General features: G+C 72.1%; 110 protein-coding genes and 5 tRNA genes (2 of these 115 only partly in view). 45 read left to right on the forward strand and 70 right to left on the reverse strand.

Annotated features, from left to right (window positions below; genetic code table 11):
- The 4 genes in view from ITJ68_RS08785 to ITJ68_RS08800 are tightly spaced (at most 53 nt apart) and all read left to right on the forward strand, a layout consistent with a single transcriptional unit that may run on beyond the window.
- A protein-coding gene (locus tag ITJ68_RS08785; RefSeq protein ID WP_194660912.1) for a glycosyltransferase crosses the window boundary here: on the forward strand, positions 1–829 show its 3' portion. 476 nt of this gene lie to the left of the window's left edge; 829 of the gene's 1,305 nt are visible here — the last part of the coding sequence; its start codon lies off the left edge, out of view; its stop codon occupies positions 827–829.
- The gene (locus ITJ68_RS08790) at positions 826–1,449 is read left to right on the forward strand and encodes a D-sedoheptulose-7-phosphate isomerase (RefSeq protein ID WP_194660913.1); all 624 of its coding nucleotides are present in this window, start codon (positions 826–828) and stop codon (positions 1,447–1,449) included. Before ITJ68_RS08785 ends, ITJ68_RS08790 begins: the two co-directional genes overlap by 4 nt.
- On the forward strand, positions 1,446–2,831 hold the full coding sequence (locus ITJ68_RS08795) for a PfkB family carbohydrate kinase (RefSeq protein ID WP_194660914.1): 1,386 nt from the start codon (positions 1,446–1,448) through the stop codon (positions 2,829–2,831). The genes ITJ68_RS08790 and ITJ68_RS08795 overlap by 4 nt, the downstream gene beginning before the upstream one ends.
- 53 nt (positions 2,832–2,884) lie before the next feature.
- A complete protein-coding gene (locus tag ITJ68_RS08800) occupies positions 2,885–3,589 on the forward strand; it encodes an SDR family oxidoreductase (RefSeq protein WP_194660915.1) in 705 nt (234 codons plus the stop codon).
- Positions 3,590–3,833: 244 nt separating this feature from the next.
- Here ITJ68_RS08800 and ITJ68_RS08805 read toward each other — a convergent pair whose 3' ends face one another.
- On the reverse strand, positions 3,834–4,937 hold the full coding sequence (locus tag ITJ68_RS08805; RefSeq protein ID WP_323743260.1) for a glycosyltransferase family 9 protein: 1,104 nt from the start codon (positions 4,935–4,937) through the stop codon (positions 3,834–3,836).
- 245 nt (positions 4,938–5,182) lie between these two features.
- On the opposite strand from ITJ68_RS08805, the gene ITJ68_RS08810 reads away from it, so the two are divergent.
- From ITJ68_RS08810 to ITJ68_RS08820, 3 genes are read left to right on the forward strand one after another with little or no spacing between them, the layout of a single operon-like run.
- Positions 5,183–6,667 carry an aldehyde dehydrogenase family protein gene (locus ITJ68_RS08810; RefSeq protein WP_194660916.1) on the forward strand — a complete coding sequence of 495 codons (1,485 nt, stop codon included), beginning with the start codon at positions 5,183–5,185 and terminating at the stop codon, positions 6,665–6,667.
- Complete coding sequence (rfaE2, locus tag ITJ68_RS08815; protein ID WP_194660917.1) at positions 6,664–8,157, forward strand: D-glycero-beta-D-manno-heptose 1-phosphate adenylyltransferase; 1,494 nt, start codon at positions 6,664–6,666, stop codon at positions 8,155–8,157. The genes ITJ68_RS08810 and rfaE2 overlap by 4 nt, the downstream gene beginning before the upstream one ends.
- Positions 8,154–9,020: a glycosyltransferase family 2 protein gene (locus ITJ68_RS08820; protein ID WP_194660918.1), complete on the forward strand. Its 867-nt coding sequence runs from the start codon at positions 8,154–8,156 to the stop codon at positions 9,018–9,020. Before rfaE2 ends, ITJ68_RS08820 begins: the two co-directional genes overlap by 4 nt.
- Positions 9,021–9,036: 16 nt before the next feature.
- Here the strand turns inward: ITJ68_RS08820 and ITJ68_RS08825 are convergent, their stop codons facing one another.
- Genes ITJ68_RS08825 through ITJ68_RS08855 form a run of 7 tightly spaced genes read right to left on the reverse strand, consistent with a single transcriptional unit; the run spans position 9,037 to position 17,455 of the window.
- A complete protein-coding gene (locus ITJ68_RS08825) occupies positions 9,037–9,459 on the reverse strand; it encodes an SIP domain-containing protein (RefSeq protein ID WP_194660919.1) in 423 nt (140 codons plus the stop codon).
- A 21-nt stretch (positions 9,460–9,480) separates the two neighbouring features.
- Complete coding sequence (locus ITJ68_RS08830; protein WP_268097301.1) at positions 9,481–10,131, reverse strand: TetR/AcrR family transcriptional regulator; 651 nt, start codon at positions 10,129–10,131, stop codon at positions 9,481–9,483.
- Positions 10,128–12,179 carry a CocE/NonD family hydrolase gene (locus ITJ68_RS08835; protein ID WP_194660920.1) on the reverse strand — a complete coding sequence of 684 codons (2,052 nt, stop codon included), beginning with the start codon at positions 12,177–12,179 and terminating at the stop codon, positions 10,128–10,130. The genes ITJ68_RS08830 and ITJ68_RS08835 overlap by 4 nt, the downstream gene beginning before the upstream one ends.
- On the reverse strand, positions 12,176–13,966 hold the full coding sequence (locus ITJ68_RS08840) for an ABC transporter ATP-binding protein (protein ID WP_194660921.1): 1,791 nt from the start codon (positions 13,964–13,966) through the stop codon (positions 12,176–12,178). Before ITJ68_RS08840 ends, ITJ68_RS08835 begins: the two co-directional genes overlap by 4 nt.
- Complete coding sequence (locus ITJ68_RS08845) at positions 13,963–14,826, reverse strand: ABC transporter permease (protein WP_194660922.1); 864 nt, start codon at positions 14,824–14,826, stop codon at positions 13,963–13,965. Before ITJ68_RS08845 ends, ITJ68_RS08840 begins: the two co-directional genes overlap by 4 nt.
- Positions 14,823–15,839 carry an ABC transporter permease gene (locus ITJ68_RS08850; protein WP_194660923.1) on the reverse strand — a complete coding sequence of 339 codons (1,017 nt, stop codon included), beginning with the start codon at positions 15,837–15,839 and terminating at the stop codon, positions 14,823–14,825. The genes ITJ68_RS08845 and ITJ68_RS08850 overlap by 4 nt, the downstream gene beginning before the upstream one ends.
- Positions 15,836–17,455 carry an ABC transporter substrate-binding protein gene (locus ITJ68_RS08855; protein WP_194660924.1) on the reverse strand — a complete coding sequence of 540 codons (1,620 nt, stop codon included), beginning with the start codon at positions 17,453–17,455 and terminating at the stop codon, positions 15,836–15,838. Before ITJ68_RS08855 ends, ITJ68_RS08850 begins: the two co-directional genes overlap by 4 nt.
- A gap of 161 nt (positions 17,456–17,616) precedes the next feature.
- On the opposite strand from ITJ68_RS08855, the gene ITJ68_RS08860 reads away from it, so the two are divergent.
- From ITJ68_RS08860 to ITJ68_RS08870, 3 genes are read left to right on the forward strand one after another with little or no spacing between them, the layout of a single operon-like run.
- On the forward strand, positions 17,617–18,210 hold the full coding sequence (locus tag ITJ68_RS08860) for a molybdopterin-dependent oxidoreductase (RefSeq protein WP_194660925.1): 594 nt from the start codon (positions 17,617–17,619) through the stop codon (positions 18,208–18,210).
- The gene (locus ITJ68_RS08865) at positions 18,207–19,043 is read left to right on the forward strand and encodes a ferredoxin reductase (RefSeq protein WP_323743261.1); all 837 of its coding nucleotides are present in this window, start codon (positions 18,207–18,209) and stop codon (positions 19,041–19,043) included. Before ITJ68_RS08860 ends, ITJ68_RS08865 begins: the two co-directional genes overlap by 4 nt.
- Positions 19,043–19,294 carry a DUF6510 family protein gene (locus tag ITJ68_RS08870; protein WP_194660926.1) on the forward strand — a complete coding sequence of 84 codons (252 nt, stop codon included), beginning with the start codon at positions 19,043–19,045 and terminating at the stop codon, positions 19,292–19,294. The genes ITJ68_RS08865 and ITJ68_RS08870 overlap by 1 nt, the downstream gene beginning before the upstream one ends.
- 116 nt (positions 19,295–19,410) lie before the next feature.
- On the opposite strand, the gene ITJ68_RS08875 is transcribed toward ITJ68_RS08870, so the two are convergent.
- Positions 19,411–19,482, reverse strand: a tRNA-Gly gene (locus ITJ68_RS08875).
- 99 nt (positions 19,483–19,581) lie between these two features.
- On the opposite strand from ITJ68_RS08875, the gene ITJ68_RS08880 reads away from it, so the two are divergent.
- Positions 19,582–19,797 carry a hypothetical protein gene (locus tag ITJ68_RS08880; RefSeq protein ID WP_194660927.1) on the forward strand — a complete coding sequence of 72 codons (216 nt, stop codon included), beginning with the start codon at positions 19,582–19,584 and terminating at the stop codon, positions 19,795–19,797.
- A gap of 4 nt (positions 19,798–19,801) precedes the next feature.
- Here the strand turns inward: ITJ68_RS08880 and ITJ68_RS08885 are convergent, their stop codons facing one another.
- Positions 19,802–20,482 (reverse strand): hypothetical protein, encoded by a 681-nt coding sequence (locus ITJ68_RS08885; protein ID WP_194660928.1) that lies wholly within the window; start codon positions 20,480–20,482, stop codon positions 19,802–19,804.
- A 93-nt stretch (positions 20,483–20,575) separates the two neighbouring features.
- Here ITJ68_RS08885 and ITJ68_RS08890 point away from each other — a divergent pair, with 93 nt between their 5' ends.
- Positions 20,576–21,373, forward strand: coding sequence for a DNA-formamidopyrimidine glycosylase family protein (locus tag ITJ68_RS08890; RefSeq protein ID WP_194660929.1), 798 nt, complete (start codon positions 20,576–20,578; stop codon positions 21,371–21,373).
- Between the two features lie 19 nt (positions 21,374–21,392).
- Here ITJ68_RS08890 and ITJ68_RS08895 read toward each other — a convergent pair whose 3' ends face one another.
- From ITJ68_RS08895 to ITJ68_RS08905, 3 genes are all read right to left on the reverse strand, one after another.
- Positions 21,393–23,324 carry a family 43 glycosylhydrolase gene (locus ITJ68_RS08895; protein ID WP_194660930.1) on the reverse strand — a complete coding sequence of 644 codons (1,932 nt, stop codon included), beginning with the start codon at positions 23,322–23,324 and terminating at the stop codon, positions 21,393–21,395.
- Between the two features lie 466 nt (positions 23,325–23,790).
- Complete coding sequence (locus ITJ68_RS08900) at positions 23,791–25,317, reverse strand: HAMP domain-containing sensor histidine kinase (RefSeq protein WP_194660931.1); 1,527 nt, start codon at positions 25,315–25,317, stop codon at positions 23,791–23,793.
- Positions 25,314–25,991 carry a response regulator gene (locus ITJ68_RS08905; RefSeq protein ID WP_268097290.1) on the reverse strand — a complete coding sequence of 226 codons (678 nt, stop codon included), beginning with the start codon at positions 25,989–25,991 and terminating at the stop codon, positions 25,314–25,316. Before ITJ68_RS08905 ends, ITJ68_RS08900 begins: the two co-directional genes overlap by 4 nt.
- Before the next feature lie 169 nt (positions 25,992–26,160).
- On the opposite strand from ITJ68_RS08905, the gene ITJ68_RS08910 reads away from it, so the two are divergent.
- A complete protein-coding gene (locus tag ITJ68_RS08910) occupies positions 26,161–26,838 on the forward strand; it encodes a hypothetical protein (protein ID WP_194660933.1) in 678 nt (225 codons plus the stop codon).
- A 99-nt stretch (positions 26,839–26,937) separates the two neighbouring features.
- On the opposite strand, the gene ITJ68_RS08915 is transcribed toward ITJ68_RS08910, so the two are convergent.
- The 3 genes from ITJ68_RS08915 to ITJ68_RS08925 all read right to left on the reverse strand — a co-directional run bounded on the left by ITJ68_RS08915 (position 26,938) and on the right by ITJ68_RS08925 (position 29,878).
- Positions 26,938–27,489, reverse strand: a complete 552-nt coding sequence (locus ITJ68_RS08915; RefSeq protein WP_194660934.1) for a hypothetical protein — start codon at positions 27,487–27,489, stop codon at positions 26,938–26,940.
- A 26-nt stretch (positions 27,490–27,515) separates the two neighbouring features.
- Complete coding sequence (locus ITJ68_RS08920; protein WP_194660935.1) at positions 27,516–28,505, reverse strand: alpha/beta hydrolase; 990 nt, start codon at positions 28,503–28,505, stop codon at positions 27,516–27,518.
- A 119-nt stretch (positions 28,506–28,624) separates the two neighbouring features.
- On the reverse strand, positions 28,625–29,878 hold the full coding sequence (locus tag ITJ68_RS08925) for a DUF2254 domain-containing protein (protein WP_194660936.1): 1,254 nt from the start codon (positions 29,876–29,878) through the stop codon (positions 28,625–28,627).
- A gap of 91 nt (positions 29,879–29,969) precedes the next feature.
- Here ITJ68_RS08925 and ITJ68_RS08930 point away from each other — a divergent pair, with 91 nt between their 5' ends.
- A complete protein-coding gene (locus tag ITJ68_RS08930) occupies positions 29,970–31,793 on the forward strand; it encodes a BCCT family transporter (protein ID WP_228505193.1) in 1,824 nt (607 codons plus the stop codon).
- A 163-nt stretch (positions 31,794–31,956) separates the two neighbouring features.
- Here the strand turns inward: ITJ68_RS08930 and ITJ68_RS08935 are convergent, their stop codons facing one another.
- The 7 genes from ITJ68_RS08935 to ITJ68_RS08965 all read right to left on the reverse strand — a co-directional run bounded on the left by ITJ68_RS08935 (position 31,957) and on the right by ITJ68_RS08965 (position 38,923).
- A complete protein-coding gene (locus tag ITJ68_RS08935) occupies positions 31,957–32,220 on the reverse strand; it encodes a hypothetical protein (protein WP_194660937.1) in 264 nt (87 codons plus the stop codon).
- Positions 32,178–33,368, reverse strand: a complete 1,191-nt coding sequence (locus tag ITJ68_RS08940) for a hypothetical protein (RefSeq protein ID WP_194660938.1) — start codon at positions 33,366–33,368, stop codon at positions 32,178–32,180. The genes ITJ68_RS08935 and ITJ68_RS08940 overlap by 43 nt, the downstream gene beginning before the upstream one ends.
- A gap of 164 nt (positions 33,369–33,532) precedes the next feature.
- Positions 33,533–34,528, reverse strand: a complete 996-nt coding sequence (locus tag ITJ68_RS08945) for an N-acetylglucosamine kinase (RefSeq protein WP_194660939.1) — start codon at positions 34,526–34,528, stop codon at positions 33,533–33,535.
- Positions 34,525–35,673 (reverse strand): SIS domain-containing protein, encoded by a 1,149-nt coding sequence (locus ITJ68_RS19535; RefSeq protein WP_194660940.1) that lies wholly within the window; start codon positions 35,671–35,673, stop codon positions 34,525–34,527. The genes ITJ68_RS08945 and ITJ68_RS19535 overlap by 4 nt, the downstream gene beginning before the upstream one ends.
- Positions 35,674–35,718: 45 nt before the next feature.
- Entirely contained in the window at positions 35,719–36,618 is a 900-nt protein-coding gene (locus ITJ68_RS08955) for a carbohydrate ABC transporter permease (RefSeq protein WP_194660941.1), read from the reverse strand.
- Entirely contained in the window at positions 36,618–37,574 is a 957-nt protein-coding gene (locus ITJ68_RS08960) for a carbohydrate ABC transporter permease (protein WP_194660942.1), read from the reverse strand. The genes ITJ68_RS08955 and ITJ68_RS08960 overlap by 1 nt, the downstream gene beginning before the upstream one ends.
- Positions 37,575–37,582: 8 nt before the next feature.
- Positions 37,583–38,923 (reverse strand): extracellular solute-binding protein, encoded by a 1,341-nt coding sequence (locus ITJ68_RS08965; protein WP_323743262.1) that lies wholly within the window; start codon positions 38,921–38,923, stop codon positions 37,583–37,585.
- A gap of 180 nt (positions 38,924–39,103) precedes the next feature.
- Between ITJ68_RS08965 and ITJ68_RS08970 the strand changes: the two genes are divergently transcribed.
- Positions 39,104–39,943, forward strand: a complete 840-nt coding sequence (locus ITJ68_RS08970; protein WP_194660944.1) for a DeoR/GlpR family DNA-binding transcription regulator — start codon at positions 39,104–39,106, stop codon at positions 39,941–39,943.
- 378 nt (positions 39,944–40,321) lie between these two features.
- Entirely contained in the window at positions 40,322–40,798 is a 477-nt protein-coding gene (locus ITJ68_RS08975; protein ID WP_194660945.1) for an HD domain-containing protein, read from the forward strand.
- 162 nt (positions 40,799–40,960) lie between these two features.
- On the opposite strand, the gene ITJ68_RS08980 is transcribed toward ITJ68_RS08975, so the two are convergent.
- The 3 genes from ITJ68_RS08980 to ITJ68_RS08990 all read right to left on the reverse strand — a co-directional run bounded on the left by ITJ68_RS08980 (position 40,961) and on the right by ITJ68_RS08990 (position 41,298).
- A tRNA-Val gene (locus ITJ68_RS08980) sits at positions 40,961–41,035 on the reverse strand.
- A 35-nt stretch (positions 41,036–41,070) separates the two neighbouring features.
- Positions 41,071–41,144: transfer RNA gene (locus tag ITJ68_RS08985), tRNA-Cys, on the reverse strand.
- 82 nt (positions 41,145–41,226) lie between these two features.
- Positions 41,227–41,298 (reverse strand) — tRNA-Gly (locus ITJ68_RS08990).
- Positions 41,299–41,500: 202 nt separating this feature from the next.
- Here ITJ68_RS08990 and ITJ68_RS08995 point away from each other — a divergent pair.
- From ITJ68_RS08995 to ITJ68_RS09015, 5 genes are all read left to right on the forward strand, one after another.
- A tRNA-Val gene (locus ITJ68_RS08995) sits at positions 41,501–41,573 on the forward strand.
- Positions 41,574–41,662: 89 nt separating this feature from the next.
- On the forward strand, positions 41,663–43,216 hold the full coding sequence (locus tag ITJ68_RS09000; RefSeq protein ID WP_194660946.1) for a DUF3375 family protein: 1,554 nt from the start codon (positions 41,663–41,665) through the stop codon (positions 43,214–43,216).
- Positions 43,213–44,034 (forward strand): DUF4194 domain-containing protein, encoded by an 822-nt coding sequence (locus tag ITJ68_RS09005; protein WP_194660947.1) that lies wholly within the window; start codon positions 43,213–43,215, stop codon positions 44,032–44,034. The genes ITJ68_RS09000 and ITJ68_RS09005 overlap by 4 nt, the downstream gene beginning before the upstream one ends.
- Positions 44,031–47,408 (forward strand): ATP-binding protein, encoded by a 3,378-nt coding sequence (locus ITJ68_RS09010; protein WP_194660948.1) that lies wholly within the window; start codon positions 44,031–44,033, stop codon positions 47,406–47,408. The genes ITJ68_RS09005 and ITJ68_RS09010 overlap by 4 nt, the downstream gene beginning before the upstream one ends.
- A 194-nt stretch (positions 47,409–47,602) precedes the next feature.
- Positions 47,603–47,923, forward strand: coding sequence for a hypothetical protein (locus tag ITJ68_RS09015; RefSeq protein WP_194660949.1), 321 nt, complete (start codon positions 47,603–47,605; stop codon positions 47,921–47,923).
- Positions 47,924–48,083: 160 nt separating this feature from the next.
- Here the strand turns inward: ITJ68_RS09015 and ITJ68_RS09020 are convergent, their stop codons facing one another.
- Complete coding sequence (locus ITJ68_RS09020; RefSeq protein ID WP_194660950.1) at positions 48,084–49,550, reverse strand: peptide MFS transporter; 1,467 nt, start codon at positions 49,548–49,550, stop codon at positions 48,084–48,086.
- Between the two features lie 224 nt (positions 49,551–49,774).
- Here ITJ68_RS09020 and ITJ68_RS09025 point away from each other — a divergent pair, with 224 nt between their 5' ends.
- Positions 49,775–51,886 carry an acyl-CoA dehydrogenase gene (locus ITJ68_RS09025; RefSeq protein ID WP_194660951.1) on the forward strand — a complete coding sequence of 704 codons (2,112 nt, stop codon included), beginning with the start codon at positions 49,775–49,777 and terminating at the stop codon, positions 51,884–51,886.
- A 4-nt stretch (positions 51,887–51,890) separates the two neighbouring features.
- On the opposite strand, the gene csrA is transcribed toward ITJ68_RS09025, so the two are convergent.
- The 17 genes from csrA to aztB form a co-directional block, all read right to left on the reverse strand.
- Complete coding sequence (csrA, locus tag ITJ68_RS09030; RefSeq protein WP_194660952.1) at positions 51,891–52,151, reverse strand: carbon storage regulator CsrA; 261 nt, start codon at positions 52,149–52,151, stop codon at positions 51,891–51,893.
- Between the two features lie 325 nt (positions 52,152–52,476).
- Complete coding sequence (locus ITJ68_RS09035) at positions 52,477–53,478, reverse strand: hypothetical protein (RefSeq protein WP_194660953.1); 1,002 nt, start codon at positions 53,476–53,478, stop codon at positions 52,477–52,479.
- Entirely contained in the window at positions 53,453–55,507 is a 2,055-nt protein-coding gene (locus ITJ68_RS09040; RefSeq protein WP_194660954.1) for a flagellar biosynthesis protein FlhA, read from the reverse strand. The genes ITJ68_RS09035 and ITJ68_RS09040 overlap by 26 nt, the downstream gene beginning before the upstream one ends.
- Entirely contained in the window at positions 55,504–56,715 is a 1,212-nt protein-coding gene (locus tag ITJ68_RS09045) for an EscU/YscU/HrcU family type III secretion system export apparatus switch protein (protein WP_194660955.1), read from the reverse strand. Before ITJ68_RS09045 ends, ITJ68_RS09040 begins: the two co-directional genes overlap by 4 nt.
- Positions 56,716–56,718: 3 nt before the next feature.
- Positions 56,719–57,495 carry a flagellar biosynthetic protein FliR gene (locus ITJ68_RS09050; protein ID WP_194660956.1) on the reverse strand — a complete coding sequence of 259 codons (777 nt, stop codon included), beginning with the start codon at positions 57,493–57,495 and terminating at the stop codon, positions 56,719–56,721.
- A complete protein-coding gene (gene fliQ, locus ITJ68_RS09055; RefSeq protein ID WP_194660957.1) occupies positions 57,495–57,770 on the reverse strand; it encodes a flagellar biosynthesis protein FliQ in 276 nt (91 codons plus the stop codon). The genes ITJ68_RS09050 and fliQ overlap by 1 nt, the downstream gene beginning before the upstream one ends.
- A complete protein-coding gene (gene fliP / locus ITJ68_RS09060) occupies positions 57,770–58,591 on the reverse strand; it encodes a flagellar type III secretion system pore protein FliP (RefSeq protein WP_194660958.1) in 822 nt (273 codons plus the stop codon). The genes fliQ and fliP overlap by 1 nt, the downstream gene beginning before the upstream one ends.
- Positions 58,588–59,202 (reverse strand): FliO/MopB family protein, encoded by a 615-nt coding sequence (locus ITJ68_RS09065; protein WP_194660959.1) that lies wholly within the window; start codon positions 59,200–59,202, stop codon positions 58,588–58,590. Before ITJ68_RS09065 ends, fliP begins: the two co-directional genes overlap by 4 nt.
- A gap of 5 nt (positions 59,203–59,207) precedes the next feature.
- Positions 59,208–59,921, reverse strand: coding sequence for a flagellar motor switch protein FliN (fliN, locus tag ITJ68_RS09070; protein ID WP_194660960.1), 714 nt, complete (start codon positions 59,919–59,921; stop codon positions 59,208–59,210).
- Positions 59,918–60,796 carry a flagellar motor switch protein FliM gene (locus ITJ68_RS09075; protein ID WP_194660961.1) on the reverse strand — a complete coding sequence of 293 codons (879 nt, stop codon included), beginning with the start codon at positions 60,794–60,796 and terminating at the stop codon, positions 59,918–59,920. Before ITJ68_RS09075 ends, fliN begins: the two co-directional genes overlap by 4 nt.
- Positions 60,797–60,863: 67 nt before the next feature.
- Complete coding sequence (locus ITJ68_RS09080) at positions 60,864–61,898, reverse strand: OmpA/MotB family protein (RefSeq protein ID WP_194660962.1); 1,035 nt, start codon at positions 61,896–61,898, stop codon at positions 60,864–60,866.
- A gap of 2 nt (positions 61,899–61,900) precedes the next feature.
- Positions 61,901–62,719 (reverse strand): motility protein A, encoded by an 819-nt coding sequence (locus ITJ68_RS09085; RefSeq protein ID WP_194660963.1) that lies wholly within the window; start codon positions 62,717–62,719, stop codon positions 61,901–61,903.
- A 1-nt stretch (position 62,720) separates the two neighbouring features.
- The gene (locus tag ITJ68_RS09090) at positions 62,721–63,023 is read right to left on the reverse strand and encodes a flagellar FlbD family protein (RefSeq protein ID WP_194625765.1); all 303 of its coding nucleotides are present in this window, start codon (positions 63,021–63,023) and stop codon (positions 62,721–62,723) included.
- A gap of 183 nt (positions 63,024–63,206) precedes the next feature.
- Positions 63,207–64,448 (reverse strand): hypothetical protein, encoded by a 1,242-nt coding sequence (locus tag ITJ68_RS09095; RefSeq protein ID WP_194660964.1) that lies wholly within the window; start codon positions 64,446–64,448, stop codon positions 63,207–63,209.
- A 26-nt stretch (positions 64,449–64,474) separates the two neighbouring features.
- Complete coding sequence (gene aztC / locus ITJ68_RS09100; RefSeq protein WP_194660965.1) at positions 64,475–65,404, reverse strand: zinc ABC transporter substrate-binding protein AztC; 930 nt, start codon at positions 65,402–65,404, stop codon at positions 64,475–64,477.
- Entirely contained in the window at positions 65,401–66,621 is a 1,221-nt protein-coding gene (locus ITJ68_RS09105; RefSeq protein ID WP_194660966.1) for an ABC transporter, read from the reverse strand. The genes aztC and ITJ68_RS09105 overlap by 4 nt, the downstream gene beginning before the upstream one ends.
- Positions 66,552–67,451, reverse strand: a complete 900-nt coding sequence (gene aztB, locus ITJ68_RS09110; RefSeq protein ID WP_194660967.1) for a zinc ABC transporter permease AztB — start codon at positions 67,449–67,451, stop codon at positions 66,552–66,554. Before aztB ends, ITJ68_RS09105 begins: the two co-directional genes overlap by 70 nt.
- Positions 67,452–67,501: 50 nt before the next feature.
- On the opposite strand from aztB, the gene ITJ68_RS09115 reads away from it, so the two are divergent.
- From ITJ68_RS09115 to ITJ68_RS09140, 6 genes are all read left to right on the forward strand, one after another.
- Positions 67,502–68,131 carry an ATP-binding cassette domain-containing protein gene (locus ITJ68_RS09115; RefSeq protein WP_323743263.1) on the forward strand — a complete coding sequence of 210 codons (630 nt, stop codon included), beginning with the start codon at positions 67,502–67,504 and terminating at the stop codon, positions 68,129–68,131.
- Positions 68,132–68,360: 229 nt separating this feature from the next.
- Entirely contained in the window at positions 68,361–69,203 is an 843-nt protein-coding gene (locus ITJ68_RS09120; protein ID WP_194660968.1) for a DUF4397 domain-containing protein, read from the forward strand.
- 2 nt (positions 69,204–69,205) lie between these two features.
- The gene (locus tag ITJ68_RS09125) at positions 69,206–69,880 is read left to right on the forward strand and encodes a class F sortase (RefSeq protein WP_194660969.1); all 675 of its coding nucleotides are present in this window, start codon (positions 69,206–69,208) and stop codon (positions 69,878–69,880) included.
- Positions 69,881–69,969: 89 nt separating this feature from the next.
- Complete coding sequence (locus ITJ68_RS09130; protein WP_194660970.1) at positions 69,970–70,518, forward strand: RNA polymerase sigma factor; 549 nt, start codon at positions 69,970–69,972, stop codon at positions 70,516–70,518.
- Complete coding sequence (locus ITJ68_RS09135) at positions 70,515–71,285, forward strand: anti-sigma factor domain-containing protein (RefSeq protein WP_194660971.1); 771 nt, start codon at positions 70,515–70,517, stop codon at positions 71,283–71,285. Before ITJ68_RS09130 ends, ITJ68_RS09135 begins: the two co-directional genes overlap by 4 nt.
- Before the next feature lie 133 nt (positions 71,286–71,418).
- Positions 71,419–72,546 carry a DUF475 domain-containing protein gene (locus ITJ68_RS09140; protein WP_194660972.1) on the forward strand — a complete coding sequence of 376 codons (1,128 nt, stop codon included), beginning with the start codon at positions 71,419–71,421 and terminating at the stop codon, positions 72,544–72,546.
- A 30-nt stretch (positions 72,547–72,576) separates the two neighbouring features.
- On the opposite strand, the gene ITJ68_RS09145 is transcribed toward ITJ68_RS09140, so the two are convergent.
- The gene (locus tag ITJ68_RS09145) at positions 72,577–74,166 is read right to left on the reverse strand and encodes a Na+/H+ antiporter (protein WP_194660973.1); all 1,590 of its coding nucleotides are present in this window, start codon (positions 74,164–74,166) and stop codon (positions 72,577–72,579) included.
- Between the two features lie 135 nt (positions 74,167–74,301).
- Between ITJ68_RS09145 and ITJ68_RS09150 the strand changes: the two genes are divergently transcribed.
- Positions 74,302–75,561, forward strand: coding sequence for an MFS transporter (locus tag ITJ68_RS09150; protein ID WP_323743264.1), 1,260 nt, complete (start codon positions 74,302–74,304; stop codon positions 75,559–75,561).
- 84 nt (positions 75,562–75,645) lie between these two features.
- On the opposite strand, the gene ITJ68_RS09155 is transcribed toward ITJ68_RS09150, so the two are convergent.
- The 3 genes from ITJ68_RS09155 to ITJ68_RS09165 all read right to left on the reverse strand — a co-directional run bounded on the left by ITJ68_RS09155 (position 75,646) and on the right by ITJ68_RS09165 (position 77,914).
- Complete coding sequence (locus ITJ68_RS09155; RefSeq protein ID WP_194660974.1) at positions 75,646–75,897, reverse strand: hypothetical protein; 252 nt, start codon at positions 75,895–75,897, stop codon at positions 75,646–75,648.
- Between the two features lie 20 nt (positions 75,898–75,917).
- A complete protein-coding gene (locus tag ITJ68_RS09160) occupies positions 75,918–76,346 on the reverse strand; it encodes an Hsp20/alpha crystallin family protein (protein ID WP_194660975.1) in 429 nt (142 codons plus the stop codon).
- Positions 76,347–76,750: 404 nt separating this feature from the next.
- The gene (locus ITJ68_RS09165; protein WP_194660976.1) at positions 76,751–77,914 is read right to left on the reverse strand and encodes a N(5)-(carboxyethyl)ornithine synthase; all 1,164 of its coding nucleotides are present in this window, start codon (positions 77,912–77,914) and stop codon (positions 76,751–76,753) included.
- A 99-nt stretch (positions 77,915–78,013) separates the two neighbouring features.
- On the opposite strand from ITJ68_RS09165, the gene ITJ68_RS09170 reads away from it, so the two are divergent.
- The 3 genes from ITJ68_RS09170 to ITJ68_RS09180 all read left to right on the forward strand — a co-directional run bounded on the left by ITJ68_RS09170 (position 78,014) and on the right by ITJ68_RS09180 (position 81,461).
- On the forward strand, positions 78,014–78,946 hold the full coding sequence (locus tag ITJ68_RS09170; RefSeq protein ID WP_194660977.1) for an ABC transporter ATP-binding protein: 933 nt from the start codon (positions 78,014–78,016) through the stop codon (positions 78,944–78,946).
- Positions 78,943–79,815 carry an ABC transporter permease gene (locus tag ITJ68_RS09175; protein ID WP_194660978.1) on the forward strand — a complete coding sequence of 291 codons (873 nt, stop codon included), beginning with the start codon at positions 78,943–78,945 and terminating at the stop codon, positions 79,813–79,815. Before ITJ68_RS09170 ends, ITJ68_RS09175 begins: the two co-directional genes overlap by 4 nt.
- Before the next feature lie 128 nt (positions 79,816–79,943).
- A complete protein-coding gene (locus tag ITJ68_RS09180; protein WP_194660979.1) occupies positions 79,944–81,461 on the forward strand; it encodes a glycoside hydrolase family 36 protein in 1,518 nt (505 codons plus the stop codon).
- 196 nt (positions 81,462–81,657) lie between these two features.
- Here the strand turns inward: ITJ68_RS09180 and ITJ68_RS09185 are convergent, their stop codons facing one another.
- Entirely contained in the window at positions 81,658–82,374 is a 717-nt protein-coding gene (locus ITJ68_RS09185) for a hypothetical protein (protein ID WP_194660980.1), read from the reverse strand.
- A gap of 93 nt (positions 82,375–82,467) precedes the next feature.
- Between ITJ68_RS09185 and ITJ68_RS09190 the strand changes: the two genes are divergently transcribed.
- Positions 82,468–83,037: a hypothetical protein gene (locus ITJ68_RS09190; RefSeq protein WP_194660981.1), complete on the forward strand. Its 570-nt coding sequence runs from the start codon at positions 82,468–82,470 to the stop codon at positions 83,035–83,037.
- 151 nt (positions 83,038–83,188) lie between these two features.
- Positions 83,189–83,917, forward strand: coding sequence for a hypothetical protein (locus tag ITJ68_RS09195; protein ID WP_194660982.1), 729 nt, complete (start codon positions 83,189–83,191; stop codon positions 83,915–83,917).
- 3 nt (positions 83,918–83,920) lie between these two features.
- Here ITJ68_RS09195 and ITJ68_RS09200 read toward each other — a convergent pair whose 3' ends face one another.
- The 4 genes from ITJ68_RS09200 to ITJ68_RS09215 all read right to left on the reverse strand — a co-directional run bounded on the left by ITJ68_RS09200 (position 83,921) and on the right by ITJ68_RS09215 (position 86,445).
- A complete protein-coding gene (locus ITJ68_RS09200) occupies positions 83,921–84,190 on the reverse strand; it encodes a hypothetical protein (protein ID WP_194660983.1) in 270 nt (89 codons plus the stop codon).
- Between the two features lie 165 nt (positions 84,191–84,355).
- On the reverse strand, positions 84,356–85,039 hold the full coding sequence (locus ITJ68_RS09205) for a GNAT family N-acetyltransferase (protein WP_194660984.1): 684 nt from the start codon (positions 85,037–85,039) through the stop codon (positions 84,356–84,358).
- A gap of 137 nt (positions 85,040–85,176) precedes the next feature.
- Complete coding sequence (locus ITJ68_RS09210) at positions 85,177–85,713, reverse strand: AAA family ATPase (RefSeq protein WP_323743265.1); 537 nt, start codon at positions 85,711–85,713, stop codon at positions 85,177–85,179.
- 303 nt (positions 85,714–86,016) lie between these two features.
- Positions 86,017–86,445, reverse strand: a complete 429-nt coding sequence (locus ITJ68_RS09215; protein WP_228505195.1) for a GNAT family N-acetyltransferase — start codon at positions 86,443–86,445, stop codon at positions 86,017–86,019.
- 245 nt (positions 86,446–86,690) lie between these two features.
- On the opposite strand from ITJ68_RS09215, the gene ITJ68_RS09220 reads away from it, so the two are divergent.
- On the forward strand, positions 86,691–87,233 hold the full coding sequence (locus ITJ68_RS09220) for a GNAT family N-acetyltransferase (protein WP_194660987.1): 543 nt from the start codon (positions 86,691–86,693) through the stop codon (positions 87,231–87,233).
- 25 nt (positions 87,234–87,258) lie between these two features.
- On the opposite strand, the gene ITJ68_RS09225 is transcribed toward ITJ68_RS09220, so the two are convergent.
- Complete coding sequence (locus ITJ68_RS09225; protein WP_194660988.1) at positions 87,259–87,699, reverse strand: cytidine deaminase family protein; 441 nt, start codon at positions 87,697–87,699, stop codon at positions 87,259–87,261.
- A gap of 176 nt (positions 87,700–87,875) precedes the next feature.
- On the opposite strand from ITJ68_RS09225, the gene ITJ68_RS09230 reads away from it, so the two are divergent.
- Positions 87,876–88,535: a CatA-like O-acetyltransferase gene (locus ITJ68_RS09230; protein WP_323743266.1), complete on the forward strand. Its 660-nt coding sequence runs from the start codon at positions 87,876–87,878 to the stop codon at positions 88,533–88,535.
- A 35-nt stretch (positions 88,536–88,570) separates the two neighbouring features.
- Here the strand turns inward: ITJ68_RS09230 and ITJ68_RS09235 are convergent, their stop codons facing one another.
- Positions 88,571–89,002: a bleomycin resistance protein gene (locus ITJ68_RS09235; protein ID WP_194660989.1), complete on the reverse strand. Its 432-nt coding sequence runs from the start codon at positions 89,000–89,002 to the stop codon at positions 88,571–88,573.
- 116 nt (positions 89,003–89,118) lie between these two features.
- Here ITJ68_RS09235 and ITJ68_RS09240 point away from each other — a divergent pair, with 116 nt between their 5' ends.
- Entirely contained in the window at positions 89,119–89,676 is a 558-nt protein-coding gene (locus ITJ68_RS09240) for a tetratricopeptide repeat protein (RefSeq protein ID WP_194660990.1), read from the forward strand.
- Positions 89,677–89,680: 4 nt separating this feature from the next.
- Here the strand turns inward: ITJ68_RS09240 and ITJ68_RS09245 are convergent, their stop codons facing one another.
- From ITJ68_RS09245 to ITJ68_RS09260, 4 genes are read right to left on the reverse strand one after another with little or no spacing between them, the layout of a single operon-like run.
- Complete coding sequence (locus ITJ68_RS09245; RefSeq protein WP_194660991.1) at positions 89,681–90,508, reverse strand: ABC transporter ATP-binding protein; 828 nt, start codon at positions 90,506–90,508, stop codon at positions 89,681–89,683.
- Positions 90,505–91,602, reverse strand: coding sequence for a FecCD family ABC transporter permease (locus tag ITJ68_RS09250; RefSeq protein WP_416354645.1), 1,098 nt, complete (start codon positions 91,600–91,602; stop codon positions 90,505–90,507). Before ITJ68_RS09250 ends, ITJ68_RS09245 begins: the two co-directional genes overlap by 4 nt.
- The gene (locus tag ITJ68_RS09255) at positions 91,599–92,627 is read right to left on the reverse strand and encodes a FecCD family ABC transporter permease (protein WP_194660992.1); all 1,029 of its coding nucleotides are present in this window, start codon (positions 92,625–92,627) and stop codon (positions 91,599–91,601) included. The genes ITJ68_RS09250 and ITJ68_RS09255 overlap by 4 nt, the downstream gene beginning before the upstream one ends.
- Positions 92,628–93,677, reverse strand: a complete 1,050-nt coding sequence (locus tag ITJ68_RS09260) for an iron-siderophore ABC transporter substrate-binding protein (RefSeq protein ID WP_323743267.1) — start codon at positions 93,675–93,677, stop codon at positions 92,628–92,630.
- A 286-nt stretch (positions 93,678–93,963) separates the two neighbouring features.
- Here ITJ68_RS09260 and ITJ68_RS09265 point away from each other — a divergent pair, with 286 nt between their 5' ends.
- On the forward strand, positions 93,964–94,380 hold the full coding sequence (locus ITJ68_RS09265) for a BLUF domain-containing protein (protein ID WP_194660994.1): 417 nt from the start codon (positions 93,964–93,966) through the stop codon (positions 94,378–94,380).
- 22 nt (positions 94,381–94,402) lie between these two features.
- Here ITJ68_RS09265 and ITJ68_RS09270 read toward each other — a convergent pair whose 3' ends face one another.
- Positions 94,403–95,404, reverse strand: coding sequence for a GAF domain-containing protein (locus ITJ68_RS09270; protein ID WP_194660995.1), 1,002 nt, complete (start codon positions 95,402–95,404; stop codon positions 94,403–94,405).
- A gap of 239 nt (positions 95,405–95,643) precedes the next feature.
- Here ITJ68_RS09270 and ITJ68_RS09275 point away from each other — a divergent pair, with 239 nt between their 5' ends.
- On the forward strand, positions 95,644–96,402 hold the full coding sequence (locus ITJ68_RS09275) for an SDR family NAD(P)-dependent oxidoreductase (protein ID WP_194660996.1): 759 nt from the start codon (positions 95,644–95,646) through the stop codon (positions 96,400–96,402).
- Between the two features lie 995 nt (positions 96,403–97,397).
- Here ITJ68_RS09275 and ITJ68_RS09280 read toward each other — a convergent pair.
- Positions 97,398–98,003: a TetR/AcrR family transcriptional regulator gene (locus ITJ68_RS09280; RefSeq protein ID WP_194660997.1), complete on the reverse strand. Its 606-nt coding sequence runs from the start codon at positions 98,001–98,003 to the stop codon at positions 97,398–97,400.
- A 93-nt stretch (positions 98,004–98,096) separates the two neighbouring features.
- On the opposite strand from ITJ68_RS09280, the gene ITJ68_RS09285 reads away from it, so the two are divergent.
- Entirely contained in the window at positions 98,097–99,095 is a 999-nt protein-coding gene (locus tag ITJ68_RS09285; protein ID WP_194660998.1) for an NADP-dependent oxidoreductase, read from the forward strand.
- A 12-nt stretch (positions 99,096–99,107) separates the two neighbouring features.
- Here the strand turns inward: ITJ68_RS09285 and ITJ68_RS09290 are convergent, their stop codons facing one another.
- Positions 99,108–99,695 carry a DUF1349 domain-containing protein gene (locus tag ITJ68_RS09290; protein ID WP_194660999.1) on the reverse strand — a complete coding sequence of 196 codons (588 nt, stop codon included), beginning with the start codon at positions 99,693–99,695 and terminating at the stop codon, positions 99,108–99,110.
- A 59-nt stretch (positions 99,696–99,754) separates the two neighbouring features.
- Here ITJ68_RS09290 and ITJ68_RS09295 point away from each other — a divergent pair, with 59 nt between their 5' ends.
- Both ITJ68_RS09295 and ITJ68_RS09300 read left to right on the forward strand, forming a co-directional pair.
- Positions 99,755–100,039 (forward strand): hypothetical protein, encoded by a 285-nt coding sequence (locus ITJ68_RS09295; protein WP_194661000.1) that lies wholly within the window; start codon positions 99,755–99,757, stop codon positions 100,037–100,039.
- Positions 100,040–100,286: 247 nt separating this feature from the next.
- Positions 100,287–102,206: an ABC transporter ATP-binding protein gene (locus tag ITJ68_RS09300; protein WP_194661001.1), complete on the forward strand. Its 1,920-nt coding sequence runs from the start codon at positions 100,287–100,289 to the stop codon at positions 102,204–102,206.
- Between the two features lie 78 nt (positions 102,207–102,284).
- Here the strand turns inward: ITJ68_RS09300 and ITJ68_RS09305 are convergent, their stop codons facing one another.
- Positions 102,285–103,250, reverse strand: a complete 966-nt coding sequence (locus ITJ68_RS09305; RefSeq protein WP_194661002.1) for an AraC family transcriptional regulator — start codon at positions 103,248–103,250, stop codon at positions 102,285–102,287.
- Here ITJ68_RS09305 and ITJ68_RS09310 point away from each other — a divergent pair.
- Positions 103,216–104,061 carry an MFS transporter gene (locus ITJ68_RS09310; protein WP_323743268.1) on the forward strand — a complete coding sequence of 282 codons (846 nt, stop codon included), beginning with the start codon at positions 103,216–103,218 and terminating at the stop codon, positions 104,059–104,061. The genes ITJ68_RS09305 and ITJ68_RS09310 overlap by 35 nt on opposite strands.
- Before the next feature lie 58 nt (positions 104,062–104,119).
- On the opposite strand, the gene ITJ68_RS09315 is transcribed toward ITJ68_RS09310, so the two are convergent.
- The 6 genes from ITJ68_RS09315 to ITJ68_RS09340 form a co-directional block, all read right to left on the reverse strand.
- A complete protein-coding gene (locus tag ITJ68_RS09315) occupies positions 104,120–105,109 on the reverse strand; it encodes an aldo/keto reductase (RefSeq protein WP_194661004.1) in 990 nt (329 codons plus the stop codon).
- A complete protein-coding gene (locus ITJ68_RS09320) occupies positions 105,106–106,011 on the reverse strand; it encodes a helix-turn-helix transcriptional regulator (protein WP_194661006.1) in 906 nt (301 codons plus the stop codon). Before ITJ68_RS09320 ends, ITJ68_RS09315 begins: the two co-directional genes overlap by 4 nt.
- A gap of 9 nt (positions 106,012–106,020) precedes the next feature.
- On the reverse strand, positions 106,021–106,407 hold the full coding sequence (locus ITJ68_RS09325; protein ID WP_194661007.1) for a DUF2255 family protein: 387 nt from the start codon (positions 106,405–106,407) through the stop codon (positions 106,021–106,023).
- Positions 106,408–106,448: 41 nt separating this feature from the next.
- Positions 106,449–106,856, reverse strand: a complete 408-nt coding sequence (locus ITJ68_RS09330; protein WP_194661008.1) for a cupin domain-containing protein — start codon at positions 106,854–106,856, stop codon at positions 106,449–106,451.
- 129 nt (positions 106,857–106,985) lie between these two features.
- On the reverse strand, positions 106,986–107,750 hold the full coding sequence (locus ITJ68_RS09335; protein WP_194661009.1) for a carboxymuconolactone decarboxylase family protein: 765 nt from the start codon (positions 107,748–107,750) through the stop codon (positions 106,986–106,988).
- Positions 107,751–107,804: 54 nt separating this feature from the next.
- Positions 107,805–109,100, reverse strand: coding sequence for an FAD-dependent monooxygenase (locus ITJ68_RS09340; RefSeq protein WP_194661010.1), 1,296 nt, complete (start codon positions 109,098–109,100; stop codon positions 107,805–107,807).
- A 68-nt stretch (positions 109,101–109,168) separates the two neighbouring features.
- Here ITJ68_RS09340 and ITJ68_RS09345 point away from each other — a divergent pair, with 68 nt between their 5' ends.
- Positions 109,169–109,762 (forward strand): TetR/AcrR family transcriptional regulator C-terminal domain-containing protein, encoded by a 594-nt coding sequence (locus ITJ68_RS09345; protein ID WP_194661011.1) that lies wholly within the window; start codon positions 109,169–109,171, stop codon positions 109,760–109,762.
- A gap of 113 nt (positions 109,763–109,875) precedes the next feature.
- Here ITJ68_RS09345 and ITJ68_RS09350 read toward each other — a convergent pair whose 3' ends face one another.
- Positions 109,876–110,775, reverse strand: a complete 900-nt coding sequence (locus tag ITJ68_RS09350; protein WP_194661012.1) for a helix-turn-helix transcriptional regulator — start codon at positions 110,773–110,775, stop codon at positions 109,876–109,878.
- Between the two features lie 118 nt (positions 110,776–110,893).
- On the opposite strand from ITJ68_RS09350, the gene ITJ68_RS09355 reads away from it, so the two are divergent.
- Positions 110,894–111,966, forward strand: the 5' portion of a protein-coding gene (locus ITJ68_RS09355; protein WP_194661013.1) for an MFS transporter. 133 nt of this gene lie beyond the right edge of the window; only the first 1,073 of its 1,206 coding nucleotides appear in the window; its start codon is at positions 110,894–110,896; its stop codon lies off the right edge, out of view.

Here is a 111,966-nt window from a genome sequence, read left to right on the forward strand (position 1 = left end):
GTGGATCGAGCCCGCCGTCGGCCGCGGTGTGGACCAGGTCGTCGCGACCTGCTCCGACGAGGCGTTCGAGCTCAAGGCGCTCGGCGTGCCGCTGCAAGCGATCTCGGTCGTGCCGTGCGGGGTCGACGTCGACCGCTTCCGCCCCGACGGCCCCGTCGAGCAGCGTGGCCGGACCGAGCGCGTGCTCACCGCGTCGCGCCTGGTGCGCCGCAAGGGCGTCGGCACGACGATCGCCGCTCTGGCTGCGCTCGTGGAGGCTGGTCGCGACGTCGAACTCGTCATCGTGGGTGGTGCCGGCACGGCCGGGGCCGACCTCGCCGACGACCCCGAGTACCAGCGCCTCGACGCACTCGCCCGGTCGCTCGGCGTGCGGGACCACGTGTCGTTCCGCGGCCAGCTCGGCCAGGACGCCATGCCCTCGGTCTACCGGAGCGCCGACGTCGTCGTCTGTGCCCCCTGGTACGAGCCGTTCGGCATCGTGCCGCTCGAGGCGATGGCCTGCGGCCGACCCGTCGTGGCGTCACAGGTCGGCGGCCTCATCGACACCGTCGTCGAGGACGCGACCGGACTCCACGTCCCGCCGCGTGACGAGGCCGCCGTCGCGGCGGCCGTCACGGCGCTCCTGGACGACCCGGAACGGCGCGAGGCGTACGGCGCTGCAGGACGCGAGCGGGTCGAGTCCCGCTACGCATGGACCCGGGTCGCGGCGGACACCGAGCGGGTGTACGAGCGACTCATCAGCGGAGGGGCCACCACGGCGCCGCGGACACGGACGACCACGACGCGCGCCACCCGCGCCGTGCGTGCGACGGAGAGGACGGCACGATGACCATCGAACAGACCGGGATCGGCGCGACCGAGCAGATGCGCGACAGCGCGCAGGCGGTGCTCGACCACATCACGGCCTCCGTGCCCGTCATCGCCTCGCTCGTCGACCACCACGACCACATCGCGGCCTGGGCGGACGACATCGCGTCGCGGCTCGTCGCCGGACGTCGGCTCCTCGCCGCAGGCAACGGCGGTTCGGCCGCCGAGGCCCAGCACCTCACCTCCGAGCTGACCGGTCGTTTCGACGGCGACCGGCCCGCGTACTCGGCGATCTCCCTGCACGCCGAGACCTCCGCGGTCACGGCCATCGGCAACGACTACGGCTTCGAGGAGGTGTTCGCCCGGCAGGTCCGGGCGCACGCCAGGACCGGCGACGTCGTCGTGCTGCTGAGCACGAGCGGCAAGAGCCCGAACCTGCTCGCCGCCGCTGCTGCCGCACGGGCCGTCGGTGCCCGCGCGATCGCCCTGACCGGCGCCCGTCCGAACCCCCTCGCCGACGCCGTCGACGACGCGATCTGCATCGACGGCCCGTCCGCGAACGTGCAGGAGGCCCAGCTCGTCCTCGTGCACGCCCTGTGCCGCGCCATGGAGCCCGCGCTCCGCCACGGGGTGCGCCGATGAGCGCCCGGCTCCGGATCGCCGTCGTCGGCGACACGCTGCTCGACGTCGACGTCTCGGGCACCAGCGAACGCCTGAGCCCCGACGCGCCCGTCCCCGTCGTGGACGTCCGCACCGACGACCGCCGTGCCGGTGGTGCCGGACTCGTCGCCACCATGCTCGCCAAGGACGGCCACGACGTCACGCTCGTCACCGTGCTCTCCGACGACGCCCGGGCCGCCGAGATCCGCGACCTGCTGCCCGGCGTCCGCATCGTCGCCGGACCGTCCGGTGTCGCCACGCCCGTGAAGACCCGCGTGCGCGTCGGCGACCACGCCCTGGTCCGGATCGACGAGGGCTGCGACACGCCCCCGGTGCCGTCCGCGACGCCGGAGATGACCGCGGCGCTCAACGACGTCGACGCCGTGATCGTGGCCGACTACGGCCGCGGGGTCGCCGCTGCCCCGGCCGTCCGCGATGCCATCGCCCGTGCCACCGAGCACACCCCGGTCGTGTGGGACCCGCACCCCAAGGGCGCCGTCCCCGTGGCGGGCATCACGGTCGCCACGCCGAACGCCTCCGAGGCCCGGCGCTTCACCGAGCTCAGCGGCGAGGGCGTGCCCTTCGCCACCGACGCGGCCGCTGCCCTGGTCGACGCGTGGGACGTCCGCGCCGTCGCCGTCACGCTCGGCGACCGCGGCGCGCTCGTCGGCCGCCGCACCCCCCGTGGCATGGACTCCCGCTTCCTGCCGGCGCCCTCCGTCACCGCCGGTGACCCCTGCGGTGCCGGTGACCGACTCGCCGCCGGCGTCGCCGTCGCGCTGGCCGGCGGGTCCGACGTCCCGGACGCCGTCGCGGCCGGGGTCGCCGACGCCTCGGCGTACCTCGCCGCCGGCGGGGTCACCTCGCTCCTCGCCGACGCCCCCGCGCCGGTCGAGGTCCCCGGCGTCGACCGCGACGCCCTGCGGGTCGTGCACCGCGTCCGGAGCGGCGGCGGGACCGTCGTCGCGACCGGCGGCTGCTTCGACCTGCTGCACGCGGGACACGCCAGGACGCTGTCGGCAGCGCGGGCGCTCGGCGACTGCCTGGTCGTCTGCCTCAACTCGGACAGCTCGGTGCGCCAGCTCAAGGGGCCCGAGCGGCCGTTCATGACGCAGGACGACCGCGTCGAGCTGCTGCTCGCGCTGGACTGCGTCGACGCCGTCGTGGTGTTCGACGAGACGACGCCCGACGAGGCACTGCGCCGCTTCCGCCCCGACGTGTGGGCGAAGGGCGGCGACTACACCGCGGACGAACTGCCCGAGGCCGTCACGCTCGCCGAGTGGGGCGGGCGCGTCGTCACCGTGCCGTTCCACCCGGGCCGCTCCACCACCCGGCTCGCCGCCGCGATCGAACGCGTCAGCTGAACCGCTCCCCGCTCGTCCCTCCCCACACCAGCACCACAACGCAAAGGACATCCATGCCCGTCCCCACCACCCCCATCGGTCGCGTCCTCGTCACCGGCGGCGCATCCGGACTCGGCGCAGCCGTCGTGGCCGCCGTCACCGAGGCCGGCGGCACCCCGATCGTCCTCGACCTGCGCATCGACGCCGTCCCCGAGGGCGTCGACGCCGTCGCCGTGGACGTCTCGGACACCGATGCCGTCGAGCAGGCCGTGCGCGAGGCCGTCGAACGCCACGGTGGCCTCGACGCCGTGGTCACCGCCGCCGGCATCGACACGCCGGCCCCGATCGACGCGATCTCGTCCGGCAACTGGGAGAAGATCGTCGGCGTCAACCTCATCGGCACCGCGTCGACGGTGCGCGCCGCCCTCCCCGCCCTCGAGGCCTCACACGGCCGCGTCGTGACGATCTCCTCGTCGCTCGCCCTGCGCGGTGTCGGCCACGGCACCGCGTACTCGGCGTCGAAGTTCGGCGTCCGCGGCTTCTCGCAGGCCCTGGCCGCCGAGACGGCCGGGCGCGTCGGCGTCACGAACGTGATCCCCGCCGGCATGCGCACGAACTTCTTCGCCGACCGCACCGAGCAGTACAAGCCGGGCCCGGACGCGCAGCTCATCGAGCCCGAGTACGTCGCGAACTCGATCATGTTCGCGCTCTCGCAGCCGGCAGGCTGCGAGATCCGCGAGCTGTCGATCATGCCGGCCACGGAGCCCAGCTGGCCGTGATGCGCTGACCGCGCCCACGCGGCGGACTGGAGGCTCGGTGCCAGCTGGCACCGGGCCTCCAGTCCGTTGAGGGGCGCGTTCCTTCCCCTGTCGCGCGCGATGGGATGTGAGATCGCGCGTGGAGGGTCGGAAGTTCCGACTCGCAACGCGGGATTCCACTCGCAACGCGGGATTCGCCTCGCAACGCGGGATTCGACTCGCTGTGCGCGGTTCCGCCCGCTCCGCGCTGTTCCGCCGGCGCGCGCTAGCGGGGCGGCGCCGTGCGGAGCAGGTCCTCGACGTCGGCGAGCACCTGCTCCGGCGTGACCTGGTCGACGTAGGACGGGTCGTGTTCGCAGCGCTCCGCGGTCCAGCCGACCTGCGTGACGTCGATCCCGCAGACCGGGCAGCGCGTCACGAAGGACATCAGGACGCGGTGCCGGCCGCGGTCGAGCGGACCGGCGTTGATGACGTTGCCGAACCAGAACACGCCGACCGTGCGGGTGCCGACGGCCAGGGCGAGGTGGCGCGGACCGGAGTCGTCACCGACCATCACGTCGGCGGCCCCGAGCACCGCGGGCAGCTCGCGGAGCGGGAGCGATCCGACGAGGTCGTGCAGGCGCTCCGTCGAGCCGAGGGCCTGCTGCACGGCCGCGGTGATCCGGTCGGTCGCGGGTCGGTCGGAGTCGTCGCCGACGACCACCACGTCGTCGCCGGCGCGGAGTCGGGCGACCGCCACGGCCGCGAAGTGCTCCGGGCTCCAGCGGCGCCGTGGGTCCGTCGCGCCCGGGTGCATCGCGACGAGGGTGCCCGTGACGCCGAGGCGGGCGCGCACGGCGGCACGCTCGTCGTCGATGACGGCGAGCCGGGGGTCGAGCGTGACCGGTTCCGCACCGGCGAGGGCGGCGACCTCGAGCCCCCGCAGGACCTCGTGCTGGTAGTAGACGTAGCGGACCCAGCGCTCCAGGACCTCGGCGTCCTCGGTCGCGGTCCCCACGGTGTGGCGGGCGCCGAGGCGGAGCAGGAAGGGGTTCGAGTTGCGCCCGCCGCCGTGCAGCTGCACCGCGAGGTCGAACCGGCCGTGCAGCCGGTCGAAGAAGTCCTCTGCCGTCGGCGCGCCGTCGCCGGCGTCGCGGACGCCGGGCGCGACCGGGAGCTCCTCCACCGCGTCGACCGCGTCGCTCCGGCCGTCGACCAGGGCCGCCGCCGCCGGCGTGCCGAGCAGGGTCAGCCGGGCGTCGGGGTAGGCAGCCGCGAGTGCCTCGATCGCAGGCATCGCGAACATCAGGTCGCCGAGGCCTCCGCCCCGCAGGACCGCCACCTCGCGGACCCCCTCGAACCGTTCGCCGCCCTCGCCGATCCGCACCACGTCCACTGTCTCCTGTCGTCGTCGGTCGAGACCGACCGACGTCCTGTCTACCGAGCATCGCTGGGCGGTGTGCCGCCTGACCGCGGAACGCAGAACCGCGACCACGTCCAGAGAAGAAGGAGCAGTGTCGTACTCCTCATGGCCATCGGCCTGACGCACCAGCACCGCACCATCAGCACCATCAGCACCACCACCAGCACTGCTCCATCAGCACTGTCCCATCAGCACCACCCGGAAGGACGCGCATGACGCTCGAAGCCCCCACCACCACGGACGAGGTCGTCGTCCTGGACCCCGTGACCGGCGACGTCGCCTCCACGACCCCGGTCGCAGGCCCCGACGCCGTGCACGACGCGGTGGCACGGGCACGAGCGGCGTTCCCCGGCTGGGCCCGCACCGCTCCGGCCGAGCGCGGTTCAGCACTGCGCGCGGCAGCCGAGCACCTCCGGGCGCACGCCGACGAGCTCGCCGAGCTGAACACCCGCGAGACCGGCAAGGTCCCCGGCGACGCGGCCGGCGGCGTCGAGGCCGGCATCGGGACGCTCCTGCAGTACGCCGAGCTCGGCCCGCTGCACCGCGGTGAGGCCCTCCGCGGCCAGCACGGCGCCGCGGACTGGACCGTGCCGCACCCGCGCGGCGTCGTCCTGGCGCTCACCCCGTGGAACGACCCGGTCGCCGTCGCTCTCGGCATCATCGGCGCCGCCGTCGTCACCGGCAACACCGTCGTGCACAAGGGCAGCGAGCGGTGCCCCGCGACCTTCGCGCGCCTCAACGAACTGCTGGCCGAGGCCCTGCCCGCCGGCGTGTTCGTCGGGGTCGACGGCGACGCCGCCACCGGCGAGGCGCTCCTCGCCGAGGACGGCATCGCGGTCTACGCGCACGTCGGCTCCACCGCCACCGGCGACCGGCTCAGCGAGGTCGCCGCCGGCACCCGCGCGCACGTCGTCCGTGAGAACGGCGGGAACGACGCGCTCGTCGTGGACGCCGGCGTCGACCCCGTGTGGGCCGCCGGGCAGGCCGCCCTGGGTGCCTTCGCGAACACCGGCCAGATCTGCACGAGCGTGGAGCGCGTCTACGTGCACCGCGACGTCGCCGATGCCTTCGTCGAGGCACTCGTCGCCGAGGCCGAGGCGAAGACCGCCGCCCCCGCCGCCCAGTACGGCCCGCTCGTCGACGACCGGCTCCGCGTCCTCGTGCAGCAGCACGTCGACGACGCCGTCGCCAAGGGCGCCGAGGTCCGCACGGGCGGCTCCGTGCCGGACGGCGCCGGGACGTTCTACCCCGCGACCGTGCTCACCCGGTGCTCCGACGACGCGCTCGTGCTGACCGAGGAGACCTTCGGCCCGATCGCCCCCGTCCGCGTGGTCGACTCGTTCGAGGAGGGCCTGGAGCTCGCCGCCGCCGACCGGTACGGCCTCGCTGCCTCGGTCCTGACGAACGACACCGCGCACGCGCTGCTCGCCGCCGCGACGCTCCCCGTCGGCACGGTGAAGGTGAACGCCGTCTTCGGTGGCGCTCCCGGTGGCAGCGCCGAGCCCCGCGGCGCCTCGGGCTCCGGCTTCGGGTACGGCCCGCACCTGCTCGACGAGATGACGACGACCACGGTCGTGCACCTCGAAGCGGCCCCCGCCACACCGGCTGCACCGGCCGCACCGGCCGCAGCCGCAGCCGCAGCGTCGTCGGCGTCCGACGAGGGCGTCACCGCACCCGCCGAGGGCTTCGACCGATGACCGCCGACGTCCGCCTGGTCCGCGACCTCATCGGGCGCATCGACGACCGCGAGCCGCTCGTCGTCGTGATCGGCGACTGCATCCTGGACCGCTGGACGATCGGGGAGGCCGAGCGCGTCTCCCGCGAGGCCCCCGCCCCCGTCGTCCGCGTCACCGAGACCATCGCGGTCCCCGGCGGTGCGGCGAACACCGCCGTGAACGCCCGCGCCCTGGGTGCCCGCGTCCGCATGGTCGGCCTGCTCGGGGACGACGAGGCCGGTGCGGTCCTCCGCCAGCGTCTCGACGCGGCCGGGGTGGACACCTCGTACATGGTGACGATCCCGGGGGCGACGACCACGTCGAAGTCCCGGATCGTCGGCGGCGACCGCGTGGTCGTCCGCGTGGACGAGCTCGCCGCGATGCCGACCGACGGGCACACCGAGCAGCTCGCCGCCGCCGTGGCCCGCGCCATCCGCGCCGCCGACGCCGCCGTGGTCTGCGACTACGGCCTCGGGGTCACGCCGGAGAGCGTCCTGCCCGTGATCGACCGGGACCGACCCGACGTGGTCGTGGTCGACGCCCACGACCTCGGTGGCTGGCGCGAGCTGCGCCCCGACCTCGTCACGCCGAACGCCGGTGAGGCCGCCGCGCTGCTCGGCCGCCCCCTCGGCGACGGTGTCGAACGCGCCGCGACCGTCGTCGCCGCTCGCGACGAGGTCTTCGCCGCCACCGGTGCCCGTGCCGTCGTCGTCACCCTCGACCGCAACGGCACCGTGCTCCTGGAGCCGGGCGAGGACACCGGCTTCCGCACCCGCGCCACCCCGGCCTCCGAGCAGCAGGCATCCGGCGCTGGCGACACGTTCTGCGCCGCCGCCTCGGTCGCCCTGGCCGTCGGCGCCCCCGCGCGCGAGGCCGTCGCCTTCGCGCAGGCCGCCGCCGACGTCGTCGTCCGTGAGGCCGGCACGTCCACCTGCGACGCCGCCGCGCTGCTCCGCTCCGTCGAGGCCCCCGCGGAGACAGTCGTCGACCACGACGACCTCGCCGCCGCGGTGGCCGTCGCCCGCAGCGAGGGTCGCCGGGTCGTGTTCACGAACGGCTGCTTCGACGTCGTGCACCGCGGGCACACCTCGTACCTCCGCCAGGCCAAGGAGCTCGGGGACCTGCTCGTCGTCGCGCTGAACGACGACGACTCGGTGCGCCGACTCAAGGGCCCCGAGCGGCCGATCAACACCGCCGAGGACCGCGCCGGTGTCCTCGCGGCCCTGGCGTGCGTCGACCTGGTGACGGTCTTCGCGACGGACACCCCCATCCCGCTCATCGAACGCGTGCAGCCCGACGTCTACGTCAAGGGCGGCGACTACTCCCCCGAGATGCTCCGCGAGACCGAGGTCGTGCGCAGCTACGGCGGCGAGGTCGTCATGGTCGACTACGTCCCCGAGCACTCCACGAGTGCCGTGGTCCGTCGCATCCGCGAGACGTCGGGAGGGGCGACGGGAGGCGAGGCCGTGTGAGCACCGCCCGCTGGTCAGGAGCCTGGGCGCGCGACGGCCGACCCGACGACGCGCCGGACGTCGACGTCCTCATCCCCACCGTGGGACGCACCGCCGAGCTGGCGACCACCCTCGCCGGGCTCGCCGCCCAGACGGACGCCTCGTTCCGCGTGGTCCTCAGCGACCAGTCGGAGACCAGCGACGTCGCGTCACGTCCGGCGGTCGCCGCGATGGTGCGCGTCCTGGAGGCCCAGGGCCGCCCCGTCACGCTGCTCACCCACCCGGAACGGCGTGGCCTGGCGGAACACCGGCAGTTCCTGCTGGACCGTGCGTCAGCGCCGGCCGTGCTCTTCCTCGACGACGACGTGTGGCTCGAACCCGGGTCCGTGTCCCGGATGCTCGACGCCCTGCGCACGCTCGGCTGCGGTTTCGTCGGCAGCGCCGTGCAGGGGTTGTCGTACCTGGCCGACCGCCGACCGCACGAGATTGCCCTGTTCGAGCCGTGGGACGGTCAGGTGGTGCCCGAGGTGATCCGCCGCGGCTCCCCCGGCTTCGAGCGCTGGTCGCTGCACAACGCCGCGAACCTCGCGCACGTCGCCGCCGGTCTCGACGTCGACCCGGGCGGGTGGATGCCGTACCACGTCGCCTGGGTCGGGGCCTGCGCGCTGTACGACCGGGCCGCGCTCGTCGAGGTCGGCGGGTTCGAGTTCTGGGACACCCTGCCGGTCGGCCACGCAGGCGAGGACGTCGTCGCGCAGTGGCGGGTCATGGAGCGCTTCGGCGGCGCGGGGATCGTGCCGTCCGGCGCCGTGCACCTCGAGGCCCCGACGACCGTCACCGACCGCTCGGTGGACGCCCCCGACGTCGTGCTCGGACCGGCCTGACCGGTCCGACCGGCGCTCAGCCGCCGAACTCGACCTGGACCTGCTGGCCGGCGTCGGTGAGTCCGTGCTGCACCGCAGCCCGGGTCTGCTCGATCCAGGGGCTGTCCGAGCACCCGATCCAGACGACCGTGCGCGGCTCGGAGTCGGTGACGCACCACTCGCCCGCCCACGCGAGCACGGCGGCCGCCAGGGCCTCACCGTGGTCGGCGAAGCAGAGCGACGGCACCGCGGACGGACGGTCGCTGCGGACGAGCCACGACACCGTCACACGCGGGGGTGCCGGCAGGATGCGGACCTGTTCCTCGAGCGCGACCTCGACGAAGACCTGGCCGTAGGCGGTCTCGGGCAGGTCCTCGAGCAGCCGGTGGATCTCCGGCAGGTCCTCGACCGCCCCGGCGATGAGCACGCGGTCGCTGGGCTGTCGAGGGGTGCGGTCCATGTCCCAACGGTAGGACCGCCCTCAGCCCAGGACAACCCCGAGTTGCTGGGAGAGGAACTCCCACATCCACGTCAGCGCCACCGCGTGGGTCAGCCCCGGGGCGTTCTGCGCGATCTGGGTCGCCACGCCGTCGCTGTACGCGGCGAGCTTGAGCGCCACGACGGACGGGTCGATGCCGCCGGGGGCCGTGAACGTGCCGTCGGCGACCCCGCGGCGGACGACCCGCACCAGGCAGGCCTCCCACACGCGGATGCGTTCGGCGTACTCCTCGGCGACCTCGGGCCGACGGGCGACGGCGGTCCAGTAGTCCGACCAGATGCGCCAGTGCTGCCGGACCTGTTCGCTGTCGTCGAAGAGCGGCTCGACGAGCATCCGCAGGGCCACGACCGCGTCGGGTTCGGCGTCGACCGCGGCGACGATCGCGCCGTAGAACCGCTCGGTCTCGAGCACGACGACCTCGTTGAGGATCTCCGCGACGCTCGCGAAGTGGTACGTCACCGTGCCCACCGAGACGCCCGCCTCGGCCGCGATGTCGCGGAGGCCCGTGGCGCCGAGCCCCTGCCGGACGATGACCGCCCGCGCGGCGCGGACGATCATGGCGCGACGGACCTCGGGGCGCTGTCGCACGCGTGGCGCCGGGGACCCGGGCTGCGCGGGCACCGCGGCGCTCACGCGGACGTCCTCGGGACCTCGTCGTGGTGGGTGTGCTCGGCGACGAGCTCCTCCCGGGTGCCGTCGACGCCGCCCCGTGCCCAGGCCCGGACGGTGTTGACGACCGTGAACGCCTCGGCCGTGGCCGAGACGCGCGAGGTGGTCTCGAGCCGTGCGGCCCAGTCCGTGTGCGTCAGCCCGATCGCCCACCGCGACTCGGCGACGGCGGAGGTCGGGTCGCCGCTGACGATGCGGTACGTCTCGCGGGCGTCCTCGTGGAACACCAGGCCGTCCGGGTAGACCCGACCGCCGCCGTACCCCGGGTCGACGTCGAGCGTCCACGCCCCCGTCTCGACATCGTGCGTGACGGTGCGCTGCGGCAGTGCATCGGTCGGTTCGACGCGCGTGATCGCGAGCGGCGTCGACCGGGTCGGCTCCTCGAAGTGGACGCCGTCGTCGGTCGAGCGTGTCCAGACCGGCAGCGTCACCGTGCTGGCGGCGGGGTCGACCGTGACGGTCGCCGCCGTGCCGTGCGGCCAGACCCACGGCCAGTACGCGGTCGACACGGCGAGGCGCAGGCGGTGTCCGGCGACGAACCGGTGCCCGGTCGAGACGAGCCGCACGGGCAGCGTCGTCGGCTCCCCCGGCACGAGCGGCACCGAGGCGTCCATGCCCGTCCGCCGGAGTCCGTTCAGCACGCCGCGGGTGACGAGGGTCGAGCTGCCGTCCGGGGCCACGTCGCACAGCCGCACGGTCACGGTCGCCCGTGGTTGGTCGCTCGTGAGGGCGAGGTCCAGCAGGACGTTCCCGAGCAGGTCGAAGGATGTCTCGACGGGCAGGTCGAAGCACACGGAGCGGCCGTCCTCGGCGCGCTGGTCCGGCGGCAGGTCGGTCTGGTTGCCGAACGGGAAGAACCGTCCGGCGTCCGCACCGGTCTCCTGCGGGGACGCGACGACGACGGGGCCGTCCCCGCCGCCGCGCAGGGCGTCGAGCGCGGTGGTCCTCTGGGCCGTGGCGGCGTCGGGCCACGAGGACGCTCCGACCCAACGACCGGAGCGCACGGGGTAGTACGTGGCGGGCGGCTCCGGGTCGTTGATCCACGCGCGGAGTGCCGGTTCGTCCTCGACGCCGGTGTCGACGCCGCGCAGCCAGCGGTCCCACCAGCGCAGCGACTCCTGCAGGAACCCGATCGACGGCCCCGGAGCGAGCCCGCGGTCCGGGTACTGGTGCGACCACGGCCCGACGATCCCCCTGACGGGCGCGTCGACGTGTTCCACCAGTCGGAGCACGGCGTCCCGGTACGGGTCCGCCCACCCGCCGACGGCGAGCACCGCGGCGGAGATGCCCGCGTAGTCCTCGGCGGCGCTGCCGTGGCGCCAGTAGTCGTCGCGCTCCTGGTGCGACAGCCACACCGGCGTCATCGGCCGGTTCGACGCCAGACGCGCACGCCACTGCTCCACCCACGACGGCCCGACGACCTCGGGGCGCGGGGGCCGTGCGTTGAACGCGAACATCGTCCCGCCCCACGCCGCCATGTCGATCCCGAGGACCGCACCGCCGACGTAGTGCACGTCGTTGTCGTAGCGGTCGTCGGTGGAGCACACCGTGACGACGGCCTTGAGCGCTGCCGGTGCGCGGGCGGCGAGCTGCAGGGCGTTGAAGCCGCCCCACGAGATGCCGAACATGCCGACGGCGCCGGTCGACCACGTCTGCGCGGCCAGCCAGGCGATCACGGCCTCGCCGTCGGAGAGCTCCTGCTCGCTGTACTCGTCGTCGAAGACACCGTCCGAGGACCCCGTGCCGCGGATGTCGACCCGGACCGAGGCGTACCCGTGCTGGGCGTACCAGGGGTGTCGCTCCGAGTCACGGGGGGCCGTCCAGTCGTCGAGCCGGTACGGCAGGTACTCCAGCAGCACGGGGACACGGGCGTCCGGTCCGGCGGTGCTCGGTGCCCAGATCCGGGTGTGCAGGCGCACCCCGTCGGGCATCGGGATCCAGGTGTCGCGGACGGTCACCCCGTCGGGCAGGTCGACCGGCACCCCGATCCCCGTGAACGAACCGTCGGTCATGCGTCCTCCCAGTTCCGGATGCGGTGCCCGTCCCCGTGGTCGGTCCACCCGTCGGCGTGCCTCCAGTGCTGCACACCGTCGTCGACATCCGGCAGGTCGGTCACGCCCGGTTCGAGCGTCGCGGCGAGCAGCGTCCGCGTGTACGGGTGGTTCGGGCCGGTGAAGACCCGCTCGGTCGGTCCGATCTCGACGATCCGGCCGCCGGTCATCACGGCCACCCGGTCGGCGACGCCGCGGACCACGGCGAGGTCGTGGCTGATGAACAGGCAGCTCAGCCCGTTCTCGCGCTGCAGGTCGGCGAGCAGCGCCAGGATCCCGGCCTGCACCTGCACGTCGAGCGCGGTCGTGATCTCGTCGGCGATCACCAGCCGGGGTCCGGCGGCCAGTGCGCGGGCGATGCCGACGCGCTGTCGCTGCCCGCCCGAGAGCTGTGCGGGCAGCCGGGTCGCGAACTCCGGCCCGAGGCCGACCTGGGTCAGCAGGTCCGCCACCCGCGCGCGGGACGACGACCCGGTGAACAGCCGCAGCGGGCGGGCGATCGCCGCGCCGACGGTCCGCCGTGGGTTCAGCGAGGTGTCCGCGTTCTGGAACACCAGCTGCACGGCACGACGGAGCTCCGGGGAGCGCGCACCGACCGGCTGGCGCAGGTCACCCGTCGCGGCGTCGTCGGCGTACGTGAAGGTGCCGGACTCGGCGGGCACCAGACCCGCCATCGCCGTCGCGAGCGTCGACTTGCCGCTCCCCGACTCGCCCACCACGGCGAGCGTCTCGCGCGCACCGATCTCGAAGGACACGCCGTCGACGGCAGCAGGCAGGCCGCGTCCGTAGCGGACGACCAGGTCGCGTGCGGTCACGACCGGACGGCCTGGAGGCCCGGTGTGCGCAGTCGTGTCGGTGACCGTCCCGGGGACGGCCGGGTCCTGGTCGCGGTGATCCGGGCCTCCCGTCCGGGTGCGGCCGTCGGGGACGGCTGCCAACAGGGCGCGCGTGTACTCGTGCTGCGGGTCCGCGAAGAGCGCGGCGGTGTCGCGGTGCTCGACCACCTCGCCGTCCCGCATCACCGCGATCTCGTCCGCCATCGCGGACACCACGCCGAGGTCGTGGCTGACGAGGAGGACGGCCATGCCGAGCTCACGACCGAGGTCGGCGACCAGGTCGAGGACCGCCGCCTGGGTGACGACGTCGAGCGCGGTGGTCGGCTCGTCGAGGACGAGCACCCGCGGCCGGGCGGCGACGGCCATCGCGATCGCGACCCGCTGCTGCTGCCCGCCGGAGAGCTGGTGCGGGTAGCGGCGGACGATCGTGTCCGGGTCGGGCAGCCGGACGAGCCGGACCAGCTCGGCCACGCGCTCCGGGGAGTCGGGCTCGCCGTGGGCGCTGAGCGCCTCGCGGATCTGGGCGCCGACCCGCATCGACGGGGTCAGCGCCTGCCCGGCGTTCTGCGCGACCACCGACGCCGTGCCGCCGCGGAGGGCGCGCGTGGCCGAGGGCGACAGGGCGAAGACGTCCTGGTCGGCGACGACGACCGAGCCGCGGACGATCCGGGAGCCGGTGCGGAGGTGCGCGAGCAGCGTCCTGGCGACGGTGGACTTGCCGGAGCCGGACTCGCCGACCAGCCCGAGGGTGCGGCCGGCCGCGATCGTGAACGAGACGCCGCGGACGACGGGGACCTCGCTGCGTCCGGCGGCGTAGGAGATCGCGAGGTCGTCGACGCGGACGGCGGCGGTGGTGCCGTCCTGCGTCGTCGTGCTCGTGGTGGTGTCGGTTGCTGGGGTGTCGCGGTTCATGCGCGGGTCGCTCCCTGCGTGGCGCGGTCGACGCCGAGCGACTTGCTCAGTCCGTCGGCGGCGAGGTTCAGGCCGACCACGAGCGTCGCCAGCGCCACGATGGGCGCCAGCGTGCCGAGCGGCACGACGGTGAGTGCGGTGCGGTTCTCCTGCACCATGAGGCCCCAGTCCGGCGTCGGCGGGTTCGCCCCGAAGCCGAGGAAGGACAGCGACGCCACGAGCAGCACGATCCACGACGCCCGCATCGCGTACTCGACGAGGACGACGTCGAGGACGTTCGGCAGGATCTCGCGGAACACGATCGACAGCGGCTTCTCGCCCCGGGCCCTGGCCGCGGTGACGTAGTCCTGCGTGATGACGGTGCGGGCGGCACCGCGGACGACCCGGGTGACGGCGGGGGCGTAGACGACGGTGACGGCGAGCACGATGACCCAGAGCCCGGCGTCGAAGACGGTCACGACGACGAGCAGCGCCAGGATCGACGGCACGCTGAGCAGGGCGTCGACGACCCGCATCACGACCTCGTCGAACCAGTTGTCGGCGTAGGCGGTGACGGCGCCGAGCACGGTGCCGACGGCGACCGCGATCGTCGTGGCGAGGAAGGTCACGAGCAGCGCGTACCGGCCGCCGTTCAGCGTGCGGGACAGGATGTCGCGGCCGTACTGGTCGGTGCCGAGCCAGTGCGTCCACTCGGGGCCGGCGAGCACGTCGGCGGAGTCGGTGGCGACGGGGTCGTGCACGCCGATGACCGGGGCGAGGACGGCGAGGACGAGGTGCAGGGCGATGAGCCCGAGGCCGACGGAGAGTGCCGTCGAGCTGCGGAGCGGCGCGACGACGCTGCCGATGACGCTGGTGCTCATGCGGAGACCTTCCCTTCGGGTGCGCGACGTCGCCGGGCCGGCGGGCGGACGCGGGTGCGTCGCTGCCGGGTGCGGAGCCGCGGGTCGAGCGCGAGTGCCACCAGGTCGGCGGCGAGGTTGCACACGACGTAGACGACGGCGCTGAGGAGCGCGATGGCCTCGATCACGGGCAGGTCCCGGTTGAAGACCGACTCGAGCATGAGCTTGCCCATGCCGGGGTAGTTGAAGACGTTCTCCACGACGACCACGCCGCCGAGCAGCCACGCCACGTTGAGCGCGACGACGTTGAGCGTCGGGAGCAGCGCACTCGGCACGGCGTGCTTCCACACCACCCGACGCATCGTCAGGCCCTTCAGCTCGGCGGTCGTGACGAACTCGGACGCCATCACGTCGATCGTCGACGAGCGGGCGGTGCGCACGATGTACGCCGCCATCGCCAGGGTCAGCACGATGATCGGCAGCCAGATCGTCGGCAGCAGCTCCCCCACGGTCGCGTCGCTGCCGCGGAGCACCACGGCCGGGAACAGCGGGATGCCGATCGCGAAGAGCAGGACGAGCACGGTCGCGACCATGAACTCGGGGACGCTCATCACGACCAGGCTGACGATCGAGATGACCCGGTCGGTCGGCCGTCCGCGACGGACACCGGCGACCACGCCGAGCGTGAGCGACAGGGTCACGCCGACGAGCATCGCGGGCACGGCGATGAGCATGCTGTTGCGGAACGCGGTGAACAGCGTCGGGGCGACGGGCTCCCCGCTGACGAGCGAGGTGCCGAAGTCGCCGTGTGCCGCGCCGACGAGCCACTGCCCGTAGCGGAGCCACACGTTCTGGTCGAGCCCGAGCGTCTCGCGGAGCTGCTTGACGGCGTCGGGCGTGGCGTTCTGCCCGAGGAGCTGCTGCGCGACGTCGCCGGGCAGGGCCTGCACGGCGAGGAACACGAACAGGGACGCCAGGACCACCGTCAGCAGGGCGATCCCGACGCGCCGGAGCACGGGGAGGAGGACGTTCATCGGGCCAGTCCGATCCTGAGGTAGTCGAACTCGAAGCCGAACTCCGCGTAGTTGACGACGTCGTGGGACAGCCCGACCAGGCGGTCGCCGAACATCGGGGTCATGTCCGCGCCGTCCGCGACGACGAGCCGCTGCGCGTCCTGGTAGAGCGTCAGTCGCTTGGCGTCGTCCATCTCGGCGCGGGCGTCGTCGAGGAGTGCGTCGAAGGTCGGGTTCGACCAGGCGCTCTCGTTGTAGGACGACCCGGAGCGGAAGATCTGGTTGAGCAGCTGGTCGATCGGACGCCCGGTGAAGAAGTAGCTCACCATGAGTGGCTTCTGCATCCAGATCTGCGTGTAGTACGAGTCCGCCGACGCGTTCTTCACGGTCAGGTCGATGCCGGCCGCCTTGACCTGGTCGCGGTAGGCGACGGCGAGGGGCGTGAACACCGACTCGTAGCTCGACGTGTAGATCGAGGTCTGGAAGCGTTCGTGGCCGGCCCGCTTGAGCAGGCTCCTGGCCTTGTCCGGGTCGTGCTCGCGGGGTTCGTCGAGGAACGCGGCGAGCTGCGGCGGGACGGGGTTGTCCCACCCGGGCGACCCGGTTCCCTGGACCGCCGTGTCGACGATCTTCCGCGGGTCGTACGCGAGCTTCATGGCCTGGCGCACCAGCGGGTCGGAGAACTGCTCGCTCGTCGCGAGCATCGGCATCGTGTACCACTGCGCGTTCACGACCCGGGCGACGGTGGCGCGCTGGGACGCGGCGACGACCCGCGCGGTGGCGAAGTCGAGGTTCGTCTGTGAGATGAGGTCGATCTGGCCCGCGAGCAGCGCGTTCACCCGCGCGGTGGTGTCCTGGATCGAGAAGAAGTCGATGCCGTCGAGTGCGGGACGTCCGGCGAAGTGGTCGTCGAAGGCCTCGATGCTGCCGGTGCCGGCCGGTGCGAAGGACGAGAGCCTGAACGGGCCGGTGCCGATGCCGGTCGTGCCGATGGTGTCGATCGCCCCGGCTGGCACGATGTAGCACTGGTACGCCGTCAGCAGCGAGGGGAACTCCGCGTTCGGCTTCGTCAGCTCGAACCGCAGTGTGTACGGGTCGAGCGCCCGCATCGAGTCGGCGGTCATCACCTCGCCGAGCACCCCGGCCTGCGGCGACGCGGTCTTCTCGTCGAGGATGTGCCGGATGCTGGCGATCGCGTCGTCGGCGGTGAACCGGGAGCCGTCGTGGAAGCGGACCCCCCGGCGGAGCTCGAACGTCCACACGGTGCCGTCGTCGTTGCCGGACCACTCGCGTGCCAGGTCGGGGACGGTCTGCCCGGACTCGTCGAGCCGGACCAGGCGGTTGTAGAGCGCGCCGAGGTACTCGTAGGCGGAGAGCGAGCTCGCCGAGTCGAGGGTCTCGGCGGCGGACGCGGCCGGTCGGGCGATGCGCAGCCGACCACCGCGGCGGGCGACGCCGGTGGCGGCCTGCTCCGGGATGGTGACGGCACCGGCGCCGGTGCTGCACCCGGTGAGGGTGAGGAGTCCGAGGCCGGCGAGCCCGGCGGCGCCGGTGAGGAGCGCGCGGCGGCTGGGACCACGGCCGTCTCGGGCGGCTCGCTGGTCGGGGTGGTGGTGCTGCTGGACGACGTGCTGCATTCGGGGTGACCCCTCCTGGTAATCGTTCCGGTGAACGATAGAGGGCTTCGCGCTCCCTGGCCAATCCCGGGACGGGTCCGGGCGCGAGGATTCACGAATCCGTTACACGCGGACCGTGTCGACGGGCCAGGATCGACAGGAGCAACGACGAGGAGCAACCGATGGCGACCTTCACCCGCGGGTTCGGCGGACGACGACGCAACGAGGACGACGACCGCACTCCGCCCGGGCAGACGCTCGTGCGCGACTGGCCCGTGCTCTCGGCCGGCGCCACGCCGGAGATCGCACCGGCGGACTGGAGCTTCTCCATCCAGACCGAGTCCGGACTGCACGAGTGGACGTGGGACGAGGTCCACGCACTCGGTGTCGAGGACGTCACCGTCGACATCCACTGCGTGACGCACTGGTCGAAGCTCGACATGCCGTGGCGCGGGGTCCCGCTCGACGCCCTGTTCGCCCAGGTGGAGACGTCGCTGGACTACTGCATGGTGCACAGCTTCGGCGGCTACACGACGAACGTCCCCCTCGACGAACTGCTCGGTGGCAAGGCCTGGGTCGCGTTCGAGGCCGACGGCGAACCCCTCGAGCCCGAGCACGGCGGCCCGGCACGGCTGCTGGTCCCCGCCCTGTACTTCTGGAAGAGCGCGAAGTGGGTGCGCGGCATCGTCATGCAGGCCGACGACGAACCGGGCTTCTGGGAGAACGCGGGCTACAACATGCACGGCGACCCCTGGAAGGAAGAGCGGTACTGGTGAGCGCACCCATGTCCGTCGAGTCCGTGTCGGTCCGGTCCGCCGAGACCCCGGAGACCGGCCAGGAGGCTCCCCCGTCGCCCGCCACGCCAGCTCGCGTCCGCAGGCGGCCGGACTGGCACGCCGCGACCGTCGCCGCCGTGCGTGCCGAGAGCCCGACCGCGCGACGCCTGGTGCTCGACGTCCCCACCTGGCCGGGCAACGACCCCGGGCAGCACCTCGACCTGCGGCTCACGGCCGAGGACGGCTACCAGGCGACCCGCGCGTACTCCGTGGCGTCCGCCGGTGACGACCCGCGCGTGACCCTGGCGGTCGACCGCGTCGACGACGGCGAGGTCTCGCCGTTCCTGGTCGACGCGATCGAGGTCGGCGACGCCCTGGAGGTCCACGGACCCCTCGGCGGCTGGTTCGTGTGGCGCCCGTCCGCGGAGTCGACGCGGCCCGTGCAGCTCATCGCGGGCGGGTCCGGGATCGTGCCGCTCGTGGCGATGGTCACCGCGCACGCCGAGGCCGACGACCCCACGCCCTTCCGGCTCCTCTACGCCGTCCGCACCCCCGAGGACGTCTTCTTCCGCCCGGAGCTCGACGCCGCCCTCGCTGCCACGGCCCCGCTGGACGTCACGGTCGTGTACAGCCGCACGGCACCGGCGGACTCCACCCTTCCGCCGGGTCGACTCACGAAGGAGACCCTGGCCACGGCGGTGCTGCCCCCGGAGGACGGCGCCCTGGTCTACGTGTGCGGGTCGACGCCGTTCGTCGAACAGGTCCTCCGGTGGCTCGGCGAGCTCGGGCACGACGTGGCGGACGTCCGCGCAGAACGGTTCGGAGGCAGCTGATGACCCTGCTCGACGGCAATGCCCTCGCCGGTGAGCTGGCGGACGTGCTCGGAGCCGACCCCACGACGGCGCGCCTGCGGTGCACCGGCTGCGGGTCGCTCGGGTCCCTCGGCGAGACCCGGGTGTACCGCACGGCGATGGGGTCGGTGGCCCGGTGCCACGGCTGCGACACGGTGCTCGTCACGGTGGTGTCGGACGGTGTCCGGCGTCGCGTCGGGCTGCCGGGGGTCCGAGCCGCGTCGATCGCCTGACGGCCCGTACCCGCTCGCCTGACCGCCCGTCCCGGTTCGCCGGACCGCTCCGGGAACCAGAAAACCCCGACCGAGGTCGGGGTTGTCCAGGGGCCGGGTGGAGCCGGTTGTTCCCGAGCGGATGACGAGATTCGAACTCGCGACCCTCACCTTGGCAAGGTGATGCGCTACCACTGCGCCACATCCGCATGCGCTGCCTGACGGCCGCGCTCGGATGACGATACCAGTGTTCTCGGGTGCCGCCGACGCACGGCCGGTGCCGGGCGTGTCCGTGTTGGATGGAGGGCATGAGCGACTTCGTGAAGGAAGTACCGGCGCACCAGCCGGACGAACCAGACGCGCACGGCGTGGACCTGGTGGACGGCGACGAACCGGCGGTGCGCATCCTGGTCCGGGGCGTCCTGCCCGCGACCCTCGAACACGACGGCCGCACCTGGGCAGCGACGGACGAGACCCACGACGCCGGGGACGCCCCGGCGATCTCGGTCTACCGACCGGCCTGACGCCTCAGAGCCCGGCTCGGGGTTCGGCGTCCTGCCGGACCCCGGCGGCCACCGCGACCGCTCGGACGCGTTCGGTGAGCTCCTCGCCGCGGAGCGTCTTGGCGAAGCCGACGACGGTGCGGTAGAGCGGCAGGTCGACCGCTGCCCACTGGCCGGTGTCGACCAGCACGCGGAGGGCGTCGACGGTGCCGAACGCGTACCGTCCGGCTGCCGAGGTCTCGCCGTTGCCGACCGACCGCACTGCGGACCGTTGGATGCCGAGCAGCAGGCGCGGGGTGCTCCCGCCGACGTACAGGCCGAGTCCCTGGTGGTCGGCGACGAGCGTCGCCAGGCCCCGGCGAGGCACGTCGCCGTCGGGCGTCGTCCCGAGCATCGCCGCCGTCCGCCGGATCTCCAGCACGAGGTCGCGCCCGAGCTGCACCGGGGCCAGGTGCGCGCCGGGGTGCAGCTGTGCCAGGGCCGACTCGCGCTGCCGGGTCCTGGCGTTCTGGATCCCCAGGACGATCTGCAGGACGACGAAGATGCCGGCCGCGTAGAGCACGAGCGTGCCGATGACCGCCGCCGTCGACATCCCCTGCTCGTGCTCGCGCCAGGCGAGGAACCCGAAGCGCAGCACGAGGTACCCCCCGACCACGAGCATCGTGATGCGTCCCCCGCGTCGGCCGCTGCTGTTCCCGTTCCCCATCCTCGACACCCTAGGTCGACGGTCGCTGGCGGACGCGCATCCTGCACGTCCTCTCAACCGCGGTCTGTCGGCGGCTCTCGGTAGCGTGCCACCGTGCCAGAGGGTGACTCCGTCTTCCGCCTCGCCGCACGGCTGCGTCAGGTCGACGGCGCTCGGGTCCTCAGCGGGGAACTCCGCTCCGGTGGTGCCGCTGGGCGCTCCCTGGCCGGGCTGCGGGTCGTCGGCCACGCCACGCACGGCAAGCACCTGCTGACGCGCTTCGACGACGGCACCACCCTGCACACCCACCTCCGGATGCAGGGCTCGTGGACGGTCACGGCGCCGGGCCGACGACTCCCCGCGGCGGCGGCTCGCAGGGCCCGGGTGCGGCTGGCGCTCGAGGACGGCCGCACGGTCTGGGGCCTCGACCTGCCCGTCGTGGACCTCCTCGACACCGCGGACGAGTCCCGGGTGCTCGGCCACCTCGGCCCGGACCTGCTCCACGACGACTTCGACGCGGACGTGGCCACCGCCCGGCTCCTCAGCGACCCGACGGCCCCGGTGCGGCGCGTCCTGCTCGACCAGCGGAACGTGGCCGGCCTCGGCAACCTCTGGGTCAACGAGCTCGGGTTCCTCCGCGGCCTGCACCCCGACCGCATGATCGGGACCGTGGACGTGCCGGCGCTGCTCGGCCTCGCGCGCCGCATGCTCGTGCGGTCCGCCACGGTCCCCGACGCCTACCAGGTGACGACCGGTGTCCGGCGTCGCGGGGAGCGGCACTGGGTCGTCGGCCGCGCTGGGCGTCCGTGCCTGCGGTGCCGGACGCCGGTGCTCGGTCGTGACGCCGTCGAGGTCGTCGGCTCGGCACCGCGGCGCACCTGGTGGTGTCCGCGGTGCCAGCCGACGGCCTGACCGGCTGGGGCGTCGCGCCTCAGCGGTGGGAGGGCCTGACCGTGCTGACGCGCAGGTCCTGGAAGGTGCTGGTGAAGCCGGACCCGCCGAGCGAGATCAGCCCGACGCGCGGGCTGTCCCCGAGGTCGGCCGTCCACGTCCCACCGCGGACGAAGTGCCGGCCGTCGGCGCTCGTGTACGCGGTGTACTGCCCCTCACCCCGCACGGTGCGGTGCACGATCCGCAGCGTCGTGGTGTCCCCGACCGGGCCGACGACCATGTTGCCGTAGGTGGGCGCCCCGGCCGGCTGCCCGGACACCTGCTTGCCGAACTCCGTCTGCCGCGTGTTGAAGATCGAGTTCGACACCAGCCGGACGTAGTTGCCGTCGTCCCCGTAGACGATCAGGCCGCCCTGGACGTAGTTCACGCCGTCGCCGGTGGCCGGGGTGTCGACCGCGACCGTCGTCTGCAGCACCCAGTCCCCGCGGGGTGCCGGCTCGGTGAGCACGGACGCGAGCGGGGTCTGCGGCGGGTGCAGGTCCGCGGCCTGGGTCTGCCAGCGGAACGTGCTGTCCCGGACCGAGTACGTCGAGGCGTCGGGCTCCCGCGTCCACGTCAGCTGGGACGGCAGCGTCGAGCCGTCGAACCCGGTCGAGGCCGAGCGGATGAGCCGTCCGGGTTCGTCGACGGGTGCGCTGGTCGCTCGGTACGTGGGTCGTTGCCCGGGCTGAGCGACCGGACCCGGTTGCACCGTGTCGGACGGTCCCGCTCCCCCGCGGACGACGGGCCAGCCGCCCTGCCAGTCCAGCGGGTCGATCAACACCGGCCGCTTCGTGTAGGTGGCCTGCCCCGCGTAGTACGGGTCGTTGCGGTCCACCGCGTGGTAGATGATCCAGTCCTGACCCGCGAAGTCGGTGACCACGGTGTTGTGACCGGTGCCCACCCAGCGGTTGCCGTTCTGCGCGAGCAGGGGCGAGCCTCCGACCCGGGTGCTGGTGATCGCGACCCCGTCGCGGTCGACGAACGGTCCGAGGGGGCTCCGTGACCGGGCGACGAACACGCCGTAGCCCGTGAGCGAACCGGCGCAGCAGTTCGTCGCCGACCCCATGAAGTACCACCAGCCGGCATGGCGCATCAGGTAGGCGCCCTCGTAGCGGTTGTCGATCGCGATCTGCCGCTCGCTCGCCGGGTCGGAGCGGAGCCCGTCGGCGCTCAGCGTCCGCACGACCACGCCGCCGAAGTAGCTGCCGAAGTACAGGTAGGTGGTCCCGCGGTCGGTGACGACCTCGGGGTCGAACTCCCACCGGTCCCCGCCCGTCGGTCCGGAGCGCGGTGCCACGACCGGCGCTCCCGAGTCCGTCCACGGGCCAGTCGGGCTCGAGCTCGTCGCCACGCCGACGGCCGACCCGCCGCCGGTCGGACCCGTCGCGCTCGGGGTGTCCGAGGCGGCGTAGTACAGGTACCAGGTCCCCGCACGCGCGTGCGAGCCCGCGCGGTACACGACGTCGGGCGCCCAGATGCCGTTGGCGTCCCCCACCCAGGCGGGCTTCGCGCTGAAGGCGTCGCCGACGTACGTCCAGTTCGTGAGGTCCGTCGAACGGTACGTCGGCACGGTGTGCTGCACGAGCGTGCCGTCGGGGTTCTCCTCCGTCGCCGACAGCGCGTCGGTCGTGCAGTACAGGTACCAGTTCCGGTCGCGCCCGACCCCGTGGATCGCGGTCGGGTCCGCGCAGCTCGCCGCCGTCTCCCCGTCCGGCAGGCGGAGGGCCATCGGGTTCTGGTGCGTCGGCGCGGCGCGGCCGCCCCGCGACGCGATCGACGACGCCGCGGTGATGGAGGCCGTGTCGGTGGAGCTGGTGGTGGTGGTGGTCGCGCTGACGGCGGGTGCCGCCACGGCCGCAGCCGGGAGGCCCGGGGTCGCGACCCCGGCCAGTGTCGCGATCGCGATCAGTGCGGTGAGTGCTCGGCGCACAGGGTCTCGCTCTCTCTCGTCGTTGAGGAGGTGCTCGGACACCGCTTCCGTTCCGGCGGTGCTGGGCGCGAGCGTACGCCCCGGCCGCGGGGACGACCAGGCGCACTGCGTCCTTCGACCTGCACCGCGCGTCAGACAACCCGCAACGCACGGTCGTGCCCATGACGCCCGCGATGGGGAGCGGCATCGCGCGTTGGTGGTCGGAACGAACGACCTCCTGCGCGCGATCCGCCCTGCCGAGCGCGGGACGACGCACCACGCGCGGAACGACCCGCTTCTGTGACGGCGTGACGGCGTGACGTCGTCCCCACTCCCCCCACCCCGATCTCCGGACGACGGAGTCCGTCGAGGAGGATGACGAATCTGGTCGGCTCGGCCCGAGTTTCGTGAACCGGATTCGTCAGCGCGGAAAACGGAAACCGGTTCTCCGCCGCGACGACACTGAGTCCGCCGCGACGACACTGAGTCAGCGCCGGAGGCCCACCCCTGCGGTCGCTCGCTCGGATTCCGGCACGGGCGCGGGCGCGGGCACGGGCACGACGACGGGGAGCGTGAGGACGAAGGCGGTGTCCCCGCCGGGCGGGCAGACCAGGTCGCCGCCGTGGGCCCGGGCGATGCCACGAGCGATCGGCAGCCCGAGTCCGGCACCACCGCGACGGTCGTCCCGCCCGGCGTCGAGGCGCACGAGCCGGTCGAACACGCGCTCCCGGTCGGCCTCGGGGATCCCGGGTCCGTCGTCGGTCACCCGCACGACGCCGTGCCCGTCGGCCGAGGTCACGACCACGGAGACGACACCGCTGCCGCCAGTGGCCCGCGCCGCGTTCTCGAGCAGGTTCCCGAGGACCTGCCCGAGCCGGTCGTCGTCGCCGGGGACACCGACGGCACCGTCCGGCTCCACGACCTCGACCCGGAGCGCGGGGGCCCGGAGGAGCGCTCGCGACGCCTCGAGGCGAGCGACGGCACCGAGGTCGACGGGCGCCAGGTCGAGCTCGAGCCCGCGGTCGACCCGTGCCATCAGCAGCAGGTCGTCGACGAGCCGGCCGGCGCGACCCGCCTGCCGGACGACGTGCACGGCGAGGTCCTCGCGTTCCGCGGGGTCGAGCGGCGTCCGCACGAGGGTGTCCGCCGCGGCACGGATGCCGGCGACCGGGGTGCGGAGCTCGTGGGCGGCGTCCGAGAGGAACGCGCGCATCCGGGCCTCGGCGGCGAGGGCTTGGTGCTCGGCTCCCTCGACCGCGTCGAGCATCTCGTCGAAGGCCACGGCCACGCGGCCGATCTCGGTGTCCCGACGTGCCGGACGGAGCCGTCGGCCCCGGTCACCGTGCGCGATCGACCGCGCGGCCCGCGTCATCGTGTCGAGCGGCCGCATCGTGCGCCGCACCACGAGCACCAGCCCGACGGCAGCGACGAGCAGGAACACCGCGGAGGCGCCGAGCATCACCCAGCGGAGTTCCCCGAGCACCTCGTCGACCGACCCGGTCCCCGCAGTCAGTCGGATCGTCGAACCGTCACTGAGCCGGGAGACCAGCGTCACGAGCCGCCCCTCCTCACGCACGGAGGAGGACGTGATCCGAACCTGCCCGGCCGCGGCGGCGGACCCGGCCGCCCCGTCGGCGGTGGCCGACCCGCTGGCTGGTGTCGAGCCTCCCGGCCCGGCCGGACCGGACAGTCCCGGTGGCTCGGGCGGACCCTGCCGGAGCTGCTCCGGGGTGGGGCCGGCCTCGACGGAGCCACCGTCGCTCGTGGTGATCGTGACGGCGAGGCCCTGCATCGACAGCCGGTCGGCCAGGTCGTCCGCGTCCACCGTGCCGACGAGGGCCGCTGCGGCGGAGGCCCGGTCGCGCAGGCGGTCCTCGATCTGGGTGCGGAGGCGCTCGCCGAGTGTCGCCTGCACTGCAACGGACAGCAGGCCGAGGAGCACCGCGAGCAGCACCAGGACGGCGACCACCGTCCGCGCGCGCAGCGATCCCGTCCGGAGCGGTCCGGCGATCACGCGGCGACCGCGCTCATGCGGTAGCCGAGCCCGCGGACGGTGTGGATGAGCCGAGGCCCGTGCGCCTCCATCTTGCGGCGGACGGCACTGAGGTGGACCTCGACGAGGTTCGGGTCGACGCTGTCGTACCCCCACACCTGCGTCAGGATCTGGGTCTTGGAGAGCGTGCGCCCGCGGCTCTCTGCCAGGAACGCGAGCAGCCGGAACTCCGTCGCGGTGAGGTCGAGCGTGATGCCGGCGCGACGGACCACGGCGGCGTCCGGGTCGAGCACGAGGTCCGCCACCTCGACCACCGACGGGATCCGACCCCGGCGTCGCAGCACCGCCGTGACCCGCGCGACGAGCTCGGCCATCGCGAACGGCTTCACCACGTAGTCGTCGGCGCCCTCGGCGAAGCCGCGCAGCCGGTCGTCGACCTCGTCCCGCGCGGTGAGCATGACGATGGCGGCGTCGGACGTGGTCCGCACCCGGCCGGCGAGCTGGATGCCGCTCGCACCGGGCAGCATCCAGTCGAGGACGACCAGGTCGGGCACGAACCGGGCGAGGTCCTGCTGCAGGGCGTCCCCGTCGGGTGCGTCGAGGACCACGAGTCCCTCGTCACGGAGGGACCGGGCCACGGACAGGCGGATGGTCTCGTCGTCGTCGATGAGCAGGACGCGGGCAGGGGTGGGCACGGCGACACGCTGGTCGATGCGGCAATCACCGGGCATGGAGCCACCTGGGCAGCACCTGGGCTTCAGTCCTGCTTCAGATTGGACTTCGAGCGTGGTCGTCACCGGCAGGACCGCCGGACCGGCACGTCGGCCGGTCCGGCTCACCGCCGGACGACGAACTGGAGCGATCATGACCACGAACCACGACCACCACGACGACGCCGACGAGCCCACCCGCGAGTACCCCCGCGACGGCTTCGCCCGTGACGCACAGCCGACCGAGCAGTTCCCGCAGGCCTCCGAGACCCGGCCGGGAGGCTCGGCACCGGTCGCGTCCTCGGCCGCCGCTGGGGAGCGGGGTCGCCGCCAGGGCCTCGGCCGCCGACTCGGGATCGGTGCGGCCGTCGTGGCCGTGCTGATCGGCGGAGTCGGTGTCACCGCGGCGGTCGCCGCGGGCAACGACGGTGGGGGCAGCAGTGCGGTGGGGGTGCCGACGGGGGCGCCGACCGGAGCGCCGTCGGGGGCTCCTTCCGGTGCGCCGAGCGGTGCGCCGAGTGGTGCGCCGAGTGAGGGGCCCGGCGCGGGCGGTGCCGCTGGTGGGCCCGCCGCCGGCGGTCCTGCTGCCGGTGGTCCTGCTGCCGGTGGTCCCGGCGGGACGTGCGGGCCGGTCGGTGGCGCGGCTGGTGGCGCGGCTGGTGCTCCCGAGGGCGACGCCGCACCGAAGCCGTCGGCCGGGGCACCGAAGCCGGGCGCGGACGCACCGAAGCCGGGTGCGGACGCACCGAAGCCGCCGAAGCCGGGGAAGGACGCACCGAAGCCGACCGATGCACCGTCCGCTCCGACCGAGGCTCCGACGACCGGGTCCTGACGCCCGGGTCCTGATCCGGGTCAGGACCTGCCGGCGCTGCTCCGGACGTACCCGACGAGCACCGGCTCGTCGGGCCGTCCGGTCACGCGTGCAGCAGGACTACCGGGGCTCGGCGTCGTGCCGCTCGAACCAGGTGTCGGCCTGTTCCCGTTCGTCCTCCGCCAGGAGCCGCCGGGCGCGCGGCATCGACCGTCGGGCGAACACCAGCGTCGAGACGCCGATCCCCGTGAAGCTCACCGCCGCCACGAACGAGAAGACGCTCGACCACGGGTCCTCACCCTCGAAGACCGTCGCCACACCACCGACTGCATTGAGCAGGCCCGCCGCGAGGCTCACCCAGCCGACCCACGCGCCGCGCTCGGTGACCCGCCGGAGGTACCGGATGCGGACGGGAACGGGCACCTCGGCCGGGAGGTCGCTCCCCCGGACCCAGGCCTCCAGCCGGCGCTGCTGGCGGTACCCACCCGCGACCGCCCAGCTCGTGACGACCGCGGCGACCAGGACCACCAGCACGGCCGCGGCGACGAGCACCACGACGACGGGTGCCAGGGCGAAGTCCTTCACCGCGAGGAGCGTCCAGAGGCCCGCGGAGAGGAGTCCCAACCCGAGCAGTCGGACCCACCCGCCGGTGTCGATCTCACGGAGTCGCATGGGCCGAGCGTAGCCATCGGCGCGCATCACGACTCCGGGCCCTCCGGGAGCGACCCTGCGAGCAGTCGCGTCGTCCAGTCGGCGAGTGCGGCGACCGCCCGGCGGGACACGACCGCGTGCGGCACCATGCTGGTGAACCCGTGGAAGGCCCCGGGCCAGACGTGCAGCTCGGTGTCGACCCCTGCCGCCCACAGCCGGGTGGCGAAGGCGACGGTCTCGTCGCGGAACACCTCGGCGCTGCCACAGTCGAGGTACGTGGGCGGCATCCCGCGCAGATCGGTCGCGCGTGCCGGTGCCGCATGCACGGAGACCTCACCGTCGCGGTGGTCCCCGAGGTACGCGTCCCAGCCGAACCGGGTCATCGCCCGGTCGGCCACGCCGATGCCGTCGATCTGGTGGGTGGACGTCGTCGAGTCGCTGTCGTCGAGCATCGGCGAGACCAGGACCTGGGCGTGGACAGCGGGCCCGCCACGGTCCCGGGCGAGGAGCGCCGTCCCCGCGGCCAGGCCACCGCCGGCACTCTGTCCGACGAGCACGATGCGTGCCGGGTCGATCCCGAGTTCCTCGGCGTGGTCGGCGGTCCAGACCAGGCCGGCGTAGCAGTCCTCCACCGGCACCGGGTCCGGGTGCTCCGGCGCGAGACGGTAGTCGATGCTCAGCAGGACCACGTCATGGGTCAGCAGCCAGTCGTCGTAGGACTCGAGGTTGCCGAGGTGGTGCCCGAACATCATCCCGCCGCCGTGGATGGTGAAGAACGCCGGTGCTGTGCCCGTCCGACCGATGCGCTGGATGACCGCGAGGGCGATCGTCGTGCCGTCGTCGACCGGCACGCGAACCGACCGGCGTTCGAGCCCGCGTTCCCGGAGTCGGTCGTCGAGCTCGGCTTCGGACACGTCCAGCGCTCGCATCGCCGGCAGCATCTCGCGCGTGAGCACGAACGGCCCGCGGGCATGGAGGCGGTCGAGGAAGCCCTGCAGCTCCGGGTCGAACGGGGGACGGGGCATCGTTTCCGTCACGGCACACTCCTGATGATCCAGAAGTGGCGGTCCACTCGGACCACGTGTCGCCACGGCTGACGACAGCCGCGTTTTTCCCTCCCGAGAACCATACCCTGCTGGGAGGTGGCGGCCGGTCGTCAGGGGAACAGGGCGCGGACGCGGTCCTCGAACTCCGCAGCCGCATCGCGTCGCGACCGGGGAGCGTCGTCCTGGAGCCGCCTGGCGAGGTCGACCGCAGCGGTGAGCACGAGGGGGTGCTCCTGCCCGTAGGTGGCCACGCCGTCGAAGACCGTGCCGACCAGGTCCTCGATCTCCGGCCAGTGCGGGAGCACCCGGGCGACGCCGTCGTCGTCGAGACACGCGGTGACGGTCGCCCGGTCGCGCCAGGTCGGGACCAGCGCAGCGGAGGCGAGTTCCAGTGCCCCGACGGCCGTGTACGGGTCGTTCGTCCCGCTGGCCAGTCCGCGGACCGCGATCTCCACGAGCTGCTGCAGCGCGAACCGGACGTCCTGGTACGGGGTCCTCGCGGTGCCCGTCGTGACACACGCGCGCAGCTGCCGGACCGCGCGGTCGTCGAGGTCGACGCGCTCGCCGGCCTCGGTCGTGACGACCAGGACCGGGTCGCCGCGGAGCACGTGCCGCCCCGGCATCGCACGCACGTCGACGACCGCGTGCTGGTCCACCGCCCAGCGGACGAGCCGACGCCAGGCCACGGACTGCACGTAGCCGTCCTCCCCCGCCCGGATCGTCGTGCCCAGGGCAACGCTCGACGAGCGCGGCGTGGTGCTCACCCGGTCGTCGTCCGTCGCGAACGCCTCGTCGAGGGCCGCAGCGAGCTCCACCTGCACGCGTTTCTGCAGGGAGGTGATCTGCACGCTCGACGCGATGTGGTGGATGAAGAACACCAGGACGGCGACGTCGACGAGCCCGATGAGGACCGCGACGTGCACCGCGATCACCGGCACGAACGCCGTGCCGTCGTCGACGTCGGTGTGCACCGAACGCAGCACGACGACGGCGTAGACGAAGGTCGACGTGAACACCGCGAGCACGAGCTGGTTGGCCCGGTCCGCCATGAAGTTGCGCACCAGGCGAGGACCGTACGTGGAGGAGGTGGTGGCGAGGACCGAGATGGTGATGGAGAACGACGTCCCCGCCACGGTGAGCATCGCCGTCCCGATCGTGGTGAGGATCGACCGGCCACCGCTCGCACTCAGCGCGTCCAGCACGGCGATCTGGATCCCGTGGTCGATGACGACCCGGTCCACCGCGACCAGCACCTCGGCCAGCACGATCGCCCCGAGACCGAACACGGCCGGCAGGAACCAGAACGACTCACGGATGCGGAGCGCCAGAGCCTGCACGCTGACCACCAGCCTCTCGGGACGCACGACGGGGTCCAGCACCACCGAGTGCCGGCAACAGTACCGGGCGACACGCCTGGGTGAACGCACAGCAACGCGAGCAGGCACCATGGAGTGCATGGCAAGCACAGCTCCACCCCTGCCCGATCCCGTCACCACCACCCCGCAGCTCCGGCGGTGGGTGTTCTGGCCCGCAGCCGTCATCGTGCTCGGCTTCGTGGCGTTCACCCTCGTCTCCCCCTCCACCGCCGAGGGGCTGTTCCTCGGGCTGCAGGACGGCATCGTCCGCAACTTCAGCTGGTACTACGTCCTGGTCGCCGCGTTCTTCGTCGGCTTCTCCCTCTTCGTCGGCTTCAGCCGGTACGGCGACATCAAGCTCGGGAAGGACGCGGACGAGCCCGAGTTCTCCACCGGGTCCTGGTTCGCCCTGCTCTTCGCGGCGGGCATGGGCATCGGCCTGGTGTTCTACGGCGTCTCCGAACCACTCAGCCACTTCGCGTCGCCGCGTCCCGGGGTCACCGGGACCGAGAAGGAACTCGCGCAGCAGGCCCTGACCCAGACGTTCCTGCACTGGGGACTGCACGCCTGGGCGATCTACGTGGTCCTCGGGCTGGCGCTCGCCTACGCCATCCACCGCCGCGGCCGGCCGGTGTCGATCCGGTGGGCGCTCGAGCCGTTGCTCGGCAACCGCGTCCGCGGCGGCTGGGGCAACCTCATCGACGTCATCGCCCTGGTCGGCACCCTGTTCGGCGTCGCCACCTCGCTCGGTCTCGGCGTCATCCAGATCGGCGCGGGTCTGGAGGCCGCCGGCATCGCCGAGAGCAGCATCGTCAGCCAGGTCGCCATCATCGCCGTCATCACCGCGGTGACCATCGTCTCCCTCGTGACCGGCGTGACCAAGGGGATGAAGATCCTCTCGAACTTCAACCTCCTCCTCGCGGCCGCGCTGCTGCTGTTCGTGCTCATCGTCGGACCGTCACAGTTCCTGCTCCGCGACTTCGTGCAGTCGATCGGGTCCTACCTGCAGAACATCGTCGGCCTCTCCTTCAACGTCACCGCCCAGCAGGGTGCCGAGGGCGAGGCCTGGCAGGGCGCGTGGACCACGTTCTACTGGGGCTGGTGGATGTCCTGGGCGCCGTTCGTCGGCGTCTTCATCGCGCGCATCTCGAAGGGACGCACGGTCCGTCAGTTCGTGTTCGGGGTGCTCCTCGTGCCGACCCTGCTCACCTTCCTCTGGTTCGCGGTCCTCGGCGGCACGGCGATCCACCGCCAGACGGACGGCGCGGGCGGCCTGGTCGGGTCCGACGGTTCGGTCGACGTCGAGGGATCGCTCTTCGCGCTCCTCGGCGACCTGCCCGCCGGTGCCGTCCTGACGTTCGGGGCGATCCTGCTCATCGGCGTCTTCTTCGTCACGTCGTCCGACTCCGGTTCCCTGGTGATGGCCATGATCGCGTCGGGTGGCGACATCGAGCCGAAGAACTGGCTCCGCGTGTTCTTCGCCGGCGTCTCGGCCCTCCTCGCGGTCGCCCTGCTGCTCAGCGGTGGTCTCAACGCCCTCAAGACCGCGGCGATCACCACCGCGCTGCCGTTCAGCATCGTCCTGCTGCTCACCTGTTGGTCGACGATCATCGCGTTCTCGCGAGAGCGCCGGGCGTACGACAAGGCCGAGCGGGACGTCCTGCTCGAGCACGTCGGCGCGTACTACGGCCTCGAGGTCGAGGCGCCCAGCGAGAGAGCTCCTCGCTCCGGCCTCGCCCGTCCGTGGGCAGCGGTGAAGAACCGGGTCCGCGGCGGCCGCCCGACTGGAACCCCGGGGAGCGGCACGGCCACGATGGACGACTTCCCCGTCCGGCCGGGGACCGTCTCGTCCGACCCCGCGACGGACGCGGGGCTCGACGCCACCACGGAGCCGACGACCGGGCACCCGGGCCAGACGGACTGACCGACCCCGACTGTGTCACCGGGCACAGTTCGTCCTCACGGCTGATGTGCGGTGTCCGTCCCGGGGCCAGAGTGGTCCGTGGGATGGGGAATCCGGTCGACCGCGACCGCTGCCGTGGGGGCAGCGGTCGCGGCGCACCCCTCGTGGATCCGTCAGGACCGGGTCAGCCGTTCCAGGCGTCGCGGACAGCGTCGCCCAGACGTGTCCGGGTGTCGTTCCGCTCGGACACCGACCGGAGCGCGTCGACGCTCAGGGTGCCGTCGCGCAGGGTGAGCTCCGCTGACGTCTCGGACGGCTGGCCCGCCAACTGCACCTGCAACGCTGTCCTACTCGGCACGACCGGCTTCAGCGCCGCGACGAGGGCCGGGGCGTCCTCCGCCGTCGTCAGCGTGACCGTGACGGCGGCGTTCGCGTCGAACAGGGACACCCGAGCGGGCAGGAACCCCGTGAGCTGCCGACCCACGTGACCGAGTCACGGAACCGCGTCGAGGAGCCACTCAGCAGCAGGCCGGCCTCCGCGCGGTCCTCGAGCGCGGCCTTCGACGAGCCGACCTCGAGGGTCTGCACCGGTGCCGCCGGGGACGCGGCCACGAGCGTCGCCGCAGCGCTGAGCGCGTTGTCCGTCCCGTCGGCGGTGACCGTCACCCAGGCCGGCTTCACGACGATCGCCGAGACTCCCGGACGGTCGATCGTGTGGGCGAGACGGTTCGCTTCGCCGTACTCCGCGGGGTCGGCCTTCTGCCCGGCGTCGCCGGAGTCATCGGTGGTGATGATGCCGCCGTCGACGACCGCTGCTGTGTCCGGTGCTGCCCGCGTGATCAGCGCAGTGGCATCGGCGATGTCCGCGCCGTCAGCGAGGTGGACGTGGATGCGTCCGGACTGGACGGAGGCGCTGGTCACCGCGTGCGCCGCGCTCACCGCCCGGTACGCGGCGACCTCAGCGGACGGGTCACCGTTGACGTCCTCGGCACGGCTGTCGGCGTTCGCGATGCTGTAGTCGGGGTTGTGCCGGGTGAGCGTGCTCTTCTCCGGCGTGTTCCAGGCATCGGCCGACAGGGACACGTCCTTCCACCCGGACGTCGCGGCGACTCGCTGGACCGTGTCCCATCCCCTGACGAGGTCCGACGGGCGCTCCACGTCGAGCTGGATCGAGGAGCTCCCCCGACCGGACGCATCCGGAGCACTGACGCTGCCGCCGAGCCAGTGCCCGCTCGCGCGGAGGTCGTCGACGACGCCGAGGACATCCTTGCTCTCCGACGCGTGCCGGCCGACGAAGAAGCCGAACCCGTCCGCGTCGATGCGTGCCGAGTACGACACGGAGGCTCCGGTGTGCTGCACTGCCCACCGGCCGACCGCGTCGGTGACGGTCTGCAGTTCCCGGTTCGACAGGTCGTCGTCGGTGACGACGAACGCCGTGACGGTGCCGGCGAACGGGAGGTTGTTCGTCCCCAGGCCGGAGACCGACCGCACGCCGTCGATCTTCGCCAGCGCCTGCTCCGCCTTCACCGCGCCGGCCGAACCAGCGTCGACGTGGACCGAACAGCCGCTGACCATCAGCACAGAGGCGACCCCCACAGCCGTCAGCACCGTCACCGAACGTGTCCGTCGTCTCCCCCAGAGCATGGCGGGAGCGTAACGCAGTCGCCTGACCGGACCAGACGGCCGTCCTGGAGGCTCGGTGACGGACCCGTGTCGAGCCTCCCGGCCCTGCCTGGTCGCCTCCACCACCGACCACGCGGTCAGCGCTGGACGGGGGCCGCGTCGCGCCACGTGCCGGGGACCGGGTCACCTGCTCGTCGGATCGCGTAGACGACCGCGCCGAGCTCGGGAGGCAGCACCGGTTCGACCAGGGTGAAGCGCGGGCGCGCGCCCGCGTCGCGTTCGGCTGCGACCCGAGCGACGAACCGGTCCCGGAAGCCGTCGTCGGAGAACATGCCGCCGGAGGACGACACGGCCGTCGGCGCGCCGTCGGGACGGTCTCCGATGCGGTCCGCGACGGCGCGGACCTGCTGGACGAGCTCGTCGACGGCGTCGTCGAGGACCGCGGCGGCCACGGGGTCACTCGCGGCGGCCGCAGCGGTGACGACCCGGGAGAACGCGGCGACGGCCGCGCGCTCGGCCTGGAGGTCCTGCATCAGCAGGCCGACGAGGTCCAGGTCCTCCGCGATGCCGGTGTGTTCCCGCACGAGTCCGTACAACGCGGTCCGTGGGAGGCGGCCGTCCGCCATCCTGCTGAAGGCGTTGAGGCCGCGCCGGGCCACCCAGTGCGCGGAGCCCTCGTCGCCGATGAGCTCGCTCCAGCCGCCGACACGGTGGGTGTGCGTGCCGCGTTCGCCGTAGGTGATCGAGCCCGTGCCCGCGACGACGTTGATGCCGTCCCGGCCGCCGAGGGAGCCGGCCCACCCGGCGAGCACGTCGTTGCCGACGGTGGCGCGGTCGTGCCCGAGGGCGTCACGCGGCAGTGCGTCGAGCAGGACGTCGGTGCTCGCGGACTCGCCGTGACCGGGGAGGCCGTAGAACGCGTGCGCGACCTCGTCGGCGGACCGTCCCGCCGCAGCGAGGACCTGGCGGGTCCCCTGCCGGACGACGGCGGCCGCAGCGTCGACGCCGTCGTCCAGCCAGGAGCACCCCGGGCCCCGCCACCGCGCGAGGACCGCTCCCTCATCGCCGTCCGCCTCGACGAGCACGACGGCCGTCTTGGTCCCTCCGCCGTCGAGGCCGAGGAACAGCGTCATGCCCGCGCTCCGCGCTCGCCGTCGAGGGGGTGGATGACGACGCCGCGGACGACCCGGTTCACGGAGCCGTCCGGGAACGGGTTGTCGGGCGTGCAGCCGAGTCGCACCGAGGCGTGCAGCGCGAGGAGCTGCGCGACGGCGACGAGCGCGACGGCACGGAGGCCGTCGTCGAGTCCCTCTGCCTCCGGGAAGGCGAGGTCCAGGTCCGTCCCTGGCGTCCCCGACAGCCCGTCGGCGCCGACCACGACCACCTGCCCGGGCCGGTCGGCTCGGAGTTCGCGGACGATGTCGTCGTCGTACCGGCGCACGGTCGGGTCCGCCGAGCGCAGGACGACCACGACCGTGTCGTCGTCGAGCACCGCCTTCGGACCGTGTCGGAACCCGAGCGGGGTGTCGTGGAACGCCGCGATGGTGCCGGCGGTCAGTTCGAGGGTCTTGAGCGCGCACTCCTCGGCGAGCCCGGCGAGGGTGCCTCCGCCCAGGAAGACGATGCGCCGCGGCGAGGCGTCGAGGACCCGCTGCAGGACGTCCTCGGTGCCGAGCGCACGCTCGCCCGAGGCGACGACCCGGTCGAGCGCGGCAGCGTCCGACGGGACGAACGCCACGAGGGCGGCGAGCAGCATGCTGGAGAAGCTCGACGTCATCGCGAAGCCGGTGTCGTTGGTCTGCGGCGGCATCACGAGCACGAACGAGTCCTCGCGGTCGTGGTGTGCGACGGCCAGCGCACCGGAGGGGTCGCACGTGACGACGAGGTGGTGCGCGGTGGGGGCCAGCGCGTCCACGAGCTCCGTCGCCGCAGTGCTCTCCGGCGAGTTGCCCGACCGGGCGAACGACACCAGCAGGACGGGGACGTCCTCCGCGAGCACCGTCCGTGGTGCCGCGACGATGTCGGTGCTCGCCACGGCGTCGAAGCGGCGGCCGGACCGACCGCGCAGCGACTCGGCGGCGATGCGGCCGGCGAAGGCCGACGTCCCGGCTCCGGTGAAGACCACGCGGGTGCGGGGGTCCTCGAGTGCTCGGCCGAGGAAGGCGTCGAGGTCCTCCCGTGCCTGGTCGAGGAGCACGGCGAGGTCGCGCCACGCCTGCGGTTGCTGGTGGATCTCGCCGAGGGTGGCGCTGGCGGGGATGGTGACGTCTGTGGTCACGGTCTTCCTTTCCGGTGGTGACGTGTGGTGGGGCTCGCCGGGCGGTCAGCCCTTGAGGCCCGCCGACGCCATGGTCGCGACGAACTGTTTCTGAGCGACGAGGAACAGCAGGATGAGCGGGAGCGTCGCGACGACGTTCCCCGCCATGAGCAACGACCAGTCGGTCCTCCTGGACCCCTGGAAGTTGGTGAGACCGAGCTGCAGCGTGAAGGCGTGGTCGTTGTTGATGGCGACGAGCGGCCAGACCAGGTCGTTCCATGAGCCCAGCAGGGTGAAGATCGCCAGGGTCGCCAGGGCCGGGCGTGCGAGCGGCAGCACGATGCGGAAGAAGACCTGCAGCCGGTTGCAGCCGTCGATCATCCCCGCCTCCTCGAGCTCCGCCGGCAGCGACAGGAAGAACTGGCGCATCAGGAATATCCCGAACGCGGACGCGAGCCACGGGACGATCGCGGCGCCGAGGTGGTCGACCAGGTGCAGCCGCGCGAACATCACGTACGTCGGGATCATCAGCAGCTGCGACGGGATCATGATCGTCGCCAGGATCGCGAGGAAACCGAACGTGCGCCCCGGGAACCGCAACCGCGCGAAGCCGTAGCCGGCGAGTGAGCAGAGCACGAGGTGGGACACGATGGCCGACGCAGAGACGATCACCGTGTTGAGCAGCCAGTGCAGGATGTCCGAGTCGGCGAAGAGCCGCGCGTACCCACTGAGCGTGAACTGCGTCGGGATGAACGACGGCGGGAACCTGTTGATCTCCGACGCCGGTTCGACGGACGTCAGGAACATCTCGACGAACGGCAGCAGGAAGAGCAGCGACACCGGCAGGAGCAGCAGGTGCCACGGGCTGAAGGGCCAGCGGCGGCGACGGACGGCGCCGTCCGCACGGGAGGCCGTCACGACCCCGTTCCGGAGCGGGGTGTCGAGGACCTGGGTCTCGGTGGACATCAGGAGGGGGTCCTTCCTGCGCGGCGCTGCACGAGCGTGACGACGACGGTGGCGAGGAGCGTGACGAAGAACATCCCGTACGCGATCGCCGAGCCGTAGCCGAACTGGAGGTTCTGGAACGCGGTCTTCCAGAGGTAGTAGACGATGGTCTGCGTGGCGTCGAGGGGGCCGCCGCGGGTGGTGGCGTAGACGAGGTCGAAGAGCTGCACCGCCTGGAGGGTCTGGTAGATCGCGACGAACGCGGTGACCGGGCCGAGGTGCGGCCAGACCACCCGCCAGAAGGTCTGCCACGCGTTCGCGCCGTCGATCCGGGCCGCCTCGATGACGTCTCCCGGGACGTCCTGCAGCGCCGCGAGGTAGATCACGGTCGTGAAGGCGGCCTGGCCCCAGAGCGACATGACGACGATCACGAGCATGGCCTCGCCGCGGTCCTCCAGCCAGCCCTGCTGCGGCAGGTGCAGGACCCGCAGCACGTTGTTCACGATGCCGAACTGCGGGCTGAACAGGTACGTGGTCAGGATGCCGGTGGCGGCTGCCGAGGCGACGAACGGTACGAAGATCGCGGTGCGGTAGAGCCCGATGAAGCGGATGCGCCGGTTCAGGGCGACGGCGAGGGCCAGTCCGAGGAGCAACGAGGCCGGCACGAAGAGCACGGTGTAGAGGACCGTGTGCACGACGGCGGCGCGGACGCCCTCGTCGGTCACCAGGTCGGCGTAGTTCTGCCCACCGATGAAGGTCGCCGGGCTGAAGCCGTCCCAGCTCTGGAACGACAGGAGCAGGGCCCACACTCCGGGGAAGACGGTGAGTCCGAGCACGATGAGCAGTGCCGGGCCGACGAAGCCCCACCCGGCGAGTCCTTCGCGGACGGACGCGGCGGACCGACGGCGACGTCGTGGCGTCCCGGGGTCGTCCGGGCGCTTCGCGGGTTCGGTGGGGCGGAGTGCGAACGTGGTCATGGGTCCTCCTAGCCTTGGCGGAGTGCCTTGTCGGCGGCGACGCTCGCCTGCCGCAGGGCGGTCTTCGGGGTGCCCTCGCCCTGGAGCACGTGGGCGACGGCGTTGCCGAACGCCTCGGACAGGCCGTTGTAACCGGGGACGGTCGGCCTGGTCTGCTTCGCGTTCGCGGAGTTGGCCTGCATGACGTCGAGTCCGGGGAGGGTCTTCGCCTGCCGCAGGAACGCCTCGCTGGTCGCTTCGCTGGAGCGCAGCGGCAGGTTGCCCACCGCGACGTTGAAGCGTTCGTCCTGCTCCTTCGCGGTCAGCCACGTGGTGAAGTCCGTCGCCCAGTAGGCGCGGTTCACGTCGTGGTTGTCGAAGAGGGTCCAGAGGTCGGGACCGGACACGGTCTGGTGGTCGCCGTCGGTCCCGGGGAGCTGGACGACGCCGTAGGACGTGCCGGCGGTCTTCAGGGCGGAGAGCTCCCACGGTCCGGAGGTGATCATGCCGATCCGGTCGCTCTCGAACAGCTGCGCGAACTTGGTGTCCGTCTGGTCGAGGTACACGCTCTTGTCCTTGACGGCCATGTCGCGGAGGAAGCCGAGCGACTCCACCCCGGCCCGGGAGTCGAACGCGGCCCGCTTGCCGTCCTTCGACAGGATCGACCCGCCGTTCTGCCAGAGGTGCGGCCACATCTGCCAGGTGGTCTCCTCGCTGCCGGACACGGAGTAGCCGTAGCCGAACGTGTTGCTGTCCTTGTCGGTGAGCTGCTTCGCGGCCTTCCGGAAGTCCGCCCACGTCCAGTCCGCCGTCGGGTACGCGACGTGGGCGCGGTCGAAGACCTCGGTGTTGTAGAGCAGCGAGATGTTGTCCACCACCGCCGGGAACCCGATCACCTTGCGACCGGTCGGTTGCGCGGTGTTGCGGGCAGCGGCGGTGAACTCGTCCCAGTGCACGGCCGGGTCGGCGACGGTCTCGCGGAGGTCGAGCGTGCGGTCCGACCGCTCCAGCTGGCTCGCCCACGACCCGAAGGTGTACGAGATGTCCGGCGAGTCGTTGCCCGCGAACGACGCGGCGAGCTTCTGCAGGAGCTCGTCCGTCGAGGAGGCGCCTGGCGACATGTCGATCGTCACGTTCGGGTGATCGCGCTCGTACTCGTCGACGAGGGCCTGCAGCAGCTTCTCGGCCTGGTCGCTCTGCCCCGACCACATCGTGAGGTGCACCGGCGCCTCCGTGTCGAGGGTGGTCGCTCCCCGGGTGGCGCAGCCGGCGAGTGCGGACGCGGTCACCGCGAGGACAGCGGCCGCGGCGATCCACCGCGCACGGCGGCGACGACTGGCCGAGGCGCGGCGGGTTCCTGTTCGTGCCACTGCGGACTCCTTCGTCATCGCATCAGAGCAGGTCGGCCAGCAGCGGTCGCGGGGAGCACGACGCTGCCGGCGCCGGTGGAGGGGACACGGGTCATGCTCAGGAATCCTGGAACCTCGGCCGCGATTCGACCAGCATTCCGAGCGAAACGATCAGAATGACTGACCGGTACGCTCGATCTCATGGTCGACGACTCCGCCTCCGCCCTCGTGTCGGCGTCTCCGGCCTCGGGCTCGGGCAAGCGGTCCCGCCGCATGCTCGCGATCCTCGAGCTCCTCACCGACCAGGGCGCCGTGACCCTGCAGGACCTCGTCACCACGCTCGGGGTCTCCCCCGCGACCGCCCGCCGCGACCTCGCCGACCTCGAGCAGCAGGGACTGCTCGCGCGGACGCACGGCGGCGCGCGGATCGCGCTGCCGACCTCGGAGATCCCGGTCCGCCTGCGGGAGGGGCGGTCGCGCGGGGTGAAGCAGCGCATCGGACGAGCCGCAGCCGCACTCCTGCCCGACGGACCCTTCGCCGTGGCGATCGGCGGCGGCACCACGGCGGCGAGCGTCGCCCGGTCCCTCGTGTTCCGGAACGGCCTGACCATCGTGACGAACTCGCTCACGACCGCCAGTGAGATCGGTGCCCGACCGAACCTGCGCGTCGTGATGACTGGGGGCACGATCCGGCCGCACTCGTTCGAACTCGTCGGCGTGCTGGCCGAGAACGCCTTCGCGGCGATGAACGTCGGGGCGGCCATCGTCGGCATGGACGGGGTGAGTGCCGCTGGCGGTGCCACCACCCACGACGAGACCGAGGCCAGGACGAACGCGGCGATGATCGGCAACGCGCAGCGGACCATCGTCGTGGCCGACTCGTCCAAGATCGGCCGGACGACGCTGGCGCCCGTGGTCGGCATGCGTGGTGTCCACGACCTGGTCACGGACGACGGGGCCGACCCGGCGGAGCTCGGACGGATCGCCGACCTCGGGGTGCGCGTGCACGTGGTCGAGCGGCGGTCGCGGGCGACGGACTGATGCGGCGCACCACGACGACGTCCCCGTCGGCAACCGCTCCCCGACACCGCAGGGGACCTCCACCTCGCCGGCCCCACCGTGGCATGATCGGCCACGAGGGGGTGCACGATGCGGTTCGTCAACTGGTTGGTGAACACACTCGGTCTGCTCGCGCGCGGCTTCGACGTGTCCAACTGGACCGGCCCTGGGTTTCGCGGCGACGAGGCGAAACGGCGTGCAGACCAGGACGACGCACACCGACGGCGGCGGGACTACCGGCCGTAGCCGGACCGGTGCCCGGTGCTCCTGTCCTCGTCGACGCTGCTCTGATCAGCGGTCAGGTGGACGCCGTCGTCTCCGCGCTGTTGGCCTGTCGGGTCGGCGTGCCACGCTGAGGTCATGACGACGGACCTGGTGCGACTGGCTCACGAGGTGGCGACCCGCGCGCACGCCGGGCAGGTGGACAAGGTCGGCCGGCCGTACATCGAGCATCCGACCGCGGTCGCAGAGCGGCTCACCACCCACGACGAGCAGGTCGTCGGGTTCCTCCACGACGTCGTCGAGGACACCGACATCACCCTCGCCGAACTCCGAGCGATGGGGTTCTCCGTGGAGCAGGTCCTCGCGGTCGACGCGGTGACGAAGCGCCGTGGCGAGACGCTCGAGCAGTCGATCGCTCGGGTCGTCGCCGATCCGTCGGGCATCGCACTCCGGGTGAAGCGCGCCGACGTCAGCCACAACGGTGACCCGGCTCGGCTCGCGATGATCGCCGACGAGGACACCCGCGCACGGCTCCAGCAGAAGTACGAACGGACCGCTGCGCTGCTGGGGACGACACTCGACGACGTGCTCGACGAGTTCGGGGTGCCGCGGTAACGCTTCCGCTTCAGCGGTCGTCGTCGAGGTGGGCGCACGACTGGCAGATGGAGGCACCGTCCCACCCGCCGTTGTCGGTCCGTCGCGTGGTGATGTCGCCGGCACCGGGAACGACGAAGCCCCCGACCGGACCTGGTGGTCCTGCCGGGGGCTTCGTCGTGCTGGTGGGCGATACTGGGATCGAACCAGTGACCTCTTCCGTGTCAGGGAAGCGCGCTACCGCTGCGCCAATCGCCCAGAGAGTCCCTGCAGACCGAGGTCCGACAGAGTCTTGGAGGTGGGGACGGGATTCGAACCCGCGTGGACGGCTTTGCAGGCCGCTGCCTAGCCTCTCGGCCACCCCACCATCGAGGTTCACGTCTCCGTGAGTACCCGAACGGTGGGATACCCTCTGGTGAGAAACCGGCCCCCGAGGGAACCAGTACTCGAGCGGATGACGAGATTCGAACTCGCGACCCTCACCTTGGCAAGGTGATGCGCTACCACTGCGCCACATCCGCATGTCGTTGTCCGCTCTCGCGGCGACTCGTAAACTGTATCCGACTCAGGGCCCTTTCTCCAAAATCCTTCCCGTTCACCGGGCGTGTCCCCCGGGTTCATGCGGATCGGGGGCGTTCGGGCGAGCACGACGCGCGCGAGGGCGACACGTGGTTCGGCACACCGCCGCGCATCCGCTACTATCGATCCGCACGCAAGTGCGAGGGGCGATTGGCGCAGTTGGTAGCGCGCTTCGTTCACACCGAAGAGGTCATCAGTTCGAGTCTGGTATCGCCCACGTACCGCCAAGAGCCCGACGCAGCCGCGTCGGGCTCTTTGCATCCCAGGACACCACCGACCACGACCCGACCGACCACCAGGGGCAGCATGACCGACGTCGACCTCGAGTACGCACGCGTCCGTGCCGTGCTCGACCGTCCGACGCTCCGGCTGATGTCCCGCCCGACGAGCGGTGTCGTGCTCGCCGTCTTCCGCACGGTGTTCGACCGCGACGTGCAGTACGTCCCCGCCGACCGGATGCACCTGCAGGTCGAGGAGCACGTCACCCGCCTGCAGGCCACGGGCGCCCGCGTCCCCGCGAGCGAGCAGCCAGCACCACAAGCACAAGCACAAGCACAAGCACCCGACGAGAACCGCCCGAACGGCCGCGCTCTCTGCCGCGAATGGGTGACGGCGCAGTGGCTCGTCCGCTCGAACTCCCCCGACGGTGACGAGCAGTACTCGCTGACGTCGCACGCGCTCGAGGCCCTGAGCCTCGTCGACGCCCTGTCCTCCGACCGGGCGCTCATCAGCGAGAGCCGCCTGGCGATGATCGTCGACGCCGTACATCGATGGGCTGCCCGCGCCGAGCCCGACCCCGCGGTGCAGATCCGCCGCCTGGACGCCCAGATCGCGGAACTCCAGGCCGAGCGCGACCGCCTGGCGTCCGGCGACGAGCCCGCCGTGGTCGACGCCGACCGGATGCGCGACGGCTACACGAACATCACCGACCTGATCCGGCAGCTACCCAGCGACTTCAAGCGCGTCGAGGAAGCGGTGGCGTCGATGCACCGCGCGATCGTCGAGGACTTCCGCAACGAGGTCCGTCCGATCGGCGAGATCCTCGACGACTACCTCGCCCGCACGGACACCCTGATGGAGGCCACCCCCGAGGGCCGGGCCTTCGAGGGCGCCTTCGAGCTGCTCCGCGACGACGCCCTGCTCCTGCGCCTCCGCGACGACATCGCCACGATCCTCGAGCACCCCTTCGCCGCGGGACTCACCGCCGCCGAACGCCGGACCTTCCGCAACACGGTCAGCATCCTGCGCCAGGGCATCGAGGACGTGCTCGCCCAGCGACGGCTCCTGACCGGCACGCTGCGCGACCAGATCGTCGCGCACGACGTCGTCCGGGACCGCGAACTCGACGCCGTCCTCCGCAGCGTCAACCGCCGGCTCGCCGCGCTCATGGACGGCGGCGGCGCTCGGGACCGCGTCCCGCTGGAGCTCCTGCCCCCGGTCGCCGAGGTCGGCACCCTGCGCGAGCGCTTCTACGACCCCGACACCGAGGCGGTGCCGCCGCTCATCGAGGAACCCGACGACGACGTCTTCGAGGAGCTCGACGTCGAGTCCCTCCGGCGGCACGGCGGTCCGCTGCTGGCAGAGCTCCGCACCGTGCTCCGGTCGGGCGCCGCCGAGTCGAGTGACCGCGCGTTCCACGGGCTGCCGCCCGAGCACCGCCGCCCCGTCGAGCTCTTCGGCCTGGCACACCTGCTCACGGGCCGCCCCGACTTCGAGACCGCGGCCGCCACCGTCCCGCACCACACGGTGCGCCCGGACGGCACCGCGGTCACCTTCGCCATGCCGACGGCGGACCTGGCAGCACCGGTCCCGTCCGGCGACGACGACGACGACGACGACGACACCCTGGAGGCCCGGTGACCGACACGACGCCCGCATCCGTCGACGAGACGGACGAGTTCGACGGCATCGACCCCTTCGACGACGCCGCTTCCGTCCCCGAGGACGACCGCGACGAGTCGAGCTTCGCCCTCTTCGAGGGCGACGAGGGCCGGCTCGACGACGCGCAGCGCCGTGCGCTCGTCGCGCTCCTGCGGCACTCCTACGTCAGCGCCCGGACGCACGCGGACGAGTGGCGGGCCGTGCTCGACGCCGAACACCAGCTCCGGTCCCGCCTGAACGACCTGTTCCTCGAACTGCACGTGGACCGCGACCGCGAGGTGGCGTGGAAGCGCCAGGCCCGCTCGGAGAGCCAGCGCCGGGGCTTCCCGACGCTGCTCCGCGACGTGCCGTACACCCGCGAGGAGACGATCGTCCTCGTCTGGCTCCGCATGCGCCTGCGCGCCGACACCCGACCGGGCCCCGACCAGGTGGTGGTCGACCGATCCGAGATCCTCGCGCACGTGGCGGGCTTCCGACCGGCGACCGCGACCGACCGCACCCGCGACGAGGGCCGCGTGGCGAAGGCCGTCGAACGACTCGTCACCGCCCGGGTGCTCCTGAAGACGAGCGACCCGGACCGCTTCCGGATCGCGAGCGTCGTGGAGGTGCTGCTCCCCCTCGAACGGCTGCTCGAACTCGACGCCTGGTTGGCGAGCACAGCGTTGGCGAGCACGGCGTTGGCCGGCGCGACCACCGCGGGTGGTGACGCTCCCGACGGAGCCGAGCCGAGCCTCCCGGCGGACCTGGACCTGGACCTGGACGCCGAGACCGACGACACCGAGGAGGGGTCCGCGTGAGCGACCACCGGATGGACGGCGGGATCCCCGCGTTGTTCGACACCGTCGCGCAGTGGCGCGCCGAGTCCATGCAGGTCGTGAACTGGGGCGGCTTCCACGGCCACCGGCAGATCGAGCTGTCCGGTACCGCGACGCTCATCTCCGGCGCCTCCGGAACGGGCAAGTCCACGCTGATGGACGCCTACCTCGCCGTGATGATGCCGTCGGACGTGCCGTTCAACGGCGCCTCGAACGACGCCACCACCGGTCGGGCGCGCAGCGCGGACCAGCGCAACCTGCTCACGTACCTACGCGGCAAGGTCGACACCCGGCGCGACCCGGAGTCGGGCAGCCTCCGCGACGTCAACCTGCGCGGCGACGACACGACGACGTGGGGCGCGGCCGCGGTGACGTTCCGCAACGACGACGAGCGTCAGTTCACCGTGCTGCGGGCGTACGTCGTGCCGAAGCGGGCCCGCGGGGTCGGCGACATCCAGATGACGATGGCGACGGTCGACGACGCCTTCGACCTGCGGCGGCTCGAGGACTTCGTGCCGTCGCGGTTCAGCCACCTCGAGCTGACCGGTCGGGTGCCGGGACTCGTCATCCGCGACACGTACCAGGAGCTCGCGTACACGCTGCAGACGCGGCTCGGGATCGGCGACTCCGGCGGAGGCAACCGGGCGATGCGCCTGCTCGCGCGGATCCAGGCCGGGCAGCACATGCCGACGGTCGACTCGCTCTACAAGTCGCTCGTGCTCGAGACCCCGGGCACGTACGAGGCCGCCGACCGGGCGCTGGCCCACTTCGCCGCGCTCGACGACGCGTACGAGGCGATGGACACCGAGGAGCGCAAGGTCCGGATCCTCTCCCCGATCACCGAGCTGCACCTGGAGATCGAACGCTCCCGTGCCGCGGCCGAGGCCCTCGGCGGGATCGCCACGGGGTCCGAGGTCTCCCCGTTCGCGCACTGGACGGCATCGAGGAAGCGGGAGCTGCTCGACGACGAGGTCGCGCGGAACGGCCGGGAGCGCACCGCTGCCCGCGCCGAGGTCGAGGCAGCGTCCGCCCGGCACGCCGCCGTCGAGATCGAGCTCCGCGAGGCCGAGGCCCGGCTCCGCGACTCCGGCGGCAACGCCCTCGCCCAGCTCGAGGACCGGATCGACCGACGGACCCGGGAGCGTGAGGTCGTCGCCCGCGCGCGGGCGACCTTCGACGACCGGACGGACGTGCTCGGGGCGGCGGTGGCATCCGAGCAGGAGTTCGTCGGGGCGCAGCGCGCGTCCCACGAGTTCCTCGGCACCTTCGCCGCCGCCCGCGACGACCTCGACGCCCGACGCGACGCCCTGACGCGCGAGGAGTACCCGCTCCTGGACCGTGAACGCTCGCTGCGCCAGGAACGTCAGTCGCTCGAGCACCGCCAGGGCGCGATGCCGCTGCCGATGCACGAGGCCCGGGTCGCGATGGCGCGCGCCGCCGGGATCGACCCCGCGGACCTGCCCTACGTGGCCGAGCTCCTCGACGTCCTGCCTGGAGAGGAGCGCTGGCGCACGGCGATCGAGTCCGTGCTCGCGCCCGTCGCCCGCACGCTGCTCGTCGACCAGGACCGGCTCGACGACTTCAGCGCCGCGATCGACGCCCTGCAGCTGAGCGTCCGCGTGCAGTTCGAGGGCGTACCAGCGGGCCCGCACCTCGACGTCGACGGCAACCCGGCGATGGTGTCCGGCAAGCTCGCGATCAAGGACTCCCCCTTCAGCACCTGGGTGCGGTCCCGGATCGAGTCGGACCGGATCGACGCCAGGTGTGTGACGTCCGCCGCCGAGCTCGGTGGTGGTGGCCGTCGGGTCACCGAGTCCGGCCAGCTCCGCGACGGCCGACGTGGCGCGCACGGCGACCGGCGTCAGGCCAACGTGATCGGGTTCACGAACGAGGCGCGGGTCGTCGCCGTGGAGACCGAGCTCGCGTCGATCGCCCAGGACCTCGCGACGCTCGAGGCCCGGCGCACCGACGTCGCGCAGGACATCGCCGCACTCGACGCCCTCCGAGCGGCACACCAGCACCGCGTCGACACCACGTGGGACGGCATCGACGTCGCCGGTGTCGACGCGTCACTGGCTCGGCTGTCGGCGGAGCGGGACGCCGTCCTCGCGGCCGACGACGGCCTGCGGACGCTGCGGGCCTCGGTCGCCCGGCTCCGCGCATCGCTCGACGAGGCCGCTGACCGCCGTGCCGCCGCACGCCTGTCCGTGCAGCGGCTCGAGGAGCGCCACGGCGTGCTCGTCGACGGCCAGGACGCCGCCGCGGAGATCCTGTCGCGCTTCGACGACGCCCCCGCGGCGTTGCCGGACGAAGAGCAGGCGCGGCTGCTGGCCGAGACGTTCGAGGAGGTCGGTGCCCCGGCAGGGGTCGACGGCTTCGATGACGCCACGAAGCGTCTGCGCCGCCGGCTGGAGGAACGCCTGACCCAGGCGCTCGACGGAGCCGCCTCGGCGTCCCACGCGCTGACCCTGACGTTCCAGCGGTACCAGGACGCCTGGGCCGACCCGAACCTCGGCACCGGGGTTGCGTCGTACCCGGACTACCGGGCGATCCTCGACCAGATCGTCGCGACCGGCCTGCACGCCCGTCGCAGCGAGTGGCGCCGTCGGCTGTCGCAGTGGAGCGGCGAGGACCTCGTCCCGCTCGCCGGCGCCTTCGACCGGGCCGTCGTGGAGATCGAGGAGCGCCTGGAGCCGGTCAACGAGATCCTCCGCGACCTGCCCTTCGGCGCGAACCGGGACCGCCTGAAGATCGTCATCCGCCGGGTCACGCGCGAGGACGTCTCGCAGTTCCGCCGGGAGCTCCGGGCGCTGTCCGCGTCGGTCGACACCGAGCTGACCGACGACGTGCTGGAGACCCGCTTCCGCCGACTCCGGCGCTTCATGGCCGTCATCCGGGTCGAGCCGGACGCCGCCCGCGGCCGCACGACCCAGCGCGACGCGGTGCTCGACGTCCGCCGGCACATGGAGATCACCGCCGTGCGCTACGACACCGAGGGCAACGACCTGGGCGTGTACTCGTCCCTCGGCGACAAGTCCGGCGGCGAGACGCAGGAGCTCGTCGCGTTCATCGTCGGGGCCGCGCTGCGCTACCAGCTCGGCGACGAGACCCGGCCGCGGCCCCGGTTCGCGCCGGTGTTCCTCGACGAGGCGTTCATCAAGGCGGACTCGGAGTTCGCCGGGCGTGCCGTGACGGCGTGGCTCCGGCTCGGGTTCCAGCTCGTGGTGAGTGCGCCGCTCGACAAGGTCACGGCGCTGGAGCCGTCGATGGAGCGCCTGCTCTCGATGCGGAAGCACCCGGACACGGGCCACTCGTCCGTGACGGAGATCCGTCGGGAGCCCGCGCTGACGTCCTGAGCGGTCACGACGCCCCGCTCACCTCCGCCGAGGGGTCAGGAACCGTCGGCGTCGGCGCGTCCGGGCGACGGTTCGTGGCCGCCCGACGCCGCACGAACGGGGTGTCGTGTCCGGTCGGCGGGGCCTGGTGCGCGGGAGACCGACGATCCGTGGCCGCTCATGGGAGCACCGGGGGCGCGCGGTACGGTCGTCGGGTGATGTGGAACCGGAAGAGACGACCCGCGGCGGCCGAGCAGCACGGCGCACTCGGCATCGGCGCTCTGGTGCGGGTCGTCGATGCGACGTCGGGCGGCGAGCAGTGGGTGGACTCGATCGGCTCGAGCGACGTCGTCGGCGTCATCGTCGCACCCGGCGGCAACCAGCTGGTCGGCTACCCCGGCGTCGGCGAGCCGCTGTCGTGGACCGTCGCGTTCGACGAGCCCGTGTACACGAAGGACGGCCGCGGCCCCTTCGAGCGCGCGACCGTCCTGAGTCGTCAACTGGTCCCGGTGGAACCCGTGCAGCCTGAGGCCTAGTACTCGTCCCCACCGCTCTTGAGCATGGCCGCCATGGCCATGCAGGTCCCGACGCCACCGATGACGCCGATGCCGATGATGACTGCGCCGACGAGTTCGAGCATGGTGGTCTCCTGGTTCCGCGGGTCCGACGAGGTTCGCCTCCAGGCTACCGGAAGCGCTACCGGATGCCGCGCATCAGGCGCAGCACGGGGTGCGCGGTCACGAGCAGCAGCACGCCGACGACGACTGCCACGGAGCCGAGGACGGCGAAGTACGGCACCTCGTTGGTCGGGTCGTAGTACTTCGAGAGCACGCCGGTCACCGCGGTGCCGAGCGACACCGACAGGAAGAAGAGCGCCACCATCTGCGTCTGGAACTTCGGCGGCGCGAGCTTCGTGGCGACGGACTGCCCGATCGGGGAGAGCAGCAGCTCGGCGACCGTGAAGACGAGCAGGATGCCGGCGAGGACGAGCACGGGGGTGCCGTTCCGGCCGGTCCCGGTGAACGGCAGGAAGAGCAGGAACGCGACGCCCATGATCCCGGTGCCGAGCGCGAACTTCGTCGGGGTGGACGGCTGCCGGTCCCCCAGCCGGGTCCACAGCGCGGCGAAGACCCCGGACAGCACGATGATCATGATCGGGTTGATCGACTGCACCCACGACACGGGCATCTCGAACCCGCCGATCGACCGGTCGAGGCGCTGGTCGGAGTAGATCGTCACGACGGTGAACTGCTGCTGGTACAGCGACCAGAACACGGCGCTGCCGATGAACAGCGGGATGAAGGCGAGCACCCGCGACCGCTCGTCGGCGGTGATGCCGCTCGTCAGGATCACGATGAAGTAGGACACGGTCGCGACGACCACGACGGCGACCACGACGAGTGGCAGGGTGCCGACGGTCAGCAGCCCGGTGACGACGGCGACCACGACGACCACGAGCGCCACGACGACGCCGACCGCGACCAGGGGGTACCGACGCCGGTCGAGCGGGTTCGCGACCTGCCGGACGACGTCGGGGAGCTTCCGTCGGCGGATCGCGTACTGCACGAGCCCGGCGGCCATGCCGACCGCGGCGAGCCCGAACCCGACGTGGAAGCCCGCTCGGCTCTGCAGCAGGCCGGTGAGGATCGGTCCGGCGAACGCGCCGATGTTCACGCCGAGGTAGTACAGGGAGAACCCGGCGTCACGGCGGGGGTCCTCCTTCGTGTAGAGCCCGCCGACGATCGTGGTGGCCGTCGCCTTGAGCCCGCCGGACCCGAGGGCGATGAGCACGAGGCCGACCCCGACGCCCGCGACACCCGGCAGCACCGCGAGGGCGATGTGCCCCAGCATCACGACGACCGCGCTGCCGAACAGCGTGCGGTCGGCCCCGATCAGCCGGTCGGCCGTCCAGGCGCCGAGGATCGTGAACAGGTAGACGGACCCGCCGTACGCGCCCATGATCCCGGTGGCGACGGTCTGGTCGATGCCCAGCCCGCCGCGGGTGAGCGAGTAGTACATGTAGATGAGGACGATGCCCTGCATCCCGTAGAACGAGAACCGCTCCCAGAGCTCGACCGCGAAGGGCGTGGACAACTCGAACGGCTGACCGAAGAACGTGCGCTCGGGTCGCGTCCCGGGCTCGGGGGTGGTGGTGCCTGACATGCCAGCCAGTCTGGCCCGGAGGCGTACGGGGCGGCCAGTCGACGAGGACCGCTCGTGATTGGAGGGTTCCCACGAGCCGCCGTGCACCGGCCGCGCCACGCGTTGTCGTGCCGGTACCGCTCTCGTGCGGCTCACGGCCAGGGTGCATAGCGTTGCACCCAGGAACGTCGTCGTGCGCCCCTGCGCGGACGACACCGGACAGTGCAGTTCAGGAGGCACCCCCGATGGTCGACATCGCACCCGGCACGAAGCAGACCGACCGTGCGCAGCGCGGCACGAGCCCGAAGGCCGACGCCGCCGGTGACCCGGCACGCGGGACACCGACGGCGGGCACCGACCGCGAGGTCCGCATCGACGTCGACCTGCTCGCGGAGCACCTGCTCGGACGCTGGGCCGAGGACCGCCGGATCTCTCGTCGGCTCGTGCTCGACCCCGCGCTGCACAAGACCGAGGGACTCGGCACGATCGAGCACCGCCAGCGCGCCTTCGAGCAGCTGCAGGTCCTGGTCGACGCCGGGGCGATCCAGCGGCCCTACCCGGTCGAGCTCGGCGGCCAGGACAACCACGGCGGCAACCTCGCCGCGTTCGAGGAACTGACGACGGCGGACCCGTCGCTGCAGATCAAGGCCGGCGTGCAGTGGGGCCTGTTCGGTTCGGCCGTGCACCACCTCGGCACCGCCAGGAACCACGACGAGTTCCTGCCGGGCATCATCCGCTTCGACGTGCCCGGCTGCTTCGCGATGACCGAGACCGGGCACGGCTCGGACGTGCAGAGCATCGCCACCTCGGCGACGTACGACCCGGACACGCGGGAGTTCGTCGTGCACACGCCGTTCCGCGGCGCGTGGAAGGACTACATCGGCAACGCCGCGCTGCACGGCAAGGCGGCCGTCGTGTTCGCCAAGCTCGTCACGCAGGGCGTCGACCACGGCGTGCACGCGTTCTACGTCCCGCTCCGCGACGACGACGGGGAGTTCCTGCCGGGTGTCGGCGGCGAGGACGACGGCGTCAAGGGCGGCCTCAACGGCATCGACAACGGCCGGCTGCACTTCGACCACGTCCGCATCCCCCGCACGAACCTGCTCAACCGCTACGGCGACGTCGCCGAGGACGGCACCTACAGCTCCCCGATCGACTCCCCCGGCCGCCGCTTCTTCACGATGCTCGGCACCCTGGTGCAGGGGCGCGTGTCACTCGACGGCGCGGCCGTGGTCGCGCAGAAGATCGGGCTGCAGATCGCCCTGACGTACGCGATGGAACGCCGCCAGTTCCCGACCGGCGGCGGCACCGAGGGCGTGCTGCTCGACTACGGTCGGCACCAGCGCCGGCTCATCCCCCGCCTGGCCACCGTGTTCGCCCAGTCCTTCGCGCACGAGCAGCTGCTCCGCACGTTCGACGACGTCTTCAGCGGCCGCCTCGACACCCCGGAGCGCCGCGAGGACCTCGAGACCCAGGCAGCGGCGTTCAAGTCGCTGTCCACGTGGTCAGCGCTCGACACCCTGCAGGAGTGCCGCGAGGCCTGCGGCGGCGCGGGCTTCCTCGCCGAGAACCGGCTGACCAGTCTCCGCGCCGACCTCGACGTCTACGTGACGTTCGAGGGCGACAACACCGTGCTGCTGCAGCTCGTCGGCAAGCGCTTGCTCACCGACTTCCGGAAGAAGGCGCCGAAGGACGCGGCCTCGACCGCGAAGTTCGTCGCCGCGCAGGTCGGCGCCAAGCTCGCGGACGCCTCGGGCATCCGCCGCCTGGGCCAGACGGTCGCCGACCGCGGGTCGCTCGCCGCGAGCGTCACGGACCTCCGCGACGCCGGGACCCAGCGGGCGCTGCTCGCGGGCCGGGTGGACACGATGGTGAGCGAGATCGGCATGCGGCTGAACACCGCCGGCAAGGACCGCGCACGCGCCGCCCTGCTGCTGAACCGCTCGCAGCACGAGCTCATCGAGGCCGCCAGGGCACATGCCGAGCTCATGCAGTGGGACGCTTTCACGGCCGCGATCGAGGAGGTCCCCGAGGGCGACACCCGCCGCGTGCTCGTCCGGCTCCGCGACCTGTTCGCACTCGGGCTGCTCGAACAGCACCTGGAGTGGTACCTCGTGCACGGACGGCTCTCGGCGCAGCGTGCCCGCGCGGTGTCGGCGTCCATCGACCGCCTGGTCGCACGGCTCCGCCCGCTCGTGCCGCAGCTGCTCGAGACGTTCGGCTACGAGCCCGGACACGTCCGCGCCCCGATCGCCCTCGGCGAGGAGCGCGCACGGCAGGAGGAGGCCGCCGCGTGGTTCGCCACGGAGCGCGCCGCGGGACGGCTGCCGGAGCAGGAGAAGAAGCCCCGCCCCTAGGGGCTCAGGCGCTCGGGTCGTCCGTGGGGGCGGGCGACCCGCCGAGCGCCGCGCGCAGCCGAGCCTCGGCGTCGTCGGACGCCGCACGGGTGGCCTCGACGTTGGCCTCGGTCACCGCGCGGACCACTTCCTCGCGCTGGATCTTGACGCCGCGGGGGGCATCGATGCCGATGCGGACGCCGTCGCCCCGGGAGTCGAGCACCGTGATGACGATGTCGTCCCCGATGAGGATCCGCTCGCCGACCTTCCGCGTGAGTACCAGCACCCGACCAGCCTAACCACGATGTCCGGTGAGGCTCGCCCGCGGCGCGGCGGCCGGCCGACCGGACGCCGGTTCCCGAAGCGAGACATGACGGATCCGGTCGGCGAACGTCGGAGATCGTGAACCGGATCCGTCACGGCGCAAACGGAACGCTGGTTCACCGTCAGCGCGGCCGGACCGGTACGACCGGCGCGGCGGTCAGTCGACCGGCGCGGCAGTCGGCCGACCGGACGCCGGTTCCCGAAGCGAGACATGACGGATCCGGTCGGCCAACGTCGGAGATCGTGAACCGGATCCGTCACCGCGTAAACGGAACGCCGGCTCACCGTCAGCGCGGCCGGACCGGCAGCCCGAGCTCGTGCACGCTGTCCGGCGTGGTCGTCTCCCGGGTGCCGACGGCGAGCACCCCGGCGACCGGCACCACCGCGGCGACGGCGTGCACCATGAGGAGCGAGTCCTCGTGCTTCCGCCCCGCGTCGACGACGACCCACACCTGGTCCGGCGCCAGGCCCTCGAGCGCCGCGTGGTCGTCCCAGGCGACGGCACCGAGCAGCGCGTGGCCCGCGCGGACCCCGTCGGCCCGCGCCAGGATCCCACCACGGCGGTCGAGGGCGTCGGTCTCCCGCAGGTCGTGCCGCGCGGCGAACGCGGCACGGGCAGCGCCGACGTCGGCGCCGCGCCCGACGAGCAGCACCAGGTCGCCGTCACCCGACAGGACCGGCGGCACCGGGGGCCGCCCCGCGGCCAGCGCACGCCGTCCGCGACGCGTGGTGAGGTCGTGGACGGGAGCCGCGCCTCCAGTCGGTCCGGCCAGGAGGACCGGCGCGGCCTCCAGGGGCGGGCGCGACCCCGAGACGGGGTCGGTGGGGAACGGGATCGCCTCCGGCACCGGGACGGGCGCTGCGACGGGCGCGGGGCCGGTCGCAGGGCCGGTCGCGAGGACGGGGACCGGGCCGCTGGGCACGGCCGGGGCGATGCCGTCGGCGGCGAACCCGCCGAGCACGGACGCGAACGCGTCGGCCCGGGCCTCGCGCGCGCCGTCACCGCCGGCGATGCGGGCCTCCGCCTCGTCGGCGTCGGCGAGGAGCGCGGCGATCCCGATCCGGGTGGCGGGTCCGTCGGCGATGGCGACGCGGGCGGTCGGGACCTCGTCGGGGTCGAGCACCTCGACGGTGGCCTCGACGTGCGCACGGCGGAAGAGCCCGCCGACACCGCCGCTGGTGACGCGCTCGGCGGCGATGATCCGCGCGCCGGCACCGAACTCGGCTCGGACGGCGTCGCGGACGTCGTCGAGCGTCGCGCCGCTACGCTGCAATCGGGTCGGCGGCACGGACCACTCCCACGGTCTCGATGGTGGAGCCCGCCGCCGTTGCCTCCTGGTAGGAGAGCACGGGGAGGCCGTCGGACTGGGCGGACACCATGCGGTGCACGGCCGGGCGGAGCTGCGGGGCGCAGACGAGCACGGCGGACAGGCCCTGCTCCTCGACGCTCCGGACGGCGTCGCGCACAGAGCCGAGGACCTGTTCGATGCGGTGGGCGTCGAGGACGATCTGGGTGCCCTGCTCGGACGGCCGGAGCCCCTCGAGCATGGCCTGTTCGAGCAGCGGGTCGATCATGATCACGCGGAGGACGCCCTGGTCGAGGTGTCGTGCCGGCAGCGCCGGGCCGAGTGCGGCGCGGGCGGACTCGACGAGCCCCTCGGGGTCGGTCGACACCTTCGCGCGGAGCGTCAGCGCCTCGCAGATCCGGCCGAGGTCGTTGATCGGCACGCGCTCGACGAGCAGCCCCTGCAGCACGCGCTGGAGCTCGGCCATCGAGAGCATGCCGGGGACGAGCTCCTCGACGGCGGCGGGGTTGACCTGCTTGACGCCCTCGGCCAGGACCTTGACGTCCTCGCGGGTGAGCAGTCGGGCGGCGTTGTCGCCGATGACGGCCTGCAGGTGGGTGACGAGCACGGACACGCGGTCGATCACGGTCGCACCGGTCATCTCCGCCGCGTGCCGGAGCTCGGCGGGGACCCACTTGCCGGCCAGACCGAAGACCGGTTCGACGGTGGCGTCGCCCGGCAGGCCGTCGAGCTGGTCGCCGAGGGCCAGGACGCTCCGCGCGGGGGCGGTGCCGCGACCGGCTTCGACGCCGGCGATCCGGATGGCGTACGTCGACGGCGGCAGCTCGATGCTGTCCCGCGTGCGGACGGGCGGCACGACGATGCCCATGTCCATCGCGATCTTGCGGCGGAGCGCCCGCACGCGGCCGAGCAGGTCGTCCGAGGCACCGGAGACCATGTCGACCAGGTCGGGGGCGAGCTGGATCTCGAGGGCGTGCACGCGCATCTGCTCGACGAGGTCCTCGGTGGTGTCGCCCGACGGTGCGGCAGCGGCGAGGGCCTGCTGCTCGGCCGCGGTGGCCTCGGCCTTCGCGGTGTTCTGCCCGATGCGCCAGCTCGTGAACAGCAGCGTCGCGCCGACGAGCAGGAACGGCACGATCGGCATCCCGGGGATGAAGCCCATCGCGATGGCGGCGACGCCGGCGATCATGAGCGCGTTCCTGGACTGCCCGAGCTGCTTCGTCGCCGAGGCGCCCATCTCGCTCTCGGCGCCGGAGCGGGTGACGATCATGCCCGTCGAGACCGCCATCAGGAGCGCGGGGATCTGGGTGACCAGGCCGTCGCCGATCGTCAGGATGCCGTACTTCGACAGCGCGTCCGTGACCGAGAGGCCGTTCTGCAGCATGCCGATCGCGATGCCGCCGATGAGGTTGATGATGATGATCAGGATGCCGGCGATGGCGTCGCCCTTGACGAACTTCGACGCACCGTCCATGGCGCCGTAGAAGTCGGCCTCGGCGGACACCGACGCGCGGCGCTCCTTGGCCTCGGCGTCGGTGATGAGCCCGGCGTTCAGGTCGGCGTCGATCGCCATCTGCTTGCCCGGCATCGCGTCGAGGGTGAAGCGCGCCCCGACCTCGGCGACGCGCTCGGCGCCCTTCGTCACGACGACGAACTGGATGACGATGAGGATGAGGAAGATCACCGCGCCGATGATGATCGACCCGGAGACGGCGACGTGCCCGAACGCCTGGATGACGTCGCCGGCGAACCCCTCGCCGAGCACGAGCCGGGTCGACGCGACGTTGAGCCCGAGCCGGAACAGCGTCGCGACGAGGAGCAGCGACGGGAACACCGAGAAGTCGAGCGGCTTCTTCACGAACAGCGTCGTGAGCAGGATCACCAGCGCCAGCAGGATGTTGCAGATGATGAGGAAGTCCAGCAGGAACGACGGCACCGGCAGGATCAGCAGCAGGATGATGCCGACGATGAGCACCGGGACGGCGAGCTTCGGCAGGTCCTTGAGCTTCATGCGGGGACTCCCTGGGTGGTGGACGCGGCGGGCGTCGGGTTCGTGGTGGGTCTGGGGGTGCGGAGCTTGCGGGGTCTGAGGTCCCCGGTGAGCGTGGCGGGGTCGAGCACGGTGGCGACCTCGTCGGGCGTGGTGGGCCGGGGCGGGGCGTGCGTGCCGGCCGCTGCTCCCCTGGCCTTGAGCGCCATCACGAAGGACAGCACCCGGGCGACGGGCGTGTAGAGGTCGACGGGGACCTCGTGGCCGAGCTCGCACGCGGCGTGCAGGGCGCGGGTGAGGGGCACGTCGCGGACGATCGGCACACGAGACTCCTCGGCGCGGGCACGGATGACGTCGGCGACCGGACCGGCCCCCTTCGCCACGACCCGCGGCGCGGACTTGCCCGGCTCGTACTTCAGCGCGACGGCGTAGTGCGTCGGGTTCGTCATCACGACGTCCGCGTCGCCGACGGCCTGGATCATCCGGTTGCGGCTCATCGCGAGCTGGCGGGAGCGCCGCTGGCCCTTGACGTGCGGGTCGCCCTCGGCGGACTTGTTCTCGTCCTTGACCTCGCGCTTGGTCATCATGGTGCGCTTGCGGTTGCGGCGGATGACGACGAACACGTCGAGCGCGGCGAGCACCAGGCCCGCTGCGATCGCGGCGCGGAGGAGCGTCCCCGCGCCCTCGCCGGCGGCGCCGAGCACGGCCGACAGGGGCAGCGACCCGCTCGTCATGAGGACGGGCACGAGTCCCTGCACGGCGAACCAGAGCACGAGGCCGACGACGGCCGTCTTCACGAGGGCCTTCACGCCGTTCCAGAGCGCCTGGGTGCCGAAGACCCGCTTGAGGCCCTGCACGGGGTCGAAGTGCTCGGGCGTCGGGGCGATGGAGCGGACGTGCACGCCGCCCTGGGCGACGGCGGTCGCGGTGACGGCGACGAGCACGACGAGGAGCAGCGGGCCGAGCGTCGCCGCCATAGATCCCATCGCGTCCTCGAAGACGCCGCGCATGGTGCCGATCGACGGGTCGGCGATGACGGTCTTGACGGCGTCGAGCTGTTCCTGCCCGGCACCGGCGGCGCGGCCGATCGTGGCCGGGATCATCAGCGCCGCGACGGCGATGCCGATCCACGCGCCGAGGTCCTGGGACCGGCCGAGCTGGCCCTTCTTGTGGACCTCCTTCATCCGCTTGGAGGTGGCCTTCTCGGACTTCTCACCGCTGTCGGACATGGCTCACCCCCTCCCGGTGATCGCCTGCACGGCATCACCCGTCAGGCTGGACACCACGGACGGCAGCGCCATGAAGAGCGCCCCGGCGAAGATGACGGTCAGGCCGATCTTGATCGGGAAGCCCATCTGGAAGGCGTTGAGCGCGGGGGCGACGCGGGTGAGCAGGCCGAGGCCGACGTCGGCGAGGAACAGCACGACGACGAGCGGGCCGGCGATCTGCAGCGTCGCGAGGAACATCTGCGACAGTGCGGCGACGAGGAGCCCGGCGACGCCGCCGAACGCCATCGTGCCGACGTGCCCGGTGCCGTCGACCAGGGGCACCGCGTCGAACGAGCGGACGATGCCGGCGACGATGAGCTGGTACCCACCGCTGGCGAAGAGCAATGCGAGCGCCGCCATCTGGAACAGGCGCGTGAACTGCGCACCGTTCACCTGCGACTGCGGGTCGTACGCCTGCGCGAGCGTGAAGCCGCCGAACAGGTCGATGAGGGCACCGGCCGACTGCACGGCGGAGAACACCAGGTACACCAGGAACCCGAGGACGAGTCCGACGCCGAGCTGCGTGACGAGCGCGACGAGGAAGGCGCCGGTGTCGAGCGAGGTGTACCCGGCGGTGACGCGCGGGGCGACCCCGACGGCGAGCCCGAGCGCCAGGATGAGCTTCGCCGTGGCGGGGAACGCCTTGTACGAGAACGGCGGGGCGATCATGAAGAACGCGATGAGCCGGACGCCGGCGAGCATGGTGCCCTCGAGCCCGTCGAAGTCGATCGCGAGCTCCATCAGGCGGCCCCGAGCAGCTTCGGGATCTGGTCGAACGCGAAGTGCGTGAACCCGATCATCTCGGAGATCATCCAGTTGCCACAGACGACCAGCGCGACGGCGACCGCGAGGGCCTTCGGCACGAACGACAGCGTCACCTCCTGGATCTGGGTGACGGACTGGAAGAGCGAGATCGCGAAGCCCACGACGAGCGACGTGACGAGCACGGGCGCCGCGAGCTTGCCGGCGACGACGAGTGCCTGGAGGACGAGGTCGATGACCGCCTGCTGGTCCATCAGTGCACCACCTGGTAGCTCTCGATGAGCGACTTGATGATGAGCCCCCACCCGTCGACGAGCACGAACAGCAGCACCTTGAACGGCAGCGAGATCATCACCGGCGGGAGCATCATCATGCCCATCGACATCAGGGCCGCGGACACGACGAGGTCGATCACGAGGAACGGGATGAAGATGACGAACCCGATGATGAACGCGCTGCGGAGCTCGGAGATGATGAACGCCGGGATCACGGTGGTCATCGGCACGTCGGCGAGCGTCTTCGGGTTGTCGAGGCCGGCGGCGCGGGTGATGAGCGCCACGTCCTCCTCACGCGTCTGGTGCAGCATGAAGGTGCGGAGCGGCTTCGTGCCGATGTCGACGGCCTGCTGGAAGTCGAGGTGTCCGGCGAGGTAGGGCTGCAGCGCGTCGTCGTTGATGTGCCCGATCACCGGGGCCATCACGAACAGCGACAGGAACAGGGCGAGGCCGGCGATGACCTGGTTCGGCGGGATCGACTGCAGGCCGAGCGCGTTCCTGGTCATGGCGAGGACGACGAAGATCTTCGTGAACGACGTCGTCATCAGCATCAGCGCCGGGGCGACGCTCAGCAGCGTGATGCCGATCAGCGTGACGACGGCGGACGAGGGCGCCCCGTCCGGGCCGTTCACGTTCACCGAGAAGCCGCCGCCGGTGGGGGCGGTGGGCGTCGCGGGAGCGGTGGGCTCGACGACGCCGGCCGCGTGGGCGCCGGTCGCGGTGAGCATCAGGAACCCGGCCACCACCGCCACGCCGAGGATCGCGAGCAGGACGAGCCTGGCACCGCGCGCCGCGGTCACCCGGCCCGCCGGGAGCGCAGCGCGGCGGCGGCCTGCCGCCAGGTGTCGGCGGACAGGAGCGAGCCCTGCAGCTGCGCGGACGTGGGGACGACGGTGCGCTGGGGGCGACGGTCGCGGTTGCGCGGACGCATCGGGAGCGGCTCGGCGACGGCGGGAACCGGGGCCACGGCCACGGCCACGGCCTGGAGGCTCGGCACGGCCCCGTCCTGCAGCGCGAGTTCCTGACGGAACGCCTCCGCCGACGGTGACGGGGTCGCCATCGGGACCGCAGTCGGGGCCGAGGTCGCGGCCTGGGTCGCGCGGACGGGCAGCTGGACCGGTCCGGTGACGATGGTGAGCTCGGGCGCGGGGGCCTCGCCGCTCGTGAGCAGGCTCACGCCGTGCTCGGTCACGCCGAGGACGAGGCGCTCGCCCTCCACGTCGACGACGACCACGCTGGCCTTGCCGCCGATGCCGGTGCGGCCGACGACCTCGATCGCGGCGGACCGACGACCCCTGGCCTTCGCCCGGCCGAACTGCCCCTTCGCCATGCGGCGGTGCAGCACCCACATCAGGGCGAGCACGACGCCGAGCGAGAGCGCGACGCGGAGGGTGATGACGAGGGTGTCCACGCGGGTCAGACCGTCTCGGCGACGTCGAGGATCTTGGTGATGCGGACGGCGTAGTCCTGGTCGACGACGACGACCTCGCCGTGGGCGATGAGGCGGCCGTTCAGCAGCACGTCGGCGGGGGCACCGGCGGAACGGTCGAGCTCGACGACGGCGCCGGGCTCCATGCCGAGCACGTCGCGGACGGACATCCGGGTGCGGCCGATCTCGACCGTCAGGGTCATCTCGACGTTGTTGATTCGACCGAGGTTCCCGCTGGGGATCCCGAGCGCGGGCGCCTGGGTGGTGGCACCGAGGACGCCGTTCTCGCGGATGCGCACGGCGAACCAGCCACCGGGCACGCCGCCGGCGGTGAGCTCGAACACGACGGTGTCGGCGTCGGCGAAGAGCGACGCGGCGGACTCGCGGCGGGCCTCGCCGAGGACGCCCACGCCGAGGACGGACGCGGCGGCCTCGAGCGACGGACGGAGCACGTCGGTGACGTCGACCAGGCCGTGGTCGGTGCCGCCGGCGGCGGTGATCCCGTCGAGGTCGGTGAGGACCAGCGCGAGGTCCGCGGAGAGCCCGCCGACGAACGAGGCGACCACGCCGTCGACCGCGGCCTGCATGCCGGCGGGGGTCGAGCCTCCCGGCAGGATCGACGCGTGCAGCGGGACCGTCGTCGGGAGCTGACCGACGAGTGCCTCGGCGGCGCCGGTGTGGAGGGTGGTGGTGGCGGTCATGCGGGCTGCTCCGATGTGGTGGTGACGACGATGCCGGCGAGGCGCGAGCCGTTCGCGCCGACGGCGGCGGTGCCGACGGGCTCGCCGTCGACCGCGATGGTGAGGGGACGGTGCTGCGGGTGGGGCAGCGGCAGGACGTCGCCGACGGCGAGCCGCAGCACCTGCGACGGCAGCACGGTGGCGGGTGCGAAGTGCAGGGCGACGCCGACGGGGACGCTGGCGAGCTGCACGTCGAGGAGCGCTCGGGCGTCGGCGGGCGTCACGGTCGCCGCGGCCTCGCCGAGCTGCGGCAGGACGGCCTCGGCGGGCAGGGCCAGCGTGCCGGGGGCGATGCGCTCCCCCACGCGGATGTCGAACGAGGCGACGATCATCAGGTCGCCCTTCTGCGCGGCCTGGGCGAACTGACTGTTGTACTGGAAGCCGCTCACGCCGATGTCCTGCGCGAGCAGGCCGCCGAACGAGTACCGGAGGTCGTCGAGGGCGTCCTCGACGAGCTTGCGGACCAGGGCCTGCTCGATGGGCGTGAAGGTGCGGTCCGGGGTGGGCAGCGGGCGCGAGGCGCCGAGCGCGTGCGACACCCAGGTCAGGGCGGCGTCGAGCGGGACCTGCAGCACGCCCTTCGGGGCCGTGTCGACGATCGGCAGCAGTGCCATGCCCGTCAGTGCGGGCAGGGACGCGGCGTACTCGTCGTACGTCATCATCTGGACCTGCTCGCACGTGACCTGGCTCACGACGCGGACCTTCGCGGTCAGCTGCGTGCCCCACTGTCGGGCGAAGGTCTCGAAGGCGAGCTCGAGGACCCGGGCGTGCTCGCGGGCGAGCGTCGAGGGGCGCGCGAAGTCGTACACCTCGGGTGCGGGCAGGGTCTCGGTCACGGAGGCGTCTATCGGCCGCCTGAGTGTCCTCCGTCAGTGCTGTACCCCGTAGTGGGGCGGTGGGCGGTCAGTGCCCGGCATCGCTCCCGGGGTCGCCGTGGGTGTCGGCTGCGGCGGTGTCCTTGGTCGTCGTCGCCTTCTCCGTCGTGGTCGTGGTGGCGGCGGCGCTGCCGCCGGTCCCGCGGGCGTGGTCCTGCGCCGCGGCCAGTGCCGGCATCAGGGAGCTGACGTCCTGGTCCTGGTTCGACAGCACCACGATGTCGACCCGGCGGTTCAGGGCGAGGTCCGCGTCGGTCTCCCCCGTCGCCAGGGGACGGCTCGACCCGAACCCGACGCTCTGCACGTGGTCGCCCGGCATCCCGCCGCGCTCGACGAGGTCGCGCAGCACCCCGGTGGCCCGGGCCGAGCTGAGCTCCCAGTTGGTGGCGTACGGGGCGGTCGAGTTCCGCTGGTCGGCGTGGCCCTCGATGCTGACGTCGTGCCCGGCGGTCTTCAGCACCGGAGCGATGGCGTCCATGATCGTCTTGGCCTGGCCGGAGAGGTCCGCGCTGTTCGTGCCGAAGTACGTCTCGCTGCCGACCAGGCGGACGATGAGCCCGCGGGCGTCGACGGTGAACGTGACGTTGGCGGTCTGCCCGGCCTTCTGCAGGTTGCCCGTGATGGCCTTCTGGATGGCCTTGAGGTCGTCGAGCTCCTGCTCCGCCGCGGCGAGGTCCTTCTTCGTCGCGGTGACCGGCACGACGGTCGACGCGGGGTCGACGTTCGTGTCCTTCGCCCCGGACGCGGCCGTCGAGTGGTCCGCCTGGGCCTTGTCCGTGGAGTAGCCGGAGCCGTCCTCGACCTGGTCCTTCGTCACGACGGTGCCGCTGGCGGTGTCGACCTTCTGCGACTTCACCTCGCCGAAGCCCGTCGCCAGGGAGTTCTTCAGCGCGATGTACTTCTCCTGGTCGACCGTGGACATCGCGAAGAGCACCAGGAACATGCACATCAGCACGGTGATCATGTCCATGTAGGACGCCATCCACCGCTCGTCGGGATGCTCGGCGTCGTCGTGCCCGCCCTTCTTCCGGCCACGACCGCGGCCGCGGGGGTTCGCGCTCATCGTCAGGCCGCCAGCTGCTGGTCGTCGGCCGTCGCGCCCTTGGCCGCCTTGCCCTTGCCGCCGGTGTCGTTGCGGGCGGCGGGTGGGACCATGGCCTTCAGGCGCTCCCCGAGCAGGCGGGGCTGACTGCCGGCCTGCACCGCGAGCAGCCCCTCCATCAGGAGCGTCTGACGGTCGGACTCGAGCTGCGCGAGCTTGCGGAGCTTGCCGCCGATCGGCAGCCACATGAAGTTGGCGGTGAGCAGGCCCCACAGCGTCGCCACGAAGGCGCTCGCGATGAGGGGGCCGAGCTCGTCCGGCTTGCCGAGGTTGGCGAGCACGTGGGTCAGCGACACGACGGTGCCGATGATGCCGACGGTCGGGGCGAACCCGCCGAGGCCCATGAAGAACGAGCTCGCGCTGCGCATCGGTGCGGCGTTCGACTCGATCTCGTCCTCGAGCAGGATCCGGAGCTCGTCGCCGTCGGTGCCGTCGGCGATGTTCTGCAGCGCCTTCTTCATGAACGGGTCGTCGTGCTTCTCGGCCTCCTGCTCCAGGGCGAGCAGGCCGTTCGAGCGGGCGACCTCGGCCAGGCCGACGACGTCCTCGATCACGGACGCCGGCGGGGTGACCTTGCCGGTGAAGGCCTTGGGCGCGGCCTTGAAGCTCGCGATGGCGTCCTTGAGCGTGGTGCTCGCGACCCCGGCGCCGATGGTGGCACCGAACACGAGCAGGATCGGCGCGGGGAGGAACAGTCCGCCCAGTTCGACGTGCTCCATCTCGATCATGCCGAAGAGGGCGCCGAAGGCGAGGAGGATGCCGACGATCGTCGCGATGTCCATGTCAGCGACCCCCGTCCTGCGTCCGGGCTGCTGCGTGCAGGGCGGGCGCTGCGTGCAGGGCGGCGACGGGAGCGAGCGTCGGCTGCGGCCCGGTGACGGTGCGCGGCTCGGTGCCGTAGGCCATGGTGACGATGCGGGCGCGGTACGCGGCGATCCGCTCGATGACCTCGGCCATCGACTCGCGGACGATGTACTTCGCGCCGTCGACCATGATGAGGGTCGTGTCCGGCGTCTCCTGGATGCGCTCCACGAGGTCGGGGTTGACAGCGAAGCCGCTGCCGTTGAGTCGTGTGACGACGATCATGGGGTCCGTCCCTGGGGTGTCTCACCTGCCACCGTCCGTGGGGCAGGTCGTCCGACCACCCGTCCGTGGGTGGTCAGTGCGCTCTATCGGCCGTCGGCGTGTCCCCGTTAGTGACGACATGACGGGAGGCTCATGGCGGGGTCGCCACGAGCCTCCCGTCCGGTCCGGGTCACCTGACCAGCGTCAGCTGACCGCGATCTCGTTGGGGACGCCGGGCAGGCGGTCGCTGGAGGCGACCACGTCGCCGGAGGCGAGGTCCACCGCGTGCACGGTGCGCTCCGCAGGGTCGGTGACGTAGGCGGTCCCGCCGACCACCTTCAGCGCCGGGTGGGCGTCCTGCCACTCGGCCGGGCCCTCCCACGCGTCGATGACGTCGATGGTGCCGACGGGCTTGCCGGTCTCCTCGTCGAAGCGGTGCAGGGCGCCGTCGGAGCCGAGGACGAGGGCCTCGTCGTCGAGCCCGCGTGCGAGGCCCCGGAACGTGAAGCCGACACCGTCGGGCAGGTCGGCGACGCGGTGATCGTCACGCGCGGCGTCGACGAGCGCGACCTGGTCGAGCAGGTAGCCCTCGCTGTCCGGGTCGTCGTTGTAGTCGCCCACGGCGATGCTCGACGTGTCGGTGGTGAAGAGGTTGCCCGTGCGGCCGTACGGGGTCGGGGCGTCGATCTTGGTGAACGTGCCGTCCTGGTACACGAGCGCGCCGTCCGTGCAGCCGAAGACGGCGACGTCGCCGCGGACGGCCCCCTCGCCGTGCACGTCGGGGCAGACCTCGGAGCGGGCGGTCTCGGTGCCGTCGGCGTCGAGGGCGCGGACGCCGGAGCGGGACTCCTCGGTGCCGATGGTGGTCAGGAGCGTGCCGTCCTCGAGCTCGATCGCGACGCCGTGGTGGGCCGCCTCGGACTCGGTCGTGTCGACGTCCGGCAGCTCCCCGTCCGCGACGCTCGCGGCCAGGTCGGCGTGGTCGAAGGACGTCACGTCGCCGCTGCCGTCCGCGAAGAGCGCGGTGCGGTCGCCGTGCACGACCGCGTGCCCGCCGGTGTCGGCGGGGAAGGTGAGGTCGGTCAGGGTCGGCTCGCCGGTGGTGCCGGCCGCGGTGTCGAGCACGCGGAAGCCCTCGGGCACGGTGACGAGCACGTGGCGGTCGTCCCCGGCGGGGTTGACGCGGGTGAAGCCGTCGACCGGCTCGTCCCCGACGACGCGGAGGTCCTGGTCGAGGACGAGCAGGCCGCCGTCGTACGTCAGCGTGATGCGGGGGCCGGTGTCGGTGCGGCTGTCGGCGCCGCTGTCGGCGGTGGCGGATGGGCTGCCGGTCGCGGTGTCGCGGTCGGCGGTGTCGCGCGCGGCGGTGTCGCTCGCGCAGCCGGTGAGGAGGAGGGCGGTCGCGCCGAGCAGGACTGCGGGCGCGAGGATCGTTCGTCTGGTCATGGACAACACTGTATTGATTCTCATTCTCATTTGCGAACCGACAGGCCAGTGACGATGTCCTCGGTGTTCGACCGCATCATCTCGAGGTAGGTGGCGGCGCCCTCGCCCGGGGGCGAGAGGGACTCGGTGGCGAGGGCGGTGACGTCGACGTGGACGTCGGCCTCCTGCGCGAGGACCTCGGCGAGGCGTGCGGGCTGCGAGGCGTCGACGAAGACCGTCCGCACCCCGGCCTCCTCGATCGCGGTGATGAGGTCGCGCAGGTCGGCGGCGCTCGGCGAGGCCAGCGTCGTGCCGCTCGGGATCACGGCGCCGACGACCCGGAAGTCGAACCGGTCGGCGAGGTACCCGAACACGTGGTGGTTCGTCACGAGGGCCCGGCGGTCCTCGGGCAGCGCGGCGAACGCGGTCGTCATGTCGTCGTCGAGGGCGTCGAGCTCGGCGCCGTACGCCCGGAGTCCGATGTCGAGCGCGGCGTCGTCGATGCCGTCGACCTCGTGGAGCTCCGCGCCGAGTGCGTCGACGACGTCCGCCATCCGGGCCGGGTCGGTCCAGAGGTGCGGGTCGACGCCGTGGTCGTCCTCGGTGGACCACTCCAGCGGTTCGATCGCGTCCCCGGCGGTGAACACGGGCACGCCGTCGGCCGCGGCGGCAGCGACGTGCCGGGCGACGCCCTCCTCGAGGCCGATGCCGTTCTCCACGACGAGGTCGGCGCGACGGAGTTCGGCGGCCTCGCGGGCGGAGACCTCGAACGAATGCGGGTCGGCTCCGGGTGGCATGAGCACCATGACCTCGGCCTGCTCCCCCACGACCTGCTGCACGACGTCGCCGAGGACGTTCGTCGTCACCGCGACCAGGGGGCGGTCATCCGCGCCGGGGCTGCTGCACCCCGAGGCGCCCAGCACGAGCGTCACGGCGGTACCGACCGCCACCACCACCACCACCGCGCCGCGCCTCATCGCCCGACCTCGGCCATCACGTCGGGGCGGACGGGCACCGCGATCGAGCGGGCCAGGCGCGCGTCGTCGGCGAAGTCCACCTCGTGCACCACCCGGTCGCCCGGGTCCGCCAGGTACGCCCGTTGGGCGTCGACCTGCAGCGCGGGGACGGAGCCCGCCGGCACGAGCGGTTCGGTCGTCACGGCGGTCCGGTCCGTCCCGCTCAGCACCCGCACGCGGCCGTCGGCGTCGAGTGCCACGACGTGCTCGTCGGTGTCGTCCACAGCGGTGACGGCGACGAGGGGGCGGTCCGTGGGGACGTGCTCCCAGGTGCGCTCTCGGGTGTCGAGGAGCCAGGCGCCGGTGTCCCCGGCGAGGGCCGCGACCGTCGGGCGACCGGTGCGGTTCGCGAACGCCGTGGCCCGCGGCAGGTCGGCGGGAGCGGCGAGGTGCTCGGCGGTGGGGGTGGCGTCCTCACCGGGCGCGTCCTCGGCCGTCACCAGGACCGCGCCGTCCGCACAGCCGACGACGGCGCCGACCCGGGTGACGATGCCACCGGCGGGGTCCGTGCACGCGGCGGCGACCCCGGTCGGCTTCCCCTGCGCGTCGAGCACCACCACCCGGTCACGCTCGGCGTCACCGGCGACGAGCAGGTCCCCGAGGGGCAGGAGCGCGGCGGCGTCGACCCGCACGGTCGTCGTGACCTCCCCCTGCCCGAGTGCGGCCCGGTCGAGGGCGACCGCGGTGCCGGCGTCCGGCCAGGACACCGTCGTGGTGGACTCGGACGACGCCACGGCCACCGGTCCCCCACCCGGCAGTGTGCCGACCGTCCGCGCGGTGGCGTCGTAGTGGTGGGTGTGGTCCCCGTGGTCGACCGTCCATGCGCCACCGTCGACGATCGTCGTCCGGTCGGTGCCGCTCGTGACGAGGAACCGCCCGTCGGTGGCCGCGTGCTCGGGGGCGTCGACGGCGTCGAGGTCGGTGGCGTCGCCGGCGAGCAGGTCGTGCAGGGCGAGCGCGCCCGTGTCGTCCGCGACGAGCAGGCGGAGCTGGGGCTCGGCGGCCTCGGAGGCGCCCTCGACGAAGCCGTGGGGTCTCCCGGAGGACCCAGCATCGTCGGACGACGCAGCGGAGCCGGGTGGGCCGGCGGACCCGCCCGTGCAGGCGGTCAGGCCGAGCGTGACGGCTGCGGCGAGGCCGAGGCCGAGTGCGGTGCGGTGGTGCGGTGCGTGGAGCATGGTTCCTTCCGGGTGGTGCGGACGTGGACGAGTCGGAGCGTGTGGGACAGGGCGACGACGGTGACCGCGACGGCGGCGATGCTCGCACCCGCTGCGGTGCCGAGGTGCCACGAGACGAGCAGCCCGGCGAGCACCGCCGCCGAGCCGAGGACCGCGCCGAGGGCCATCGTCGCGAGCAGCCCGCCGGTCCAGGCCCGTGCGGCGGCGGCCGGCGCCAGGAGCAGCCCGACGACGAGCAGCGTGCCGACGGCCCGGTAGGACGCGACGACGGCGAGCGTCACGAGGGCGACCAGGACGACCTCGGCCAGTCGTGGACGCAGTCCGAGGGTGGTCGCCTTGCGGGGGTCGAACGCCGCCGCGGTGAAGGGCCGGTGGAACACCACCGCGACGAGCAGCGCCACGACGGTCGCGACCGCCAGCGTGCCGAGGTCGACCGGGGTGACGGCGAGCACGTCCCCGAAGAGGATCGCCGTCACGTCGGTGGCGAAGGACCGTGAGCCGGAGACGATGATCACCCCGAGCGCGAGCATGCCGACGAAGAGCAGCCCGATCGCGGTGTCGTACGACAGGCCGCTCCGCCGCCGGAGGACCCCGACGCCGAGCACCATCGCCCCGGCACTGACCGCGGCGCCGAGCACGGCGGGTGCCCCGGTCAGCGTTGCGAGGGCGACACCAGGGAGCATGCCGTGCGCCAGCGCCTCGCCGAGGAACGCCATCCCGCGCACGAGGACCCACGTCCCGACGACGGCGCAGAGGACCGCCGCGAGCACCCCCGCCGCCAGGGCTCGGAGCATGAAGTCGACGGAGAACGGGTCGGTCAGCCAGGTCACGGTCCCGAACGCTACATGAAAATGGTTCCCGTTACTGTTAACCTCCACAGGTGCCGCCCCAGCCCGTCCGCCTCCGTTCCGTGACCGTCCGCCGCGGCCAGCGCACCGTGCTCCACCGCACCGACGCCGTCTTCGAACCCGGCTCCGTCACCGTCGTCGCCGGCGCGAACGGCTCCGGCAAGTCCACACTCCTCGAGGCCGTCGCCGGCACCCTCCCCACGACCGAGGGCAGCGTCACCGGAGCAGGACCACGCCGGGTCGCCCACGTCGCCCAGTCGGTCTCGACCCCCGGGCCACCCCTCACCGTGCACGCCGCCGTCGCCATGGGCCGGTGGGGCGCCCTCCCCTGGTGGCGTCCCCTCCGCGCCGCCGACCGCGCACTCGTCGACGACCAGCTCCAGCGCCTCGACCTCCTCGACCTCGCCACCCGCCCCCTCGCCGAGCTCTCGGGCGGCCAACGCCAGCGCACCCTCGTCGCGATGGGCCTCGCCCAGCGCGCCCCCGTGCTCCTCGTCGACGAGCCCACCGCCGGCGTCGACGCCCACTCGCTCCACCTGGTGCTCGCTGCGCTCGCCGCCGAGGCCGCCCGCGGCGCCGTCGTCGTGCACGCGGCGCACGACCCCGGGGCGCTCGCCGCAGCCGACCGCGTGCTCACCCTGCGCGACGGCGCCCTGCGCTGACGCACCGCCCGCGCCGAGGGAGCAGGAATGGTCGCCTCCGCCGGGGCGACCCGACGATTCGTGCGCACCGGATGGCGGACGGGAGGGTCGTGGCGGGGCCGCCACGAGCCTCCAGTCCGGCAGTTCCCGGGTGGGTGCATCCGGACGGGCCCTCCGGACGGTAGTGGAGGTGAGCGTCGATGACGACGCCCACCCGACCCGGCCCAGAGGGCCGACCTGGAGGCACACCATGCGCAAGAACCTCGTGACCGGCATCGGCGCCGGCGCACTGCTCGCGGCGTTCGCGATCGCGGTCCCCGCGACCGCGGCGACCGCAGCACCCGGCGACGCCACGCTGAGCGTCCTGCACGCCGTCCCCGACACCACGGTCGACGTCTGGCTCGACGGCGCCCGGGCGATCGACGACTTCACGCCCGGCACGATGGCCGGACCGATGTCCGTCGCCGCCGGGGCGCACACGCTCGCGATCACGGCGAGTGACGCGACCGACGACTCGAAGCCCATCATCGGCCCGGCCGACGTGTCGTTCGCCGCCGGCAGCAACTCGACCGCGGTGGCGCACCTGAAGGCCGACGGCACCCCGACGGCGACCGTCTTCAGGAACGACACCTCCGCGGTCCCCGCCGGGCAGGGTCGTCTCGTCGTGCGGCACGTCGCAGCCGCACCCGCGGTCGACGTCCTCGCGGGCGGGAAGGCCGTCGTGTCGAACCTGTCGAACCCGGACGAGCAGGCGCTCGTGCTCCCGGCCGGCACCGTGTCCGCCACGGTCGCGGCGACCGGGACGACCGCTCCGGTGATCGGCCCGGCCGACGTCGCCGTCGCCGCGGGTGCCGACACCATCGTGTACGCGTGGGGCAGCCTGGAGGACGACAACCTGATGCTCGCCACGCAGACGATCAGCGACCTCGGCGGTGACCCGAACGGCGTGCCGGCCGGGAACGCCGGACTCGTCGCGACGAACGGCACGGAGACCACCCCGCTCGTGATCGGCGGCAGCGCCGTCGTCCTCGCCGGGCTGGCGCTCCTGGTCCTCCGACGTCGCGTGAGCGCCGTCCGAGCCGCACGGCGCTGACCGTGCACCACCGGGTCGGGGCGGCGACGGCGGTCCCCCTCGCCGCCGCCGTCGCCCTGGCCTGCCTGACCGGGTGCTCGTCGGCGGACCGTGTCCCCGGCGGGCGCTCGCTCTCGGGGGACGGTGCGTGGTCGTCAGCGGCCGCCGCGCCGACACCGGCACCGGCACCGTCGGCGTTCTCCACCGCCGTGCCCCTGCGCGACGCGGCGCTCCCCGACGAGGTGCCGGTCGTGGTCGCCCCCGTGCGCGTCGCCGTCCCGGCCCTCGGCATCGACCAGGCCGTCCAGCCCGAGGGCGTCGACCCCACCGGCGCGATGGCACTCCCCGCGGACCCGGCAGTTGCCGGCTGGTGGCGGTTCGGCTCGACCCCGTCCTCCGCGGCCGGCTCCACCGTCCTCGCCGCGCACGTGGACGCGGTCGGGTACGGCATCGGCCCGTTCGCGCACCTGGTCGACGTACCCGTCGGCACGCAGGTCACCGTCACCAGCGAGGACGGCACCGCGACGCGGTACGCCGTCGCGACGGTCGACCTGCTCGCGAAGACCGGCGTCCCCTGGGCGAGCGTGTTCGACCACGACGGACCTCGGCGTCTCGTGCTCGTCACCTGCGGCGGCACGTTCGACACCACCACGCACCACTACCGCAGCAACCTCGTCGTCACCGCGACACCGCTGTGACCGATCCCCGACTCCCCACCGCCACCCGGCCCCGCGCCCTACGATCAGGGCAGGGGTCCCGAGCGGCCCCCGGAAGGCACCACGACGACGTGACGACCAACCAGCCCGACGAGCGCGACCTCGCCGACGCCTTCGGCAGCGGTGACGAGCGCGTCCTCCGGGCGGTCTACGAGCGCTGGTCGTCCCTCGTGTACACGCTCGCGCTGCGTTCGCTGACCGACGCCGCGGCCGCCGAGGACGTCACCCAGCAGGTCTTCGTCCGGGCCTGGCGTGGACGGCACACCTACCACCCCGACACGGCTCCGCTCGGCGCGTGGCTCGTCGGCATCACCCGGAACTGCGTCGCCGACGCCCTGGCCGAACGGGCACGGCACGAGCGGGTCGCGCACGCCGTCGCCGACGAGGAACGGACCACTCCCGCCGAGGACCCGCACGACGGGATGGCGGAACGCGTGCTCGTCGCCGGGGAGCTCGACCGGCTCGAGGAGGTGCCGCGCACGGTGATGCGACTGGCGTTCTTCGAGGAACTGAGCCACCGTGAGATCGCGGAACGGCTCGGGCTGCCGCTCGGCACCGTGAAGAGCCACATCCGTCGAAGTCTGGCTCGGCTCCGAACACGTCTGGAGGTGATCGAATGAACCACATCGACGAGGAGTCCCTCGCGTTGCTCGCCATCGGCGACGACGCGCCCTCCGGTGCGGCCGCCGAGCACCTCGCCGCGTGCCCGGCGTGCCGCGCCGAGCTGGAGGACCTGCGGCACGTGGTGACCGTGGCGAAGTCGTCGCAGAGCGTCGAGCTCCAGCAGCCGTCCGCGCGCGTGTGGGACCGGATCGCGACGGACCTCGGGTTCGACGACCGGTCAGCCGCGCCGGCAGCGGCACCCGCGCCTGCGCCTGCTCCTGCTCCTGCTGCTGCCGAGCACGTCGCTCCGCTCCGTCGGTCCCGGGTTCGTCGTCGCACGGCGCTGCTCCTCACCGCCGCCGCTGCCGTCGTGGGCCTCGTGCTCGGCCTCGGCGGTGGCTGGTACCTGTTCGCCGGCGGCCCGGGCCGCTCCGACACGGTGGTGTCCCGCACGGCGCTCGACCCGCTGCCCGGCTGGTCCGGTGCCCGCGGGTCCGCCGAGCTCGAGCGGGACGGGGACGGACGCCTCAGCCTGGTCGTCGACCTCGACCACCGGGCCCGTGACGGCGCAGCGCCCCTCCGCGAGGTCTGGATGATGCGCTCCGACCTCAGCGGGCTCGTCAGCGTCGGGTTCCTCGACGGTGACACAGGCCGGTTCGTGGTGCCCGCGGGCGTCGATCCGACGCGGTACCCCGTGGTGGACGTCTCCGCCGAGTCGAACGACGGCGACCCCGCGCACTCGGGCAACTCCGTCGTGCGCGGCACGCTCCACACGCGGGCCTGACGCCGCAGCCCACCCGCAGGTCCACGCAAGGGGGGACGGGCCGTGACCCGACCGGGCGGACCGACCCGGTCCTCCCGGCCGTTGCCCAGGCCGACCACAGCACCAGCGCAGGTCGGGAGCGCTCCATCGAGAGATGGCCAGATCCCTGCTGACCGTCCCCCTGTCCCTCACCGTCGTCGCGGCCGCACTCGCCTGGATCGTGCTCGGTCCGGCCGCCGCGCTCGCGTTCGTGGCGCTCGCGCTGCTCGAGATCGCGATGGCGGCCGACTCCTCCGTGCCGATGGCCGGCATCGCCGGGCGCCTGCACTCCCCCGCCAGACGGCTGTTCCTGTCGCTCGGGATCGTCGCCGGCGTCCTCGCGATGCGGCTCATGCTGCCGCCCGTCGCGGTGGTCGTGGGCTCCGCCGAGGACCCGACCGCCACCGTCGGCGAGGCCGTCTTCGCCCCCGGCGCGTTCGCCGCCCACCTGCAGGAGGTCCGGCCCGCCCTCGCCGCCTTCGGCGCCGCGTTCATCTGGCTTGTGTTCGCGGAGTACCTGTTCAACACGGACCGTGCGTCGCGTCGGTCCTGGCTCGGCCGCCTGGAGGCCCGACTCGCCGCCGTCGCGCGCCCTCGCGTCTGGTCGCTGGTCACCGCCACCGCCGGGGTCGCGCTGACGAGCGTCCTGGTCGCCTCCGCCGCCGCGTGGGAGCCGTCCGAGGTCGTGCCGGTGGTCGTCGGCGGCCTGCTCGGCATCGGCGCGTACCTCGGGTCGAAGCGGCTCGCACGGTGGGCGTTGCACGGGGGTGCGGCTGCCGGCGCTGACACCGGCTCGGTCGGGACGGGTCGCGGTGCCTGGCGAATCCACGTGTACGCGTCGACCGTGGTGTTCGAGCGCGGGCTGGTCGTGTTCATGCTGTTCGAGATCCTCGACGGCGTGTACTCGCTGTCAGGGTCCGGCGTGCTCGGCGCGGACGGGCTCAGCGCGCTCGAGCAGGCCGGGGTCGGTGCTGCGGCGATCGGTGTCGGTGCGCTGTTCCTGGCGCGGTTGACCTCGCGCCTGGACCAGGCCGCGGGACTGAAGCGGCTGCGCTACCTCAAGGCCGGTGCGGCGTACGTGCTCGGGGTGCTGGCGGTGCTCCTGTGGACGAGCCTGCTCGTGCCGATCCCGGGCGTGCTCGTCGGGTGGTTCGGCACGGTCGTGATCGGCCTGGCGCTGGCGTCGTCCCTGCCGTGGCGGGCGTGGGTGCGGCGCGCGGGGCTCCGTCCGGTGCGGGGCTGAGGCGGGCGCGCCCGGTCGCCTCGGTCGTGCCTACTCCCGCTCGCCCTGCCGGAGCAGCCGGGTCTCCTCGGCGTCGTACTCCGCGCGCACCTGGCGCAGCACGAGGTCGTCGATCTCGCCGTCGTCGCGCATCTTGATCACCTTCGCCGACTTCAGCCGGACGAGCGCGAGTTCGAGCTCCACCGCTGCGCCCCGCTGCTGCAGGAGCGGGTGGTCGTCGTCGTCGCTCTGCTCGGCGCGCACGAGGGCGAGGTGGCCCTCGTACTCGTCCTGGATGCGCTGCACGACCTCGGCGTCGGCGCCCGACCGCTTGGCCAGGCGGGGCAGGGCGTCGAGCGCTTCCTCGATCGCCAGGCGCTCGGCCCGGCGGCGTTCCTCGACCACCTCGCCGCTGCCGTCGAAGTCCGCCCACCGGACCACCGCGGGCAGCACGAGCGACTGCGCGACGATCGTCACGACGACGACACCGGCGACCACGAAGACGATGAGGTCACGCTCGGGGAACGCGCCGCCGCCCTCGACCATGCGCGGCACGGCGACCGCTGCTGCGAGCGAGACAGCGCCGCGGAAGCCCGTGAAGCCGCTCACCACGCGGTCGCGGTGCCCTTCGCGCGGACTGCCGCCGGTGCGCAGGGTCACGAGTCGGATGGTGCCCCACGACAGGTTGAGGAACGCGAAGCGGAGCACGACGACCGCGAGCGACACCAGCCCGATCATGCCGAGGCCGACCAGGAGCTCGCGGGCCTCGAGTTCCCGGATGGCGATCGTGGCCTCGATCCCGACGAGCACGAACAGGGCGCCGTTGAGCAGGAACGTGGCGAACGACCAGAACGAGCGCACCTGCTGTCGGGTCTCCGCGCGGTCCAGCTTCGGGGCGACCTGGCTGACGACGAGCCCGGCCACGACGACCGCGAGCACGCCGGAGGCCCCGATCGCCTCGGCCGCGAGGAAGGCGACGAACGGCACGAGCAGCGTCAGCATGTTCTCGAGGATCACCGCCGACACCCGGCGCAGCACCAGCATCCCGAGCCAGGACACCAGCAGCCCCGCCGCGATGCCCCCGACGTAGGAGAGCAGCAGCATGCCGGAGACGTTCCAGACCGTGAGTGTCTGCTCCCCCGCGGTCACCGCGACCGCGATGCCGTAGATCACGAGCGTCGTGCCGTCGTTCACCAGGCTCTCCGCGCGGAGCACCGTGGTGTTCCGCCGCGGCAACGACCGCGTCAACGCACCGACGGCGGTGGCGTCGGTCGGGGCGACGGCAGCGCCGAGCACCCATGCCGGTCCCCACGGCATCCCGAGCAGGTTCAGCAGCGTGGCGACCCCGCCGGCCGTCAGCACGACGAGCAGCGTGCCCATGAGCAGGATGCCGCGGAAGTTCGCGCGGATCTCCCGCAGCGAGATCGTCAGGCTCTCCCAGTACAACAGCGTGGGCAGGAACAGCAGCAGGACCGCGTCGGCCGGCAGCTCCAGCTTCCCGAAGACGGGGATGAACGCGATGCCGGCGCCGAAGGCGAGCAGCAGGACGGGTGGTGCGATCCGCAGGCGTCCGGAGACCGCCGTGGCGACGGCGATCGCCGTGGCGAGCACGACGACGAGTTCGGGTGCGATGAGTTCCATGGGTGTCACAGCCTGACATGGCGTCGATGTGGGCGGTGCCGGGAAGTGCGCACCTGTGGAGAGTCAGCGCGACGAGGTGCCCTGTGCATTCCGCACCCGGGCACGCGCACCGCACCGACCTGCCAGAGTGGAGACGTGGGAACCGCAACGGCGCCGCTGCCGACCCGACGTCACCGCGTGGCACTCTTCGCCACGTCCACCATGACCGGGTTCGGGATCGCGTCCTGGATCACCCGCACGCCGGCCGTCCGCGACGACCTCGGCGCCTCGCTCGAGGCGATGGGCCTCGTCCTCTTCGGCCTCTCCGTCGGCTCGATGATCGGCATCCTCGGCGCCGGCGCGCTCATCCGCCGCGTCGGGACCCGACCGCTCGTGCTGCTCGGCGGCGCACTGCCCGTGATCGGAGTCCTGCTGGTCGGGCTCACGGCCCCGGCGCAGCTGCCCGCCGGGGTCTGGATCGGCCTGTTCCTCGTCGGGTTCGGGGCCGGGGTCGCCGAGATCGGCCTGAACGTCGAGGCGGCTGCCGTCGAACGGGTCATCGAGCGTCCGGTCGTGCCGGTCCTGCACGCCTGCTTCAGCCTCGGCACCGTCGCCGGCGGACTCGTCGGCATCGCCATGACCGCGGCTCGGGTGCCCGTGGTGGTGCACCTGCCCGTGGCCGCCGTCGTGATGGCCGCGCTCGCCCTCGTCGCCGCGCTGAACCTCCGCCCGATGCCCCGTCCCGACCCGGACGCGGCTGCGGCTGTGGCTGCGGCTGCGGCTGCCGACCTCGACACGGCCGCCGAGCCCGGCATCCCCGGTGCCGCGGCGCGCACCGCCCGCCGACGCTCCGTCATCACCGTGCAACTCCTGCTCATCGCCGTCATCACCCTCGCGATGGCCTTCGCCGAGGGTGCCGCGAGCGACTGGCTCCCCCTGCTCATGACGAGCGACCACGACGCCCCCGAGGTCCTCGGCTCCCTCGTCTTCACCGGCTTCTCCGTCGCGATGCTCATCGGCCGCTCCGCCGGGACGCCCCTCGTCACCCGGTTCGGTCGGGCGACGGTCATCCGCACGTGCGCGGTCGTCGGCGCCGTCGGCGTGGTGGCCGTCGTGCTGTCGCCGTCACCGGTCGTGACCGCCGCGGCCGCCGCCGTCTGGGGGCTCGGCATCGCGCTCGGGTTCCCGCTCGCCGTGTCGGCCGCCGGCGACCACCCCACCGACGGTGACCGCCGGGTGTCCGTCGTCGCGACCGCCGGCTACGTCGCGTTCCTGGTCGGCCCGCCCGCCCTCGGTTTCCTCGGTGAGCACCTCGGCCTGCGGGTCGCGATGCTCGTCCCGCTGGCGCTCCTCGTGGTCGCCGTCGTCATCGCGTCGGCGGCCGGACGGCAGACACCGACACCCCGCACCGCCTGACACGTCGACGTCTCGCCGCTGCGACGCGGCAGCGCCACGGACTGGAGGCCCGGTGCCAGCTGGCACCGGGCCTCCAGTCCGTGGTCAGGGAGTGTGCGCCGGGGGCGACCTCGCCCACCAGCCGATCCACGAGCGGATCTCCCGCAGCGGGCGGTGCGCCCGCCGGACCAGCCACTGGGGCCGGCCGTCGACCGGACATCTCCGGTCGGGCGGGACCGCCGTGGTCGTCGTCAGGACCAGCCCGCGGACGACGTCCGCGAACAGCGCGTCGACGATCACCATTTCCGCGTCGTGGACCGCTGCGTCCGGCGTCTCCACCGAGGCGACGAGTTCCACCGCAGTGCCGTCCGTGTGCCTCAGCCGGCGATTGCCTGCTGGTCGGTGGGGGCGCCGCTCGAGATCGCGATCTTCCGGGGCTTGGCCTTCGGCGTGACCGGGATGACGAGGGAGAGCACACCGTTGTCGTAGTGCGCGGAGATGGCATCGGAGTCGACGCCCTCGCCGAGGCTGAACTGCCGCAGGTACGAGCCGTGCGGACGCTCCTGCAGCAGCCAGCCGCTGCCGGACCGCTCCGGGGCGCTGCGCTCAGCGCGGATCGTGAGGAGCTGCCCGTCCACGTTGACGTCGACCGAACCGGGGTCGATGCCGGGCAGGTCGGCGTTGAGGACGTACTGGTCGCCGTCGCGGTGCAGGTCGACGGGCATCGGCTTGAGGCTCTGACGGCCGCCGAGCAGCGCCCCGGTGAGACGGTCCAGTTCGGTGAAAGGATCGAACGTCATGGTCATGAGGGAGTCCCCTTTCGGTGTCGTGGTGTCGTGGTGTCCGGCCTGGACGCCGGATCTGCCGTTATCGTAGGACTGCTCCGGACCGTGTTCCTCAGGGCTCGCTCCGAGGTCGCTGCGTGGTTGCTCGGAGGCCGGACCCCCGTTCGAACTGCAGCTCGTCGGTGCGTCGCTCGAACGCCAGGTGCACCACCGCGGACGGGACGGGGTGGTGGTGACCTCGAAGCGCTCCTCCATGCCTTCCAGCCCGTCCCAGAGCCGCTCGCCACGACCGAGCACGATCGGCACGACCGAGCACGATCGGCACGACCACCACGTGCAGGTGGTCGACCAGACCTCGACGCCGATGCCCGGTCCTCAGGCGCTGGCGAACTCGTCGTCCAGCCCGGTGTCGCCGCCGGGGGCGCTCACGAGGCCTCGTGGGGGTACTCGGCTGTGCGACCCTGGAACGCGAGGATCGCCTCGTTGCGGACCTGCCCGTCCTCGATCTCGATCGCGCGGCGGATCGGCTCACACTCCTGCCAGGACGTGCTGCCCTCCATCACCGGGCGGAGGAACGGCAGCAGCGCCTCGCTGATCTCCCACGTAGCCGAGTTCCAGAGCAGCGACGGGCTGTGGTCGACGGCGTAGTAGTTGGTCCACTCCCCGACGGTCACCAGGGGCTCGTCGAAGGACGTCGCGCGGGCCCAGTCGAAGCCCATGCCCGGGTCGATGGAGACGTCGACGACGAGGCTGCCGGGACGGAAGGCCTCGAGGTCGACCTCGCGCAGGTACGTCAGGGGTGCGTTCGGGTCCTGCAGCGTGCAGTTCACGACGATGTCGTGGTCGGCGAGGTACGGCGCGAGTGCGACCGGCCCGTCGGGGGTGTCCACCGTGCTGGCGTAGGGCGCTTCCGGGTCGTGCTCGAAGTGCAGCATGTCGACGGACGGGATCGGTGACCCCACCGCGGCGATGTCCCGGTTCGTCAGGACGCGCACGTCGTGGACCCCGTGGGCGTTCAGTGCGGTGACGGCACCGCGGGCCGTGGCCCCGAAGCCGATCACCACGGCGGAGAGCCGGCGGCCGTAGTCCCCGGTCGACCCGCAGAGCTGCATCGCGTGGATGACCGAGCAGTAGCCGGCGAGCTCGTTGTTCTTGTGGAAGACGTGCAGCCCGAAGCCGCCGTCGGCGCGCCAGTGGTTCATGGCCTCCCAGGCGATGAGCGTCAGACGCTTGTCGATCGCGGACTGGGTCAACGCTCGGTCCTGCACGCAGTGCGGCCAGCCCCAGAGCACCTGGCCGTCGCGCAGGTCCTCGAGGTCGGCGGCGAGGGGCTTCGGGAGCAGGACGACGTCAGCGGCGGCGATGACCTCGGCACGGTCGGCCATCGCCCGGACGAGCGGTTCGATCTGGTCGTCCGGGACACCGAACCGCAGCCCGTACCCACGCTCCAGCACCATCGCGGCGCGCAGGTCGGGGTCGATCCGGGCGATGTGCGCCGGGTGGACGGGGAGTCGCCACTCGTCGGCCTTGGCGGAGTGCGCCAGGACGCCGAGTCGGAGCAGCGGCGTTGCGGTTCCTGCAGTGGTCATGGGGCGACACTACGGGGCGCTCGCGGCGGCCGATCACACATCAGATCTCATACTCCCGGGGGAGGCGCCCGACGCACCGGTTGTCCTAGCGTGGCGGGCGTGATCGAAGTCGACCATCTCACCAAACGTTACGGTCCCAAGCTCGCCGTCGACGACGTCTCGTTCGTCGTGCGGCCGGGCAGCGTGACCGGATTCCTCGGCCCCAACGGCGCCGGGAAGTCCACCACGATGCGCATGATCATGGGACTGGACCGGCCGAGCGCCGGCACCGCGACCGTGAACGGGAAGCCCTACACCGCCTTCCGTGACCCGCTCCGGCAGGTCGGTGCCCTGCTCGAGGCCAAGGCGGTCCACTCCGGCCGCAGCGCCTACAACCACCTGCTCTCCCTCGCGGCCACCCACGGCATCCCCAAGTCCCGCGTGCACGAGGTCATCGACATGACCGGGCTCGACTCCGTCGCCCGCAAGCGCGTCGGCGGCTTCTCGCTCGGCATGGGCCAGCGCCTCGGGATCGCCGCGGCACTGCTCGGCGACCCGAAGACCCTCATCCTCGACGAGCCGGTCAACGGCCTCGACCCCGACGGCGTGCTGTGGGTCCGACAGCTCGCCCGACGGATGGCCGCAGACGGCCGCACCGTCTTCCTCTCCAGCCACCTGATGAGCGAGATGGCGCAGACCGCGGACCGCGTGGTCGTCCTCGGCCGCGGCAAGGTGCTCGCGGACGCCCCCATCGCCGAGTTCGTCGCCGGTGGCGGTTCCGCCGACGGCCAGGGTGGTGGCAGCCGCGTCGTCGTGCGCACCCCGTCACCGGACCAGCTCTTCGCCGCGATCGGGCAGGCCGCCACCGCGGTCACCCCGCGGGAGGACGGCTCCTTCCTCGTGGTCGGCCCCGACGCCCCGACGGTCGGCACCATCGCCGCCCGGGCCGGCGTCGTGCTCCACGAGCTCACCCCGATGGGCGCCAGCCTGGAAGAGGCGTACATGGCCCTCACCCGCGACGACGTCGAGTACCGATCGGAGGGCGTCCGATGAGCGCGCCGAACACCGCCCCGGCCCAGCAGCACCGACACCGCGAGGCCTCCGTGCCGGACAGCGTCGGCCTGAGCTTCCCGCGCCTGGTCCGCAGCGAGTGGATCAAGCTCCGCAGCATCCGCTCCACCATCTGGTGCTACGCGATCCTGGTCCTGCTGACGATCGCGATGGCCGTGCTCCTCGGCGCCGTCATCGACCAGGGCGCGGGACAGATGCCGCAGGAGGCCGTCAACGGCGGCTTCGTCAACATCAACACGGTCAGCGTCTCCCTGACGGCGCTCGTCGTCGGCGTGCTCGGTGTGCTCATCATCACGGGTGAGTACGGCACCGGGCAGGTCCGCTCCACCTTCACGGCCGACCCGGGCCGCACGGGCGTCATCCTCGCCAAGGCGTTCGTCCTGGCGCTCGCGACCTTCGTCGTCAGCGTCGTCTCGACCGGGATCGGTGTCGCGGTCTCCGCCGGCCTGCAGGCCAGCAAGGACATCCACCCCGAGTTCACCGACCCGGCGGTGTGGATGCCGATCCTCGGCGCCTCCGTGTACGTGACGCTGGTGGCACTGTTCGCCTACGGCATCGGCCTGCTGGTCCGGTCGAGCGCCGGCGGCATCGCCATCACGCTCGGGATCTTCCTGGTGCTCCCGGTGATCCTGTCGATCTTCGCCGAGCTGACGCAGGCCCAGTGGGTCGCCGACGTCGCGACCCTGCTGCCGTCCGCGGCGGGCGCCGAGCTGTACGCGTACTCGTACAGCGGTGCGAGGGACGTGACCGGTCTCGTGCTGAACGGCTGGAGCGGCTTCGGCGTCCTCGCGGGCGAGGTCGTCGTCATCGGTGCGATCGCCATCGCGGTGGCGCGCTCGCGCGACGTCTGACCCGACCACCTCCGGACAGGACGCCCCACTCGCCGGACGCGCGTGGAGCCTCCTGTCCGTCGTCGTGTCGCGGCCATACGCTCGACGATGGCCGTGCACCGCGGCACCGGACGACGAGGACGTACGCCATGACCAGACCACTCCGCTTCGACGGGACGACCATCGCCGACGCGGAGGGACTCGTCGCCACCGCGCAGGGGTGGCTCGTCGGCTCCGGCCCGGTCTCCGTCATGCTCGACACGGACGTCACCGAGTTCCACCGTCAGGGCTGGACCTCGTGGTCGCCCTCGGGCTGGGCGCCGCTCGACGAGAGCCCCCTGCGGATCTGGGGTGACGACGAGCGCCGCCAGACCGCCGACGACGCCGCCAACGACACGCCGGACCGGCACGAGGGCAACGGCGTCGGCGCCGTCCGCCTGGCCGACGGACGCATGCTGCTGCTCGGCGCCCTCGGCCTCGGGACGCCGCGTGTCGGGGCGTCGCCCACGGAACTCAGCGGCACCGTCGAGCACGACGACGGCTCGGGCTGGTTCCTCGGCCTGGGACCCGAGGACACGGTCTTCGCCCGGTACGCGGAACTGCTCCGGGAACGCCTCGGGACCCCGACCGCTCCCCCGGTCTCGACGCTCTGGTGCAGCTGGTACTCGTACTTCGAGGACATCGACGAACAGCTGATCACGACCGCCGTCGACGACCTCGGCACGCTGCCGATCGACGTCGTGCAGGTCGACGACGGGTGGGAGACGATCGTCGGCGACTGGCTGCCGAACGAGAAGTTCCCGTCCGGCATGGACGCCCTCGCCGAGCGACTGGCCGCACGGGGTTCGCGCCCAGGGCTCTGGCTCGCCCCGCTGATCTGCCTGCCCGGTTCACGGACGGCCACGGAGCACCCCGAGTGGTTGGTGCAGGACCCGTCCGGCGGCCCGCTCGTCGCCGGGCACAACTGGGACTCGCACTACTTCGCCCTCGACACCACCCGACCCGACGTGCAGGAGCACCTCGACACGGTCATCCGCCGGGTGGTCGGCTGGGGCTTCCGCTACCTCAAGCTCGACTTCATGTACGCCGGGGCCCTGCGTGGTGTCCGGCACCAGGACCTGCCGCGCGAGCGCGTCTGGCGTGACGCCGTCGAGCTGATCCGCGCAGCCGCCGGGCCCGACGTGTACCTGCTCGGCTGCGGTGTGCCGATGGTGCCGTCGGTCGGGGTCTTCGACGGCGTGCGTGTCGGACCGGACACCGCATCCGACTGGACCTACCCGGCCTGCGTCGCCGACCCGAGCCACGAGGGCGGGCTCAACGGCGTCGCCGCGTCGGTCCCCCGGCTCTGGATGCGCGACCTGTACCAGGTCGACCCCGACGTCGCGTACTTCCGCTCCCGCGAGACCACCCTGACAGCCGAGCAGCGACAGACGATCGCCGACCTCGCCGTCGTGTCCGGCTTCCGGTCGACCTCAGACCCCGTCGCGTGGCTCGAGGCCCCGGAGCGCGTGGCGCTGGAGCGGTTCCTCGGACAGTCCCCCGTCGTCGAGCGTCTCGGGGACGACCGGTTCCTGGTGGACGGCCGGACGGTGGACTTCGGTCCGGCGGTGCGCGAAGCGCGCGCCGGTCGCGAGCGGCTGACCGAAGCAGGGTCCCGCTCCGTCTGAGGTGACCAGCTGCGGACTGGAGGCTCGGTGCCGGCCCGGCACCGAGCCTCCAGTCCGTCCGGGGTCGTGTCGCCGGACGCGACCGGTCACGACACCCCGTCGGCCAGCCGCCGAGTGGCCATAGATGGTCGCTGCGCGCCGCCTCGGCCGACGGGTGGTGACCGCTCGGCAGACGTGAGCGGGGTGTTGCGGCCGGTCAGGGGACGTCGCTGGGGCGACTCGCCGCGGTCTCGACGCCGAGCTGTTGGGCGAGCCGGTCGACGCGGCCGTGGATCGCGTCGCGGACGGCCGACCACGCGACGACTCCGCCGACTCCGGCCTCGACGAACCAGTCCTGCACCTGGGTCCCGCGTGGCACGGGGCAGGTGTCCCGACAGCCGATGCGGACGACGAGGTCAGCGTCGACGAGGTCCTGCGGCTCGAGGCGGACCGGGACCGCGTCGGGGGCGATTTCGACACCGTCGAGGTGCATGGCGACCACCACCTCGGGGTCGACCCGGACGGCAGGGTCGAGCGCCCTCGCGGTGACCTCGACGTCCGGTGGCAGGAGCCGGCGGAAGTACGCCACCGCGATCGGAGCGCGACCGGCGCCGTGCGGACTCACGACGACGAGCCGACGGAAGCCGTCCTGCGGCAGGTCAGTCGGCGCCCCGGGCGTGTGCCCGGTCAGCACGCGGACCTGGCGCACGATGCCCACCACGACGCCCGCGCCGAACAGCGGTCCGCCGAGCAGGAGGAGCAGCCAGAGCGGGGCGTGTCGGGAACCGCCGCCGATCGTCGCGCCGAGGTCCCAGTCGACCGACGCGGCGATCCAGAGCATCGCGAGGACGAAGCCGGCGCTGCCGAGGGAGACCGCCCAAGGGTTCCGGAGGAGCCAGGCCTGCGACTCCTGGGGCGGCGAGTGGTTCGTCACGCTGCGATCGTAGGGGCGCGGCCGGGGTGCGGGGGTTCGGCGCGGCCGGGGTGCGTATGCTCGACGGACGACGACGACGGCGAGGGGGCCATCATGCGCAGTGTCACTGATGGGGACGGTCGGCTCGTCATGCGCGTCGCGGCGACGCGGATGGTGGTCGTGCCGGTCGTGGTGTTCGTCGTGACGAGCATCCTCGTCGGATTCCTCGTCGGTCTGGGCTGGCGCTCCGTGGTCATCGGGGCCTCGGTTGCGGGGCTGGCCCTCATGATCACGGCGTTGACGCTGCGGGCGTCGTTGGGGACGCCCTGGTCGAACGGCAGGCGGTTCGGTGACCAGGACGCCGTCCGCCGGATCCGCCGGGCGATCCGACGCGACTCGATCGACGACCTGACCGCGGACGAACGGCTCGTCGTCGCCGACTACGCGTTCCAGTCCCGGGACGGCATCGTGCTGTCGGCGGTGCAGAGCGCTGGGCTCGGGCTGTCGATCGCGATGAACCAGCTGGCGCGGGTCATCGGTCACGGAGCGGACGTGTCCAGCAGCGCGCTCCTCGTCGCCGCCGTCGGGCTCGTCGTCGCAGCGGTCATGATCGCCGTGGTGCAGCAGCGGCGGACCCGGCAGTTCCTCGAGCACTACGAGCGGATCGATCCCGTCCGGGTCTGAGCCCGCCGATACGCTCCCGGGCATCAACCTCATCCGTGACACCGGCCGTGGCACGTGGCTGCTCGCGCGGGCCGGCCACCGCGACGACGTCGGCGGCATCGCGGGGACGGGTTTCACGGCGTACGCCCGCATCCTCCACCCACTGACCGCGGTGCGCGAGGACCGGTCGATCGCTGACGAGTACGGGGACCACCCCACGCTCGACGAGGTGCGCTGGCGATGGGCCGACGTCGCCGCCCGCACCGGGAGTGCCGTGCATCCCTCGGTGACCTGGGCGTCCGCCGGCGGGCGGGACGATGAGTCCGACGTGCCGTTCCCGGACGGGTGGCGCGCGTCGCCGCCCGAGGAGGGCTGGTTCGACCCCGTGGTGCTCGCAGCGCTCACGGAACACCTGGCTCGCGCGACCTCGACGCCCGACGACCTCGTGGCCGGGTTCTGGGACGGCCGGAGCGACCTCAGCGGCGGCTCGATGCTGGCGTTCGGGTGGCAGGGGGACGATTCCCCGACTGCCGAGGAGCGCGCCGAAGTCGGCGAGTGGATGGCTGAGCACACTGCAGCGCACGGGCGCGACCAGGACGCGGTCGCGGCGTCGTTGTCGCTGCCCCGGTTCGCCTGGCCCGGTCGGGACCTCATCCTGGCTGCGACCGACCTTTCCACGCTGGCCGACCCGACGTGGCTCGAGCACACGCGCCTCGGGCCCCTGGTCCCGCTGGAGCACACGCCACAGATGCTCTGGCCCGAGGACCACGCCTGGGTGATGGCATCGGAGATCGATTGGGACTCGACGATCATTGCCGGCTCACGGTCCCTGGTCGACGCCGTGCTGGCCGACGAGCGGTTCGAGGCGTTCGAGGTGGCCGAGGACAGCTCGCTGTCCTGACGGTCAGCCGAACTGGTACCCGACCTGGGGACCCCAGAGGACGTCCGCGACGGCGACGGCGAGGAATGCCGCGCTGAGCACGGCGACCACGATCAGCACGACGACGAACGGTCGGGTCAGCCGTGCTCGTCGCCACCAGAGCAGCGCCACGAACGCGATGCCGAGGCCCGGGAGCACGAGGTTGCTGAGTACCTGAAGGACGACGATCAGACCGAGCAGTGCCGGGGTCACCCGTCGGGGCGGAGCCGTGTCGACATCGGTCGTCGTGGTCATGCGCGCTCCTCGGTCCGGGGCCGCTGGGTCAAGCGGCGGTCAACCGTAGCGACTGTCAGCGGAGGGCGTCCAGGACGGCGGCTTCCTCCCAGCACGTCACCCTTGCTCACCGTGGCGAGAACTTCGCAGAGTCCCGGGCATGCACGGTTCGTCCCGGACGTGCCGTCACCGGGAGCGCGGCGCTCGACCCGCGTCGTTCTGCGGCCCGATGATGCCGAGCTGCGCGAGAACGGCCTGCTCGCCAGTGGTCGTGATGCTCCAGGTCGGGCGGTTGAAGGCTTTCCGGGACAGGCGCACTCGCTGCTCGTCAACTGGTTGCGCTGACCGCGGAGCCACCCGTGTGACGCCGTTCGGTCCATAGCCGAGCTTGTACGACACACGCAGCGACGCGGTGTTCCAGGCCGCAGCGCTCGACTCCGCCCATTCCGCGCCGAGGACGTCGAAGGCGAACAGCAGCAACGCGGCCCGCATCTCCGTGCCCACTCCCTGACCTTGTGCGTTCTTGGTCAACCACGAGCCGGAATCGACGGTCTTGCGGTCAGTGAAGGCGTGGGCGGCGAGGTCCTGCGCTCCGACCACCGTGCCGTCGAGGATGACAGCGAACTGGATCGTCCAGCTCTGCGGAGAGACCTGGCGCAGGCTCCATTGATGCATCGCGAGATTCCGAGGAAGGTCAGCAGGAGAAGCATCCGTCCACGGGAATCCGAACGGCATCCGGTCCGGATCGTGGATGCCGTCGAGTGCGGCCCTCACCAACGCCGGGAGATCCGCATCTTGGACGGGACGCAGCAGCAGCCTGGGGGTCCGGATCTCGAGTCCGAACAACGGCCACAGTTCTCCGAGGTTCATGCGGTGACGGTACCTGCGCAGCTTGCCTCTGCGCCGCACGTCACGCCTGACGGAACGCTGGTTCGCGCCGAGGATGGCTGCTCTTCTCGCTGCGTCCGTTCAGATCACGCGGTCAGCCTGTCCCGCTGATTGATCTTTCAGTGAGACGGAGCAGTTCCCAGGCCGAGTCCGGTGGCGATGTGTTCGGCGGTCGTGTCTGCGGTGACCTCGCTGGTGTCGAGCCACCAACCGCGGTCTCCGAAGTCGCGACGCATCGCTTGGTCGAGCTCGTCGTACCCGTCGAAGGTGAACCGCTCGTTCGCTTCCCTGCTCGCGTTGCGTTCCCTGCACGTTCCTGTGCTCGGAGCGAGAACGACGAGGGATGAGGAATCCGACGAGAGATGCTCGAGGAGCCGGTTGAGGTGTGCTCCGTCCGGGATGACGCAGTCGATGATGGTGACGAAGCCAGCGGCGGTGAAGTTCTGGGTGAGTGCAGCGAGGTTGCGGTAGCTGAGCTCGACCTGGCGGGCGGCTTCGTCGGCGGGCTGACCAAGCGGCCATACGGCTCCGGCGATGATCATCGCGTTGAGGTCGTCGGCTGCGATCCGCGCGGCGCGGGGCAGTTTCGCCGCGAGGAGGCGACTCACGGTGGATTTGCCGGCGCCGGGCATGCCGGTCAGGATGACTGTCTCCACGGAGCCATCTGACCACATCTGTGCTCTCCGGCTCTCCGCCGGTTCTCCACCCGTCAGCGTGATTCCCTTGGCTCAGAAGTCGCGGGTGTCCGGTACCCGATGCGCTACCGGGCAGCGTGTCGTCGCAACCCCTTGTCCAGGACCCTGATCGCGCTCGGAGGCGTGGACCTTCTTGCCGGCGAACTGCTTGCGATCTTCTCGAACCACCAGCAGACCGCACTGCCTTTCCGGGAGCCGACCGGCCGTCAAGACGTCACCTGCAAGGGCCGGAAGGACCGTTGAGCGCGATCCTCCCGGCCTCGTTCACAGTGCCCGGGCGTAGTCGACTGTTGGGTACGCGATGAAGCCGAGCGATTCGTAGAGCGCTCGTGCTGGCGCGTGGAACTCGTCGCCTCCGGTCCCGATGTGGACAACGGTGACTCCGAGCTGTTCAAGGCGGCTCAGGACGGTCGAGCAGAGGGCTCGCGCGACCCCTCGACGTCGAGCGTCCGGGTGGACAGCGACCATCTCCAGCCGCCCGGCCGAGTCACCCGTGGTGTTCCAGCCGACGTATCCGAGGACCTTGCAGTGTTCCTCCGCCAGGGTGATGAGCCTTCCCTCGTCGGGAGCGAGCAGGGACGGGACCTCGTGGCGGTAGTCGTCTTCCCAGCGTCCGTGGTCGTGCGCGGTCACTTCGGGTCGAAGTTGGACGAGCGAGCCGGCAAGGAGCGGTCGGAAGACCTCGATCGTCAAGTCGGTCAGCGCGGGCAGGTCGAGCGGTGTGCAGTCGCGGATGTGCATGGTTCTGCTTCTTTCATGAGCGGGCTGAAGGCTCCACGCCCGTGGTCGGGGTGGAGGAGAGCGACGGCCGGGGCCGTCCCTTCAGGAGCGCGTGCGCCAGCTCGCGAAGCAGTTCATTCGGCCACGGTATCCGGCGGGACGGCGCCGGGAAAGAGCCCGCTGCCCCTCGGCTGCTGAGGCAGCCCTAGGATCGCTGGATGCAACTCGAGCGTCCGTCTGAACGGCTCTTCAGATCGTTCCAGCAGTCCATGCTCGAGTGGGAGGGCGCGCACCAGGACGGTGCCGGCATCCGTGAGGCAGCACTGTTGGCGACGGAAGGCGGCTTCGCTCGGTGGGTGACGCAACTGCGTGCCGAGGAGGACGTCTCAGCGGGCGACGGGTACGTCACTTGCAGCTACTACTGGATGGTCGAGGACGACGAGTACCTGGGAAGCATCGCGCTCCGTCACGAGTTGAACGACTTTCTCCGCTCCTACGGCGGTCACATCGGCTACAGCGTTCGCCCGAGTGGCCGACGCCGAGGGCTTGCCACACGGGCACTCCGGGGCGTCCTCCGTATCGCTCACCAGCGTGGTCTCGAAGAAGTGCTGCTGACCTGCGACGCGAAGAACCTCGGCTCCCGTCGCGTGATCGAGGGCAACGGGGGTCGATTCGAGAACGAGGTGACCGACTCTGCCGGGCGAGTGTTCCACCGTTTCTGGATGTCGACGGACGCTGAGCCCGCCGAGCTGCATCGCTGACGGATCGCATCTCGGACGCTTCGTCTCAGACCTGTTCAGCGCGGTGGTCGAAGGCAAGCGGCAGCAGGTCGCTCGCTGTCACGCTGATGAGGCCGTCTGGTCCGGGCAGGATGACGCGCACGTGCGGGTGGTAGTCAGCGAGGACCTGACGGTCGCGGCCACACGGGCTCTTGACGCCCCGGCCGTGGTTGCCCACGGCGACCACGTGCGTCAGCTCGGTGGCGCCGCCGGCGCGGGCTGCTCCGAGCGCCACGAGTTCGGCACAGGGGCCGCCCGTGAAGTGGTGGACGTTCACGCCGGTGAAGATCCGGCCGTCTGCGGCGCGGACAGCTGCGCCCATGGTGTGCACACCGTCCTCGTCCGGGCCCGCATCGGTGACGGCATCGATGGTCGAACGAGCTGCTTCGACAAGGGCGTGGTCATCCTCCGTGAGTTCAGCGGCGGACGGCGGGAGGGCACGGAACATGCTCCGACACTACGTCGCGAAGCGCCCCGGACCCGGACCTGGACCCTCTCCACTCCTGTCGCGGTCACGATCGAGACTGTCGCCCCCGACGCCCTGATCGCGGCTCAGGTCGTCCGTGGTTCGAGCGCGTCGACTGAGCCGCGCTGCGACCCGCGCGGCGCGCCTACGGTTGCAGGGTGAACAGTGCAGGACTGACCAAAGTCGACATGCATCGCTGGCCCCGCCGCGAGCACTTCGAACACTTCTCCGGCAAGAGCCCCTGCCTCTGGTCGATGACCGCGCAAGTCGACGTCTCAGAGCTGGCGGCGCGCCTCCGTTCCTCACGACGGAAGACCTACCTCGCGCAGCTCTGGATGCTCGCGACGGTCGTCAACCGTCACGACGAGTTCCGGATGGCGATCGATGCAGCCGGCGACCTCGCCGTCTGGGACGTCACGCACCCGTTCTTCACGGTCTTCAACCCGACCGCGGAGACGTTCTCCACGGTCTGGACCCCGTACCACCCCGACTTCGCGGTGTTCCACGACACCGCGCTGCCGCTCCTGAGCGACTACCGGGACTCGACCGCGTACGTCCCGCAACGCGACGTCCCCGAGAACACGTTCGACGTGTCCAGCGTGCCCTGGACCTCGTTCACCAGCCTCGAGCTGCAACTCAAGGACGCGTGGAACTACCTGTCACCGATCTTCACGATCGGCAAGTACGAACAGCGCGACGGCACGACGCTCATGCCGCTGGCAGTACAGGGCAACCACGCAACCGTCGACGGCTTCCACGTCTCCCGACTCATCACCGAAGTGAGCGCTCTCGCCGCCGATCCGAGCTGGATCGACTGACTGGAGGAACAGCCAGACCTGCAGGAGCCGATCGTCTACCCGGCAGTTGGTCGTCGCCCGAGTGACGACTGGAACCGCACGAGGTATCCGTCCGGGTCCTGCACGAGGAACTGGTGGACGCCAGCCTCGTCCGCGCCGACGCCGTACCACCTCGTCTCGGGTTGCATGAAGAGGTCGACGCCAGCACGTCCGAGTACCTGCGCGAGCGCCGCTGTGTCCGGCACCGTGATCTGGAGGTTGATCCCTCGGCCCAGCGGGCGCTCAAGTGGTCCGGTGATCCAGTTGCGACCCACTCCCGCTTGTTCCAGCATCAGGTGCGCAGAACCGAGCGCGATGTACGCGAAGCGTTCCTCAGGGCGCGAGTAGGCGACGCCGAAGCCGCACAGGTCGCACCAGAACTCGAGGCTCTGGTCCAGGTCGGCCACGAGCAGCTCTGGAACGAGCGAGGGTTCGAGGGTCTCCGTCACCAGCCAATCATCACAGTCCTCACCCTGCGGGTGGTCCCGGGAGCGGATCGGCCATCGACACGACCGGTACTGTGTCGTCGCGGTCGCTCGACTGCTCTTATCCGGGGGTGCTGACCATGTCTGACGCAATCGAGGCGCAGCTCGACGCGATCTTCGCTGCCCGGGACCGCGAGGACATGCAACCGACCATCGACGCGCTGCTTCCCGTCCACACCGAGCACCCGGAGGACCCTCGCGTCCTCTACGAGCTCGGTGGTGCCTACGACACGGCGGGAGACGAGGCGACGGCGATCGGCTTCTACGAGCGAGCGATGGAACGAGGACTCACCGGAGACGTCCGACGCCGCTGCTGGCTCCAGTACGGGAGCACCCTCCGGAACCTCGGCCGGATCGACGACTCGCTCCGGGTGTTCGCGCGGGCGCGGGCTGAGTTCCCTGACTCCGTCGCCCTCGGAGCCTTCGAGGCCCTGACGTTGCACGCCGATGGCCGGCCGAACACCGCCCTCGCCAGCCTCCTCGGGCTCCTCGCGGAGCACGTGGACGCCCCGGAACTCGACCGGTACAAGCCGGCCTTGCGCGGCAACGCCGACCACCTCGCCTCGCTGGACGCAGGAGACGACGCCGCGCACGCGCAAGCCCGACAGGGCCCCGCTGACGGACAGCTGTCGATCTGATCGCTCACACCGACGCCGAACGACCCCCTGCACCGCCCGCGTGGTGCCGCCCGATCGGGACCATCAGCGGCGACCCCGACACCGGGTCCGTCGTGATCACGCTCTCGAGCCCGAACACCCGGCGCACGGTCTCCTCGGTGAGCACCGCGGCGGGCGTCCCCGCAGCACACACCGTGCCGTCGGCCAGCGCCACCAGGTGGTCCGCGTACCGCGCCGCGAGGTTCAGGTCGTGCAGCACCATCACGACGGTGGTCCCGTTGCGGAGGTTGAGGTCCCGCAACAGGTCGAGCACCTCGACCTGGTGGGCGACGTCGAGGAACGTGGTCGGCTCGTCGAGCAGCAGCACGTCGGTCTCCTGCGCGAGCGCCATCGCGATCCAGACGCGCTGCCGCTGCCCACCCGAGAGCTCGTCGACGTTGCGGTCCGCGAGCTCGGCGGTGCCGGTGACGTCGAGGGCGGTCCCGACGGCGTGGTCGTCCGCACGGCTCCACCGCTGGAACGCGCGCTGGTGGGGGTGCCGTCCGCGGCCGACCAGGTCGGCGACGGAGATGCCCTCCGGGACGATCGGCGACTGCGGCAGCAACCCGAGCGTCCGGGCGAGTTCGCGCGCTGGGGTCTCGTGCACGGCACGGCCGTCGAGCAGCACCTGCCCGCCCGCGGGGCGCAGCAGCCGGGACATCGACCGCAGCAGGGTCGACTTGCCGCAGGCGTTCGCGCCGACGATCGCGGTGATCCGGCCGGTGGGGAGCTCGAGCGACAGGTCGTCGATGACGGTGCGGTCGGCGTAGCCGAGGGTGAGACCGGTCGTGTGGAGGTCGTGGGCGGTGGTCACAGCGAGGTCCCCCTGCGGTTGGTGCGGATGATGAGCCAGACGAGGTACGGCGAGCCGAGCACCCCGGTGACGACGCCGACCGGGTACCGGACCCCGAGTGCGTTCTGCCCGATCAGGTCCGCGAGCAGCACGAGCGCGGCACCGATGAACCCGGCGGGCACGAGCGGCGACGTCCCGGCACCGACGAGCCGGGCGGCGATGGGCCCGGACAGGAACGCGACGAACGCGATGGGCCCCGACGCCGCGGTCGCGAACGCCACCAGGCCGACGGCCGCGACGATCACGAGCACCCGGGTCCGTTCGACGCGGATGCCCTGCGCGGATGCGGCGTCGTCGCCGAGCCGCAGCCCGGCCAGGGCGCGCCCCTGTCCGAGGAGCACGGGTCCCAGGACCGCGAGGGCGACGACGGTCGGGAGCACAGCCTCCCAATCGGCGCCGTTGAGACTGCCGGTCAGCCACCGCGTCGCCTCCTGGAGGTCCCACTGGGCCGCGCGCGACAGCACGTACGCCGTCACGGACTCCAGCATCGCGGCCACCCCGATGCCGATCAGGATGAGCCGCGTGCCGGCGACCCCGTCCCGGTACGCCAGCAGGTAGACCACCAGGGCGACGCCGAGGGCGGCGACGATGGCGAATGCCGAGACGGCCGCGCCGCCCAGGCCGAGCGTGATGATCGCGAAGGCGGCCGCGGCGCTCGCACCGGAGCTGATGCCGATGACGTCGGGGCTGGCGAGCGGGTTGCGGAGCATCGTCTGGATCGCGACGCCGGCGAGCCCGAAGCAGAAGCCGGTGACGGCGCCGAGGACGGCCCGCGGCAGGCGGAGTCGACCGACGGTGAACGAGGCGCCTGGGACCTCGTGGCCGGTGACGACGGCGACGACGTCCGGGATCGAGTACCAGCGCTCGCCGACGACGAGGGTCGCGGTGAACGCGACGAGGACGACGGCGGCGAGCACGCCGACGACGACGCCGGCGCGCACGGCACGGCGACGTCGGATGCGACGGACGGTCGCCGCGGTGCTGCCGGGCGTCGGGGTGCCGGGGACGTCCTGTCGGACGGCCTCGAGGTGCGGGAGCGGCTGCTGCGTGCTCACAGGGACCGGACCTTCCGACGGCGGATGATCGCGATGAAGACGGGCGCGCCCACGATCGCGGTGATGATGCCCACGTCGATCTCCTCGGGCCGGGCGACGACCCGACCGAGCACGTCCGCCGCGACGAGCAGCACGGCTCCCCCGACCGCGGCGAACGGCAGCAGCCAGCGGTGGTCCGTGCCGACCAGCAACCGGTACGCATGCGGGACGACGAGCCCGACGAACCCGATCGGGCCGGCGACGGCCGTGCTCGCGCCGCACAGCAGCACGGCGCCGGTCGCGGCGAGACCGCGGGTCAGGGCGACGCGCTCGCCGAGTCCGGCAGCGAGGTCGTCGCCGAGCGCCAGCGTGTTCAGGCCCTTGGCCGTCGCGGCGCAGAGCAGGGCCCCGGCAGCCAGGAACGGCAGTACCTGCAGGATCCGGTCGGCGGTGGCTCCGCCGACGCCGCCGATCTGCCAGGACCGCACGCCCTCGGCGATGTCGCCCCGGGGCAGCGAGACGGCGATGACCAGCGACGCGAAGGCCGCGGACGACGCTGCGCCCGCCAGCGCGAGCTTGAGCGGGGTGGCTCCCCCACGGCCGAGCGAGCCGACGACGTACACGAAGACGGCGGCCACCGCCGCTCCGGCGACCGCGACCCACATGGTCGCGATCGCGGCGGACAGCCCGAACCACGCCATCCCGGTGACCACCGCGAGCGAGGCACCCGCGTTGACGCCGAGGATCCCCGGGTCGGCCAGCGGGTTGCGGGTCACGCCCTGCATGACGGTCCCGGCGATCGCCAGGGAGGCTCCGATCACCACCGCGAGCAGGGTGCGTGGCAGACGCACGGCGACCGCGGCCTCTCCCACGGTCCGCGATGAGCCCGTCAGTCCGGCGAGCACCTCGTCCGCGCTGACGGCACGGGCGCCGACCGTCACCGAGAGCAGGACGAGGCCCGCCAGCACGGCGAGGCTGACGACGAACCACACCGGTCGCGCCGAGGGGCGCGACCGGTGTGGTGTCGTCGTGACGAGGGCGGTCACCTACGAGGCGTCGGCGGAGTCCGCGTCCGCCTTGTCGGCGGCGTCGGCCAGCATCTGCACGTAGTCCTCGAGGACCCACGAGATCGCCAGGGGCGTCGGGTTCGCGGCGGTGCCGATCGGGTCGTCGGAGGGCAGGGCGACGATCGCGTTGTTCGCGACCGCGGGCATCTTCGACAGGAGCGGGTCGGACTCGAGCGTCGTGACCAGGCTGTCGTCGCCGTACGTGACGATCATGTCGACGTCGTCGAAGGTGTCGACCTTCTCGGCGCTGATGGTCTTGGAGAACGCCGTGCCCTTCGACGCCTCGGCGATCGACTCGGGGGCCTCGAGGCCGAGGTCCTCGAAGAACAGCGCGCGGGTGTCCTTCGTCGTGTAGAAGCTGACCTCGCTGAGGTCGCTCGCGTCGACGTGGGTGAGGAACATCGTCGACTTGCCCTCGAGCTGCGGGTGCTTCGCGACGGCGGCTTCGATGTCGTCCTCGATGCGCTCGACCAGGTCGTCGCCCCGGTCCTCGAGCCCGAGCGCCTCGCTGCTCATCTCGATGGACTCGCGCCAGTTGGTCGCCCAGGCGGCCTCCGGGTACGCGACCGTCGGGGCGATCTCGCTGAGGGTCTCGTAGTCGTCCTCCGTCAGGCCGGAGTACGGCGCAAGGATGACGTCGGGGTTCGTGTCCGCGACCGCCTCGAAGTCGATGCCGTCCGTCTCGTCGAACAGGACCGGGGTCTTCGCGTCGAGCTCCTCGAGCTTGTCCGCGACCCACGGCAGCACGCCGTCACCGTCGTCGTCCCCGAAGTCGGCCCGGGCCATGCCGACGGGCACGATGCCGAGCGCGAGCGGCACCTCCTGGTTCTCCCACTGCACCGTGGCGACGCGCTTCGGCTCCGCGTCGATCGTGGTCGTGCCGAGCGCGTGCTCGATCGTCACCGGGAAGGCACCGTCGGCAGTCGCGGCCGAGGTGCTCTCGGCTGCGGGGGTGGTCGAGCTGCAGGCAGCGGTGAGGAGCACGGCAGCGGCGGCCGCCGCGACGGCGACGGGACGGAGTGGGCGCACGGGAGGGTCCTTCCTGGGCACGGTCGAGTGACCGGGCAGGGGTGTGGTGTCGGCCTCGGCTCGGTCTGCGGCGTCGGCTCTGCGGGGACGGGATGGTCCCGGCGGCGGGCGACGGATCGCTCCGGCCGCCGGGCAAGGCAAGCCTAACCTAACAACGGGCTTGTCTGTACAGCCCCACAGCACGTCGCTGTCCGCGATCCGTCGCCGGGACGCCCTCCGCCCAGGAGGACACGAGTTCAGTGGGCCGCGTCTGCGCGGATGCACCGCGCGTCGTCGGAGGAACCACATGCTGTCCTTGATCTACTCCAGCGTCGCGACGAGCGTCCTCGAACCGCAGGAGCTCACGGCGCTGCTGGCCCAGAGCCGTGCGTCGAACGAGCAGACCGGCATCACCGGCATGCTGCTGTACCGGAACGGCTACTTCCTGCAGGTGCTCGAGGGCCCGGACGCCGTGGTCCGACACAAGATGCAGACGATCCGCGACGACGGACGCCACACGAAGGTGTCCGTGTTGCTCGAGGACGTCATCGAGGACCGCCAGTTCCCGGAGTGGACGATGGGCTTCCCCGCCGACGCTGAGCTCGAGGACGTGCCCGGCTACCGCGCCACCTTCGACGACCTCGACGCGCACGAGGGCGACGCCGTCTCGTCGGTGCCCGCACTCCGCGCGCTGGTCGGCTGGTTCCAGGCGCGCGCGTCCTGACGGTCCCGCCGCGCCGAGGTCCTCAGCGGTAGAGCTCCGTGCGGGCCAGCACGGCGAAGTCGCGGAGCAGGTCCACCTCGACGGTCCGTTCGCTCCGCGGTGCGGGGTCGAAGACACACACCGCCCCGACACGGACACCGTCGAGGGTCTCGATCGGGTGACCGGCGTAGAAGCGGATCGCGTTGCGCGGCAGGCCACCGGCGTCGTGCCAGGCGTCACCGACGACCATCGGGCCAGCTCCGGTCACCGTCGTCCGGCAGAACGAGTCCTCGAGCGCGGTGTCCCCGGAGGCGTTCCAGGTGCCCGACTTCGTCCACTGGCGACCCTCGGGCAGGAAGTTGATCGCCGCCCCCTGGGTCCGGAACAGCCGGCGCATCCCGTCGACGATGCGGTCGAAGCGTTCCTCCCCCGGGGTGTCCAGGATGCCGAGGCGGTCCAAGGCGTCGTACCGCCGCTGCTCCTGCTGCGGCGCGTCTCGGTGTCCCTGCGGGCTGTCGGTCCGCGCGCGCTGCTCCGCCAGGACCGCCCGCACGACCTCGATCACCCGCGGCCGTCCGTCCGGTCCGCTGTCAACCGCGAGTGCGACGATCCCGGGGCCGGACGCCTGGACGGCAGCGGCGAGGAACCCCCGGTCGGCTCCGCCGGGGATCGCCACCACGAACACCGCTGCGCGGTCGACACCCGGCCGGACCGCGTCGATCAGGGTCGTGACGCTCAGGACGACGTGCGACGGCGACTGCCCCTGCACCGCGCGCTCCGGGACGGCGAGGAGCACGACGTCGTACGTCGACGTGTCCACCCCGAGGTCGGCGTCCACGGGTCCCGAGCCCGACGACCACCACGCCGTTGCCGTGACGTCCGTGCCGCGCCCGGTGCTCGCCGCGAGTTCGTCCGCGATGAGCCGTGCTCCGGTGGACCGCCCGACACCGTGCGGCGCCAGGGCGTCCCCGAGCACCAGCACGCGATCGGGGTCGAGCCCGCTGGCAGAGACGGTCGTGGCCGACGGCGTCGTGTCCGGGTTCATCGGTTCTCCGTTCTCCGAGGAGCGGCGCAGAGCACCTGCCGCGACCTCGGCCGTCTCCCTGTCGAGACAGCAGCCCCGCTGCTCGACGTCGGTTGAACGCGAGACCCTGCGGGATCCGCACCACGATACGCGAACGGCGCCGGCAGGACGGCTCGACGACACGGCGACACGGCGACACGACGCCCGGTCGTAGGCTCGCGACCATCAGGACGACGAGCACCACGACGACCGGAGGAACGATGACCGACCTGCACCACGCCCGAGCACTCATCACCGGCGGGACCTCGGGTCTCGGGCGCGCCATGGCCGAGGGGCTCGTCGAGGCCGGTGCCCGGGTCGCCGTCACCGGGCGGTCGGCGGACCGTGTCGCCGCGGCCGCGTCGGCGATCGGCGACGACACCATCGGCATCGTGATGGACAGCCGTGACGAGGCCTCGGTCGATGCCGGGACGGCGGCCGCGTGGGACGCGCTCGGCGGGGTCGACCTGCTGGTGAACAACGCCGGCATAGGGATGCGTACGGTGAACCCGGACTTCATGACGACGCCGCAGGGCTTCTGGGACGTCACGCCGGAGGGGTTCCGCGCCGTCGTCGACACGAACCTGACGGGGTACTTCCTGGTCGCGCGGGCCGTGGTCCCCCGGATGCTCGCCGCCGGCAGCGGCCGCGTCGTCACGGTCAGCATGAACCACGGCACGATGAACCGACGCGGGTTCGTCCCGTACGGGCCGTCCCGCGCCGGGGCCGAGGCACTCGCGCGGATCATGGCAGCGGACCTCGCGGACACCCCGGTGCGGGCGAACATCCTGCTGCCGGGCGGCGCGACGGCGACCGGGATGCTCGACGGCGCGGCGCAGCCCGCGGGACTGACGGTGCTCTCCCCCGACGTCATGCGGGACCCGATCCGGTGGCTCGCCTCCGGCGAGGCCGCCGACGTGCACGACGAGCGGATCGTCGCGACCGAGTTCGCGGACTGGCTGGCCGCACGGCGCGAGTGACCACCGGACTGGAGGCTCGGTACCAGCTGGCATCGAGCCTCCAGTCCGGTGGGTGGTGACGCATCGTGACCGTCGGGACCGACGACACCCGGTGCGCTACCGTCGTCCTGACCAGAGGGGGGTCTGATGACGGACAGCACGGAGACCGGGACACGAGGGCTCGAGCCGGCCTGGGCACGGGTCCGCCCGCTGGTGTTCCGGACGGTGATCGGCGCGGTCGTCGCCGCCGGGTTCGTGGGGATCATCGCGGTCCTGGTCGGGGACTTCGGCCTGGTGGCGGTGCAGCTGCTCCTGACGATCGTGGTCGTCGTCGTCTTCGCGCTGCTCTCCTGGTACGACGCCGACGTGTCGTCCCGGCGATCGGGGGTGTTCGCGTTCGCGAGCATCCTGACGTCGATGTACCTGTTGGCGACCGGGCTCCTGAAGACCTGGGTGCTGCGCACGGACCTCGGCGACGCCGACGACTTCTCCGTGGTCGGCCGACAGTTCTCCGAGTGGATCGGGCTGGTCGCCATCGCCCGCGTCGCGCTGCTGCACGTGCACCTGCTGCTCGTCATCCACAGCCGACGACCGACAGCCCTGCTCCGGGTGGCGGCTCGGGCGACCGTCGGCGTGATCGCGGTGCTCGCGGCGCTGCTCTCGTTCCCGTTGCTCGTGAGTGACCTCGACCAGCCGGAGGGGCTCTGGCGCACCGTGTGGGTCGTCGTGATCCTCGACCTGCTCGGCACGGTGGTCATCCCGCTCAGCAACGCGCTCTTCAGCCCCCGCCGCGCCGAGCAGCCCGCCGCCTGGACGGTGCAGTCGCCCCCGCCGCCCCGGCCCCGACGGCCTTCGTGTACGAGGAGCGCCCCGAACCGCTGCGGGTCCTCGCCTGGCCGCGGTACGTCGACGGCACGCCGCTGCCGACGCTGGCGGACGGTTCCCCCGACTTCTCGGGCGTCCTCCGGCGCTGAGCGCCCGTTCCCTCGCTGGGCCCGGTCCGCGTCGTGGTCGACTCAGGTGCGGAGCACGAGCTGCACCTGGGCGCGGACGTCGCGACAGATCTCCTCGTTCGACGCGTGCAGGTGGGCCGGTGAGGCGAGGGTCACGAACATGACCGCCGAGATCGTCCGCGCGAGGAGCGTTGCCTCGGCGGCAGTGAACCGCTCGTCCCGCTGCAGGACGTCGGCGCAGGCGTCGTCCACCTGCTGGATCAGCTCCAGACCCAGGCGGTGGTGCGGTTCCTCCGGGTCGCCGAAGACGAGCTCGCGGAGGTAGGTGCGGCCGTTGTCGACCTGCCTCCGGTTGCACTCGACGACGGGCTCGACGAGCCGCATGATCGCGTCGATCGGCGAGCTGGTGGCGCCCGAGGCAGCGAGTCCGCGCTCGATGGCCTCGGCGTAGTGCGTGTTCTGCACCAGGAGCAGGAGCTCGGCCTTGGTGCGGGCGTAGAGGAACAGCGTGCCCGTCCCGATGTCCGCGGCGTCGGCGATCTGCTGGGTGGTGACCTCGTCGACGCCGTGTCGGCCGAAGAGCTCGTCGGCGGCGGCGATGATCCGAGCGAGCTTCTGCTGCTTGTTGCGCTCGCGTCGCCCGGGAGCTGCCGTGTCGGGAGTCGTCATCAGGACTGCAGCATACCGCTGCCGATCCTGCACTCACTTGCGAGTTCACTCATTCCTGAGTACGCTCAGCTTTACTCGAGGGCAGGAGCCAGCATGAAGGCGTTCGGGATCGACCGGTACAAGGGTGCAGTGCGCGAGATCGACGTGGCCGAGCCCGTCGCGGGACCGCGGGACGTGGTGGTGCGTGTCCACGCAGCGAGCGTGAACCAGCTCGACCTGAAGCTCGCCGAGGGCGAGTTCAAGGCCCTGCTCGAGCACGACCTCCCCCTCACGCTCGGGCACGACCTCGCGGGCGTGGTCGAGTCGATCGGTCCGGCGGTGACCCGGTTCGCGGTGGGCGACGAGGTGTTCGGACGGGTGGCGGACCTCCGGATCGGCACGTTCGCGGAATGCATCGCCGTCGACGAGGCCGACCTCGCGCACAAGCCGACCTCGACCAGCATGATCGAGGCGGCGTCGTTGCCGCTCGTCGCCCTCACCGCGTGGCAGGCCCTCGTCGAGCGGGCGAACGTCGGAGTCGGCAGTCGCGTGCTCGTCCACGGCGGCTCCGGCGGCGTCGGATCGATCGCGGTCCAGCTCGCCCGGCACCTCGGTGCGCACGTGACCACCACGGCGAGCGGAGCCAACGCGGACTGGGTCCGATCGCTCGGGGCCGATGACGTGATCGACCACCGCACGCAGGACTTCGAGCAGGTCGTATCCGACCAGGACGTCGTCATCGACGGCATCGGCGGCGAGAACCTCGAGAAGTCCCTCCGCGTCCTGCGCCCGGGTGGCAGCGCCATCGGGCTCGCCGGCCCTCCCGACCCGGCCTTCGCACGTCAGCTCGGCCTCAACCCACTCCTCCGGATCGCCGTCGCCGGGCTCAGCGCGAAGGTCCGTCGGCATGCGAAGCGGTCAGGCGTGGAGTACTCGTTCCTGTGGGTGCGTCCGGACGGCCGCCAGCTGGCCGAGATCGCGGCCCTCGTCGACGCGGGACTGCTGCGCCCGGTGGTCGGCCGCGTGTTCCCGTTCTCCGAGACTCCCGACGCGCTTCGCGCCCTCGCCCGGGGCGGCACGCGCGGGAAGATCGTCGTGGCGGTGTCCGACTAGCCACACCACCCGTCAGGCATCGGGGTGCAGGCTCGTGTCTGCCGGTCCGGTCCGCCACGCGGTGAAGTGGACCGTGAGGTCGTCCCGTGACGGGGCGCAGCACATCGGCCCCGCGGTGACGACCGCATCCGGGTCCAGGGGCGCCACGCGCACCAACCGCCACGGCTCGTCGTCGACCCGGGCGCGGATGGTCAGCGCGTCGCCGGAGCGGCTGGCGCGGACCGTGACGACCCGGTCGTGCCATCCGGGGACGGGCGAGAGCGACCAGTCGGAGACTCCCCGTGTGACGACCGCGCCGAGGCTGTCCTCGCCGTCGCTGCGTTCCACACCGGTCTTGATCCAGGTGCTGTCGTCGACCTTGACGAAGACGCCGGCCTGGTCGAACTGCGCGGAGAAGTCGAGGAGGAACGACACCTCCACGGCGCTGTCCTGCTCGAACGGCGCGAGGAGGGCGTGTTCCGTGTCGTGGACGAACCCGTACGAGGTGATCCGCCAGGCATCGCTCTCCTCGACGGCGGTGACGTGCATCCCGTCGTCGGCGATCTCCACGTGCGCGGGCGCGGTCGTCCAGGTGCCGGAGTTCCAGTCGATGTCGGTCATGGTCTCGAACGTACCGGCCGTCCGGTCGACCGGTGGTGGTCCGCGGTACCGTCAGGTCCGTGAAGTGGTTGCTCGGGTTCTCCTCGCTGTTGAAGTTGCCGTTGCTGGCGCTCGCAGCTCTGGCGATCGTCGCGTTCACCACCGCGCACGGTGACCTCGGACGGATCGGACTGGGATGTCTGGCCGCAGTGGGTGCGGCAGCCTGCTTCGTCCTGATGTGGCTCGCCGAGCGAGCGGTGCGGAACCGCGCTGCGGACGATGCCATCGCTCGCAGCATCGAATGGGACGCCGCTGCTGATCGTGAGCGGGCGGCTTCGGCCGACAGCGCCTCGGACCGTCCGTAGGGCGAGGGATGCCTCCCAGACGGAGAGCGCCGGCTGAGGCGCGACCTCCGTTCCTCCCCCGTCGACGCCATGCGCTCTCGCACCCCTGCGTCGTGGTCTGCACCGGGTCGGTGCTGTCGTCGCGGCCAGTCCGCACGGCCGTCGGTACCGGGCCGTAGGCTGAGGCCGGCTCGCCGCCGCCGGGGAGGACCCCGATCTCGGGCGCCCGGCATCCACGTCGGGCCTGGAGCCCACGGAAGGAATCGCAATGAGCATGGAAGGCGTGGCCTGGAGCTCGCTCTACAAGATCTCCACCGCCAGGGACGGCAAGCACGGCATCTCCCGCGAGTCCGTGCGGCGGATCATGACCTTCGCCGTGCCGTACCGGGCCAAGCTGGTGGTCTTCATCGCCCTCTCCGTGGTGGGCGCCTTCCTGGCGGTCGCGACGCCGGTGCTCGCCGGCCAGGTCGTCGACGTCATCGCCGCGCGCGGTGCGGTCGACACGATCGTGTGGCTCGCCGTCGTCATCGCCCTGGTCGCCGTCGCCGATGCCGCCACGTCACTGGTGACCCGCTGGTACTCGGCACGGATCGGTGAGGGCGTGATCCTGGACCTCCGCACCGCCGTCTTCAACCACGTGCAGAAGATGCCGATCGCCTTCTTCACCCGCACCCGGACGGGCGCGCTCGTGAGCCGTCTCAACAACGACGTGATCGGTGCGCAGCAGGCCTTCAGCGGCACGCTGTCCGGCGTGGTCACGAACATCGTGGCGTTGGTCCTCACCCTCGCCGTCATGCTCAGCACCTCCTGGCTCGTGACCGTGCTCGCGGTGGTCATGCTCCCGATCTTCCTCATCCCTGCACGCCGGATGGGCAGTCGCCTCGCTGCGTTGCGTCGTGAGGCCGCCGACCACAACTCCGCGATGAGCACGCAGATGACCGAGCGGTTCTCGGCGCCCGGCGCCACGCTCGTCAAGCTGTTCGGCCGCCCGGACGAGGAAGCCGAGGAGTTCCGCGTGCGCGCCGCCCGGGTCCGCGACATCGGGGTCCGGAGCGCACTGCTGCAGTTCGTCTTCGTCACCGCGCTCACCCTGGTCTCCGCTCTCGCACTCGCGCTCGTCTACGGGGTCGGTGGTTCCCTCGCACTCGGTGGTCGGCTGAACACCGGCGACGTGGTGACGCTGGCCCTCCTGCTCACCCGCCTGTACGCGCCGCTGACCAGCCTCGCGAACGCCCGCGTGGAGATCATGAGCGCCGTCGTCAGCTTCGAGCGCGTGTTCGAGGTGCTGGACCTGAAGCCGCTCATCGAGGAGAAGCCCGACGCCGTCACCGTCCCCGACGGCCCCGTCTCCGTCGAGTTCGACGACGTCCGCTTCGCCTATCCGTCCGCGGACAAGGTGTCGCTCGCCTCTCTCGAAGAGGTCTCCACCCTCGACACCCGCGGCGGTGACGAGGTGCTGCACGGCGTCTCCTTCCGGATCGAGCCGGGGCAGACCGTCGCCCTCGTCGGCACGTCCGGCGCCGGCAAGTCCACGGTCGCGCAGCTCCTGTCGCGGCTCTACGACGTCGACAGCGGTGCCGTCCGCCTGGCCGGCACGGACGTCCGGGACGTGACCTTCGCCTCCATGCGGCACACCATGGGCATGGTGACCCAGGACGGCCACCTGTTCCACGAGACCATCCTGTCCAACCTGCGCCTGGCGCGACCCGAGGCCACCGAGGCCGAGGTCTGGGACGCCGTCCGCCGCGCACGGCTCGAGCCGCTCATCCGGTCCCTGCCGGACCAGCTCGACACGATGGTGGGCGAGCGTGGCTACCGGCTGTCGGGTGGTGAGCGTCAGCGGATGACCATCGCGCGGCTCCTGCTCGCCCAGCCGCGCGTCGTCATCCTCGACGAGGCGACGGCGGCACTGGACTCCACGTCCGAGGCTGCCGTGCAGGAGGCCCTGAGCGAGGCGCTCGAGGGCCGCACCGCGATGGTCATCGCCCACCGGCTCTCCACCATCCGCAGCGCCGACGTGATCCTCGTGGTCGAGGACGGCTCGATCGTGCAGCGCGGGACGCACGAGGAACTGCTGGCAGCGGGTGGGCGCTACGAGGAGCTGCACCGGACCCAGTTCGCGGTGCAGAAGGACGTCGCGCCGGACGAGGAAGCGCTGACGGGGGCCGAGTCCGCGAGTCGCGCCTAGGGTCGGCGCACCAGGGCACCACGATGCGGACGGGAGGCTCGGCACCAGCTGGCAAGGAGCCTCCAGTCCGGCGGGTGGTCACCGCGCAGGTGACCTGTCCTCGGTGCGCGACGCGGTCCGGTACCGACCGGGCGGGAGCGAGCGTTCGCGACGGAAGGCCCGGTTGAAGGCGTAGACGGAGGTGTAGCCGACGTCGGCTGCGATCGCTTCGAGCGTGTCGTCGGTGTCGCGGAGTCGACGAGCCGCCAGGCTCATCCGCCACCGGGTGAGGTACTCCCCCGGCGTCGTGCCCGCGAACGTCGCGAAGCGGCGCGTCAGCGTCTGCTTCGACGTCGCGACCTCACGCGCCAGCGCCTCGGCTGTCCAGGGACGGCCCGGGGCCTCGTGGATCCTCGTGACGGCCCGCAGGAGGAGGGGATCGCGGAGGACCCCCCACCACGAAGGGTCAGCGTCCGGGGACGAGGCGAGCCAGGCGCGCAGGACCTCGACGAGGAGGACGTCGACGAGACGGTCGAGGACGAGGTCGGTGGCCAGACCGGAACGGGCGAGTTCTCGCCCGAGGAGTCGGACGATGGCCTCGAGGTCCGCGTCGAGCTGCTGCGCCCGGAAGTGGACGACGGGAGGGAGCAGCGCGAAGACCGGCGTGGAGCCAGCGGGGTCGTGCGAGTACGAGGCACCCAGGATCTGCGTCTGCGCGTCCCCGTCGCCGAGACGCAGGAGGTCACCGTGTCGGCGGGCGTCGTCGGCAGCCGCGACGTCGCACGAGTGGATGTCGGCGCCGGGTTCGCTGGAGAGTGAATGGGCGGCACCGGTCGCGAGGACGACGACGTCACCCGTCATCAGGAGCCGGGGGGCGTCGCCCTCGACGGTCAGGTACGCGATGCCTGCCGTGACCGCGTACACGACGGCGTCGCGGTCACGGACCCACTCGACGCCCCAGTTGCCGGCCGCCGCGATAGCCGTCGGGCCGGTCCTCGGCGGAGCACTGACCACGCTCGACTGGCGTCTGGTGTTCGCGATCAACCTGCCGGTCTGCGTCGTCATGCTCGCGCTGCTCACTCGGGTGGCCCCGTCGCCGCGACGCCCCAGCCGGTTCGACCCCGTCGGTCAGGTCCTGGCGCTCGTCACGCTCGTGGGACTCGTCTTCGGGCTCATCGAGGGCGGCGCGAACGGGTTCGACGCCTTGTACGTCGTGACCGCGCTCGTCGTCGCGGCGGCGGCACTCGTCGGGTTCCTGGTCGTCCAGGCCCGAGGCCGCGCCCCGATGATGCCGCTCGACCTGTTCCGCTCGAGCGGGATGCGGATCGCGCTCGGCGTCGGCTTCGCGTTCATGGTCGGCAACTTCGGCAGCGTGTTCGTCCTGAGCCTCTACCTGCAGCAGCACCTCGAACTGACGCCCCTGGCCGCCGGGCTGGTGTTCCTGCCCTCCGCAGCCTTCAGCATCGTCGGCAACGTCGTCAGCGGCACGCTCGCGAACCGGTTCGGTGCTCGCGTCCCGGTCGTCGCCGGACTCCTGTCGATGGTGCTCGGTCTGGCCGTGATGGTCGTGCTCGCTCCGTCCGACTCGGTCGTCGCCGTCGCCGTGTGCACGATCCTGACCGGCGCGGGCGGGGCGGTGGCCATGCCGCCGGCGACCTCCGTCGTGCTCGCCGCCGTCCCGTCGGAACGGGCCGGCACCGCGAGTGCGGTGTTCAACACCTTCCGCCAGGTCGGTGGCGCCGTCGCCATCGCCGTGTTCGGCGCGTTCCTCGCGGACCGGGCACACGTCGTCGCCGGCACCCAGCTCAGCTGCGTCGTCGCCGGTGCCGTCATCCTCGTGGCCGCGCTGGCGGCCACCCGGATCCGGACCAGATGACGGACTGGAGGCTCCCGACCAGCAGGTGGGGAGCCTCCCGTCCGTCGTCGGATCGCGATCAGCGGTTGGTCTGCTCTTCGAGGAAGTCCGGGTAGCGTCCGCCCACGATCTCGACGGAGTCGGAGAGCGCCGTCAAGCGGTCGACGTCGGCGGCGGACAGGTCGACGTCCGCGGCACCGATGTTCTCGGTGAGCCGGTGCGGCTTCGTCGTGCCGGGGATCGGGACGACCCACGGCTGCCGGGCCAGGAGCCACGCCAGCGCGACCTGTCCCGGCGTCGCCCCGAGTCCGCTGGCGATCGCCTTCACGCCGTCGACGAGCGCCACGTTCGACGTGAGCGCGTCGCCCCCGAACCGCGGGATGCTGGCGCGCAGGTCGTCGTCACCGAACGTCGCCGACGCGTCGATGGTGCCGGTGAGGAACCCCTTGCCGAGCGGGCTGAACGGCACGAAGCCGATGCCGAGGTCGGCGCACGCGTCGAGGACCCCCTCTTCCGGGCGGCGCCACCACAGCGAGTACTCGCTCTGGATCGCGGTCACCGGCTGCACGGCGTGGGCGCGGCGGATGGTCGTCTCGGCGGCCTCGGACATGCCGTAGCGGAGCACCTTGCCCTCGGCGATGAGGTCGCGGACGACGCCGGCGAACTCCTCGATCGGGTGGTCGGGGTTGACGCGGTGCTGGTAGTAGAGGTCGATGTGGTCCGTCCCGAGGCGCCGGAGCGAACCCTCGGCGGCGGCGCGGACCTCGTCGGGGCGGAGCAGGCGTCCGAGTGGCTCGTGGGTGTCGGGGTCGATCGCGTTCGCGAACTTCGTGGCGATCGTCACGCGGTCACGGACCGGCGCGAGCGCTTCGCCGACGAGTTCCTCGTTGCGGTGCGGGCCGTAGGTCTCGGCGGTGTCGAAGAGGGTGACGCCCTGGTCGACGGCGCTGCGGATCAGGTCGACCATCGCGGAGCGGTCGGGACTGCCACCGTAGCCGCCGGTCATGGTCATGCAGCCGAGGCCGATCTCGGCCACGTCGAGGTCGGTCCCGAGGGTCCTGGTCGTCATGCGCGTCCTTCTCTCGGTCGGGGTTCGGCTGCGGCGTGCAGTGCATCGCGGCGGTCGGTGGCGTCGACGGACCCGAGCAGTCGGAGCGCGTCGGCGGTCGGGGAGCCGGGTTCTGCGGTGTAGACCAGGAAGCTCAGGCTCGGGTCGCTCATCAACCGGGCCCCCTCGAACACGAGGTCGAGCGCACCGACGACCGGGTGGACGAAGTGCTTCTCCCCCGTCGCGTGCCGGCGGACGTCATGCGCGCCCCACTTCGTCCGGAACTCCGGGCTGCGCGTCGAGAGCTCGCCGATGAGGTCCTGCAGGTCCTTGTCGTGCGGGTCGTGCCCGGCGGCGGCGCGGAGGATCGCGACGCTCTGGTCGGCGGCGAGGTCCCAGTCCGGGTAGAACGCGTCCGCCCAGTCCCGGTCGAGGAAGGCCGCGCGGGCGAGGTTCGGGCGTTCCACCGTCCGGAAGAGGTCCGCGTAGAGGGCCCGTCCGAGCGCGTTGGCACCGAGGACGTCGAGGTGGTCGTTCCGGATGAACGCCGGACCGCCGGTGAAGGCGTCGAGGGTGAGCTGCAGGCTGACGCGGAGCGTCCTCGGCGTGGTCGAGCGTCGTCCGGCGCGGACCGGGGAGGCGTTCGCGGCGCGGGCGAGGTCGAAGAGGTGGTCGCGTTCGGCGTCGTCGAGGAGCAGTGCGCCGGCGATGGCGTGCAGCACGCTGTCGGAGGCGCCGGAGAGGCTGCCGCGCTCGAGCCGGGAGTAGTACTCGACGCTGACGTCGGCGAGCATCGCGACCTCACCGCGACGGAGTCCGGCGACCCGGCGGTTCGGTCCCGTCGGCAGGCCGACCTGTTCCGGGCGGACCCGGGCACGGCGGCTGACCAGGAAGTCCTTCACGTCCTCGCTGTTCGTGCTCATGAGGCGACCCTACGAGTGCGTGTCGAGACGCGGGCGGATGCGGACGGTCGCCGAGGTCGGGCCGTCCTGCAGCATCGGCGGCAGGTACTGGCTGCCCGCGTACTTCGTCTCGTACGCGGCGTCGATGCGACTGTTCAGGTCCGGTCCGATCGCCTCGAACGTCACCTCGTGGTCGGCTCCGGCGACGGTGATCCTGCCGGCGCCCTGCTCGACGGCCGAGCGGTACCAGCGGGAGCGGCGTCCGTTGTACGCGCGGACGTAGAGGTCGCCGTCGACGACGACCGACCAGATCCAGGTCGGCGTGCCGTACGTCGTGCCGTCGGCTCGGAAGGGACTGACGTGGAGGTCGTCGCTGGCTGCGATCGCGGCGATGGTGTCGGGGGTCCAGGTGGCCATGGTGCTCCTGTTCAAGCGGTCGGTGGGTCGGATCCCGTTCGTCAGTGGCCGGCGAGGTCCTCGTCGGCGACGTGCTCGAGCCAGGTCGTCGTGGTCGAGGGGTCGTCGGCGTTCTCGAGCATCGCGACGTGCTCCATGAAGGTGCCTTCGGCGGACGCGTGGAAGTGCTCCTCGCCGGGCGAGACGTGCACGGTGTCACCGGGGCGGGCGGTGATGACCGCGCCGTCACGGGTCCCGAAGCGGGCGACGCCCTGCGTGATGCGCAGGAACTGGCCGCGGGCGTGGGAGTGCCATGCGGTGCGAGCACCGGGAGCGAACTTGACGAGGGCGAGCGTCGCGCGCTGGTCGCCGTTCTGCGGGGCGGCGATCAGGTCGACCCAGACATCGCCGGCGAACTGCTCCGGCGGGTTCTTGACGGTCGGTGTCTTCGGCAGGATCTCCTGCGACATGGTGGTCCCTTCGGTTTCGGTGTCCAGGCGGCACCTGGGAGTTCGGATCGGGTGCGCCGCGCTGCCCCCCACGCTACGAGCGGGGGCAGCGCCGAGGGATGCCCTGACGGGGCAGCCCTCACCGCTGACTCACTGGTCTTCTGCGGGCGCGGCGGCGTTCACCTGCGCGAGCCCGTTCAGGGTGCGCGGGTAGCCGACGTGCGGCAAGAGGACCGTGAGCACGTCGAGGAGCTGGGCACGGGTGTTGCCGACGTTGCGGTTCGCGGCGACGTGCCCCTTGACCTGGGCGACGGCACCGCCGAGTGCGACGAGGAGCGCGAACGTGATCAGTTCACGCTGCTGCAGGTCGAACCCGGTGCGCGTGTAGTGGTCGCCGAAGCAGTTGGCGGACAGGAACCGCTGGAACCGGAGTGCGTCGGCCGGAGCGTCGTCGTACATCCCGTCGACGGTCTCCGTCCCGACGATCTGACGCTGCACCGCGATCCCGAGGTCCGTACGGTCCTCCGGTGTCGTGGTCGACTGCCCGGGGAGGGGCAGCGCGACACCGCGTTCCGTGAGGACCTCGTTGGTGATGGCGATGAAGTCGACGACGCGGGCGGCCCCGACGTATGCGACGGCCTGGTAGGCGACCTCCTTCACCTGGACCGGGGTGACGCCGTTGTCGAGCGCGGCTCCGAGCAGGCTGCGGAACGGTTCGTGCGCGCCGACGGCGATCATCGCTGCGAGCTGGTAGGTGAGGCGGTCGGGACGGCTCAGCGCGCTGTCGGAGAGCACCTCACCGAGCGCGAAGTCGGAGTGGTACGCCCAGAACTCCGGGTCGGTCTCGGCCAGCGAGGTGGTCAGGTCCGGGAACAGCGTCGCGAGTTCCTGCTGTGCGTCGTCATGGGTGGTCATCGAGGCTCCTGTCGTCCTGGGTGCAGCCGGTGCTCCGACTGCACCCGTTCGACGCTAGGAGCGGGTGTCCTGACGTGGGACACCCTGACAGGGAACCACTGTCGGGACCGCCGTTCCGTCGCCTTCGTAGCGCGGAAGCGCCCACGCTCCCCCTCGATCCGTCGTGGCTCGCGCCGCGATGCGTTCGGGGATGCGCAGAGCACAGGCGACGGCGAACGCCGCCTGGAGTGCAGCGACGGCGATCCTCGGTCGCGGGAACCCGAAGGCGAGCAGGCGGGGCTTCACGGCCGCCTGGATCTCGTCGACGAAGGGGCGGAGGGTCGAGTCGTACCGCGCGAGTGCGCCGTCCAGGTCATCCGGTGTGGCGTTGACCTCACCGGCGAGGACGTACGCACCGACGAGCCCGCCGGAGATGCCCATGCCGCTGTAGGGCGACGCGCAGTGTGCGGCATCGCCGAGCAGGACGACGCGGCCCGTCGACCAGGTGTCGGTGCGGACCTGCAGGACTTCCTGCGAGTAGAAGAACGGCGCTTCCGCCATGCCGTCGACGAACCGCTGCGTCTGCCATCCGGCATCCCGGAACCGGTCAGCCCAGAACCGCTGCTGGTCCTCGACCGGAGCACGGTGGACCGCGGAGGCCTCGTCCGACGAGTCGCGGAGGATGAAGTACGCCTGCGTCTCGGTCGCGTTGTGACTCCGTCGCATGATCTGCCGTCCGCCTGGAGCCGCGTAGGTCTCGCGGACGTCACTGTCGGAAGCGACCCGCGGCACGAACCAGTAGGCCATGTGCAGCCCGGTCCGCCAGTACACGTCCGCGCCCTCGGGGAGGACGTCGCGACGGATCCGGGATCCCTGACCGTCAGCACCGACGAGCAGGTCGAACGTCTCGTCCGAGCCGTCCGAGAAGTGCGCGACGACCTCGTCCTGCGTCTGGTCGAACCCCTCGACGGTCAGCCCGAAGCGGTACTCGACGTCCTCCTTCGTGGCGTCGTGGAGGATGCGGACGAGGTCGCCGCGCATGATCTCGTACTCCGAGGTGAGCGTCTGCTTCCCCTGACCGGAGGTGTTCGCCATGATCGCGCCGAGCCGTCGTCCCGACCGGCTCACGAATGCGACACCCGGCTCGGCGACGAGGTGCGCCCGGACCTCGTCCAACAGGCCCATCGCCGTGATCGCCTCGATGCCCTGCCCGCGCAGGTCCACCTGCGCACCCGTTGCCCGGAGGGCCGGGTACCGCTCCGCCACCGTGACGCGGTGACCGGCTCGTGCCAGCCAGAACGCGAGCGCCGGACCGGCGACTCCCCCACCGGCGACGAGCACTTTCAACGACTTCTCCTGCTTCGTGACCATGGTGCATCTCCCGCTTTCCCTATCAGTGATAGTGGGAGTGTGCGCCTATCAGCGATAGTCTGTCAAGCATGGCGAAGATCGATCGGGCTGTGGCAGTCCGGGAAGCACTGGCGTTGCTCGACGAGGTGGGCCTCGACGGCGTGAGCACCCGGGCGGTGGCGCGACGGCTCGGCGTGGAGCAGCCGTCCCTGTACTGGCACTTCAAGAACAAGCAGGAGCTGTTGGCCGCGATGGCCGCGGCCGCGCTCGAGCCGCAGGACGCGCTCCCGTTGCCGCAGACGGGCGACGACTGGAGGTCGTGGTTCCTGGAGAACTACCGGAGCTTCCGCAGCGCCCTCCTGGCGCATCGCGACGGGGCGCGCCTCCACGCTGGGTCGGTCCCTGACGGCGCGTCCCGGGAACGGCTCCTGCAGAAGTTCGCGTTCCTCGTCGACGCCGGTGTGCCCCAGTCACATGCGATCGCTGGGATGCTCGCGGCGAGCCGGTTCACCGTCGGGAGCGCGCTCGAGCAGCAGGCCGACCCGGACGCCGACGAGGCCGCGGCCCCGACACCAGGCGAGCACCTCGCCGTCCCCACGCACGAACAGGCCTTCGAGGCGGGCTTGCTGATGCTGCTGACCGGCCTCGAGAGCGGGAGCGGGAGCGGGAGGGATCAGAGGTGACGTGTGGCGCTGTGGCCATGACGGACTGGAGGCTCGGTGCCAGCTGGCACCGAGCCTCCAGTCCGTCCCGTGCCCCGGCAAGTCAGGTCAGCGCTCGAGGCGCCACCCCCTGATCAGTGCGCAACGACCTCGTCGTCGTTCGCTGCCGGAGCGGCGTCGGACGTGCGACGGGTCGCTGCCCACGACTCCAGGAGTCGCAGCGCTTGCTCCGTCTCGGAGGCCGGTTCAGCGGTGTAGATGCAGAGGTTCAGCCGCCGGTCGATGCTGAGGTCGGCCGTCTCGTACGTGAGACTCAGATCGCCGACGGCTGGGTGGTGGAAGGTCTTGACGCCCTCGGCGTGGTTGCGCACGTCGTGTCGGCCCCATCGCGAGCGGAAGTCGTCGCTGACGGTGGACAGCTCCCCGACGAGGTCGTGCAGGTCTCGGTCATGCGGGTCGCGCCCGGCTTCCGTGCGCAGGATCGCGACGGCGACGTCGGCGGCGCCGTCCCAGTCCGGGTAGAACTGCTCGGCGCGAGCACGGTCGAGGAACGTGAACCTCGCGAAGTTCGGGAGCTCACCGACTCGTGGCTGTACCTCCGAGTAGAGCGCCCACCCCAGGCTGTTCGCGGCGACGAGGTCCATCCGACCGTTCCGGACGATCGTCGGCGCGTGGACGATCGCGTCGAGCGTCCGTTGCAGTCCCGGTCGCACCACGGCGATCCGCTGTCGACGGGCCGGCCGTCGCGGGGTGGTCCCGGCAGCGCGAGCGAGGTTGAACAGGTGCTCGCGCTCGGCGTCGTCCAGCTGCAGTGCCCGGGCGATCGACGAGAGGACCGGTTCGGAGACGCCGACCAGGTCGCCGCGTTCGATGCGCGCGTAGTACTCCGAGCTCATGTCGGCAAGGAGCGCCACCTCAGACCGGCGCAGGCCGGGCACCCGGCGGTTCGGACCGCTCGGGAGTCCCACCAGGTCGGGCGTGACGCGGGCGCGCCGGGAGGAGAGGAACGCCGATGCCTCGTGCTTGCTGTCCATGCCCTGACGCTACGTCAGCACACCCTCGTCTGGCGTGCCTCGTCAGGGCACGCTCCAGCGCTTCCGCGCCGTCCGCGCTCGGGGCATCGTTGCAGTCCAGCCACGAGGAAGGACCTGCATGACCACCACCGGATCCGTCCCGGTCGCCGCACGACGGCCGGCTCCGGCAGACACCCGTTTCCCGTTGCCCGCACTGGTCGTCCTCGCGGCGACGGGGTTCGTCCTGATCGGAGCGGAGACGATGCCAGCAGGTCTGCTCCCGCAGATCGCGGACGGCCTGTCCACGTCCGAGGGAACCGTCGGTCTGCTCGTCAGTGCGTACGCACTCGGCACGGTGGTCGTGACGATCCCTGCCATCACCCTCACCCGAGGGATCGATCGCAAACCCCTCCTGCTCGCCGGTGTCGCGGCGCTGCTCGTCGCGAACACGATCACGGCGTTCTCCGACTCGGTGACGCTGTCGCTGATCACCCGGTTCCTCGCCGGTGCGTTCTCCGGAGTGCTGTGGGGCATGCTCGCCACCTACGGACGACGGATCAGCCCACCGGCATCGGCCGGCCGGTCGCTGGCGATCGTGTCGACGGGGGCGCCGGTCGGGATCGCGTTCGGCACACCGCTCGGCTCCTGGCTCGGGACCACGTTCGACTGGCGGTGGTCGTTCGGCGGACTCAGCATCATCACCGCTGTGGTGTTCGCGCTCGTCGTGCTGCTCGTGCCGAACGTCCCCGGCCAGGCGGCGGAACAGCGGAAGCCCCTCCGGCAGGTCGTCCGCATCCCGGGCGTCGGGATGGTCCTCGCCGTGATCGCCGTGTGGATGCTCGGGCACAGCACCGCCTACACGTACATCGCGCCGTTCCTGCGGGCGGCGGGCCCAGGTGTGGGTGTGGACCTCGTCCTCGTCGTCTTCGGTCTCGCCTCGATCGCCGGCATCGCCGTCACCGGCGCGCTGCTGGACCGGTTTCCGCAGCTGCTCCTGCACGGCACGGTGCTCGTCTTCACGGTCGCCGGCGTGCTGCTCCTGGTCGGCAACGGCTCCACGCTGCTCGTCGTCGTCGCCGTCGCTCTGTGGGGCATCGCGTTCGGCGGCGCCCCGGCGCAGCTGCAGTCCGCTCTGACGATCGCGGGCGGTGCTGACGCCGACGTCGCGAACTCGTTCCTCCCCGTCGCGTTCAACATCGCGATCTTCGGCGC

The sequence above is a fragment of the Curtobacterium sp. VKM Ac-1395 genome (assembly GCF_015350975.1).
GTDB lineage: Bacteria > Actinomycetota > Actinomycetes > Actinomycetales > Microbacteriaceae > Curtobacterium.

Coding starts and splice junctions, on each gene's coding strand:
- ITJ68_RS08790 (WP_194660913.1), top strand. CDS start 826: ATGACCATCGAACAGACCGGGATCGGCGCGACCGAGCAGATGCGCGAC.
- ITJ68_RS08795 (WP_194660914.1), top strand. CDS start 1,446: ATGAGCGCCCGGCTCCGGATCGCCGTCGTCGGCGACACGCTGCTCGAC.
- ITJ68_RS08800 (WP_194660915.1), top strand. CDS start 2,885: ATGCCCGTCCCCACCACCCCCATCGGTCGCGTCCTCGTCACCGGCGGC.
- ITJ68_RS08810 (WP_194660916.1), top strand. CDS start 5,183: ATGACGCTCGAAGCCCCCACCACCACGGACGAGGTCGTCGTCCTGGAC.
- rfaE2 (WP_194660917.1), top strand. CDS start 6,664: ATGACCGCCGACGTCCGCCTGGTCCGCGACCTCATCGGGCGCATCGAC.
- ITJ68_RS08825 (WP_194660919.1), bottom strand. CDS start 9,459: ATGGACCGCACCCCTCGACAGCCCAGCGACCGCGTGCTCATCGCCGGG.
- ITJ68_RS08835 (WP_194660920.1), bottom strand. CDS start 12,179: ATGACCGACGGTTCGTTCACGGGGATCGGGGTGCCGGTCGACCTGCCC.
- ITJ68_RS08840 (WP_194660921.1), bottom strand. CDS start 13,966: ATGAACCGCGACACCCCAGCAACCGACACCACCACGAGCACGACGACG.
- ITJ68_RS08845 (WP_194660922.1), bottom strand. CDS start 14,826: ATGAGCACCAGCGTCATCGGCAGCGTCGTCGCGCCGCTCCGCAGCTCG.
- ITJ68_RS08850 (WP_194660923.1), bottom strand. CDS start 15,839: ATGAACGTCCTCCTCCCCGTGCTCCGGCGCGTCGGGATCGCCCTGCTG.
- ITJ68_RS08855 (WP_194660924.1), bottom strand. CDS start 17,455: ATGCAGCACGTCGTCCAGCAGCACCACCACCCCGACCAGCGAGCCGCC.
- ITJ68_RS08860 (WP_194660925.1), top strand. CDS start 17,617: ATGGCGACCTTCACCCGCGGGTTCGGCGGACGACGACGCAACGAGGAC.
- ITJ68_RS08870 (WP_194660926.1), top strand. CDS start 19,043: ATGACCCTGCTCGACGGCAATGCCCTCGCCGGTGAGCTGGCGGACGTG.
- ITJ68_RS08880 (WP_194660927.1), top strand. CDS start 19,582: ATGAGCGACTTCGTGAAGGAAGTACCGGCGCACCAGCCGGACGAACCA.
- ITJ68_RS08885 (WP_194660928.1), bottom strand. CDS start 20,482: ATGGGGAACGGGAACAGCAGCGGCCGACGCGGGGGACGCATCACGATG.
- ITJ68_RS08910 (WP_194660933.1), top strand. CDS start 26,161: ATGACCACGAACCACGACCACCACGACGACGCCGACGAGCCCACCCGC.
- ITJ68_RS08915 (WP_194660934.1), bottom strand. CDS start 27,489: ATGCGACTCCGTGAGATCGACACCGGCGGGTGGGTCCGACTGCTCGGG.
- ITJ68_RS08930 (WP_228505193.1), top strand. CDS start 29,970: ATGGCAAGCACAGCTCCACCCCTGCCCGATCCCGTCACCACCACCCCG.
- ITJ68_RS08945 (WP_194660939.1), bottom strand. CDS start 34,528: ATGACGCTGTTCCTCGGCCTCGACGGCGGAGGGACCAAGACGGCCGTC.
- ITJ68_RS08955 (WP_194660941.1), bottom strand. CDS start 36,618: ATGTCCACCGAGACCCAGGTCCTCGACACCCCGCTCCGGAACGGGGTC.
- ITJ68_RS08960 (WP_194660942.1), bottom strand. CDS start 37,574: ATGACCACGTTCGCACTCCGCCCCACCGAACCCGCGAAGCGCCCGGAC.
- ITJ68_RS08970 (WP_194660944.1), top strand. CDS start 39,104: ATGGTCGACGACTCCGCCTCCGCCCTCGTGTCGGCGTCTCCGGCCTCG.
- ITJ68_RS08975 (WP_194660945.1), top strand. CDS start 40,322: ATGACGACGGACCTGGTGCGACTGGCTCACGAGGTGGCGACCCGCGCG.
- ITJ68_RS09000 (WP_194660946.1), top strand. CDS start 41,663: ATGACCGACGTCGACCTCGAGTACGCACGCGTCCGTGCCGTGCTCGAC.
- ITJ68_RS09020 (WP_194660950.1), bottom strand. CDS start 49,550: ATGTCAGGCACCACCACCCCCGAGCCCGGGACGCGACCCGAGCGCACG.
- ITJ68_RS09025 (WP_194660951.1), top strand. CDS start 49,775: ATGGTCGACATCGCACCCGGCACGAAGCAGACCGACCGTGCGCAGCGC.
- ITJ68_RS09040 (WP_194660954.1), bottom strand. CDS start 55,507: ATGAAGCTCAAGGACCTGCCGAAGCTCGCCGTCCCGGTGCTCATCGTC.
- ITJ68_RS09045 (WP_194660955.1), bottom strand. CDS start 56,715: ATGTCCGACAGCGGTGAGAAGTCCGAGAAGGCCACCTCCAAGCGGATG.
- ITJ68_RS09050 (WP_194660956.1), bottom strand. CDS start 57,495: ATGGAGCTCGCGATCGACTTCGACGGGCTCGAGGGCACCATGCTCGCC.
- fliQ (WP_194660957.1), bottom strand. CDS start 57,770: ATGGACCAGCAGGCGGTCATCGACCTCGTCCTCCAGGCACTCGTCGTC.
- fliN (WP_194660960.1), bottom strand. CDS start 59,921: ATGACCGCCACCACCACCCTCCACACCGGCGCCGCCGAGGCACTCGTC.
- ITJ68_RS09080 (WP_194660962.1), bottom strand. CDS start 61,898: ATGAGCGCGAACCCCCGCGGCCGCGGTCGTGGCCGGAAGAAGGGCGGG.
- ITJ68_RS09085 (WP_194660963.1), bottom strand. CDS start 62,719: ATGGACATCGCGACGATCGTCGGCATCCTCCTCGCCTTCGGCGCCCTC.
- ITJ68_RS09090 (WP_194625765.1), bottom strand. CDS start 63,023: ATGATCGTCGTCACACGACTCAACGGCAGCGGCTTCGCTGTCAACCCC.
- ITJ68_RS09095 (WP_194660964.1), bottom strand. CDS start 64,448: ATGACCAGACGAACGATCCTCGCGCCCGCAGTCCTGCTCGGCGCGACC.
- aztC (WP_194660965.1), bottom strand. CDS start 65,404: ATGAGGCGCGGCGCGGTGGTGGTGGTGGTGGCGGTCGGTACCGCCGTG.
- ITJ68_RS09105 (WP_194660966.1), bottom strand. CDS start 66,621: ATGCTCCACGCACCGCACCACCGCACCGCACTCGGCCTCGGCCTCGCC.
- ITJ68_RS09120 (WP_194660968.1), top strand. CDS start 68,361: ATGCGCAAGAACCTCGTGACCGGCATCGGCGCCGGCGCACTGCTCGCG.
- ITJ68_RS09135 (WP_194660971.1), top strand. CDS start 70,515: ATGAACCACATCGACGAGGAGTCCCTCGCGTTGCTCGCCATCGGCGAC.
- ITJ68_RS09140 (WP_194660972.1), top strand. CDS start 71,419: ATGGCCAGATCCCTGCTGACCGTCCCCCTGTCCCTCACCGTCGTCGCG.
- ITJ68_RS09145 (WP_194660973.1), bottom strand. CDS start 74,166: ATGGAACTCATCGCACCCGAACTCGTCGTCGTGCTCGCCACGGCGATC.
- ITJ68_RS09160 (WP_194660975.1), bottom strand. CDS start 76,346: ATGACCATGACGTTCGATCCTTTCACCGAACTGGACCGTCTCACCGGG.
- ITJ68_RS09165 (WP_194660976.1), bottom strand. CDS start 77,914: ATGACCACTGCAGGAACCGCAACGCCGCTGCTCCGACTCGGCGTCCTG.
- ITJ68_RS09175 (WP_194660978.1), top strand. CDS start 78,943: ATGAGCGCGCCGAACACCGCCCCGGCCCAGCAGCACCGACACCGCGAG.
- ITJ68_RS09180 (WP_194660979.1), top strand. CDS start 79,944: ATGACCAGACCACTCCGCTTCGACGGGACGACCATCGCCGACGCGGAG.
- ITJ68_RS09190 (WP_194660981.1), top strand. CDS start 82,468: ATGCGCAGTGTCACTGATGGGGACGGTCGGCTCGTCATGCGCGTCGCG.
- ITJ68_RS09200 (WP_194660983.1), bottom strand. CDS start 84,190: ATGACCACGACGACCGATGTCGACACGGCTCCGCCCCGACGGGTGACC.
- ITJ68_RS09205 (WP_194660984.1), bottom strand. CDS start 85,039: ATGAACCTCGGAGAACTGTGGCCGTTGTTCGGACTCGAGATCCGGACC.
- ITJ68_RS09220 (WP_194660987.1), top strand. CDS start 86,691: ATGCAACTCGAGCGTCCGTCTGAACGGCTCTTCAGATCGTTCCAGCAG.
- ITJ68_RS09225 (WP_194660988.1), bottom strand. CDS start 87,699: ATGTTCCGTGCCCTCCCGCCGTCCGCCGCTGAACTCACGGAGGATGAC.
- ITJ68_RS09240 (WP_194660990.1), top strand. CDS start 89,119: ATGTCTGACGCAATCGAGGCGCAGCTCGACGCGATCTTCGCTGCCCGG.
- ITJ68_RS09265 (WP_194660994.1), top strand. CDS start 93,964: ATGCTGTCCTTGATCTACTCCAGCGTCGCGACGAGCGTCCTCGAACCG.
- ITJ68_RS09270 (WP_194660995.1), bottom strand. CDS start 95,404: ATGAACCCGGACACGACGCCGTCGGCCACGACCGTCTCTGCCAGCGGG.
- ITJ68_RS09275 (WP_194660996.1), top strand. CDS start 95,644: ATGACCGACCTGCACCACGCCCGAGCACTCATCACCGGCGGGACCTCG.
- ITJ68_RS09280 (WP_194660997.1), bottom strand. CDS start 98,003: ATGACGACTCCCGACACGGCAGCTCCCGGGCGACGCGAGCGCAACAAG.
- ITJ68_RS09285 (WP_194660998.1), top strand. CDS start 98,097: ATGAAGGCGTTCGGGATCGACCGGTACAAGGGTGCAGTGCGCGAGATC.
- ITJ68_RS09290 (WP_194660999.1), bottom strand. CDS start 99,695: ATGACCGACATCGACTGGAACTCCGGCACCTGGACGACCGCGCCCGCG.
- ITJ68_RS09300 (WP_194661001.1), top strand. CDS start 100,287: ATGAGCATGGAAGGCGTGGCCTGGAGCTCGCTCTACAAGATCTCCACC.
- ITJ68_RS09305 (WP_194661002.1), bottom strand. CDS start 103,250: ATGACGACGCAGACCGGCAGGTTGATCGCGAACACCAGACGCCAGTCG.
- ITJ68_RS09315 (WP_194661004.1), bottom strand. CDS start 105,109: ATGACGACCAGGACCCTCGGGACCGACCTCGACGTGGCCGAGATCGGC.
- ITJ68_RS09320 (WP_194661006.1), bottom strand. CDS start 106,011: ATGAGCACGAACAGCGAGGACGTGAAGGACTTCCTGGTCAGCCGCCGT.
- ITJ68_RS09325 (WP_194661007.1), bottom strand. CDS start 106,407: ATGGCCACCTGGACCCCCGACACCATCGCCGCGATCGCAGCCAGCGAC.
- ITJ68_RS09330 (WP_194661008.1), bottom strand. CDS start 106,856: ATGTCGCAGGAGATCCTGCCGAAGACACCGACCGTCAAGAACCCGCCG.
- ITJ68_RS09335 (WP_194661009.1), bottom strand. CDS start 107,750: ATGACCACCCATGACGACGCACAGCAGGAACTCGCGACGCTGTTCCCG.
- ITJ68_RS09340 (WP_194661010.1), bottom strand. CDS start 109,100: ATGGTCACGAAGCAGGAGAAGTCGTTGAAAGTGCTCGTCGCCGGTGGG.
- ITJ68_RS09345 (WP_194661011.1), top strand. CDS start 109,169: ATGGCGAAGATCGATCGGGCTGTGGCAGTCCGGGAAGCACTGGCGTTG.
- ITJ68_RS09350 (WP_194661012.1), bottom strand. CDS start 110,775: ATGGACAGCAAGCACGAGGCATCGGCGTTCCTCTCCTCCCGGCGCGCC.